Origin of the sequence: Candidatus Trichorickettsia mobilis, from assembly GCF_034366785.1 — a bacterium.
In the GTDB taxonomy this organism is placed as follows: domain Bacteria; phylum Pseudomonadota; class Alphaproteobacteria; order Rickettsiales; family Rickettsiaceae; genus Trichorickettsia; species Trichorickettsia mobilis_A.
Map to the genome: position 1 here is coordinate 1110172 of NZ_CP112932.1, position 115343 is coordinate 1225514.

100 protein-coding genes, 3 tRNA genes, 2 rRNA genes and 1 pseudogene (1 of these 106 running past the window's edge) are annotated in these 115343 nt (G+C 34.6%); 44 read left to right on the plus strand and 62 right to left on the minus strand.

Annotated features, from left to right (window positions below):
- The 13 genes from Trichorick_RS05085 to Trichorick_RS05145 all read right to left on the minus strand — a co-directional run.
- Window positions 1–732, minus strand: the 5' portion of a protein-coding gene (locus tag Trichorick_RS05085) for a glycosyltransferase (RefSeq protein ID WP_323737935.1). It extends 645 nt beyond the left edge of the window; 732 of the gene's 1377 nt are visible here — the first part of the coding sequence; its start codon is at window positions 730–732; its stop codon lies beyond the left edge, outside the window.
- 3 nt (window positions 733–735) lie between these two features.
- Complete coding sequence (locus Trichorick_RS05090) at window positions 736–1686, minus strand: hypothetical protein (protein ID WP_323737936.1); 951 nt, start codon at window positions 1684–1686, stop codon at window positions 736–738.
- Window positions 1683–2360, minus strand: a complete 678-nt coding sequence (locus Trichorick_RS05095) for an acetyltransferase (RefSeq protein WP_323737937.1) — start codon at window positions 2358–2360, stop codon at window positions 1683–1685. The genes Trichorick_RS05090 and Trichorick_RS05095 overlap by 4 nt, the downstream gene beginning before the upstream one ends.
- A 2-nt stretch (window positions 2361–2362) precedes the next feature.
- The gene (locus Trichorick_RS05100; protein WP_323737938.1) at window positions 2363–3130 is read right to left on the minus strand and encodes a class I SAM-dependent methyltransferase; all 768 of its coding nucleotides are present in this window, start codon (window positions 3128–3130) and stop codon (window positions 2363–2365) included.
- A 15-nt stretch (window positions 3131–3145) separates the two neighbouring features.
- Window positions 3146–4081 (minus strand): glycoside hydrolase family 130 protein, encoded by a 936-nt coding sequence (locus Trichorick_RS05105; protein ID WP_323737939.1) that lies wholly within the window; start codon window positions 4079–4081, stop codon window positions 3146–3148.
- Window positions 4082–4098: 17 nt separating this feature from the next.
- Complete coding sequence (locus Trichorick_RS05110) at window positions 4099–5202, minus strand: DegT/DnrJ/EryC1/StrS family aminotransferase (protein WP_323737940.1); 1104 nt, start codon at window positions 5200–5202, stop codon at window positions 4099–4101.
- Window positions 5184–5591, minus strand: coding sequence for a sugar 3,4-ketoisomerase (locus tag Trichorick_RS05115; protein WP_323737941.1), 408 nt, complete (start codon window positions 5589–5591; stop codon window positions 5184–5186). Before Trichorick_RS05115 ends, Trichorick_RS05110 begins: the two co-directional genes overlap by 19 nt.
- A gap of 233 nt (window positions 5592–5824) precedes the next feature.
- Complete coding sequence (locus tag Trichorick_RS05120; RefSeq protein WP_323737942.1) at window positions 5825–6352, minus strand: potassium-transporting ATPase subunit C; 528 nt, start codon at window positions 6350–6352, stop codon at window positions 5825–5827.
- Window positions 6349–8376, minus strand: coding sequence for an HAD-IC family P-type ATPase (locus Trichorick_RS05125; protein WP_323737943.1), 2028 nt, complete (start codon window positions 8374–8376; stop codon window positions 6349–6351). Before Trichorick_RS05125 ends, Trichorick_RS05120 begins: the two co-directional genes overlap by 4 nt.
- Before the next feature lie 403 nt (window positions 8377–8779).
- Window positions 8780–9121 (minus strand): DUF2610 domain-containing protein, encoded by a 342-nt coding sequence (locus tag Trichorick_RS05130; RefSeq protein ID WP_323737944.1) that lies wholly within the window; start codon window positions 9119–9121, stop codon window positions 8780–8782.
- 174 nt (window positions 9122–9295) lie between these two features.
- Window positions 9296–10036 (minus strand): inositol monophosphatase family protein, encoded by a 741-nt coding sequence (locus Trichorick_RS05135; RefSeq protein ID WP_323737945.1) that lies wholly within the window; start codon window positions 10034–10036, stop codon window positions 9296–9298.
- 37 nt (window positions 10037–10073) lie between these two features.
- Window positions 10074–10640, minus strand: coding sequence for an elongation factor P (gene efp / locus Trichorick_RS05140; RefSeq protein ID WP_323737946.1), 567 nt, complete (start codon window positions 10638–10640; stop codon window positions 10074–10076).
- A gap of 70 nt (window positions 10641–10710) precedes the next feature.
- Window positions 10711–10787, minus strand: a tRNA-Val gene (locus tag Trichorick_RS05145).
- Between the two features lie 101 nt (window positions 10788–10888).
- On the opposite strand from Trichorick_RS05145, the gene cmk reads away from it, so the two are divergent.
- From cmk to murA, 3 genes are all read left to right on the plus strand, one after another.
- Entirely contained in the window at window positions 10889–11554 is a 666-nt protein-coding gene (cmk, locus tag Trichorick_RS05150; protein ID WP_323738880.1) for a (d)CMP kinase, read from the plus strand.
- Window positions 11555–11628: 74 nt separating this feature from the next.
- Window positions 11629–13356, plus strand: a complete 1728-nt coding sequence (locus tag Trichorick_RS05155; protein WP_323737947.1) for a 30S ribosomal protein S1 — start codon at window positions 11629–11631, stop codon at window positions 13354–13356.
- Window positions 13357–13768: 412 nt separating this feature from the next.
- Window positions 13769–15049 (plus strand): UDP-N-acetylglucosamine 1-carboxyvinyltransferase, encoded by a 1281-nt coding sequence (murA, locus tag Trichorick_RS05160; protein WP_323737948.1) that lies wholly within the window; start codon window positions 13769–13771, stop codon window positions 15047–15049.
- Window positions 15050–15202: 153 nt separating this feature from the next.
- On the opposite strand, the gene Trichorick_RS05165 is transcribed toward murA, so the two are convergent.
- The 7 genes from Trichorick_RS05165 to grpE form a co-directional block, all read right to left on the minus strand.
- Entirely contained in the window at window positions 15203–15712 is a 510-nt protein-coding gene (locus Trichorick_RS05165; protein ID WP_323737949.1) for an SH3 domain-containing protein, read from the minus strand.
- Window positions 15687–17414, minus strand: a complete 1728-nt coding sequence (locus tag Trichorick_RS05170; RefSeq protein ID WP_323737950.1) for a monovalent cation:proton antiporter-2 (CPA2) family protein — start codon at window positions 17412–17414, stop codon at window positions 15687–15689. Before Trichorick_RS05170 ends, Trichorick_RS05165 begins: the two co-directional genes overlap by 26 nt.
- Before the next feature lie 118 nt (window positions 17415–17532).
- Window positions 17533–18192 (minus strand): HdaA/DnaA family protein, encoded by a 660-nt coding sequence (locus Trichorick_RS05175; protein ID WP_323737951.1) that lies wholly within the window; start codon window positions 18190–18192, stop codon window positions 17533–17535.
- Window positions 18193–18215: 23 nt separating this feature from the next.
- Complete coding sequence (locus tag Trichorick_RS05180) at window positions 18216–18674, minus strand: hypothetical protein (protein WP_323737952.1); 459 nt, start codon at window positions 18672–18674, stop codon at window positions 18216–18218.
- 18 nt (window positions 18675–18692) lie between these two features.
- Window positions 18693–19736, minus strand: a complete 1044-nt coding sequence (locus Trichorick_RS05185; protein WP_323737953.1) for an AI-2E family transporter — start codon at window positions 19734–19736, stop codon at window positions 18693–18695.
- Between the two features lies 1 nt (window position 19737).
- A complete protein-coding gene (locus Trichorick_RS05190; RefSeq protein WP_323737954.1) occupies window positions 19738–20874 on the minus strand; it encodes a hypothetical protein in 1137 nt (378 codons plus the stop codon).
- Window positions 20875–21146: 272 nt separating this feature from the next.
- Window positions 21147–21707: a nucleotide exchange factor GrpE gene (gene grpE / locus Trichorick_RS05195; protein WP_323737955.1), complete on the minus strand. Its 561-nt coding sequence runs from the start codon at window positions 21705–21707 to the stop codon at window positions 21147–21149.
- 218 nt (window positions 21708–21925) lie between these two features.
- Here grpE and rph point away from each other — a divergent pair, with 218 nt between their 5' ends.
- From rph to Trichorick_RS05220, 5 genes are all read left to right on the plus strand, one after another.
- A complete protein-coding gene (gene rph, locus Trichorick_RS05200; protein ID WP_323738881.1) occupies window positions 21926–22645 on the plus strand; it encodes a ribonuclease PH in 720 nt (239 codons plus the stop codon).
- 45 nt (window positions 22646–22690) lie between these two features.
- Window positions 22691–23560 (plus strand): DUF1189 family protein, encoded by an 870-nt coding sequence (locus Trichorick_RS05205; protein ID WP_323737956.1) that lies wholly within the window; start codon window positions 22691–22693, stop codon window positions 23558–23560.
- Between the two features lie 231 nt (window positions 23561–23791).
- Window positions 23792–24145, plus strand: a complete 354-nt coding sequence (locus Trichorick_RS05210; RefSeq protein WP_323737957.1) for a hypothetical protein — start codon at window positions 23792–23794, stop codon at window positions 24143–24145.
- Between the two features lie 4 nt (window positions 24146–24149).
- Complete coding sequence (locus tag Trichorick_RS05215; protein WP_323737958.1) at window positions 24150–24782, plus strand: hypothetical protein; 633 nt, start codon at window positions 24150–24152, stop codon at window positions 24780–24782.
- A gap of 153 nt (window positions 24783–24935) precedes the next feature.
- Window positions 24936–25355, plus strand: coding sequence for a hypothetical protein (locus Trichorick_RS05220; protein ID WP_323737959.1), 420 nt, complete (start codon window positions 24936–24938; stop codon window positions 25353–25355).
- A 228-nt stretch (window positions 25356–25583) separates the two neighbouring features.
- Here the strand turns inward: Trichorick_RS05220 and recD2 are convergent, their stop codons facing one another.
- The gene (gene recD2, locus Trichorick_RS05225) at window positions 25584–27761 is read right to left on the minus strand and encodes an SF1B family DNA helicase RecD2 (protein WP_323737960.1); all 2178 of its coding nucleotides are present in this window, start codon (window positions 27759–27761) and stop codon (window positions 25584–25586) included.
- A gap of 161 nt (window positions 27762–27922) precedes the next feature.
- On the opposite strand from recD2, the gene Trichorick_RS05230 reads away from it, so the two are divergent.
- On the plus strand, window positions 27923–28498 hold the full coding sequence (locus Trichorick_RS05230) for a flavodoxin family protein (protein WP_323737961.1): 576 nt from the start codon (window positions 27923–27925) through the stop codon (window positions 28496–28498).
- A 381-nt stretch (window positions 28499–28879) separates the two neighbouring features.
- Here the strand turns inward: Trichorick_RS05230 and ctrA are convergent, their stop codons facing one another.
- The 4 genes from ctrA to dcd all read right to left on the minus strand — a co-directional run bounded on the left by ctrA (window position 28880) and on the right by dcd (window position 32218).
- Window positions 28880–29605 carry a response regulator transcription factor CtrA gene (gene ctrA / locus Trichorick_RS05235; RefSeq protein ID WP_323737962.1) on the minus strand — a complete coding sequence of 242 codons (726 nt, stop codon included), beginning with the start codon at window positions 29603–29605 and terminating at the stop codon, window positions 28880–28882.
- A gap of 151 nt (window positions 29606–29756) precedes the next feature.
- Entirely contained in the window at window positions 29757–30959 is a 1203-nt protein-coding gene (locus Trichorick_RS05240) for a porin (protein WP_323737963.1), read from the minus strand.
- 226 nt (window positions 30960–31185) lie between these two features.
- Window positions 31186–31629: a protein-export chaperone SecB gene (secB, locus tag Trichorick_RS05245; protein WP_323737964.1), complete on the minus strand. Its 444-nt coding sequence runs from the start codon at window positions 31627–31629 to the stop codon at window positions 31186–31188.
- A gap of 22 nt (window positions 31630–31651) precedes the next feature.
- Window positions 31652–32218, minus strand: a complete 567-nt coding sequence (gene dcd, locus Trichorick_RS05250; RefSeq protein ID WP_323737965.1) for a dCTP deaminase — start codon at window positions 32216–32218, stop codon at window positions 31652–31654.
- Window positions 32219–32503: 285 nt separating this feature from the next.
- Between dcd and Trichorick_RS05255 the strand changes: the two genes are divergently transcribed.
- From Trichorick_RS05255 to hemC, 9 genes are all read left to right on the plus strand, one after another.
- Window positions 32504–33787, plus strand: a complete 1284-nt coding sequence (locus tag Trichorick_RS05255; RefSeq protein ID WP_323737966.1) for a porin — start codon at window positions 32504–32506, stop codon at window positions 33785–33787.
- Window positions 33788–34107: 320 nt separating this feature from the next.
- A complete protein-coding gene (locus Trichorick_RS05260; RefSeq protein WP_323737967.1) occupies window positions 34108–34677 on the plus strand; it encodes a DUF2155 domain-containing protein in 570 nt (189 codons plus the stop codon).
- On the plus strand, window positions 34668–35912 hold the full coding sequence (locus Trichorick_RS05265; protein ID WP_323737968.1) for an O-antigen ligase family protein: 1245 nt from the start codon (window positions 34668–34670) through the stop codon (window positions 35910–35912). Before Trichorick_RS05260 ends, Trichorick_RS05265 begins: the two co-directional genes overlap by 10 nt.
- Window positions 35913–36189: 277 nt before the next feature.
- A tRNA-Pro gene (locus tag Trichorick_RS05270) sits at window positions 36190–36264 on the plus strand.
- 265 nt (window positions 36265–36529) lie between these two features.
- Window positions 36530–38050: a hypothetical protein gene (locus Trichorick_RS05275; protein WP_323737969.1), complete on the plus strand. Its 1521-nt coding sequence runs from the start codon at window positions 36530–36532 to the stop codon at window positions 38048–38050.
- 121 nt (window positions 38051–38171) lie between these two features.
- Window positions 38172–38876: a tRNA (guanosine(37)-N1)-methyltransferase TrmD gene (gene trmD / locus Trichorick_RS05280; protein ID WP_323737970.1), complete on the plus strand. Its 705-nt coding sequence runs from the start codon at window positions 38172–38174 to the stop codon at window positions 38874–38876.
- Window positions 38877–38922: 46 nt separating this feature from the next.
- On the plus strand, window positions 38923–39282 hold the full coding sequence (rplS, locus tag Trichorick_RS05285) for a 50S ribosomal protein L19 (RefSeq protein ID WP_323737971.1): 360 nt from the start codon (window positions 38923–38925) through the stop codon (window positions 39280–39282).
- A 422-nt stretch (window positions 39283–39704) separates the two neighbouring features.
- On the plus strand, window positions 39705–40598 hold the full coding sequence (locus Trichorick_RS05290; RefSeq protein WP_323737972.1) for a S66 peptidase family protein: 894 nt from the start codon (window positions 39705–39707) through the stop codon (window positions 40596–40598).
- Between the two features lies 1 nt (window position 40599).
- Window positions 40600–41499, plus strand: a complete 900-nt coding sequence (gene hemC / locus Trichorick_RS05295; protein WP_323737973.1) for a hydroxymethylbilane synthase — start codon at window positions 40600–40602, stop codon at window positions 41497–41499.
- A 70-nt stretch (window positions 41500–41569) separates the two neighbouring features.
- Here hemC and Trichorick_RS05300 read toward each other — a convergent pair whose 3' ends face one another.
- Window positions 41570–43432, minus strand: coding sequence for a hypothetical protein (locus Trichorick_RS05300; protein WP_323737974.1), 1863 nt, complete (start codon window positions 43430–43432; stop codon window positions 41570–41572).
- A 398-nt stretch (window positions 43433–43830) separates the two neighbouring features.
- On the opposite strand from Trichorick_RS05300, the gene Trichorick_RS05305 reads away from it, so the two are divergent.
- Window positions 43831–44499: a glutathione S-transferase family protein gene (locus Trichorick_RS05305; RefSeq protein ID WP_323737975.1), complete on the plus strand. Its 669-nt coding sequence runs from the start codon at window positions 43831–43833 to the stop codon at window positions 44497–44499.
- Between the two features lie 189 nt (window positions 44500–44688).
- On the plus strand, window positions 44689–45951 hold the full coding sequence (locus Trichorick_RS05310) for a pyridoxal phosphate-dependent aminotransferase (protein WP_323737976.1): 1263 nt from the start codon (window positions 44689–44691) through the stop codon (window positions 45949–45951).
- Window positions 45952–46205: 254 nt separating this feature from the next.
- Here Trichorick_RS05310 and Trichorick_RS05315 read toward each other — a convergent pair whose 3' ends face one another.
- Window positions 46206–46373, minus strand: coding sequence for a hypothetical protein (locus tag Trichorick_RS05315; RefSeq protein ID WP_323737977.1), 168 nt, complete (start codon window positions 46371–46373; stop codon window positions 46206–46208).
- Window positions 46374–46837: 464 nt separating this feature from the next.
- On the opposite strand from Trichorick_RS05315, the gene Trichorick_RS05320 reads away from it, so the two are divergent.
- The 5 genes from Trichorick_RS05320 (at window position 46838) to Trichorick_RS05340 (ending at window position 50195) form a co-directional block, all read left to right on the plus strand.
- Window positions 46838–47740, plus strand: a complete 903-nt coding sequence (locus tag Trichorick_RS05320; RefSeq protein ID WP_323738882.1) for an ABC transporter substrate binding protein — start codon at window positions 46838–46840, stop codon at window positions 47738–47740.
- A gap of 91 nt (window positions 47741–47831) precedes the next feature.
- Complete coding sequence (locus Trichorick_RS05325; RefSeq protein WP_323737978.1) at window positions 47832–48680, plus strand: ABC transporter permease subunit; 849 nt, start codon at window positions 47832–47834, stop codon at window positions 48678–48680.
- Window positions 48677–49429, plus strand: coding sequence for an ATP-binding cassette domain-containing protein (locus Trichorick_RS05330; protein WP_323737979.1), 753 nt, complete (start codon window positions 48677–48679; stop codon window positions 49427–49429). Before Trichorick_RS05325 ends, Trichorick_RS05330 begins: the two co-directional genes overlap by 4 nt.
- The gene (locus Trichorick_RS05335) at window positions 49416–49634 is read left to right on the plus strand and encodes a hypothetical protein (RefSeq protein WP_323737980.1); all 219 of its coding nucleotides are present in this window, start codon (window positions 49416–49418) and stop codon (window positions 49632–49634) included. Before Trichorick_RS05330 ends, Trichorick_RS05335 begins: the two co-directional genes overlap by 14 nt.
- 96 nt (window positions 49635–49730) lie before the next feature.
- Window positions 49731–50195: a phasin family protein gene (locus Trichorick_RS05340; RefSeq protein ID WP_323737981.1), complete on the plus strand. Its 465-nt coding sequence runs from the start codon at window positions 49731–49733 to the stop codon at window positions 50193–50195.
- Window positions 50196–50631: 436 nt separating this feature from the next.
- Here the strand turns inward: Trichorick_RS05340 and tsaE are convergent, their stop codons facing one another.
- The gene (gene tsaE, locus Trichorick_RS05345) at window positions 50632–51063 is read right to left on the minus strand and encodes a tRNA (adenosine(37)-N6)-threonylcarbamoyltransferase complex ATPase subunit type 1 TsaE (protein WP_323737982.1); all 432 of its coding nucleotides are present in this window, start codon (window positions 51061–51063) and stop codon (window positions 50632–50634) included.
- 1051 nt (window positions 51064–52114) lie between these two features.
- Between tsaE and Trichorick_RS05350 the strand changes: the two genes are divergently transcribed.
- Genes Trichorick_RS05350 through Trichorick_RS05360 form a run of 3 tightly spaced genes read left to right on the plus strand, consistent with a single transcriptional unit; the run spans window position 52115 to window position 57780 of the window.
- On the plus strand, window positions 52115–53095 hold the full coding sequence (locus Trichorick_RS05350; protein ID WP_323737983.1) for a hypothetical protein: 981 nt from the start codon (window positions 52115–52117) through the stop codon (window positions 53093–53095).
- 7 nt (window positions 53096–53102) lie between these two features.
- Window positions 53103–53282 carry a hypothetical protein gene (locus tag Trichorick_RS05355; protein WP_323737984.1) on the plus strand — a complete coding sequence of 60 codons (180 nt, stop codon included), beginning with the start codon at window positions 53103–53105 and terminating at the stop codon, window positions 53280–53282.
- Window positions 53283–53298: 16 nt separating this feature from the next.
- Window positions 53299–57780 (plus strand): autotransporter domain-containing protein, encoded by a 4482-nt coding sequence (locus tag Trichorick_RS05360; RefSeq protein WP_323737985.1) that lies wholly within the window; start codon window positions 53299–53301, stop codon window positions 57778–57780.
- Window positions 57781–58128: 348 nt separating this feature from the next.
- Here Trichorick_RS05360 and Trichorick_RS05365 read toward each other — a convergent pair whose 3' ends face one another.
- Genes Trichorick_RS05365 through Trichorick_RS05375 form a run of 3 tightly spaced genes read right to left on the minus strand, consistent with a single transcriptional unit; the run spans window position 58129 to window position 59238 of the window.
- A complete protein-coding gene (locus tag Trichorick_RS05365) occupies window positions 58129–58329 on the minus strand; it encodes an IS3 family transposase (protein ID WP_323737986.1) in 201 nt (66 codons plus the stop codon).
- 13 nt (window positions 58330–58342) lie between these two features.
- Window positions 58343–58879, minus strand: coding sequence for an IS3 family transposase (locus tag Trichorick_RS05370; protein ID WP_323737987.1), 537 nt, complete (start codon window positions 58877–58879; stop codon window positions 58343–58345).
- A 56-nt stretch (window positions 58880–58935) separates the two neighbouring features.
- On the minus strand, window positions 58936–59238 hold the full coding sequence (locus Trichorick_RS05375) for a transposase (RefSeq protein WP_323737988.1): 303 nt from the start codon (window positions 59236–59238) through the stop codon (window positions 58936–58938).
- A 241-nt stretch (window positions 59239–59479) separates the two neighbouring features.
- Between Trichorick_RS05375 and Trichorick_RS05380 the strand changes: the two genes are divergently transcribed.
- Entirely contained in the window at window positions 59480–63448 is a 3969-nt protein-coding gene (locus Trichorick_RS05380) for a Sca4 family protein (protein ID WP_323737989.1), read from the plus strand.
- A 291-nt stretch (window positions 63449–63739) separates the two neighbouring features.
- Here the strand turns inward: Trichorick_RS05380 and Trichorick_RS05385 are convergent, their stop codons facing one another.
- Entirely contained in the window at window positions 63740–64690 is a 951-nt protein-coding gene (locus tag Trichorick_RS05385; protein WP_323737990.1) for an NAD(P)H-dependent glycerol-3-phosphate dehydrogenase, read from the minus strand.
- A complete protein-coding gene (gene mtaB, locus Trichorick_RS05390; RefSeq protein ID WP_323737991.1) occupies window positions 64683–65939 on the minus strand; it encodes a tRNA (N(6)-L-threonylcarbamoyladenosine(37)-C(2))-methylthiotransferase MtaB in 1257 nt (418 codons plus the stop codon). The genes Trichorick_RS05385 and mtaB overlap by 8 nt, the downstream gene beginning before the upstream one ends.
- Window positions 65940–66077: 138 nt before the next feature.
- Here mtaB and Trichorick_RS05395 point away from each other — a divergent pair, with 138 nt between their 5' ends.
- The gene (locus tag Trichorick_RS05395) at window positions 66078–66353 is read left to right on the plus strand and encodes a hypothetical protein (protein WP_323737992.1); all 276 of its coding nucleotides are present in this window, start codon (window positions 66078–66080) and stop codon (window positions 66351–66353) included.
- 143 nt (window positions 66354–66496) lie between these two features.
- Here the strand turns inward: Trichorick_RS05395 and dapF are convergent, their stop codons facing one another.
- Window positions 66497–67315: a diaminopimelate epimerase gene (gene dapF / locus Trichorick_RS05400; RefSeq protein ID WP_323737993.1), complete on the minus strand. Its 819-nt coding sequence runs from the start codon at window positions 67313–67315 to the stop codon at window positions 66497–66499.
- 189 nt (window positions 67316–67504) lie between these two features.
- Here dapF and dapE point away from each other — a divergent pair, with 189 nt between their 5' ends.
- The 6 genes and pseudogenes from dapE to Trichorick_RS05430 form a co-directional block, all read left to right on the plus strand.
- On the plus strand, window positions 67505–68644 hold the full coding sequence (gene dapE, locus Trichorick_RS05405; protein WP_323737994.1) for a succinyl-diaminopimelate desuccinylase: 1140 nt from the start codon (window positions 67505–67507) through the stop codon (window positions 68642–68644).
- A 276-nt stretch (window positions 68645–68920) separates the two neighbouring features.
- Window positions 68921–69005, plus strand: a tRNA-Leu gene (locus Trichorick_RS05410).
- 107 nt (window positions 69006–69112) lie between these two features.
- Window positions 69113–70444, plus strand: coding sequence for a trigger factor (tig, locus tag Trichorick_RS05415; protein WP_323737995.1), 1332 nt, complete (start codon window positions 69113–69115; stop codon window positions 70442–70444).
- 612 nt (window positions 70445–71056) lie between these two features.
- Window positions 71057–73762 carry a pyruvate, phosphate dikinase gene (ppdK, locus tag Trichorick_RS05420; RefSeq protein WP_323737996.1) on the plus strand — a complete coding sequence of 902 codons (2706 nt, stop codon included), beginning with the start codon at window positions 71057–71059 and terminating at the stop codon, window positions 73760–73762.
- On the plus strand, window positions 73759–74838 hold the full coding sequence (gene prfA / locus Trichorick_RS05425; protein ID WP_323737997.1) for a peptide chain release factor 1: 1080 nt from the start codon (window positions 73759–73761) through the stop codon (window positions 74836–74838). The genes ppdK and prfA overlap by 4 nt, the downstream gene beginning before the upstream one ends.
- A 235-nt stretch (window positions 74839–75073) precedes the next feature.
- Window positions 75074–75356, plus strand: a pseudogene (locus Trichorick_RS05430) (DDE-type integrase/transposase/recombinase); the annotation flags it as partial.
- 73 nt (window positions 75357–75429) lie between these two features.
- Here Trichorick_RS05430 and Trichorick_RS05435 read toward each other — a convergent pair.
- From Trichorick_RS05435 to Trichorick_RS05495, 13 genes are all read right to left on the minus strand, one after another.
- On the minus strand, window positions 75430–76857 hold the full coding sequence (locus tag Trichorick_RS05435) for a cryptochrome/photolyase family protein (RefSeq protein WP_323737998.1): 1428 nt from the start codon (window positions 76855–76857) through the stop codon (window positions 75430–75432).
- A 192-nt stretch (window positions 76858–77049) separates the two neighbouring features.
- Complete coding sequence (locus tag Trichorick_RS05440) at window positions 77050–77376, minus strand: transposase (RefSeq protein ID WP_410250238.1); 327 nt, start codon at window positions 77374–77376, stop codon at window positions 77050–77052.
- A 120-nt stretch (window positions 77377–77496) separates the two neighbouring features.
- Window positions 77497–77808, minus strand: a complete 312-nt coding sequence (locus tag Trichorick_RS05445) for a transposase (RefSeq protein WP_323737999.1) — start codon at window positions 77806–77808, stop codon at window positions 77497–77499.
- A 384-nt stretch (window positions 77809–78192) separates the two neighbouring features.
- A complete protein-coding gene (gene tgt, locus Trichorick_RS05450; RefSeq protein ID WP_323738000.1) occupies window positions 78193–79284 on the minus strand; it encodes a tRNA guanosine(34) transglycosylase Tgt in 1092 nt (363 codons plus the stop codon).
- 1 nt (window position 79285) lies between these two features.
- Window positions 79286–79579, minus strand: a complete 294-nt coding sequence (locus Trichorick_RS05455) for a nucleotidyltransferase domain-containing protein (protein ID WP_323738001.1) — start codon at window positions 79577–79579, stop codon at window positions 79286–79288.
- Window positions 79566–79892, minus strand: coding sequence for an HI0074 family nucleotidyltransferase substrate-binding subunit (locus Trichorick_RS05460; RefSeq protein WP_410250239.1), 327 nt, complete (start codon window positions 79890–79892; stop codon window positions 79566–79568). Before Trichorick_RS05460 ends, Trichorick_RS05455 begins: the two co-directional genes overlap by 14 nt.
- 235 nt (window positions 79893–80127) lie before the next feature.
- The gene (gene queA / locus Trichorick_RS05465; RefSeq protein WP_323738003.1) at window positions 80128–81165 is read right to left on the minus strand and encodes a tRNA preQ1(34) S-adenosylmethionine ribosyltransferase-isomerase QueA; all 1038 of its coding nucleotides are present in this window, start codon (window positions 81163–81165) and stop codon (window positions 80128–80130) included.
- 284 nt (window positions 81166–81449) lie between these two features.
- The gene (locus Trichorick_RS05470; protein WP_323738004.1) at window positions 81450–82754 is read right to left on the minus strand and encodes a citrate synthase; all 1305 of its coding nucleotides are present in this window, start codon (window positions 82752–82754) and stop codon (window positions 81450–81452) included.
- 89 nt (window positions 82755–82843) lie between these two features.
- The gene (locus tag Trichorick_RS05475; RefSeq protein ID WP_323738005.1) at window positions 82844–83659 is read right to left on the minus strand and encodes a uracil-DNA glycosylase family protein; all 816 of its coding nucleotides are present in this window, start codon (window positions 83657–83659) and stop codon (window positions 82844–82846) included.
- Window positions 83659–84282 (minus strand): peptide deformylase, encoded by a 624-nt coding sequence (gene def, locus Trichorick_RS05480; protein ID WP_323738006.1) that lies wholly within the window; start codon window positions 84280–84282, stop codon window positions 83659–83661. Before def ends, Trichorick_RS05475 begins: the two co-directional genes overlap by 1 nt.
- A gap of 4 nt (window positions 84283–84286) precedes the next feature.
- Window positions 84287–86170, minus strand: coding sequence for an RNA polymerase sigma factor RpoD (gene rpoD / locus Trichorick_RS05485; RefSeq protein WP_323738007.1), 1884 nt, complete (start codon window positions 86168–86170; stop codon window positions 84287–84289).
- Between the two features lie 37 nt (window positions 86171–86207).
- Window positions 86208–88022 (minus strand): DNA primase, encoded by a 1815-nt coding sequence (gene dnaG / locus Trichorick_RS05490; RefSeq protein WP_323738008.1) that lies wholly within the window; start codon window positions 88020–88022, stop codon window positions 86208–86210.
- Between the two features lie 4 nt (window positions 88023–88026).
- Window positions 88027–88641 carry an SEC59/DGK1/VTE5 family protein gene (locus Trichorick_RS05495; protein ID WP_323738883.1) on the minus strand — a complete coding sequence of 205 codons (615 nt, stop codon included), beginning with the start codon at window positions 88639–88641 and terminating at the stop codon, window positions 88027–88029.
- 195 nt (window positions 88642–88836) lie between these two features.
- Between Trichorick_RS05495 and greA the strand changes: the two genes are divergently transcribed.
- From greA to Trichorick_RS05515, 4 genes are all read left to right on the plus strand, one after another.
- Window positions 88837–89325, plus strand: a complete 489-nt coding sequence (gene greA, locus Trichorick_RS05500) for a transcription elongation factor GreA (RefSeq protein WP_323738884.1) — start codon at window positions 88837–88839, stop codon at window positions 89323–89325.
- Between the two features lie 132 nt (window positions 89326–89457).
- Window positions 89458–89832, plus strand: a complete 375-nt coding sequence (locus tag Trichorick_RS05505; protein ID WP_323738009.1) for a hypothetical protein — start codon at window positions 89458–89460, stop codon at window positions 89830–89832.
- Window positions 89833–89930: 98 nt separating this feature from the next.
- Window positions 89931–90803 carry an RNA polymerase sigma factor RpoH gene (rpoH, locus tag Trichorick_RS05510; RefSeq protein ID WP_323738010.1) on the plus strand — a complete coding sequence of 291 codons (873 nt, stop codon included), beginning with the start codon at window positions 89931–89933 and terminating at the stop codon, window positions 90801–90803.
- A gap of 48 nt (window positions 90804–90851) precedes the next feature.
- Complete coding sequence (locus tag Trichorick_RS05515) at window positions 90852–91376, plus strand: hypothetical protein (RefSeq protein WP_323738011.1); 525 nt, start codon at window positions 90852–90854, stop codon at window positions 91374–91376.
- A 495-nt stretch (window positions 91377–91871) separates the two neighbouring features.
- Here Trichorick_RS05515 and Trichorick_RS05520 read toward each other — a convergent pair whose 3' ends face one another.
- The 8 genes from Trichorick_RS05520 to Trichorick_RS05555 form a co-directional block, all read right to left on the minus strand.
- On the minus strand, window positions 91872–92663 hold the full coding sequence (locus Trichorick_RS05520) for a cell division protein FtsQ/DivIB (protein WP_323738012.1): 792 nt from the start codon (window positions 92661–92663) through the stop codon (window positions 91872–91874).
- Window positions 92664–92674: 11 nt separating this feature from the next.
- A complete protein-coding gene (locus tag Trichorick_RS05525; protein ID WP_323738013.1) occupies window positions 92675–93640 on the minus strand; it encodes a D-alanine--D-alanine ligase in 966 nt (321 codons plus the stop codon).
- Window positions 93641–93660: 20 nt separating this feature from the next.
- Window positions 93661–94542 carry a UDP-N-acetylmuramate dehydrogenase gene (murB, locus tag Trichorick_RS05530; protein WP_323738014.1) on the minus strand — a complete coding sequence of 294 codons (882 nt, stop codon included), beginning with the start codon at window positions 94540–94542 and terminating at the stop codon, window positions 93661–93663.
- 21 nt (window positions 94543–94563) lie between these two features.
- Entirely contained in the window at window positions 94564–95820 is a 1257-nt protein-coding gene (fabF, locus tag Trichorick_RS05535) for a beta-ketoacyl-ACP synthase II (RefSeq protein ID WP_323738015.1), read from the minus strand.
- A 95-nt stretch (window positions 95821–95915) separates the two neighbouring features.
- On the minus strand, window positions 95916–96173 hold the full coding sequence (acpP, locus tag Trichorick_RS05540; RefSeq protein WP_323738016.1) for an acyl carrier protein: 258 nt from the start codon (window positions 96171–96173) through the stop codon (window positions 95916–95918).
- 210 nt (window positions 96174–96383) lie between these two features.
- On the minus strand, window positions 96384–97109 hold the full coding sequence (gene fabG / locus Trichorick_RS05545; RefSeq protein WP_323738017.1) for a 3-oxoacyl-ACP reductase FabG: 726 nt from the start codon (window positions 97107–97109) through the stop codon (window positions 96384–96386).
- A complete protein-coding gene (gene recA, locus Trichorick_RS05550; protein ID WP_323738018.1) occupies window positions 97102–98139 on the minus strand; it encodes a recombinase RecA in 1038 nt (345 codons plus the stop codon). The genes fabG and recA overlap by 8 nt, the downstream gene beginning before the upstream one ends.
- 624 nt (window positions 98140–98763) lie before the next feature.
- On the minus strand, window positions 98764–98961 hold the full coding sequence (locus Trichorick_RS05555) for a Fe-S cluster assembly protein IscX (RefSeq protein ID WP_323738019.1): 198 nt from the start codon (window positions 98959–98961) through the stop codon (window positions 98764–98766).
- Between the two features lie 442 nt (window positions 98962–99403).
- Here Trichorick_RS05555 and Trichorick_RS05560 point away from each other — a divergent pair, with 442 nt between their 5' ends.
- Complete coding sequence (locus Trichorick_RS05560) at window positions 99404–101758, plus strand: hypothetical protein (protein WP_323738020.1); 2355 nt, start codon at window positions 99404–99406, stop codon at window positions 101756–101758.
- A 296-nt stretch (window positions 101759–102054) separates the two neighbouring features.
- Here the strand turns inward: Trichorick_RS05560 and Trichorick_RS05565 are convergent, their stop codons facing one another.
- Window positions 102055–103356 (minus strand): bifunctional folylpolyglutamate synthase/dihydrofolate synthase, encoded by a 1302-nt coding sequence (locus Trichorick_RS05565; protein WP_323738021.1) that lies wholly within the window; start codon window positions 103354–103356, stop codon window positions 102055–102057.
- A gap of 274 nt (window positions 103357–103630) precedes the next feature.
- Here Trichorick_RS05565 and Trichorick_RS05570 point away from each other — a divergent pair.
- Together Trichorick_RS05570 and rrf are read left to right on the plus strand one after the other, a co-directional pair.
- Window positions 103631–106383: ribosomal RNA gene (locus Trichorick_RS05570) — 23S ribosomal RNA — on the plus strand.
- A gap of 157 nt (window positions 106384–106540) precedes the next feature.
- Window positions 106541–106656, plus strand: a 5S ribosomal RNA gene (gene rrf / locus Trichorick_RS05575).
- 1044 nt (window positions 106657–107700) lie between these two features.
- Here rrf and Trichorick_RS05580 read toward each other — a convergent pair.
- The 6 genes from Trichorick_RS05580 to murD all read right to left on the minus strand — a co-directional run bounded on the left by Trichorick_RS05580 (window position 107701) and on the right by murD (window position 114594).
- Complete coding sequence (locus Trichorick_RS05580; protein WP_323738022.1) at window positions 107701–108450, minus strand: hypothetical protein; 750 nt, start codon at window positions 108448–108450, stop codon at window positions 107701–107703.
- 82 nt (window positions 108451–108532) lie between these two features.
- Complete coding sequence (gene murG / locus Trichorick_RS05585; RefSeq protein ID WP_323738023.1) at window positions 108533–109618, minus strand: undecaprenyldiphospho-muramoylpentapeptide beta-N-acetylglucosaminyltransferase; 1086 nt, start codon at window positions 109616–109618, stop codon at window positions 108533–108535.
- 173 nt (window positions 109619–109791) lie between these two features.
- A complete protein-coding gene (locus tag Trichorick_RS05590) occupies window positions 109792–110220 on the minus strand; it encodes a hypothetical protein (protein WP_323738024.1) in 429 nt (142 codons plus the stop codon).
- On the minus strand, window positions 110208–111518 hold the full coding sequence (locus Trichorick_RS05595) for a hypothetical protein (RefSeq protein WP_323738025.1): 1311 nt from the start codon (window positions 111516–111518) through the stop codon (window positions 110208–110210). The genes Trichorick_RS05590 and Trichorick_RS05595 overlap by 13 nt, the downstream gene beginning before the upstream one ends.
- A gap of 552 nt (window positions 111519–112070) precedes the next feature.
- A complete protein-coding gene (gene ftsW, locus Trichorick_RS05600) occupies window positions 112071–113201 on the minus strand; it encodes a putative lipid II flippase FtsW (RefSeq protein WP_323738026.1) in 1131 nt (376 codons plus the stop codon).
- The gene (gene murD / locus Trichorick_RS05605) at window positions 113191–114594 is read right to left on the minus strand and encodes a UDP-N-acetylmuramoyl-L-alanine--D-glutamate ligase (protein ID WP_323738027.1); all 1404 of its coding nucleotides are present in this window, start codon (window positions 114592–114594) and stop codon (window positions 113191–113193) included. Before murD ends, ftsW begins: the two co-directional genes overlap by 11 nt.
- A gap of 58 nt (window positions 114595–114652) precedes the next feature.
- On the opposite strand from murD, the gene lipB reads away from it, so the two are divergent.
- A complete protein-coding gene (gene lipB / locus Trichorick_RS05610) occupies window positions 114653–115279 on the plus strand; it encodes a lipoyl(octanoyl) transferase LipB (RefSeq protein ID WP_323738885.1) in 627 nt (208 codons plus the stop codon).
- The last annotated feature ends 64 nt before the right edge of the window (window positions 115280–115343 follow it).

Sequence of the window (115343 nt, forward strand, 5' to 3'; positions counted from 1 at the left end):
TTTTAAACCCATATCTGCTAATGCATCTAATGTTTTTATTCTATTATTGGAAGTTAAAGTATAAAAATAGTCTGAAACTTTTAATGTTGTATTAGAAAAATTAGCCTCTACAAAATCAAAAGGTAATTCTCTAATTTTTTTGTAGACATGATATAAATTCTCAAGTTCTACATTATTACAACGGTGTTTTAAATAATTTGTCATATTGTAAGGATAACCTATAGTTCCAACAAACTTTATATTAGCATCTATAGGCAAAGCTTTAGATTGTACTGTAGTTGCATAGCCAACACAAAAATTTTGATTGGCTTTAGCACCAAATATTTCTTGGCAAACTTTTACATGAGCATCATCCCAACCATGATAAATAAATTTGTATCTATCAATGTTATGTTTAATGTAATCCTTACTAGAATACCAAACAGGGCTATCAGCATTCCATATTAATACTGGGCAATTAGTATTTTTTAATATAATTTCTGGTATATGATGATTAGCTGTAATGATAAATTCTGGATCAAACTTACTTATTACATCTTTTAAATGATTACCATTAATATAATCAAATAAAGAATTACTAATCGCATCGGATAAAAAATTGTTTGTTCTAAGTAACACTACTTCATTACCATGCTTATTCAAACTATTTATAAACCCCTCATAAAAAGGATCAATCTTTGAATCATCTAACCAGTTAATATTAGAAAATAAAGAAAACAAAATTCTAGCCATAAATTAGCAGGATTCTATATTTAATTCAAAAAAATTGTGCACTACCGTGCGTCCACCAAATTCTTCTTTTTGTGTTATAAGACCATTGTTTAGAACTTTACCTTGTGATTCTGTTGATATTCCAAAATCAAAAAATTTCTTATGGGTATAGATATTATGAATTAATTCATAAAAAAGTAGGTCCAAAGCTCCAACCTCTCTACCTTGCTCAGAAGAAACTATATACTGAGCATGCGCCCAATGGTTCATCTCAAACATCAAGACTGCTGCAAGTAATTGTCCCACTTGATTAATAGTAACATACAAGGAAATGTTGTCTGGAAATCTGCTTGCTAAAAGCTCTATTTCAGCTAAAGAATGTGTAGGGGTGGTACTGTGCTTTATCTTAAGAGTTTCGACGAGAATTAGGTAAAAAGCTTCATAATTATTGCTTTTAATAACGCTTAAGTTAGTTTTTAAAGCTTTTTTAACACCTCTTTTTCTTCTACTAGAAAATTCAATTCTATCTTCTAAGTTTATGGTAGATGACACATCAATTCTATATAATTTTGCACCTTTATTACATAATGCATACAAATCTTCTTGGGCTGGCAGTATAGAGTAAATATAGGGTATATGTTTATATACTAATTTTTTAATTAGAGAGTTTTTAAGATATGTGATTAACTTATCAACAATATTAACCATTAACAACGATGTCATGTGACTATTGGAAATTATTCCTCCAAAGGTTAACCCTTGATGTGAATAAAGTACATTATCAGCTATATTTGCAGGCAACAAAGCTTGTATGTGTCCTTCAATAGAAAATATTAGAGAATTATCCACGAATCTATCTGAATGGTAATCCATGTACTTTCTGCAAAACATGAAATGTCCATTTTTTGCAGAAAGTACAAAATCATCCCATGCTTGATTATGACGGGTAGGCTGAAATAATTCTATTTGAATCATTCTAGAACCTTAAATAACTTTGTAGCCATCACATTTGTAGCAATAGCTGGATTGCCTTTATAAATATTGTTTTGTTCAGTGTTTTTAGTAATTACACTACCTATTCCTATTAAACAATCATCTGCAATTATGATATTATTAGATATAGTAGAATTAACCCCCATAAAACAATTTTTACCAATATCGCAGTGCCCAGAAATCACTACATGAGAAGAAATAAAGCAATTATCTCTTATGATAGAGTGATGTCCAATGTGATTGCCACTCCATAAAACTACATTATTACCAATCTCTACAAAAGGTTGCAGCGTATTGTCTTCAAATATAAAAACGTGCTCACCAAGCTTCACATTGCCCCAACAAAAAGCTCTAGAACTCACATAACTGGCCATTTTATAGCCTTTATTTTTTGCTTCTAAGTATAATCTAGTTCTGACTCGATTGAGTTGAACATAGGTAACTGCAACAAATACTTCATGGTTTTTATTTGGAAAATATAACTCTATTTTTTCAAAATCAATTACAGGTATATTAAATAACGAATCTTGCTTACGAAACTTACTTTCAACTGCAAAACCTACTACTTGATATGGAGAATCATTGTTGAAATACTCAAAAGCTATCTGAGCAAAACTACTATCTCCAATAATAACCACTTTTTTTATATCGCTCATTGCTATGGTCTTACAATTAAAATATCATCGCGTCTATTTGACATGCCTAGTTCTTTTCTTTGTGGTAATAGATAAGCATCAAAACCTGCTGCTTGAGCTCTCATCATCAGCGACATTAAAATTGCATCATCAATTTTTGTCATTTCGATTTTATTGTAAATAACTTCTGGGGCTTCATTCGTATTCATGAATTGTTTGTGATAATTTACACCTGATTCACTTGAAAAAAACCTTTTTCTTTTAGAAATATTAGGTATATCACCTATGAGAAACTGCCCACCTGGTTTCAGAAGACTCATACAATGATCAACAAAATCCCACACATTAGTATCCACCATAATATAATGAAATACGCTGTAACATAATATAACATCATATTTTGGTTCAACTTTGCAAACTTCCTCATAAGTTTTAGGAAACATGCCAGATACTTTGAACAAAAATCCTTTATCATCATGAAATGATAACATCTCTTCAGAATCACAAAAAACTAGCTTATGCTTTTGGCGTTCACATAAATCTATTAGAAATTTTGGTAATTCACTACAACCTGGGCCAATATCTAGCACTATTTTTTGATCTTGTTTCAAATTAGTTAATTTACTTAGCAGGTCCTCAAAAATAATATGTTCTAAGCCTTTTCTATAGTTATCTGGAAAACCAATTTTTTCATATTGGCTAAGAGCCTCATTTTTTGCTAATTCTCTAAAAACTTCATAGTTAACTCTCATATTCGCCAAATCTATGTTTTCTTTGTTTTTTTTGTTCATTAAAATGTCCTGACATCAACTAGATTTTTGAAATGCACAGCAAACTCCTGTTTCTCCAAAATTATTACCATTATAAAACATATAATTGCCGTATTTTGTTTTAATTATCGCTGCAAATCCTTGCATCTCATTCTCGTAAGAATTTGTATCTTGCGTAAATGAATCTAATTGATTATCTAATCTTATCCATTTTTGTAAATCAGCTGACTCAGCATAACCTAACGTATATTTTTTATCAAATTTTCTAATGCTATACCACATTTTATACATCTCATTCTCATATATAACAAATGGACGACCAAAACCATACTCTGTTGCTATTTCTGGTATTAAAACTTCTTGTGGAGTCGTACACCAGTTAATACCATCATTTGAGGTTAAATATTTTAATGAATAAGAAGGAACTGTTTTGTTGTTCTCTAATAAGATAGTCTTATTTCCACCAGAATAGATCATATGCCATTTCTCATCCTGCTTAAATACCCCGGGAGCAGTTCGTACTAAAAACTCTTGATCAGTTCGCTCCAAGATCGGCACATTTTTTACCCTTTTAAAACTATTGCCCATGTCTGAACTTATTGCTAATCCTGCAAATAAAAAATATCTTACTTTATCTGATAATTGCCATCCTGCGTAATATAAATACAAATTACCATTCTCATTGACTACAGATATAGGAGTCACCCCGTTATCGTCAAAAGTTCCTGGCATTCCAACGTCTAAGCAAGGAGTCTGCGACACTGATATTACTTCAAAAGGATCCTTTGCTTGTACATCAACATAGCCGACTCTTCCAACTCCAGCTGCATCTCTGAATGCCACAAAAATCCTTATTGTTTCATCGTTTAAAAGAATTGGGGTTGGAATATAGGCATGGCTTTTTATCCACTCATTTAAATCAACAGGATTAAATATAACCCCTCGTTTAATCCAATTATTCTCTATTTGCATATGCTTTTATTTTAAGTTTACTCAAAAAACTCTCTTACTTTCTTAGCGCACATTACAGCCTCTTCCTCACTTAAATGTGGTCCTATTGGCAAGCTTAATATTTCTGAACAGATTCTTTCAGTTATAGGGAAAGCAGCTGGTTTTAGATTCATAGATTTATAAGCAGGTTGCAGATATATCGGTGTAGGATAGTGGATAATAACGCCAACTTTATTAGAAGTCAAAAATTCTTTTAATTGTTCACGCTTTGAGGTTCTTATAGGAAAAATATGCCAAACATTGCCGCTATCATATTCTGGCAAAACAAGATCCCTTACACTGTTCAATTCTTGTAAGTAAATGTTAGCAATTTTTTGACGTCTCTTATTCCATTCATCAAGATATTTTAATTTGATTGCAAGCACTCCTGCTTGCAACTCATCTAAGCGGCTATTGCCACTAATTATTTGATGATTATAACGTATTTTGCTGCCATAATTACGTAGTAATTTAAGTTTTTCAGCGAGTTGATCATCATTAGTAGTAACGCATCCACCGTCACCAAAGCATCCTAAGTTTTTTCCAGGGTAAAAACTAAAACCAGAGCAATCACCTAATGTTCCAGCTTTTTTACCGCTAACCGAATCCACAGATCCATGCGCTTGAGCGGCATCTTCTATCACTTTCAAGTTATATTGCTTTGCTATCGTCAGAATTTCTTCCATATTACAAACGCGTCCATATAGATGGACTGGCATAATACCTCGTGTTTTATTCGTAATTGCTTGTTTGATTTTGGAAATATCTAAAAGATAGTTTTCGTTATTAACTTCAACTGGAACAGGAATAGCACCAGTCTCTGAGATAGCTAACCATGATGCGATGAATGTATGTGCGGAGACTATAACTTCATCACCTGTACCAATATCTAAAGCTCTAATACTTAAAGTTAGAGCATCAAGTCCATTTGCAACACCAATAACATGTTTTACTCCTAAGTAATTAGCAAATTCCTGTTCAAATGCTTTTAAACGATTTCCTAAAATATAATAACTATCATTATTTAAATCTTGCCATAATTGATCTAACTCAGTCTTGAGCTCAATATAAGCTTTTTTTAAATTTAAGAATTGAATTTCCATGTTTTAAATTCCTCATATGATTTGATATAATCCGATTCTTTATAAATATCTGAAGCCAGTACAATTACTTGTGGGTTGTTCTGAAAGTTGGTTACTTCACGCCATAAAGGCTTAATAATATATAGTCCTTTATCGGGTGAATCTAACGTAACTGATTCTCTATTTTGACCATCATCTAAAATGAAATCTACAGATCCATGAGTACAAAAAATAAACTGCTGTAAATCTTTATGTGCATGTCCACCACGATCTTTTTTAAAATCATAAAGCCAATAAACACGTTTTATTGAAAAATCTAATATTTGATCAAATTCAACAAAGGAAAGACTACCTCTATCATCGGAAAAACGAGGAATTTGAACTAATTTATAAAGTAGAGACATCATCATTAAAACCTACAGTTTATCATTTTTGAATCATACAAAGATTTTGTATACCAGCAATTCGAAATATGGCTTAAATTTTTAAAGTCATTAATGAAAATATTATTTGTTAATTTGAATTAATATATTTTTACTAAATTATTCACGCTTATATATTTTATAAGACCGAAAATGTCATAAATCTTCTTTAAAATCAACAAAATTGTTGTACTCTACACTAGAGCTCACCATAATACCTTCTAGTAATTGTCAAGTTTTGAGTTTAATATAGTGACGTTAACTATATCCAGAACAAAAAATGGTGTTAATGCTTTAATGTTATAAGTATTAATAATGTTTTTCAATGTTTGTAATGGTAATTTTCTGGCGATTGCTATCTTAGGGGCTTGGTTCATTGCTTCATTTTTTGTGATGTAAGGATCAAGCATAGAGTTGGATGGAACCGACATTATAATATCGCTACCGATAGATTGATTTTTTACTGTCGGTAACAGTAATTTATTCCAGAATTCTTCATTATATAGCGCAACGTTACACTGATCTTTAAAAATTAATTGTGGGCGACCATGAAAATATCTTTCTGATGTGTAAGATTGACCCAATAAAAAAGATCCTCTAACCATTCCATTTTTATCATGAATTAAATTTCCTTTAGCTTCACTCGGCCATAATTTATGCCCGACAGTATAAATAATCAGGCTGTAAAAAGTAATTACTATGACCATCAATATAAATAGCCAGCTACTTATTATAAAATCTTGTTTCATACCAGGCCAAGCCAATGCACAAACATATCAATCGTTTTTATAAAGATGAAAGGCGATAATATACCACCAAGACCATAGAGCAAAAGATTCCGCCATAAAGAGTGTTTACTATAATATATTGGGTTACTAAAAACTATAGGTATCAATACTAGAGTTACCAAGGCATTAAACATTACCGATGATAAAATTACGCTGTCGAGTGAATTAAAATAAAAAAGATTTAGTACAGATAAAGATGGAAAGGCAGTAGTGAATAATGCTGGAACTATAACAAAATATTTTGCTATATCAGCGCCTAAGGAAAACACTGTTAATGCACCAAGTTTGATAGCCATGATTCTGCAAACATTGCGTATATCAAGTATATTGGCAATATTATTATTGCATAATACTACATTACTGGCATTTTTTACAGATTCCACGCTGCGGTCAAAAGTAATACCTATATCAGCTTGTGCAAGTGCTGCTATATCTCCAACACCATCGCCATACATTGCAACGGTATAACCTTGTTGTTGTAAATTTCTAATGAACTCTAATTTTTTTTCTGGTGTTACTTCGGCGTAATATGCGTGCATACCCAGTTTTTTAGCAATATAACCAGCAATATTTGCATTATCTCCAGTTAGCATAATAGTAAGGATATCATCATCCTGTATTTTCTGAATTTGTTTTTTTATTTGTTTTCTTAATTTATCACGTAGATGAATGATCCCAAAAATCTTATGATTTAATGTTACTAATAAAACTGAACCACATACCTCAGTGATATTTATGATTTCCGTTCGTATATTTTCTGGCAGTGCATTAGGGTGTAATTCCAGGTATTTACAAATTTCAGTAATGCTTCCTTTGCGAATATCAAATTGTTGGTATAGTTTGTTGTCGTTTGCAAAACCAGGAGCATAATAATAATCACAACCACTAATAGGGTGAGTCGCAGCAAAAGGTAAATATTGATATTTGGAGAAGTCAATGTTGGGGATATCTTCCTCTAACTTATGCTCAGTAAAATGTTTTATACTTTCTCCTTCAGTAGTATCATCAAGGACAGAAGATAAATAAAGTACGGTATTAATAAATTTTTCTGATAGTTCCCGGTCTACAGCCATGAAATCTACCATCTCACGTTGCCCCACTGTTATCGTGCCGGTCTTATCTAAAACTACTACATTGACGTCTACGGCGTTATCTAATGCTACTTTGTCGCGAATGATAATATGTTTTGTCTTTAAAGCGCCGGTACCATACATAATGATAGCATGTTGTAGTCCCGATAGAGTAGTAGGCAGTAAAATAACTACCATATCTAATAAGTAGATAATTGGTATTTTTATACCAGAATAATCTGCAATTGCGGCAATACTAAATAATACCGAAATAAATAGTATCCCAAGTCCCCAAATAATTCTTTGTAAAGCTATTTCATTTGATCCCTGTTGTCGTTCAATATTGGCAAGTAATTTTGTTAATTTGGCGAAGAAGGATTTGCGTTCAGATAAAGTTACTTGCATGATTAGCCAATCACTGCTTTCAATAAAACTACCGGTAACTAGTCTATTGTTATAATCACTATGACTTTTTAATGTTGGTGATAGTGCTCCGGTGCTATCAGTCTCATTAACATATCCAGTTCCAGCAACAACTATTCCATCAAAAGGCACTATTTCTCCTGATAATAATAGTATCAGATCGCCTGATTTAATACTGCTACATTTCACTTCTACATATTTTTTATGGTAATCAGTATTAGTATCATTAATTGCAAAGATTTTTTTTATAATTTTTTCTGATTTATTATAATTGATGACAGAATCACTTTTGTTCCATCTTATTTCTACTAATACTTCAGCTAATTTTGCAAAAAATATAGTCATCCATAGCCAGAAAGTAATTATCATGGATAATTTATAATCGCTGGCTTTAGCATAATATTGAGATATTGCTAGTATAGTGGCTATAAAAGCTATAATCCATACTATCATTAGTATAGGATTACTACGTAGAAGCCACGGATTACTCATCTTAATCAATAGACCTCTTGTATAACTTATTTTGGTTGGTAATTTTGTTGTCAAAACTCGTCTCCGTTCCGCAACAAACAAGAGACTGCTTGTGGTACTCGACTTCGTTTTTGTCTGAAAAATTCCTCAACCATCTCTAGGTTATACAAGAGGTTTAGTATACGTAAGATAATAAATCTCTTCACAAATTCTACTCTTGTAGATAATTGCGATGTTATGCCTAGGCTTGAATCTTCACTTACTTTATGTACACTGTGAGTCGAAGCGCTAAATGCTTCTAGCGCTTGTGTTCCTTTAGTACGAGTTTGTAAGAGATGTCTAATACTATCACTCTTAGTCACGCAAGCATGAAGTTTGATAATTGATGGTTAATCATAATGATTATATTGTTAGGAGTAACGTTTTAATTATTTTTAGATTCTTCTTGGTCAGAGTTATTGGTATTTGATACGCCATTATCATTATTACTATTAGTATCACCTTCTTGTGATGGTGATTTATCGTCTGTTGCTGTGCCAAGAGCATATACACACAGTTCTTCCAGAGAGACATTGTTTTTATTAGCAAGTTCCTGTAATTTAGATATCGCATCCATTACGTCCGCAGGAACTGATCCACCACGTTGTTTTGATAACCAATCAGCTTGAAAATGTAAAGGATGATGAGCTGCTTCTGGTTGTCCAATATAAATTGAGAAAGGCGATAACTGACCACCGAAGTCACAATTAATAGTAAATTTTTTCATAAGGTTTACACCGATGCAGTAAATTGCAGAATTTCAATAATGCTATCTTAGTTTAGAGTGTTCGTAGAAACCTACTTTATCTAACTTAGATATGCAGGTTTCTACGAACACTCTCTTGTCGTTCAATCTTATTAAGTGAAATTGTACAAAAACAATATTGGATTAGAAAGTATTTTAAGTAATAAGTGGTTTAATTTTTTCTATCAAATGGTTGTTTGAGGATAATATACCGCATGTAGTTGGTATAAGCATACCTCCGCTTTCTCGTATTATAAGGGAGAATGCTGCTCTTAAAGCGTAATCAGTAGTTGTGCTATAGAAAATGTCACATTTGCCGGTAGCAAACATAATTAGATTATAACACTCAGAGCCAAAACATCTAACGTTTTGCGATATCTTTAAACCAGTGGTTGTATCATTAGTAACTACTATAGCTTGTTCTATATTACCGCAGCTGGAGGCGCGTAGTCTGGTAACTTTGCTACTAGTTCTAGAATCTGATTCACTCCAAACACCGCTACCTTTTTCAGCGTAATAAACTTCATTAAGCACAGGAAAATTTATGATGCTAAAAATGGGAACAAATTCTTGCTGTATTTTTTTTAAATATGTAACTGTAATTGCAAAAAATGGTATGCTTTTGCCAAGATTTTGTATTCCTTCTATAGGATTAACAAATACTATTATTGTTGCTTCGTCATTAACCGAATATTTTTCATCTGCAAAAAATAAAAATTGATAATGTTTTTGTAATTCTTCTTTTAAGAAATTTTTAGTACGTAGATAAGAGTTTGTACAAAATTCTTGAGTACCACGGCTAGAGTTTTGTAGCATTTCTAGTTCAAAAAAATCTCTTTGCAAAAATTTTGTGGCTTTACGAGTTGCGGTGATTAGAGAGTTTGTCGTTGGTTGCATCTATGCTCTTTAAATATATAGTAAAATTTGAAGGCTATTATTTTGCTCGCTCAACAAAACTCACATCTTCCGTTTTAATAACAATCTTTTCTCCAGTAACTAGGTATGAAGGTACCATTACTTTTATGCCATTAGTTAAAATTGCCGGTTTGTAAGAAGAAGTAACGGTAGATCCTTTTATTACCGGATCAGTTTCAGCAATCTCAGCAACGATGGTGTGTGGCAGTTCTGCTTTAATAGGAACTTCTTCATAAAATTCAACTGTAATAACCATATTATCGGTAAGAAAAGGCAGCTTGTCTCCCAGAATTTTCTGGCTTATAAGAATTTGTTCAAAAGTTTCATTGTCCATTAATACTAGATTATCATCTTCTATATATAAAAATTGTAAATCTCTTTGTTCCAGTTGAGCTCGTTCGACATAGTCAGAAGAACTAAATCTTTCAATAACTTTGGTTCCTGCTTTCAAGTTTTTCATTTCTACCTGTACATAAGCTCCGCCTTTACCAGGTTTGGTATGTTCTGGCGTTTTAGTGACAACCCATAAATCACTTTCATATACTAAAATATTGCCTGCTCTGATTGAATTTGCTGAAATTTTCATGAAAATCTATTATTTAATTGTTTGAATTGTAGATTAAATCAATTTCTAAATTATATGTAAGTATATTTAATGGTGGGCGATAGTGGACTCGAACCACCGACCTTTACGATGTCAACGTAATGCTCTAACCAACTGAGCTAATCGCCCTAAACAAAACTAACTTCTACTGAAAACTTAGTAAAATTTCAAGTTTAATTTGCATTAAATAAAAAACTTGCTAAAAATACCTTAAAAAATACTATAGCATGATAATAAGTTTAAAAACTAGAGCTTTTGATTTGCAACATCGTTTTGTTATTGCTCTTGATGGTCCTTCTGCTTCTGGAAAAGGGTTGGTTGGGAAAATGCTTGCACAATTTTTTAGCTTGCAATATTTTCAATCCAGCTTGCTATATAGAGGGCTAGCATGGATGTGTATTGATGCAGGAATAGATCCAGAAAATAAGCTGAAGATAATTAAATTATTATCAACTGATCCGGACATTTTGCTAATTACCACTAAAGCCGATTTAAGTGATGAACATGTCGGAGAATATGCTTCAAAAATTGCAACTATGCTTGAGGTAAGAGCAGAGCTAAATAAATATCAAATAAAATTAATTGCTGATACCCCTCGAATTATCATGGAAGGCAGAGACATTGCTACGGTGATAGCGCCTCAAGCTGATTTAAAGATTTTTCTCACTGCTGACGTTGCTATAAGAGCTGAACGACGATATAAACAGTTGCAGCTTGAAGGCAAAAAATATATACTTAATGAGATTAAACATCAGTTGATTACAAGAGATTTACGAGATCAGGGGCGTAGTATTGCTCCGTTAATTCAAACTGCTGATGCTTTAGTTATAGATACTTCAAATCTTATGCCAGATACTGTGATTGCTAGGATTGAAGAATTTATTTTAACCGGATAGCAAGTGCTATCTTTATATTAACCATTAACCACATTATATATGTTAGCAGGCGTACTAACATATTAGAGAATAATATGCAAAAAATAAAAAAGAGATTTATCCCACAATTTGTACATCTTACTGAGTCTCAAGAAGGGCAAGAAGATTTTGCAGCTTTGCTTGAGCAAGTAAACACTAGCCACGTAAAAGAGGGAACGGTAGTCAAGGGGCAAGTAATTAGTGTCGAGAAAGATGTAGTAGTAGTTGATGTTGGCTTGAAAAATGAGGGTAGAGTCCCTAAAGAGGAATTTGCGCTATCAAAAAATCAACAGTTTCCACAAATTGGTGACATTGTTGATGTGTATGTTGAAAAGATCGAAGGTCGTAATGGTAGAACTATCTTAAGCCGAGAAAAGGCTATAAGAGAAGAATCATGGGTACATTTAGAGACTGCATGTGATAAAGGTGAATTCGTTAATGGTGTAATTTTTGGTCGAGTTAAAGGTGGTTTTACTGTCGATCTTTCTGGAGTTGTAGCGTTCCTACCTGGAAGCCAAGTGGATGTAAGACCGATAAAAGATATGTCAGCATTGATGGGTATTGTTCAACCTTTCCAAATACTTAAGATGGATAAAAAACTTGGTAATATTGTGGTATCAAGGCGTGCTATTTTAGAAGAATCAAGATCAGAAGCTCGCGATGAAATGTTGTCAAAGATTAAAGAAGGCATGGTTCTTGAAGGCGTAGTAAAAAATATTACCGATTATGGAGCTTTTATTGATTTAGGTAGTTTAGATGGGTTGTTGCATGTCACTGATATTTCCTGGAGTAGAATCAATCATCCTTCTGAAATATTGGCATTAGGCCAAAAAGTAAAAGTTATGGTCATTAAGTTTCATGAAGATACTAAGCGTATCTCTTTAGGAATGAAACAGCTTGATGATAATCCATGGCAGAATATAAAAGAAGAATTTCCTGTCGGCAAAATTATGACTGGTAAAGTAGCTAATATTGCAGATTATGGTGCTTTTATTGAGTTAAAAGATGGAATTGAGGGGCTAGTACATTCTAGTGAAATTAGTTGGATTAAATCGACGCAACATCCTAAAAAACTGTTGACTATCGGTCAGGAAGTACAATTTATAATCTTAGAAATAGATACAGACAAACATAGAATATCGCTCAGTATTAAACAATGTAATGAAAATCCTTTGGTAAAATTCGCTGTTACTCACCCTGTAGGTAGTATTCTACGCGCTCCAATTAGAAATATTACGGATTTTGGGATGTTTGTCGCAATTGATGAAAATATTGATGGCATGATCCATGAGACCGATATTAGTTGGGATGGTAAAGGCACAGAACTATTAAAATCTTATGCCAAAGGTGATATAGTAGAGTGTAAAGTTCTGTCAATTGATATTGAAAAAGAACGTATCAGTTTAGGTATCAAGCAATTGAAAGAAGAGCTTGTTGAAGTTGATGAGTTGGATGAATTTAAAAAAGGTCAAGCTCTTACCTGCGTCGTAACTGCGATTAAAGAAGATGGTATAGAAGTTAATATCAATGATAAAGCAAGCGGAGTGATTAAAAAAGCAGAGCTTTCTAGTGATAAAATTGATCAAAAACCTGAAAGATTTGTAGCTGGAGATAGAGTAGATGCCAAAGTAATTTCTGTTGATAAGTCTTCACGTAAAGTAGTTTTATCAATAAAAGCGCTTGAAATAGAAGAGCGTACGAAAGCTATAAAAGAATATGGTTCTGCTGATAGTGGAGCAAGTCTTGGTGATATACTAGGGATGGCGCTAGGTAAAGATAACTAGACTCGATAAACTTCAGAAATTGGCATCGTCGTATCTAAAGATCTGTGGTGCTCACGTATATATGTACGCTGCGCTCCTCGACCTTGATACTTCTAGCTCTTCCTGAAGTTTATTTTCGTCTGTCATCAAATGTGTTGCAAAATAAATAAGATACGTCTGAGCTGAGGGACAATCGTTTTGCTTTAGTACCACCATATACTTCGATCCCGTCATTTTGAAGGCTTTGCCTGAAGCAATCCAGTTACATGTTTTCATTTTCTGGATTGCAACGGCTACGTCTCGCAATGACGGGGTGAAGCACTTGCAATGACTATAGAGAGATTAAAGCTTGACGATTTGTATAGTCTCTTTTCCTTAACTTGACGCCTATGATTTATTGAACACTCTTACACATCACATCAATTGAGTATTTATGGATAGTATAGTTATTGTAGGTGGTACTCCACTTAAAGGCACTATAGAAGTAAGTGGTTCTAAGAATGCTGCTTTGCCAATTATGGCTTGTGCAATGTTAACTGCAGACAAACTAATATTGCATAATGTACCTAGACTTGCAGATATACGCACTATGAAAGTTTTGCTTGAACAGCATGGGGCAATAATAGAAGTTCATAATAATCATAAGAGTTCAACCCTTATTATTGATTGTAGTACCATTAATAATCTTATTGCACACTATGATATGGTGCGTAAAATGCGTGCTTCAATATGGGTATTAGGACCGTTGCTTGCCAGATTTGGTACAGCCGAAGTTTCACTTCCTGGAGGATGTGCTATCGGCGCAAGACAAGTAGATCTACATTTAGCTATACTTGAGTCTATGGGTGCGATTATTGAGATAAAGCATGGATATATTTATGCTACTACCAATGGTCATAGATTACGAGGAGTGCATTTTTGTTTTAATAAAGTATCGGTAGGAGCTACTATCAATGCAATTATGGCAGCAACTTTGGCAGAAGGGACAACATTGTTGTCTAATTGTGCCCAAGAGCCAGAAATAGTTGATTTGTGTAACTGTCTAAACAAAATGGGAGCCAATATTGTTGGTATAGGTACTAGTGAGCTAGAAATTATAGGTTCACCTTCATTACATGGTGCTGAATATAGAATAATGCCAGACAGAATTGAAGCTGGCACATATATGATAGCAGCTTCAATTACTAAAGGCGACGTAACTATTAGTGGTATAGATTATCATATAGTAGAAAATTTGGCACTAAAATTAACTAGTACTGGTGTACTAGTTGCTCCGACTGATAATGGTATAACAGTAAGATGCACTGATACACTCAGATCAGTCGATATGCAAACACAAGTATATCCTGGGTTTGCTACTGACCTACAAGCGCAATTTATGAGTTTAATGACTGTTAGTCAGGGAGTATCGGTGATCACTGAGAATATTTTTGAGAATAGGTTTATGCATGTTCCAGAATTAAATCGGATGGGTGCTAATATAATAGTTAACGCTAACACTGCTGTAGTGCGTGGAGTGGATCACCTTAGTGGTGCTGAGGTAATGGCAAGTGATCTTAGAGCTTCAGTATCATTGATACTTGCTGGTCTTGTAGCAGTTGGAGAAACAAAGGTACGTCGTGTGTATCATTTGGATAGAGGGTATCAGGCTTTGGAAGAAAAATTAGCTAGTTGTGGAGCTCAGGTAAGAAGAGTAGCTGGTGATGCAATATAATAGACCTCTTGCATAACCTATTCCGGTTGGTAATTTTGTCTCCGTTCCGCAACAAACAAGAGATTGCTTGCGGTACTCGATTTCGTTTTTGTCTGAAAAATTCCTCAACCGTCTCTAGGTTATGCAAGAGGTCTAGTATAAAGAATATTATAGTCACAGCTTTTCATCAGTATAAACTCCCCATAAAAATTCTTTTTGTAACCATCCTTTATATTCTCCACATTGAATTTTACACCAATTTTCGATAGCTTTATGAAGTTGGCACCGAACATTGGGCGCTAGTTTTATAATAATTTTATTTTTATTGTTCGGTGAAGCTAGCATTGGTACAATATCCTTGCCAATAACCACTATAAATCGTTTGGCAGATAATACACTTGCATGAATCCAACCTCCTTCGCCTTTAAGATCTCGAACTAGTCGCCATTGTTCATATTCTTCAATAATTTCTACAGGCTCTCCTTTTTTTATAAATATCCATTCAATAGATGATTTAAAATGTGGTCCAGTTCTAGCGTTAACTTCATTAGATTTAATAGAAACAAATCTAGGTAGTGATAATTTTTTATTATCTGCTTGAACAATCCCAGAATATAATAAATAGATAATTATCAAAAAGCTTGTTATAGAATTATTTTTAATCATTTTCTTCTGAGTTATCATAATCACGTTTAGCAATTAAGTAATTACCAGATCTGAATTGCTCTTTTATACGATTAATCTCATGCTCGCTTACACCAACAGATTTAAGAGTTGCTCCACCAAGTTGCAAGCCGGTCTCATAATCCTCCGGCACAATCATAGTTGCTCCAGCTTCATAAAATTCATGAGCCTTTTTGAGACTTTTTAGCCTGACAATAACATTGCGATCTGAAAAATTATTACAAATTGACTTAAGAGATTTTTTAATAGTTACTTCATTATTCATTGTTAACACTACAGTGCTGGCTCGTTCAATACCAATAGCTTTTAACGTATCTGCTTGTGATATATCACCTGCAAAAATTGGGATTCCGTTACTGAGTTCTTCAGTCACAACATTATGATTAACATCTAGTACAATATAGTTAAGCCCTTCCGCTTCCAGGACACGTGCAATCATTTTACCTACTTTACCAAAACCAGCAATAATTATGTGGTTTACCAAATCACGAGCACCAAGTTCAATAATTTGCACAGGAGTTTTACCAAGGCTACGTTCCATTGTTTCAGTAATTTTTTGACCAAGCATTGCTAGCAATGGAGTAAGCGCCATAGTACAGGTAACAACTAATAATAATATGTTGGCATCGCTTTCCTTAAGGAGGCCATTATCTTTGCCAAGACTAAATAAAATAAAGGCAAATTCTCCACCTTGAGCAAGTAATAAACCTGAATGTAGTGCGGTGCCTTTATTAAAGCCAAATAGCACACATAAGGCAGAAATTATTAAAGCTTTAATAATAATCAAAGCGATAGATAAGGTAATAATATGAGATATTTGTTGATAAATTTCATTTACATCAATTTTCATGCCTACTGTCATAAAAAACAGACCTAATAAAAGACTTTTAAAAGGATAAATACTTTCTTCTGCCTGTAATCTGAAATCAGTTTCTGCTACCAATACTCCAGCAACAAAAGCGCCAAGTGCTAAAGATAGTCCAAAATATTCAGTACCGAGAGCAGCAGAAAGCACAATCAGTAAGGTCATTGATATCGGTAATTCACTGCTATCCCCACTTTCTGATGAAATTAAACTAAATAAAGGTCTCAGTAGTAATCGGCCAGCAATAAAAATGCCAAGTAAAGCTATAATAGCTTTGCCGAGAGCAATGCCTAGTGCCGTAAATAAAGAAGTTTCACTGCTTCCGGACAATATAGGTACTATTACTAAAAGAGGTACTACGATAAAGTCCTGTAAAATTAATATAGCTAAAGAAATTCTACCAACCTGAGTAGATTGACTTCTGTTTTCTTCTACCACCTGCATCACAATAGCAGTAGAGGATAAAGCTAGCCCGCCACCAATTACAATTGCAGCACTGCTATCATCACTAATTAGTACTACTGCTCCGGCTATTACTGTTGCAGTTATTAGCACTTGTAGCAAGCCAAGGCCAAAAACATATTTCCGCATAGCTTTTAGTCTTTCAAAAGATAATTCCAAACCTATTGCAAATAATAGAAATACTACCCCGAATTCAGCTAATAATGTTGTTTGTGAATAGGTTACTATTTTAAGGCCATTATCACCAATTACTGCTCCAGCTACTAAATATCCCAATACTGGGCTTAACTTTAATCGCTTAAATACAGCGACAACAAAAACCGCGGCTGCAATTAAAGTTATTACGCTAACCAGAACATGTCCTTCTGCTGCCATATAAATTACTAGTCCCAGTTTATTATATTATCTACTTAGTTACGTTTTGTGAGTTGACTTAACAAGCTATCATTAGAACTTTACTTATGCAAGAAATCATCTAAATTTTCACTATTTTTTATGTTTTTTTAATTACTTCTTTGATTAAAGGTACTGTAATATTGCGCCGATGTTCTAAAGCAAAGCTATTGACTTTCGTTAGTAAATAAATAATTTGATCAAATTCTCTGGGCAAATGCGCTAACAGGAAATTTAGTACTTGTTCTGATAGGTTAATAGAATAATTAGAAAAATATTTAAAAATTAATATTTGCATCAATTGATCATCTGGTTGTGCAATTGTAAGCTTAAGAATAGAATTTATCCTTGAGGTAAGATCATGTAAGGTAAAATTATTTAATGAATTGCTGGTAGTCATTAGCAAGTATTTTTTATTTTCATTAAAAAAGTTAATATGATGCAGTATATCTTGTGATAACCAGTTAAGTTCTATATCTTCTATAATGAAAGCGTCATATAGCTCCAGCAATGAGGGTGATAAACTATTATCTCTAGTTAAAATAAAAGCATTAGAATTTTGCTGCCATATTTTAGCCAGATGAGTCTTGCCAGAAGATTTAGATCCGTAAAGCAATATACAGAAGGGGTACGGTAATACTCCCCAGTGATTGGGCCATTGTTGAATTATAGTATAAGCATAATGGTTTGATGAAGATACAATGAATTCGTCTAAATGGTAAGAAGTAGTTGTATTGAGGGGCATCGTTAATTGTTGCATAATTAAATAATATCTTATCCTTATTACTCCCTCATAATATATTCCTGAAGTTTATAATAAATCTTGATTAACTCTTGTGAGAAATAATAGGTTTGGTTTAAAAATAGCGCTGTCAGCTCCGGGTGTTCTGGGTATTCATGAGCTAGATTATTACGTAATTCTCGAATCTCAAGCCAAATATCTTTGTTTTCAATTATATTAAATTTTTCAAGTTTATGTAATTTATCGAGCATGGTCAAATTTTTATAATTCTCATTTGCTACTTCAAAAAAAAGATCGATTACTTTACTTCCTATATAATCCTGAAGTTTTGAGAAGCGGTTAACCATTAATTCAATAATTAAAAATTCTTCTTCACTAAGATTTTGTATTTTTTCTGCAGTAAAAGGTATTAGATTTGATAATTTTTCTCGGGCATAAATTATCCTTTGTTTATGGATATCAGCAATTTTTATAATTTCATTTTTAATTAATTTATTCATGTAATTTGAGTAACTAAACTAAGATTTATAAATAGCGCTAGATTTATAAATATCGATAGCATAACACAATAGTACTTTGATAATTCCAGCAATTGGTATCGCAAAAAATATTCCGATAAAACCAAATAAATTGCCGCTTGCGAATACTGAAAAAATAATCCACAATGGATGCAAACCTAGTTTACTACCAATAATTTTAGGGGTCATAATATAGCTCTCCATAATATGTCCAACAATATATAGAGCAATAATATAAACAATTTTTATGGTGCAGCCAAAAGTAAAATAGCCAATTGCGATAGCAATAGTTATAGAAATTACTGTTCCGATAATCGGAACAATGATTAATACTCCTGAAATAATACCTAATAATAATCCAAAATCTATTCCGATAATTGATAATCCTATACAATAGAAAGCAGCAAGTAAAAAGCAGATGTTTAATTGCCCTCTAACATAAGCAGATAATAATTGGTTTATATTTGACAACAAAATATTTATTTGCTCTTTTTTAGCCAGTGGTAATAATTCTTCGAGATGCTTGGTAATTTTTGGCCAGTCACGTAATAAATATAACAAAATAATTGGCACCAGAAAAAGTAGAACCAAGACATTAATGGTAGCTATAGTATATTCCCAAATGTTATTTACTATTTTTCCTAACATGCTCATAGTGTTATTAATAAAAGTTTGGCTAGAACTTTGAATTTTATCAGCAATAGTTGGATCTATTGTATGAAGTTTATTGGTAAGCTGTGGAATTAACTCACTTTGTAAGTATGTTTTATATACTGGAATTTTACCAATCAATAACGCAATTTGATGATATAATAATGGCAGCACTAGAGTTAGTAATATGATAACACTACTCAAGAAAGTAATAAGAATAGTGTAAACAATTATTGATCTTGGGAATTTATATTTTGTATATAAAGTATCGATTAAGGGTTCTAATATGTAAGCAAGGGTAAAAGCAATAAAAAAGGGTAGTATAGTGTTGGCAATTAATATAGAAAAAATTGTTAACCCTGAGATAAGTAGTAACCAAAAGATTATTTTCAACTTAACCGCCGCCTTTTATTACATCTATTAAACTATAGAGATTTCCATACATTTTAAAGCTAAGACCGTTTAGATAAAAACTTTCTGCCAATTTATAATCATTACTTTTAGTAAGAATAGTTACTTTATATTTCTCGTCATAATTATGAGCTATTGAAAAGCTCTCAAGGTCACTAATATTTTGTAATTTATCTTTGATTCGAGTAAGTTCATCCTCAGTAAAGGCTTCAAGGTCTAAAATTATTGTTCTAATATCATCTTCTACTACTTTAGTAACTACTTTAGGTTTTGGTGCTTCGTTGTCAGAGATAATGGCAAGATCTTGCGCATCATTATTGCTAAAACGCCCATATTTATTAACTACAGTCTTTAATATTGTATCTATTGTTTGCGTAACTTCATTCAGATTATTTAAAGGATAACTCTGGTTAGATATGGTTTTACCATTATTATCAATTATTATATATTTTACATCCATTACCGCAGCGCCAGTATTAATATCGGTGAAATACTCACAGACTATTAGCATAACTTTTTTTAGCAGTTTAGTAGGAAATATATCTAGAAAGTTCGAGAATGATAAAGTTAATACATTATCTGCATTAATCTTTTTTACTATACCCATAGATGATTTGGGATAGAACAACTTTGCTTGATCTAAGATATTTCGATTTTTCGACCATTTTTTGTTCCATTCCTGATCACCATCCCAAAGTGTTAAGATATTTTTTTGTTTTGAAATAGGTAGAATTAAATATTCATAAAATCGATCTTTTACTGAATTATTGCCATATTGAAATAATAGCTGTTGTATAGGGTATAAATTATATTGGTAAGTTACAGTTGCTTTATACAGATTATCAGTTTCTGTGACATTCTTAGCAGCTACAACAGTAAAAACATCTTTAAGTTTTAAATACGGGACAGCAGTTACAGCACTGGCGTTAATACCCAGCGTATCGGCAACCATCAAAAATGCTCGTTGCATACCTTGATTTTGAGCCTTGATTTTTGACTCATATTTATTATTTCCCTGTGCTTCAATATATAATTCTGAAACTTCAAGGCTTGCATTGGCAAGATTGGTAAAAAATATGCATATGATATGCAGAATAATTTGTTTATATAATTTTTTCATTAGACCTCTCTCACAAACTTACTTCTGCGGATGATTTGTATACAGCGCAGTACCTGTGAATTGCTCTTTGATTTTATCAAGGATTCAGGTGCTCACATAGCTTATAATCTATGCTGCGCGCCTTCACCTCTCAAAATCAAATTCAATTCGCAGGTATTGCACAGTATATGTCGATCAAGCACTCGAATCCGAAACAAACCTAAAGTGCGCTGGGGGTCGAGGTACAGTGTCTCTTTCAAATCCTATCCCAGAAGTAAGTTTGTGGGAAAGGTCTATTCATCAGCTTTTTTTGCGACTGTCACCATAGCTGGCCTTAGTAATCGATCTTTGATTTTATATCCGGCCTGCATTGTACCAATTATATTATCGTGATTATATTCATCTGTCACTATTTGTGAAACTGCATGATGTAAATTATAATCAAATTTTTCACCAGGAAGCGGAGCTATGGATTCTAAACCATATTTTTTAAATATTGACTCCAATTCTCGTTTAGTCATATCGACGCCAGCAATAATATTCGACAGAGACTCATTGTTTTCTTGGATTTTACATTCTAACGCTCGACATAGATTATCCATGACTCCAAGCAGGTCTTTGGCAAAATTAGTAATAGAATAGTCTTTGCTTTCTTCTAACATCCGATCATAACGGCGTCTTACATTTTCAGATTCAGCTGCTGTACGCAATAACTGATCCTCCAATAATGCTATTTTATTCTGCAAGACATCAATTGTTTCCAGAGATTTTGATTGGTCTATTGAGTCAGAGTTATTTTGATTATTCTCTTTACTTGCTAATTCCTGATCTTTTACTATTTCGTGATTTTTCATGGCTATTTGTCTTTTTTATTGCAACGATTTTTCATTCTAAGATATAGTACTGACTATTATATTTTCAAGTATAGCGTCGGTCAATAAGCTTGTGACGATAAATTTCGCATGCTTCACCTGTGCTCGCGTATTTAATACTGCTTGCGCAGGTTTACACTAAAATTTATCGTCACAAGCTTATTTACTCTAGCTATAGTTTTAATGTGAGTAACGGTTTTATGCGACATTTAGGCAGAAAAAACAACGAATTACGACCTGTTACCATCGAGACCTCAGTATTAAAACATGCTGAAGGCTCATGTTTAATAAAATGTGGAAATACTCATGTGCTTTGTTCAGCAAGTCTTGATGCCACAGTTCCGCCTTTCTTACGAGGGCAAAATCAAGGTTGGGTAACAGCAGAATATAGTATGTTGCCAAGGTCAACAGAAACGCGTATAAAAAGAGAAGCAGCTTTAGGCAAGGTCTCTGGACGTACACAAGAGATTCAACGTTTAATAGGACGAGCTATGCGAGCTGCTGTGGATCTTAAGCTTCTTGGTGAGCGGCAAATTATCATTGATTGTGATGTAATTAATGCTGATGGTGGAACAAGAACCAGCGCTATTACCGGTAGCTATATAGCATTACATTTAGCTATAGCTAAGTTAATGGACAAAAAAATACTAAAAGTTAATCCTTTAACTCAGCAGGTAGCTGCGATTTCCTGTGGTATATACAATGATGTTGCTATAGCTGATTTGGATTATATAGAAGATAGTAATGCTCAGGTAGATGCAAATTTTGTTTTTGCTAGTAATGGCCTCATTGAAGTTCAGGCTACAGCAGAAAAAAAATTTTTTTCTGAGCAGCAATTAACTCAAATGTTGGAATTAGCAAAGTTAGCTACTTCACAGTTATTTATGATTCAGAATCAAGTGTTGCTGACTGTTTTGTAGCAAAGCACAATCAATTTAGGTTTTTAATAAATTTACTGCTGATATATGATACTACGAATAAATATTATTTCATTTGTCAAAACACTATTTAGTCAATTATGGCTTTCAGTGAGTTCAGTTAATTTTTACCAAAATGTTTACCAATCATACAAAGGATATGGGATCAAGTATATATTTACTCTTTCACTATTTTCGTCTTTAATTTATTGTGTTTTTTTCTTAAATTATATTGTGACTTTTAAAGAGTATTTTGTACATAATATAATATCAAAGGATACAGAAACCTTTGAGTATATAATGCAACAATTGCCAGAACTTGTATATGATGGTGCAAGCATTAAAACAGAGGCAGAAACCCCAATATATTTAAAGGATAAAAGTAATAATGTACTTGCAGTGCTAGATCCTAATAATCAATTGGCTCATGTCGATAAAGAAAAAGTCCCAATAATTTTTACTAGCAGTAACATATTAATCTTCTTCCTTGAAGCTAATGATAAAAAACGCATATCTATTCCTATAGAATATTTCAGGATATTTGGTGTCGATGCTAAAATATTAAATGAAACTACTTTGAAAAAGCATTTTGCAAATATCTTTACTAATGCACCAACAATTTTTATTTATATATTAACGCCTCTTGTAGTATTAAAACGATTTATTGGTATTTTATTGGATAAAAGTTTAACTATTGTTTTGGTTTACTTGGTAACTAATTTGTTAGGTCCTAGAACTAATATGAAAACTTGTGCGCGTTTGGTACTGTTTGCCAGTGGAGCAACAACATTAATACAACCTTTGGTATGGATGATTTTACCAGAGTTTGAGATTCTAGTGTTTATTTTGCAGATGTGGACTAATTTCTTATTATTTTTTGCGATTATCAGAATACGTTCACAAAAGAGTAGTATCTGATTATTACTTTAAATTCTCACATAAACGATCATATAAGCGAAACATTTTGTAGATCTTGTAATTCTTTGATATCTAAAGGAAAGATATTTAATTCTTTAAAAATATAGTATAAGATATTATAGTATAAGATATTCTTTATAAGGCTAAGTTAGTTATAAATAACATTCCTATGATATAATTAATAAATTTTGAGGATTTGAAGAGTTTATGATTTGAGGATTTGAAGAGTTTATGAGTAAAGAAACAATACCTACTATTCGTATTACATGTGCTGCACGACTAATATATCCTGATGGTACTACTGAAATTCCAAAATGTAGACAAAATGTATCAACAAGTTTTAATAAACCGTCTAAACCATCATTTATTGTTGATAATGTTAGTATCGGCATGTTTGATAATAAGCCAAGAGAATACGAACAATTTGTAAAACCATTAGATTATTCCCCTTATAGGAATTTACCCACTTCTTATCAACCGACTGTTCAACAATCTTCTTTTATTCCTCCGTTTGAGTTTAATTTGGAAGCTGAAAACGAGGAATTTTCTCGTTTAGGAGCAGAAAAATATCAAGCACGTTTATGAGGTTATGAGTGCTTTAGATAGTATTAAAAAAGGGGTTTTAAATATATTAGCGCCATGGGAAGGTGTCAGTGAAGTTACGCTCGAACATTTAAAAAATGGTTTTATAGAATATATTAAGTCTTTTGAAGGGTTGGATGAGATTTCTGATTGGTCGAATTACTTCGCTGTAAGAGGAGCAGTTTTTGGAATGGGTTTAGGATTAAGATCAGGTAATCCTTATGTTGTAGGTGCCTTAACTGTACTAGGAGGTGTTATCGGAGCGATTGGAGGAGGTTTGCTTAAAGCTACAGAAGTTGGTGGTTATGGAGGTGTTGGAGCTGCTGCTGAAGTTATGAGAGCTCAAGAAAAAATCAAAGAATTAAATAATCATAGACAGAAAGAAATAATCGAATCAAAATTAGAGTATCAAAGAAAAGCTCATGGTCCTTATTACTATCAGTTAGGGCAAATACATTATCAAGGAACACATACTGCTAATTTACATATTATTAAAGATATAGGATATAAATATGGCTGGAAATCTATATATTACCCAGGTCAATATAGTAGTTATGATGATATGGTTAATCAATTAAATATTTGGAGAAGTCAATTGGGTTATGATTATGATTCTTTGGAAGCCTATAATTATAAATAAAGAAATTGTTAATTTAGATTCTGTTTATGTAGTATGTGAGATAAAACAAAAAATTACATAAATTTTTTAATAAATCAAGGCGTTAACAAGCATTAACATTACTATATGTTTGTAAATGCTTATACTTGTGCTGTAAAAAATCAGTAATTCATTATGAAAGAAGATAGTAAAAATAGTAAATATAAAGAAATAAGATTTTTTTTATTTACAACTTCTGTTTGTATATTTTACAACATTTTTACGATCAAATATTTTGTAATTAATAAAATTATTACTTGGAATGTGTATTTAAATTTAGCATTATCTTTTTTATTCGAGTTTTTTTTATTGTTTGATGTGTATCGTAACTTTTTCCTAAGAAATATAAAACAATCAAAAATTTTTTTATTAGCGGCAGAAATTACTTTGCTTATTCAATGGTATATAATTTATACACAGCATAATCCTTTTTTATTATCCCATTTTATTAAAGTGTTCTTTTTTGATATACTAATAGTATTATTCACATGGGGTATTCTTGTATGGTTTGAAAGAAAAAGAAATAAGAAAACAATCATTGATCGTATAGATTAATCACATTTTTTAAGCCTTGTGGCTTACACCTAATTATAACCGACAAGTAAATAGTGTTTGTTTTGGGTTAAAAATTACGGCGCTACTTTAAATATGTAGTCCTGTCCCGGCTAAGTTTAGAATATTTCGTACTTACTTTTAACTGCAACAGCTGCTTTGTATTAATTGCAGCAACTGTTGTTCTTGAGTTGACTTAGTGAATATATATCTATTCCTATAGAATACGTTCTAATTCAAAGATATAGCTAGCCATTCTTTTAATTTGGAATGTCTATGTGAAGTTTTATTATCCTTGACCGCTATAGCTAACGCTTTTTTCTCACCAATGATTATTACTAATTTTTTACCACGAGTAATTGCTGTGTAGATAAGATTACGTTTTAACATCATAAAACTTTGCATGGTTAGCGGAATAATTACCGCGGGATATTCTGAACCTTGGGACTTATGAATAGTGGTGGCATAAGCTAACGTAATTTGATCTAAGTCAGTATAATCATAGATAACATTACGATTATAAAAGTTGATAGTTACTTCTTGCTCTTGCTCATTGATATTGTTGATGATACCAATATCGCCATTATACGTTTCTTTATCATAATTATTTTCAGTCTGCATTATTTTATCGCCTAAAGAAAAAGTCTGACCAAATTTAACAATGCCGCTATTATAATTGGGGTTCAGTGCTTGTTGTAATTCTATGTTAAGCGAGCGTACGCCAACACCACCTCTCTGCATAGGGCATAATATTTGGATATCATTTACCGGATGAAGATTAAATTTCTTTGGTATTCGCTCTTTTACTAAATTAATTATTTTATTAGTAATATCATCACCTTGTTCTGCTTCGATAAAGTAAAAATCAGATTCTTCTTTAGTAAATTGTAAATTTGGAATAATACCATTATTAACTCGGTGGGCTGTAGTGATAATGTTACTACTAGCCGCTTGTCGAAATATTTCTGTTAATTTAACAGTAGGTATAGCAGCAGAATTTATTATATCACTTAAGACTTGTCCAGGGCCAACTGAAGGTAATTGATCAACATCACCTACTAAAAGTAAAGCGACGTTTTTAGGTAATGCTCGAAGCAGTGAATAGAATAGGGGGACATCTACCATTGAGGTTTCATCGATAACTAGGTAATCACATGGTAATGTGCATTGCTCATTATGTTTAAAACCCCCATGTTTATGGTCTATTTCTAATAATCTATGAATAGTAAGTGCTTCGAAGCCGCTACTTTCGCTAAGACGTTTAGCAGCTCTGCCAGTAGGAGCACAAAGTTTTATCCGTAATTTATTTGTTAGTAGTATCTTAAGTATAGCATTTACTAACGTCGTTTTCCCAGTGCCAGGTCCACCAGTAATTACTAAAACTTTAGTGCTTAATGCTTGTGCAATTGCTTCTTTCTGGTTTTCTGCTAATTTTATATTTAACTGTTGCTCTACCCACGGTATAGTCTTAGTTGCATCAATTTTCTCCCAAGGTATATTCTGTTTAGCTAAGGTAAGTAATAATTTTGCTATATTTTTTTCGTATAGGTAATAGCTGTTTAAAAAAATACTATCAATGTTATTAATTGTATCATGAATTAAGGTGCCTGCAGTAATCTCGGTTTGTATAGCAAGTTCTATTAAATTATTTTCTAAATCCAGTAGCTTTTGGCTATTATCAATTAATGTTGTTAGCGGCAAGCCACAATGACCGTTGGCGGTGGCTTCAAGCAATATATGAGCAACACCTGCAGTAGCTCGGATTAATGAATTTTTTGCGATACCTAAATTAGCAGCGATGGTATCAGCGGAAATAAAGCCAATACCTCTTATATCTTTAGCTAATTGATAAGGATTCTGGGATACTACTTCGATTGCTTGTTCACCATAGGTTTTATAAATTTTGGTAGCTCTGGTGGTACCAACTCCATGAGATTGTAAGAAAATCATAATTTCACGGATAATCTTTTGATCTTGCCAATTAGCGCAGATATTTTGTGCTCTGATGACCCCGATTCCATCAACTGATGATAAAAGCTCCGGTTGAGTTTCAATTACTTCAAACACTTTGTCACCAAAAGCAGTAATTAGCTTTTTAGCAAAATAAGCGCCGATACCTTTAATTAGACCGGAGCCAAGATATTTTTCAATCCCTTCTAAAGTATCAGGAGGTAGAGATTTTAAGAAATCAGCTTTAAACTGTTTACCATGAATACGATCATTCTGCCAAATTCCACTACATTTGATATATTCCCCTGGTGAGATAGAAGGAGTGTTACCTATTACTGTTATTAGATCTTTATGGTTTTTTATCTTAATTCGTAACACTACAAAACCGTTTTCAGGATTATGGTAGGTTACTCGTTCCACAGTACCTGCAAGATGTTCTTTGTTACTTGCTTGCTTCATCGTTAATCCACTTCATAGAAAATTTAGAAATTATACAACAATAGCTGATATAATAAACTATATGCATTATTTAATTATATGTAATTATGCTGCTATAATATATTCTGCTTCAGTGAGAGCCTGTCAGGCTCTGAGATTATAAAATAAAAGAGATATATGATATGATACTGAGCATTGCAATTGTGTACCATAGTGGTTACGGTCATACAGCTAAAGTAGCGGAAGCAATAGCGGAAGGTGTAAAACAGACGACCGCAAAGGTTAATGTGCTAAAAGTTGATAATTTTGCTGATACTGATTGGGAGAAATTAGATAGTGCTGACGCTATAATTTTTGGCGCTCCTACATATATGGGTAGTGTTTCTGGGCCTTTTAAAATGTTTATGGATACTACTTCCAAAAAATGGTTTGAGCAAAAATGGAAAGATAAGGTTGCAGCAGGATTTACTAACTCTGGTTCTTATGCAGGAGACAAACTTGCCAGTATTCAGCAGATTTTTCATCTTGCTATGCAACATGGTATGATTTGGGTAGGACAAGCTGAGGCCGCACCAATATTAGGTGACAATGAAATAGCGCAATTAGATAGTATTAATCGTCTTGGTAGTTGGTCTGGTTTGATGACCCAAGCTAATCAGAAATCAGGTCCTGATGTAGCTCCACCGATTGGAGATTTAGAAATGGCTAAACTGTTTGGACAACGTATAGTTAATATAACTGCTAAATTAAAGAAATAAATGATTTCATTTATAGTGCTCTAATTCTGAATCAATAATTGAATTTATAATAAAGCATGCACTGTCGATAAGTTTAAATTAAGATTTCGTTGGAAATTAAAGCAATTTAGTAACAAACTTAAATTGTTCTGCTATTTCTAGATTGCTGCACTTTAGTGAGTGTTCACGAGTTTTAAAAAAAAATCGTCTGAGCTGAGGGGCACTACGTTGCTGTGGCAATCGAGTAGCCATAAGGGCTCTTATAAATAGCTTCGCTGTTTTCTAGATTGCTTCAAAGCCTAGCGGCTTCTCAGCTTAGACGGTATACGAATGTTATATTTTAAAACTTGTGAACGCTCACACACTTTGCTTTGGGCTATATAGGTGATTTATTGTGCAGCTTTATCTTTCTAATTCTAAGATATGTTGTGGAGTATTTTGTGATTCAGCGCTTTCATAATCTTTGAGCATATATCCACGTCCCCAGACAGTTTCTATATAATTTGTGCCCCCAGAAGCATCAGCTAGTTTTTTACGTAGCTTACAAACAAATACGTCTATAATTTTTATTTCTGGCTCATCCATACTACCATATAGATGATTGAGAAACATTTCTTTGCTGAGCACGGTACCTTTACGCATTGCTAATAGTTCAAGGGTTGCATATTCTTTATTGGTTAAATGTACCACTGAACCGTCAACTTCAACAACTCTAGTATCAAAATTAATTGATACTTTATCAAATCTAACTACAGATTCAGAATAACCTTTAGAGCGGCGTACAATTGCCTGAATTCGAGCTACTAATTCTCCGCGATTAAAAGGTTTGGTTAAATAATCGTCGGCACCAAAACCAAGACCTTTGATTTTTTGATCTACTGATGATAATCCAGATAAGATTAAAATTGGAATTTTGATTTTTGCAGATCTTAGACGCAATAATACTTCATAACCATCAATGTCTGGTAACATTAAATCCAGGACTATGATGTCATAATCATAAAGCTTACCGATTTCTACTCCATCTTCACCAAGTTCTGCAGTATCACAAATAATCCCTTCAGCAGCTAATGTTAGCTCTATAGATTTTGCAGTTGATGGATCATCTTCAATAAGTAATACTCTCATTATTTTTATCTCTCTTAATCAAATTTATTAGCTTTGGATATTATAATGTCATCTTCTTAATAAAAAATCAAGAGATTTTTGCTATGATTTTGCGAAGTTATTAATATTTTAGTAAAAAAGTGTAAATAGTAAAATATAGTTCGATAAAAATTTAGAATTCCAGTCTAAGACCTGCTAGTAATAAAGTTCCTTTGGTTTTATCGTAAGAGATTTTTTTAGTTTTTGTATTAAAGAATTGGCCATTAGTAGTATAATGTGTTGTTTCAGTATAGGTTAATAAACCAGAAGCGATTTTATAATCAGCAGCGAAAGTTATTGCGTTAAATTTGTTAGTTTTGTGTTTGCTAAAAAAATAGTGTAAACTTGTAGCGATTTTGGTAGAATATTCATAACGACCACCGATACCATATAAGTAGGTGCTACGTGAAGATTCATCTATATCTGGTGATGTAAGACTGCGTAAATAATTACCGTAAGAAGCTGCTAGTGCATATTGTTTATAATGTATTTCTGAGCCAATAAGATAGGTGTTAAGGTTAGTAAATTTCTCAATACCTTTACAGCATGGCTTTACTCTTGTAATTCCTCTTTCTCCAACTAAAGCAGTTTTAATTTTAAGGTCCCCTTTAGCTTTATGCTCAAAAGATAAACCGTATCCAATTCCATCCTTGATAGCAAATGAAAGTTTTAGAGGTTTTGCAAGGTTATGATGTACGGGATTATTGTGTTTGGCGTAGCCGGTATTAGTAGAGTCCGGTATATAACTTATCCCTAATTGAAATCCAGAGATGTTTGGAGAGAAATAAGTAATTTTTCTTGAATATTCTACTTTTTCTCCTTCTCGTGTTTTAGAGTCCAAAAAATTACCAAAATTAACTATATAAGCAATTTTGTCGGGGTAACGAACTAATCTAGTCCAGTTGTCCCATGATCCTACTGTGCCTGCACCAATGGAATATCCGGTAATTTTCATTTTATTGGTAGCGCTTTTATCGGAACCAAGTTCCAATTTCCCATAATTTGTAATTAAATATAAAGATGATGCTGCTTTTCGATCGTTCTTGGTGGTGATTTCAAGACCAATTTTAGCGCCAAAATTAACTGCATCATTATCTGTATTGTTTATGTCGAGATTCATATGGCCGGAAGAATTAAAAGCTACTTGCTTATTAAGTTTTGATATATATAAGGCTTGATTTACATTGTGATCATGAAATGCACTTTGAAATTCAAAGCCACCTTTGAGTTTTACTTGAGTACCATTGGTGTTAGTTGTGGTGTTAGTTGTTGCAAGAGTATTTATTGAACACAAAGTGGGTAAAATGATAAGCAGATAGGTCAATTTTTTTATCATAAGTCCTTTAAGTTTTTGCTTACAGAAATTTGAAGTTGGACGATTTATTGAGAGCGTTATAATAGACACGACAAGTTAAAAATAAGCTCGCAATGACGATTGAGTGTCAAACTTTCTTAACTTGCTGTGTCTGTTTGGTGTTGAACGTCTTGATATGTATATTGCGAACTTATCGAGCAAAAGCCATAAAATCTTTATACAATTTCAGTGCACAATAGCCTAATATCTAATTTTCAGTTTCTGATAATTTTTTATGATATAGAGCTCCAAAGTCTATGGGATCAATCATTAGTGGCTGAAAACCGCCATCTTGAGTTACGTCTGCTACAATCTTTCGAGCAAAAGGAAAAATCATCGCCGGACAATGTATAGCAAGAACAGCTTGGAGCTGTTCGTCTGATATATTAATAATATTAAATACTCCAGCATATTTAAGATCTACAATGAATAGAGTATGATCGTCGTTATGAGCTTTAGCCTCAATACTTAATTCAACTTCAAAAAAATTATCTTCAGGCAAGCGTGTGATATGCAAATCTAATGATAAATCAATGTTTGGATTTCGTGGCACTCTAGCTAGTGAGCCTGGTGCTGCCGGGTTCTCAAACGACAAATCTTTGATATATTGCGCATTAATTGCAATATGAGGCATGGCCTGATTTTCTGTCATAACAAAATTCTCTCTTAATTATTCATAATTTAGGTAAAGTTACATTTGTTTGATTCATATATTTTCCGTTGCGATCAGCATAAGAAACAGTGCATTCTTGGTCTCCGGATAAAAACAAAAACTGACAGGCGCCTTCATTAGCATAAATTTTTGCTGGTAAAGGGGTGGTGTTTGAAAATTCTAAAGTTACATAGCCTTCCCATTCAGGTTCCAAGGGAGTTACATTGACTATTATTCCGCATCTAGCATAGGTAGATTTACCGACGCAAATTACCAATACATCTCGTGGGATTTTAAAATATTCAACAGTGCGAGCTAATGCAAAGCTGTTAGGTGGAATAATACAAACCTCAGTTTCTTTGCTTACTAGATTATGATGGTCAAAATTTTTGGGATCGACGATAGTGGAATTAAGATTGGTAAATATTTTAAATTCCTTAGACACGCGTGCATCATAACCATAAGATGATAAACCATAAGAAATAATTGGTTGGTCGTGTTGTATTTTAACTTGTTCTGGAATAAAAGGCGAAATCATGTTATATTTAGTGGACATTTCTTTTATCCATTTATCTGATTTGATTGCCACTAGTAGAACCGAATTTTTAATTTAAAATTGCGCTTCGAACAAATTATTTAGAAATTTGAGTTTTGTCAAGTGATCTTAAGCTTAGGATTTAGTAATGTGATAATAATAACACTTAATATTAATTGTAGTTAATTTGGCAAATATTAGTTGATAAAATTACTTGAGGTAGTTTGTTGTTGTTTGTATACTTAAACTGTAGGTATAACATGCTCTTTTATTACGATGTTTTTTTGTGGTTAATTGTATAGTTGAAATTATTTTAAGTTATTATTTTTAGGTTGTTTTATGAAAAAAATATTGTTTCTAAGTATTTTTTGTATAGCAAGTTCTGCTCTTGCGACTACGGTATCATCTGATACTACAGTAAAGTTGGAAGGGTTGTTTCATTTCCAGTCTGGTTTTAAAAGTCAAAATAAATTGCAGAGTACAGAAAAAAATATTTCTAAGCACAATAAAGCTGTAGCATTTTATACGGAGGCGGCTTTAGCTGCTACTGTATCGCAAACTTTTAAAGATATAACTTATGGTGGTAAGGTAGTGTTGATGCCTACCACTCTCGCTAAGAGATCTCCTAGTTATAATGGTTCGCATCTTTTTGTAGAGTCAGAGTATGGTAAAGTAGAAGCGGGATCTCCTTATGATGCTGGTTCTAAAATGAGAATAACTGCTTATGATATAGCAGCTGCTACAGGTGATGATTTTGGTAGATACGCTAATCTCGCTGGGGCAAATGTGACATATAAAGGATTAGCGCCAGAATTTGCTTTTTATGATTTCTTTTTTGATTCAACTCATAAAATAGAACTTAATCAGCTAAATGATAAAACTGAGCCATCAAGAAAGATTTCATATTTTAGTCCTAACATGCAAGGATTTCGAGTTGGTATCTCTTATATCCCGGATTCTAGTAATTCGGCGGTCACCGGCCATGATCGTTTGGGAGGAGGTCGCGCTGTAATTAAATTGCCTGGTGAGGGTGAGGCTAAAAAAATGGCAGCAAGCTTAGATAGAAATGTAAGAAACGCTTTCTCTGGTGGTATATCATACGAGCATCATATTGCTGATGGTGTCGATTTAAAGTTGGCAGCTACTGGTGAATATGGCAATTCTGCTGGTAAAAGTGCGATCTATACTGATTATTCAGACAAGACAAAAGACGGTACGCTATATAAGAGCTGTAAATTAAGTGATTTGCGTACTTATAATTTTGGAGCTATTTTAACTCATGGTAATTTTTCATATGCGGTATCATATGGTAGTTTAGGTAAAAGTTTAACATCTAAGGAATATCATAAGGGTGGACGTAGTACTAATTATTATAATGGTGCTATAGCTTACGGCCAGGGGGCAATTAAGACCAGTCTTTCTTACTTTAAGTCACAGCAATTTAAGAATACACTGGATGCTGTTACGTTAGGTACAGAATATAAATTAGGAGCAGGATTATTGCCTTATGCAGAAATAGCATATTTTCAAGCAAAAGGTAAACCTACTTATTACTCTTCAGAAGCGCCAAATAAGAAGACTAAGGGTACAGTGGCAATTATTGGTGCAAAATTAAAGTTATAATCGATAATTTGAGTTGCATGGAATATTTAGCTAAATTTGATGGTGTTTAAGAGCTGTATGCACCAAGTTAAGGAAAAGAAATTATATATCAGTTTTGCTTGAGAGTTACCCACCTTCGTTATTGTGAGCTGCTCCTCGCGTCATAGCGTACCGAAGGCGAAGTAATCCAGTTTTTAAACTTTATTCTGGTTGCCTTTAGTCAGCTCAGTTGTGGCCTCGCAATGACGATTAAGCATCAATTTTCCTTAACTTGGTGCGTATGGTTCAATAAACATTCTCGAAAATGCAGACGAGGATTGCATGAGAGTCGGAGTCAAATTTTGACGATAAAACTACCAACTAGAATAGGTTATGCAAGAAGTCTATTGATTATTAGATGTTTATTATTAGTAATTACCTGTAGCTCATTTATAACTGATGTTTATGCTGTTATCGATGAAGCCAGTAATATGGAAGAGTTATTTACTACAGATGAAGAAGTGAATATTGAAGATAAAACTCAGTTGCCATTAACTGAGCCTTCGTCAGTTGATATTCCTGTCGATGATAAATTAAAGTCAGATGCTATTAGTAGTAATAATGAGATGATTTTAAAAAATTATGACAAGGCTAAAGTTATTGCTTTAAATAAAATTACTGCAAAATCTAAAGAAATGACACTTGCTATTGAAGAAGTTCAATATTTTGGCAATATTGAAATTAAGATTCATAGATGCGTAAAAAATTTAGATCCATACGCTCCTGATGATAAAGTCTTACTAACTATAATGGAAAATAAAACTGAGGAAGATCCTATAATGGTTTTTCAAGGCTGGATGATATCTTCTAATATAGGAATTTCTACATTAGAGCATCCAGTATATGAAGTATTTATCAAAGAATGTCTGTAAATAATATTTTACCGTTTATAACTTTTATAATTCCGGCAATGGGTATGCTTGCTGGTTTATCTGCTTCTGTAAGTGTCACAGTTTTTTTTCTACTATTTCTAACAAGTTTTTATAAAAAAGCTGATTTTAAGTATTTTCAACCAATATCAATTTATTATAAGTTTAAAGATTATATAACTAAATTTGTCACGGAAAACTATAGAGTAGAGTGTCTATTTGTTAGTTGGAGTATATTTAGTAGTGTGTGGTCAATAAATATTTTTGCAAGTCTTTGGTTGTCTATCTCTACTTTCTCGATAATATTAATTAGTTTTATCTTACAAGATAATATAAGTGTTGTGGATGATAATGTAGAGTTGCAAAAAAAGATAAAAATCTTTTTGATCGCCGGAATAGTTACAGCAATAATATTATTTTTTATTGAGAAAAATTCGCACGGTATTTTATCGCGGTCATTTCGACAGTTATTTCAAAGCAACACTAAAGAATATTTCCTATACATGTTGGATAGAGGTTGTGCTTTATTGTCGGTAACATTATGGGTAGTCATAGGTGTCTTAGTTAAGAATAAACGGTATTGGTATGCACTAGTATTATATATTGTAGTTTTTTATTTATTAAGCATATCAGATGGCTTGGCTAGTTTTCTTGGTTTTATTTGCGGTGGCTTTGTATTTATTCTGGGTTCACTCTTTGCTGAAAGATTTTATAAATTATTACGTATTAGTATATTAATTGGAGCAGTATCGTTGCCTTTTATAGTCTACAATATCTCGCCAAGAGATTTATCTGATGAATATACAAATTTTATAGCTGATTCTGCTAAACATCGTTTGTTTATTTGGAATTTTGTTGCCAATAAAATATTGGAAAAGCCGATAATAGGGTTTGGTATTGGTGCTGCTAAATTTATATCTGTTGATGAAGATGAAATGATTGATTACCATCAATATCATTGGTCACCTTTGCCATTGCATCCACATAACAACATTTTACAAATTTTATTGGATTTAGGTCTAGTAGGTTTTTTATTATTATTGATAATAATCAATAAGTGGTTAAAGAAAATTAGCAACAACATGAGTGACAATAAGTATTTTTGTATTGTCGGGCATGCATGTTTTGTGAATTATCTTATTATAGGGATGATTTCTTATAGTGTATGGCAATTATGGTGGGTATATATTGGAGCATGGGTAGCTTTTATGATGCAATATATACTTAAGAATTACTAGATTTCTCTTGCAAACTTAGAAATAGTTGAGAGATTTTTAGTGAGGCTGCAGCGTACATAGAAGTACGTGAGGATCGAAGACAATTTGGCTTTAATCAACAAAAAATTTATGATTTTTAGAAAACTTCACAGAATCTAAAACTTGCCAAAAATAATCTCCATAAAATTTGCGCGTAAGAGCTAGAGTAATACATTATTTATTGATTTAATTTGATTTATGGTTTATACATACCACATGTATCTTAATAAGATTATTTCATACAATAGGTCTATAATATCGGGGCATAGCGCAGTGGTAGCGCATCTGGTTTGGGACCAGAGGGTCGGGAGTTCAAATCTCTCTGCCCCGACCAATCTTTAAATATTTCATAACTTATATCAATTAAAGTTTAAGTCAGCAAAATTCTGAGTATGGTTTAACTAGGTTCTGTAAATAATCTCTGTAAAATTTGTGCACATAACGTGTTTTTGTATAACAAATTTTTCTAAATTCTTGATGTCTTTGTAGCAGTTTTACTTAGTTTTAATATAATCTATTGTTAGATAAATAAATTTTTAAGACTATTGTGTCATTTTAAATTACAATGACTTAAGCAAAAATATGTTAGAGATGACGTTATGAAAAGTAGTGAAGATAATAGTAATACATTACCAGAACCCAAAATTACTGAAGATAGGAGCTATGATAAAAAGTCACCAAAAGCAATATTAGGAGATTTACAGAAAAAATCTTTCGCTCAAGAAATAGAGAATGATAAGGAAAAATCTGCAGTACTTTTGAATAGAGCAACACAGGCTGAGGCTCAGTTAGGAGCAGATAATCCAATCACTAAACAAGAACAAATGTCGGTAGATGTTTATAAAAGAGCTTTGGCATTAATAGGATCTGGAGGGTTACAAATTAATGGCAATGCTGGAGAAAAGCAATCAGCTGCTGACAATAATTTACCGGTATCTTCTTACTTAAGTCATGGTGCTCGGGTGATGATTGAAATTCCTCCTGGTAGTGGTGATAAATTGGCCAACTGGTTGACTTCTGGCGATCCAGATAAAAGTGGTATGTCAAGAAAACAAAGTCAGCAAGGAGCAATTGATGAAGATAAAATTGTATACAACAGATCAGCTGCTACTCATGATGTTAGTATTAAAGAGAAAGTAAATGACAAGGGAGAAAAAGAATTTTCTTTAAAAGAAGAGAAAGGCTTTACTATAGGGTTAAGAGATTTTGTCGGTAATCAATTTGGTATGAAAACTAACCATTGGGGAGTGGATCTCGCGATGAATGCTGAATTTAACGGCAAGGATTCTGAAGGAAAAATTGTTGGTAGACCAGATGGAGATCATGGGCATTTATATATTCATTATAATCCACCAAAAGATGGTAAACCAGGAAGTATGTTGATAGGGATTGAAGGTGGCGCTCCAACTTCACATAAGCACTCTAAGACTGGAGCATCTGATCCACTAAGCCCAGTTGATAGCTCAAAATTTGATGATGTAAAAATAAAAAAAGATATTGCTGGTGAAAAAGAATATGATAATACCATAGTACCTAAAAAATATGGTGGTATGGTTGTCAAACTAGATCAAGAAAAATTAAATGATATAGTAAAAATAAATGCTAAAGATCTTGATGGTGGATTAGCTTATGTTAAGCCGGGGACATCTCCTAAAGATTTTAAAGATAAATTAGAAAATAAGGATTATCATCAGACTCCAGAATTTAAAGAATCCAAAAAACAAGAGCCTACATTAGAAAAACCTTCAATGTGGAAGAAAATTGCCAATGTAGTGACTAAAGTTGTAACCTTAGGAATGGTAAAGCCATTTCAGAAAGAAATTGATGCGTATAATGCTGAGCATAAAGTACTTAAGACTCAAGCTAAAGTTCAAGCAAATGATGGAGTCAGGATTAGTGAGCAACAAGAAAAATCCACTAAAGTTGGTATTTCAAGCCCTGATTTAACAATTGATAAAACTAAAACACGTTCCAACTCAATCGATTCGGTAAGTACGGCAGCTTCTTTAGGTGAAAAATTACGTTCTGGATCACAAAGCCCTCCTGGTAATAATAATGTTGAAAAAGTGGATAAACCAGTAGGAAAAGTAGAAAAAAAGGAATCTTCTTATGTTAGGTAGGTTTTGAAATTATATACGCCTGTATCACTATATAAATAATGGCAAATTTATCTTGTCTTTGTATATGTGTTATTATATATACGCTTACAAAGTTAAGCTAATTATTTAAGAATTTTTCATTATGGCAGTGTTGCATGCCTCTATTATTACTCTCTTTCCAGAAATGTTTCCAGGATCATTGCATTATTCTTTAGCAGGACAAGCGTTACATAAGGGGATATGGTCGTATGAAACTATTAATCTTCGTGACTTTGGCATAACTAAGCATAAAAATGTTGATGATATAGCTTATGGTGGAGGACATGGTTTAATTATGAGAGCTGATGTGTTGGGTGCAAGCATCGATCAGGCAATGTCAAAATATCCTAGTAGCAAAGTATATTATCCTTCTCCACGAGGTAAATTATTGAATCATGAGCTAATACAGGAAATTATTGATGAAAAAGAAATAATAATTCTATGTGGGCGTTTCGAAGGGATTGACGAAAGAGTAATAGAAGAATATAATGTCACCGAAATTAGTATAGGCGACTATGTGCTTTCTGGCGGTGAGTTGGCGGCGCTGGTAATTCTTGATTGTATGGTTAGATTATTACCAGGCGTAGTAGAAAATCAAGCAACTTTGCAATCAGAGTCTTTTGAACCAAGTGGTGAGTTTAATGGTTTACTGGAATGTCCATTATATACAAGGCCTTTTAAGTGGAGAGGACGTTGTGTACCTGAGGTGCTAGTATCAGGACATCACGAACGCCTTAGAAAATGGAAAAAAGAACAATCTATGTTAATTACCAGCAAACGTAGGCCAGATTTATTAAAAAACAAGTAATAAATCCAACCAATTATAATTATTGTGGTGAAGGAGAAAAAAATAAATGAATATTATTGATCGGTTTGAGCAACAACAAATTGCAAAACTTACTACAAATAAGGTGATACCTGAGTTTAAAGCAGGTGATACAGTAAATGTAAGTGTTAGAATAACAGAAGGAACTACAGAAAGATTACAATCATATGAAGGTGTAGTAATCGCCAGGAGAAATAGGGGGCTTACTTCTTCTTTTGTGGTACGTAAAATTAGTCATGGTGAAGGAGTGGAAAGAAGGTTCATGACTTACTCTCCATTGGTACAAGCTATCACAGTAGTTAAGCGTGGTATAGTAAGGCGTGCCAAGTTATATTATCTCAGAGAAAGAAGTGGTAAAGCTGCTAGAATAAAAGAAAGACTTAGATAAATGATTAGTGTGCTTTTGTTAAGGTATGGTGTTCAGTTCTCTTTTTTTCTTAGCTTGACGCATATTACTCAATAAGCTGCGTCAAATTTGTAAGAGCTACATTCAAACTAACTCAGTCATCTCAGAATACACTGAATGTCATCGTGAAACAAGTTCTGGATGACACCTGATGTTCAAGAATAGACCTCTTCGGAAACTGCATCTATCCTTTAAGAGAGGAATTTTTAGAAAAAACGAAAGTGAGCGCCGCAAGCAGTCTCTTGTTTGTTGCGGAGCGAAGACAAGTTTTTACGACAAAATTACCTCTTAGATACAAGTTTCAAAGGTGTCTAATGCATTGTGTGTTCACGATGATATTAATGCAGAGATTGACGACTATTTACAAATTTTATACAGTTCATTCACTATAGCTTAGACTAATAATGATTGTTTTTAATAAAACTACGGATTTTATAGCAATCATTGCTCCCGCTTCTAAATGTGATGAGGCAGAAGAAAAATTAAGTAAAGCTCAAGAGCTTCTTAGCTCTCAAGGATTAAAGTCAATATTTTTTCCTGATATTTTTTCTGGAGATATTCTTCCATTTTTTGCAGCAAATAAAGATATAAGATTAAAAAATTTACAACAAGCTCTACTGCATCCAGATGTTAAAATTATTTGGGCTTTTCGTGGAGGTTATGGGTGCAGTCAAATAATTTTTGACTGCTTGGATTTATTACCTGTAAGCACAAAAATTTTAATTGGTTATAGTGATATAACAGCTCTACATTTATTATTTAATCAGCATTATAAAATGCCAACTTTGCATGCTTCAGTATTAACTTCTTTGTTATCAAAGCAGCAGCATGATTTTGACTTGATCATGAAGGTTTTAGCTGGTGGTGAGATTAAGATCAAATTAGAACCGGTTAATATTTTAGATCATCATGATGTAAGTGGTGAAATCATTGGCGGTAATTTAACGGTGTTTTGTAACTTACTTGGTACAAAGCTACATCCTATGACTAATGGTAAAATTTTGTTATTAGAGGATGTTAATGAAAGTGCTTATCGTATACATCGATACCTAGTACATTTAAAGAATGCAGGTATCTTCGATAATTTAAAGGCGATTATTTTTGCTGATTTTATTCATAAAGATCAAGATATCAAGCAAACAATTCAACATTTTTGCTTTAATGAAATTAACAATATTCCAGCTTATCATGTTGAAGGTATAGGTCACGGTATTGTGAATTACCCAGTAGCTTTAGGAGTATTGGCTTGGATTAAAGACCAACAACTTACGGTTGTGAACCCATTTAAGTTAGTATAATATGATTATTAGAATAGGCACACGTAAGAGTAGACTAGCGTTAATCCAAACTGATCTTGTGGTACAGCAGATAAAATCACACTATCCTGAAGTAAAGTGTGAAATTGTAGCTATTACTACTACTGGCGATATGATTTTAGATAGGCCTTTATATGAAATTGGTGGTAAGGCTTTATTTTTAAAAGAAATAGAAACAGCTTTACTTAATAACAAAATCGATATTGCAGTGCATTCTTTAAAAGATGTGCCAGGCCAGCTACCTTCAGGATTAGTATTAGGAGCTGTATTAGCAAGAGAAGAAGCTAATGATGTATTAATTAGTCTAAAAGCTAGCTCAATAAAGGAGTTGCCAAAGCATGCAATAGTGGGTACTTCTTCCGTGCGCCGTAAAATATTTTTACAAAATCTTAGGCCGGATTTAAATATTGTAAATTTTAGAGGTAATGTTGAATCAAGGCTAAATAAGTTAATGCAGGGTGAAGTGGATGCAACAATTTTGGCTTTAGCTGGGCTAAAGAGATTGGATATATTTAATGATAATTATTGTCACATAATACCGATTGAGCAAATGCTACCGGCGGTAGGGCAGGGGGTAGTAGCAGTCGAAGTTAGAGAGGATGATGGATTAATGCAAGAGGTTTGTGATAAAATTCAGCATCACGCTACTTGGCAATTAACACAATTAGAACGAGCATTTATGAGGTATCTGGACGCAAGTTGTAAAACACCGTTAGCAGCACATGCTGTAGCTATTGGCCAGGATCAGATGCATGCATATTTTATGTTAGCGGATATACAAGGAGATAACGTATTATTTCATCAGCAACAAGGAAAAATTAGTGAAGCTTTTGATATTGGCATTGCTAATGCTAAACAATTGAGTGAATATTTGTGTTGTTAACACCAGCTGTACACTATAAAACATGCTCTCAAAAATGAGAGCATGTTTTTTCTTTTATATTGAGTTAAATTTATAGTTGTTCAGTAATGTGAGTAAATATTTTCTGAGCAATCTCTACAACTTGTTTATCAAACTCTTTTTCTGTAACATTCACCAAGCCATTCAATACCATTTCTTTAATTTCATTTGATGGCTTGCTTAATCCACATAAAATATTTATTTTTATGCTAGATAAGTCTTGAGCTTGAATGTTAGGTAATTCACTTGTGTTTTGTACAAATTGCAGTAAATTTGTTGCTGCTTCAGCAGGAACTTGCTCTTTAAATTTTGCTTGTCCGAAAGCTTCGGCAATGAGGATCTTAAGGCTGCTATTTTCAGGTTGATCATACTTAGGATCAAGCAACATGTTACTAAGTGTTACAGAAGTCGAATTAGGTAAAGGTTGTTGCTGTGCAATAAGCGTAAAGCTTAAGACGGCTTTAATTGAGACTCCTCCATCTGCACTGAATAAATGTGGTTCAATGGCTTTTAAGACACCTTCAGGTAGCACTTGTTGTTTCTGAGCAGCTAATCCAAAAATAGTTAGAGCTGCTTCTGTTACTTCTGCTGGCACCTGTTGTTTAAGAATATCAGCCACTGCTTGTGTTGCTATTTCATCAAACACAAATTGTGGATTATTTTCTAGCTCATTGGCTATTATCATTAGAGATTGTAGTTGCTCTTTAAAGAATATCTCATTCTCTAAAGCTAACCCTTGCAATATTTTCTCAGCTACTTCTCCTATAGCGTTGTTTGGATTGGTTTGAATACATTCTCTTAAAGTTTCAACTACTAAAGTATGTGATTCTGGTTCTCTAAGTTTTAGCGCTATAATCGCATTTTGTCTAACTGCTGACTTGCTACTAGGATCTTTTGCGATTTCAGTTAAAGCTAGTATTGTATCTGGTGATAATGTTGGTGTTCCTACTTTCTGTGCTACAAAAGCAAAAGTCATAGCGATAGGTTCGTGAAGTTCAGGATTAGCTAATCCAGCGCCTAAAGCTTCTAACCCGTTTTTTGGCAGCACAGCTGTAGTACTCTTTGCAGCCATAACATAGGTGTAAATTGCTTCACGATTTGCAAAATGTTGGCTTACAATTTGTAATGTTTCTTTAGGTAGTACCTGGCCTTTAGAAGCTGCAACTTTTAGAGTAGCTAGAGCGATATTTTCTGAATCCAAGGTCAAATTTGGATCTTGAAGCACTACATTTAATGCATCAAAGGTACTTGGAGCGATTTGGTGATCGGCATGGGTAACACCAGCGCTAAGTAGTTGAAGACCAGAGCGTCTCATAAAAGCACCGATGTTAAAACCTTCCTGATCATCTTGGTACTGCATTCCTATTTGGCTATTGGTCAATATTTCAGCATTGATGGCTAGATATTCACTTGGTAACTGTAATCTTTTTTCTATTATAGGTATATAATCAAGTGGAAAAGTTTTCTTTTGCTTAATTTCATCTATAATATTTTGAGTGTTTATAAGTCTCGTCTTAAAAGCTTCTATTTTTGGATCTTCTGCTATTTGTTGCATTGCTTGATATGCACCACCGGTTTTCATTACAATCGGTTTAAAAATTTGTTGCTGTTGTACAGGTTTTTTCTGTTCTATTTTGCTAGTTTTTGACTCTTCTTCTTGTTGTATATGTTGTTTTTGTATGATTTGTTGTGGAGAATAAGTTAAGCTAACTGGTTTTTTTTCTTGAATTACTACTGATTGACCAAATTGTTCCATAAGTTGCGAAATATTCTCAGGCACTTTATCCTTAGGCATTTCCTCTGGTTGCTTTTGCTTAGATTGTTTTAGCATAGCTAAAGCAGCATTTACCGTTGTATTAGGTTTGTTAACTGGTGGTTGTTTGTCTTGTCTTTGTTCATCGCCTATTCTTTTCATATCAATCCTTATAATATCTGAATTAATTAACCTTATTTAACCATAATAGCATAATATAATACTAATAAGCAATAGATTTTTTTGTATAATTTAATATAATATTGTCTTGTTGTTAATGCTTTAGTATATAAAAAAATTTTAAGCTCTATCTGAAGGATTGTGTGGATTCTTTAAATACCACTATATAAAAATGAAGAAATATCAATATTTTTATATATTTGCTTTCTTTTACAAATATCGATATTTTTAAGCTTAAAGTATCGGCTAGCATAGGTAGAGAAATTATGGATAGTCAATATTTTCCTGAATTATAATCTGATGTTAATTTATCTAGTGCTGGCACTGATTTTAATATAGAAACATCATTAATTAGTATAAATCATTTAATTTGGCTTAAGATGAGAAAGCTCTATCATTATCCTATATGTCCTTTATCGAGACAGGTCAGAGTTTATTTAAAAGAGTTGGATATTACCTTTGATTTAATTAAAGAAGAATATTGGTATCGTCGTCCTGAATTTATGAGCATCAATCTTGCTGGCTGCGTGCCGGTATTAGTAGAATCTTTTGGGTTAGTGATAGCAGGTATTTATCCTATTACTGAGTATTTATATGATAAATATCCAAATTTTGTTTTTATGGATGAGGATAGTGAAATTAAATGTGAAATTCGACGATTGCTTAACTGGTTTAATGATAAATTTTATAATGAAGTGACTAAAATTCTGATCGATGAGAAAGTGATCAGATTATTATCTCGCTTAGGAGGGCCAAGAACAGAAAGATTGCGAACTGTGAAGTTAAATCTCGCTCATCACTTGAAATATTTATCAAGTTTATTGGAAAAGCAGGACTACGTCATGGCTGAACGTATTACTTGTGCTGATATTGCTGCGGCTTGTCATTTGTCGGTAATTGATTATTTTGGCGAAATATACTGGGATCATTGGCCGGTAATTCGTCATTGGTATGCTATTTTGAAATCCAGGCCAAGTTTCCGACCGTTGTTACAGGATCAGGTTGCTGGGTTTATTCCGGCTAGTGGATATGCAGACCTTGACTTCTAATAAACTTGGTGAAAATCTGCGTATTGCGGTGTCGTATCTAAAGATCTGCGCTCCTCACGTATAAAGTATACGTTGCGGTGCTCGACTTTGATACTCCTAGCACTCCGCAGGTTAAGACCTTAGTCTATATAGTGCAGCAAAATTTATGAAGTATTGAAAAATGATACACGTCAAGTTAAGGAGTTATATATGCCTTATTTAAAAATTCCAGGTTTTAGAAAATTACCTCAGACTGGGGTGATTTATGTTATGCAACGAGCGGCAGAAAAAGGTTGGAAAGCTGGAGATCCTTTATGGTCCAATTTGGGGCAGGGTGCTCCTGAGGCTGGAGTGTTGGATGGTGCGCCCAAGAGAGTGGAAAATCTCAATATCCCTTTGCATTTGCATGAATATAGTCCAACTTCAGGTCAATTGGAATTACGACAAAAAGTTGCTGATTTGTATAACTATAGATATCGTCAGGGTAAATCGTCCCAATATACATGGGAAAATGTTAGTATATCTGGTGGTGGAAGGATTGCTTTAACACGAATCGCGGCATCAATGGGTAGCATTAATATGGGGCATTTTATTCCAGATTATACCGCTTATGAAGAGCTGCTTGGTGTGTTCAAAGCCTTTGTCCCGATTCCAATTATTCAAGATGTAACTTGTGGTTATCAAGTATCGTTAGAGCATATCAAGCAGGAAATTACTGGTCGTGGTTTGAGTGCGGTATTGTTAAGCAATCCATGTAACCCTACGGGGCAAGTGATAGCAGGCAATCAACTGCAGCAATTAGTAGAATTAGGCAGAGATTATAATTGCTCTTTAATTCTTGATGAATTTTATTCTCACTATATTTATACAGACGTTAATGTTAATAGTAAGTATCCTACGATGATATCAGCGGCTAAATATGTTGAAGATGTTAATAATGATCCAGTAATTATTATTGATGGACTTACAAAGAATTGGCGATATCCAGGTTGGCGTATAAGCTGGACTGTTGCTCCTAAAGATGTAATTCAAGTAGTTACTAGTGCTGGTTCTTTTCTTGATGGTGGAGCAAATAATATGGTCCAACAACAGGCGCTTTCTTTGCTTGAGCCAGAATATGTCATCCAAGAGACTAAAGCGTTACAGGCTTGTTTCGCCAAGAAACGTGATTATATGCTAAATAGATTAATCAAGATGGGAATTAAAGTAGAAAAAGAACCACAAGGAACATTTTACATATGGGCTAATTTATCAGGGTTGCCGGCAAAAATAGCTGATGGTTTTAAGTTTCTTGAAGCTGGTCTCGAGGAAAAAGTGATTACGGTTCCTGGTATATTTTTTGACGTTAATCCAGAAAAGAGGCGAACATATGCACGGTTTCACCAATATAGCCGTATTAGTTTTGGTCCTGCAATGGATGAGTTGACTCGTGGCCTTGACGCAATCGAGCGAGTAATCAAGCGGTATAAGTAAGAGATAAGTAACTAACAGCTTAATATATATAATGTCATCTCAGACACACAATATCATCTCGAGCTAACGCATGTCATCTCGAACTAACGCATGTCATCCCGAACTCGTGTCGGGATCTGATGAAATCCTGGCGAGATCCCGAAACAAGTTCGGGATGACATGCGTTATTCGGGATGACGTTATGTGTTCGGGATGACCTGTTAGATTCAGGATAGTAGCTAAAAAGTTAACGATTGGCAATGGTTTTTATTCAGTTATTGAGTGCTTCTATTGAGTAGTTTTAACGATTCAGTAATAGTTTGTTTAACGATAAATAAGAAGCTGACCGAGATTATACTGGTATTCACAATGATTACGGCTTTGATTGGGTCAGAACAAGCAGCAAATTTAGCTAGAAAATCCGCAATTAAATTATATTCCATATATAGCAACTCCTTGGTAAAACACAAAAATTGGTGCCGGGAGCTCAAAACCATGCCATCAGTCATGTCCCTCTACTTTCATGCCAAAGGCACTATTGTATGGTAAAGGGACTCCCAGCTTAAAGCTAAAGGAGTCCTATAGTAGCGGCAGGATATCCGCTGATGGTTATGGTGGTTTTGAATCACCGAAAAATACATAATAACCATGGAATAATTAGTAGTCAATTTCTAAAATAAAGTTTTGGGTTAATTAATGATTGATTTATTTGTACTTATAGTGTATACTTCAAGTTTGTTATATTTCTTGTAGTACCAATCTATCGCTAATGCAGTTATTTATGCTATTTTTTAGAGTTGATTATTTGATGATTAATGGGTGTTGGCGTTGGCGCTGATAATCTGTTTTAGTTATTTGTAAATCAATTTTAAATTATGGTATTAGATCTATGTCTTGCTTAAAATTTCTGTCTATTAAATATATTTTTCTTTTATTCTTTAATATCCTCATTTTTCCTAGTATCATACAAGCGGCTAATAAAAAAGTTGCGGTTATTGTTCCTCTAGAACATGAAGCAATGGCGCAAATTGTGTCTGGAATTAGTGAGTCTTTACAAGGCGCTGGTAGTGAGCTTATTGTAAAAAATGCTCAGGGTGACGCAAATATCATGTCAGCATTAATCAAGCAACTGCAAGAGCAAGATATTGACATCATTATGCCTATTGGCACTACTGCCAGTCAAATGACTATGGCTCATATTAAAAATAAACCGATAATTTGTGTGGCTGCTGATTTAAAATCATTGAATAATCCTAATGTTACCGGGGTAAATGATGAGATTCCAGTCACTGAATTTTTAACCAAGTTACCACCGTTGCATAGAATAGCGGTGATTTATAGTGCTAGTGAAAAAGTGACGCCGGAAATTGAGTTGTTAAAAACTTTTGCGGAAGAAGAAGATATTGATTTGCATTTGTTGATGGTTCAAACTTTGGCTGATTTACCATTAGCACTCAAAAGTGCTGCTGCTGATGTTCAGGCATTTGTGATCTTAAAAGATCATTTAATAGTTAGTGGTATCAAGGGAATTGTGCAAGAAGCAAATAAACGTTTGATTCCAGTTATTGCGGCTGATGAGGGTTCGGTTAAGGGTGGAGCCACGATTGCTGTTGGAGTAAGAGAGAAGGATATCGGGATTAAATCGGGTGCGATGGCGAAGACAATTTTAGCTGGTGGTAAACCAAGTAAAATACCCTATCAGACTATTGATGATTTGGTGTTGTTCATTAATAAGAATGCATTGTTGAAGCAGAATGTCTTTTCTAAGGAAGAAATATCAATATTGCAACTACCGCATGTAGAATTTTAAGTACTGAGAATTCAATGAAGCGCGTGATGATATTGGTGTTAAATGGCACTCTTCACTTATCTGACTCAGCAAGGTCTGGAGATTACGTATCATGACTCTGGCAATTGCTGCACTCGAGCAGTCGCTATTATTTTTTCCATTAATTTTAGGGATTTATTTAAGTTATCATATCTTGAATATCACTGATCTTAGTGTTGATGGCACTTATGTTTTAGGAGCAATGGTGTTTGCCAGGACTATTGATTTAGGGTTAATTCCCGCGCTGATCTTTAGTGTGACTGCGGGAGTTATAATTGGTAATATTGTTGGTGTCATGCAGCGACATAATATGATCTCAGATCTGGTGGTTGGAATTTTGGCCAGCTTTATGCTATATTCGATTAATCTACAAGTATTAGGTAGACCGAATATGTCGGTGTTGGATAAGCCTACAATTTTATCATTAACGCCATTTGAGTTTTGGTTAATACCATTAGCTTTCCTTGCTATTATTCTGGTTATATTATTTATTATCCTGTTTAAAAGTAATTTTGGTCTAACTTTGAGAGCCTTTGGCTATAATCAGGGATTATTGCGAGTATTGGGTAAAGCAGTTGAGAATTACCGGTTGATTGGGTTATCTTTAAGCGGAGCATTGGCTGCTTTGTCTGGAGCGTTAGCTGCGCAAATAAACGGCTTTGCTGACATTAATATGGGTTTTGGTATTGCGTTGGTAAGTATTGGAGCTATTGTTATCGGACGGCATTTGGTAGTTAGACAGCAAATAAAATTTTGTATTGCTAAGGAAATGTTGGCTTGTTTTGTCGGTATATTTTTATACTGTCTTTGCTTAAGTTGTTTATTAAGAATAGGAGTAAACCCAGCTAATCTTAAATTACTGTTAGGTATGGCATTATTTTTTGCCTTAAGAAAAGTTCGTGTGCCGAGTAAGAAATTATGAGCGCTCAAGTTTACGCAGAAAAGATCACAATTGTAGCAAGCGATAGAGAAGTTCCGATTTTATTTGAGACTAGTATTGCTATTTTGCCGGAAGAATTTGTGATTATTCTTGGGCATAATGGCAGTGGTAAATCGAGTTTGATTAAAGTATTGTCAGGAGAGCGCATTCCAACTAGTGGGCGAGTGTTTATTGGAGAGCAGCTATTATCTAACATGACTTTATTGCAAAAAGCTCAAGAATTAATTACTGTTTCGCAAGTAGCTGCAGATCGGTTATTTATAGAATTGACTTTAGCAGAAAATATTGATTTGTGGGAAAGTCGATTTAGCGCTGTGAAGCGTTTAAATTATGCGCAAATAATCGCATTAACCTCAAATCCTGAAAGATTCGAGCAATATCTCCATCAACAAGTGCGGACTTTATCTGGTGGTGAGAAGCAGGCTTTGTTGTTGGCGTTAGTGCTTGCGCATCCGCCACGAGTATTATTTTTGGACGAACCAACGTCAGCTTTAGATCCAAGGGCGGCTCAAGATGCGATGCAATTTACCAGCAAAGCAATTGCTGTCAATAAAATTACGACGTTAATGGTAACGCATCATTTAGAAGATGCTGTACATTATGGCAATAGGTTGATAATCTTAGATGAAGGACGCATCGTATTTGATCAAAAAAAAACTGCTAATTTGTCTATGGAAGAATTGAAAGAAATAATGTCAAGCATAAGGTCTCGGGGTAATGATAATGCGTAAAGTAATGAAAGTATTAACCGGTATCGGTACGGTTTGTGGTGAAGCTAATAATAGTTTAATTGATAGAAGTCGTGATTTTATTGAAGAAAATTTATTGCAGGGAAAATATGTGTCGCGTGAAGAGTTTGAGGCATTGCAGCATATCGTATTGCAGTTGCAGGCGCAATTGGCTGAGATTAGTAAATCTAAAGCATTAATTAAATAGATAATAAATTTTTAATAGAAACTCTTGACTACTATTTCTTTTCAGAGTAGCTTTATTACAATAGGTATATTATAATAATGTATAATGGAGGATTTAATGAATAAAGATAATGGCTCACAATCAGCTGCACAGTTTTTTGATACAATGAAATCTTTTATGAACCCGGAAGCTTTTTTAGGTAATATGAAAAATATACCAACGATGGACTTCTCTTCATTTACAAATGGAGTAAAAAAGAATACCGAGATATTAACTACAGCAAATCAGTTGGCTTCAGATAGTGCGCAAGTTATGGTTAAACGTAGTGCTGAGGCGCTGCAGAATAGCGCTAGTGAAATGTTTAATACAGTTAAAGAGATATTATCGGCTGAAAATATCGAGGAGGCGGCAGCATGTCAGCAACAATATATAAAATCAGCCATTGAAAATTCAATGAATAATTCTAAAGAAATTGTGGATATGATGACGAAAGCTTCGATGGAGATTTTTCAACTGATGGGTAATGGTGTTTCGGAACATGTTGATCACGCATTTACTAAGAAATGTACGTCAAAAAGTTAAATTATTTATAAATTGATAATTGAAGGATGGGGAAATTTTTCCATATCTTAGCATAGCTGTTGTTTAAAGAGTGTTCAATAAACCGTGCCAAATCGTCTTGCGAGCGCTGATATATCCCCATATTTGAAGTGGCTAAAAACGCTCCAAAAGCCCGTCATTGCGAGGAATGTGCGTAAGCACACGACGAAGCAATCCAGAAAAAATCATAACAGTGACACAGCTTTTACTGTGTTAACCTTTCTGGATAGCTTCGTCGTAACCTAAAGGTTACTCCTTGCAATGACGATATATAGTGCATTTCAGCACTTCTAAATTCGTAGGGATATATCAGATTGCAATGACGATTTCGTCTCCTTTACCTTAACTTCGCATATGGTTCATCGAACACTCTTATTGTTTACAGCTTTTTCTAGAAACCGTAAACAACGCTTACGCTTTAGCTTTTTATCGATAAAACTCTTTTATTCGCCTTTAGCGTTTGCAAGTGAATTTTTATAGCTTCTTTTGGCAAGATTGATTCGATAATTTCTGGCCACTCTATTAAACATAGATTATTATACCAAGCTTCCTCGATTCCGAGTTCAAAAATTTCGTCGCTATGTTTTAACCTATATAAATCAAAGTGATAGATAGTAAAGCTATCGCTGTTGTGATCTATATTTTGATAGGTTTGTAATAAATTGAAAGTAGGACTACTAACATTAGTTTGAGCTCCGCAAAAATATCTGATAATCTCTCTGCATAAAAATGTTTTTCCACTACCTAAATCTCCAGTAAAAGTAACTATATTGCCAGACTTAAGTGTAGTGGCAAAATTACGCGCCCACGCTGCTGATTCCATTTCATTTTGCAGGATATATTCTATCACTTAGATCTACGCTAATTAGCATTGGTTGGTAGTATATAATTGTTTGATGAGGATATTCAAGTTTGATATTTTTATTTTCAACACAATTTTATGGAACCTATAGTCATCTCAACCAACATAGTCATCTTGAATACGCAACGTCAGCTAGAACACGCCCAAGTCATCCTTTCGTCATCTCGAACACACCCAAGTCATCCCGAACTTGTTTCGGGATCTTATGAAGTCCTGATGACATCCTAAAACGAGTTCAGGATGACATTGTACGTTTGGAAACATCATAAGTTTTCAGCAAAGGCAAAGCAATTCAGCGAAGGCAAAGCAATTGTTCAGCGAAGCAGTGACATTGGTGGTAGTTAATTTAGTTGCGATGTTATTAATAACTGTGTGAAATAAATCACAATGGTAAAAATGCTCATATAATCTTATCAATTTATTTAGACTTGTTTACTAGTGCCTTTTATACTGCGACCATGTCGTATATTCTAGGGTTTATTATATCTTGTTACATACTACATAACTAAGACTTTACGTTGATATTATGGTTATTAATGTAGTTTATGGAAGCAATATTATTTGTATTATTGTTTCTTATATTGACTTTGATGACAATTAATAAAAGCGGTAAAAATCAAAATTAAGTAGTGGAAATAAGAATTAATTATTCTAGAATAAAATAAATTTAACGTTATCTCGCTTTTTAAGCTATTGCGCTCTTTTGTTGTTGCAATTCAGGTATGTTAAGGTAAATTACTTAAAGAGAGTGTCATTACAAGACTTTGCTAGAGTTTTTTTAAGTACGCTCATTACAAGGTCTAGCTAGAGTTAAGTGCGTCATTGCGAGGCCTCGTTGAAGCCGAAGCAATCCATAATCAAGTGGATTGTTTCGATTTTAACAAAAATCTCGCAATGACGGCTATAGCAAATGACCAAATAACAAATTTAGTAATTTACGCAACAATTCAACTTAATTGTAAAAATAATCGAACAAAATGACAAAACTTGAAATAACGTCAAACAAAATAAATTAACTTTAAATAAGGAAGAAAGAATTATGGAAAAGAAACCAAAATTTCTTAAAAACTTACTAACTACCGCCTCAGCGATTGCAGTAATCGCAGGTGGTGTAAATAGCACAGCGTTGGGTGCTGTAGTAGATACTGCTGGTACTCCTGCAACGATTACTGCTGGGGCAGGTGTAAATCTAACTGCAATATTTACTGATGGGGTTGATACTATCAGATTGGCTGGTCCTCATGATCTTAATACTGGCAGTGCTATAAATATGGCTGGTGGCGGAATTAATATTAACGGTAATGCTAATCAAACTTTTACAGTGGGCCATGCTGTCGCAAACTATGGTGTCGACCTTGCCATGAACCTTATTCTTAATGCAGGTGGAACGATAACAGTGCAAGATGTTATTGGGGTTAACAACGTTACTGTTAATAATGGTGGAGTTTTAACTGCTGCTCGGGATGTGAGTCAAGATTTAATTGTTACTGATGGTGGTACAGTGACCACAGTTCGGAACGTAACTCGTGACGTGACTATTACGGGAGCTGGTGTAGTAACAGCTCAAACTGGAACAGTAGGTAGAAATCTTTCTGTAGCTGGAACTGGTTTATATGGAGGAGCAGTAGGAGCTGATGTTACTGGTACAGTAACGATCAATACCACAAATGGTGGTAATAATACTCTGCATGATGCGATAGGAGCAGGTCAGCATGTTACAGTTACAGCGGGTAACTTAGTTATGAATGACATTACAAATGCTGGTACCGACTTACTTGCAAATGGTGGTGTAACTACGATAAGAGCAGTAGGACGAGATGCCATATTACGTAATGGAGCTGTAGTTAATCAAGCTGGAGCGGTTGGTAGAAACCTGGACGTAGGAGGAGCTTCACTTTATGTAGGAGCAGTAGGAGCTGATGTTACTGGTACAGTAACGATCAATACCACAAATGGTGGTAATAATACTCTGCATGATGGCGATAGGAGCAGGTCAGCATGTTACAGTTACAGCGGGTAACTTAGTTATGAATGACATTACAAATGCTGGTACCGACTTACTTGCAAATGGTGGTGTAACTACGATAAGAGCAGTAGGACGAGATGCCATATTACGTAATGGAGCTGTAGTTAATCAAGCTGGAGCGGTTGGTAGAAACCTGGACGTAGGAAGGAGCTTCACTTTATGTAGGAGCAGTAGGAGCTGATGTTACTGGTACAGTAGTGATCAATACCACAAATGGTGGTAATAATACTCTGCATGATGCGATAGGAGCAGGTCAGCATGTTACAGTTACAGCGGGTAACTTAGTTATGAATGACATTACAAATGCTGGTACCGACTTACTTGCAAATGGTGGTGTAACTACGATAAGAGCAGTAGGACGAGATGCCATATTACGTAATGGAGCTGTAGTTAATCAAGCTGGAGCGGTTGGTAGAAACCTGGACGTAGGAGGAGCTTCACTTTATGTAGGAGCAGTAGGAGCTGATGTTACTGGTACAGTAGTGATCAATACCACAAATGGTGGTATAAACAGAATTAATGATGCAGCAAATGCAGTTACGCTTACAGCTGGTAACTTAACCATGAATGATACAACAGGAGCTGGAGTATTGGGTGATGTTACAGTTACAGCTGGTGCATTGATTGTAAATGACGTAAGTCATGATCTTAAGGTTAACGGTGGTACAGCAGCAGCACATGACGTGGCTAATGATGTTATAATAACCAATGGAGCGATTACAGCTTTAAATAACGTAGTTAATGACGTAACCATTACAGGAGCAGGTACAGTAGTTCAAGCTGGAACGATAGGTAGAAATCTTTCTGTAGCTGGAACTGGTTTGTATACAGGAACAGCAGGAGCATCTAATGTTGCTGGTACAGTAGTGATCAATACCACAAATGGTGGTATAAACAGAATTAATGATGCAGCAAATGCAGTTACGCTTACAGCTGGTAACTTAACCATGAATGATACAACAGGAGCTGGAGTATTGGGTGATGTTACAGTTACAGCTGGTGCATTGATTGTAAATGACGTAAGTCATGATCTTAAGGTTAACGGTGGTACAGCAGCAGCACATGACGTGGCTAATGATGTTATAATAACCAATGGAGCGATTACAGCTTTAAATAACGTAGTTAATGACGTAACCATTACAGGAGCAGGTACAGTAGTTCAAGCTGGAACGATAGGTAGAAATCTTTCTGTAGCTGGAACTGGTTTGTATACAGGAACAGCAGGAGCATCTAATGTTACTGGTACAGTAGTGATCAATACCACAAATGTTGGTATGAACACTGTTCATAATGTAGCTGGTGCTGCAACAGTTACCCAAGGAAATCTGACTGCTAATAATGTCAACGGTCTTTTAACTCTGAACTCTAAGGCTCCAATTACAACCAATATTACAGGAAATCTTGGTGCTGGTATAGCCTTTACAACTGATAATACAGTTGCATTCAATGATGCAGTTCATACCATTACTGGTCCTGTAACTATTACGCCTGCAGTTGCAGCTGGTACAGGTACTATTGATGCGAGTGCAGTTACTGCTGGTAAGTTGCTCAAAATTGATGGCCAAATTGGTGATATTACTGCTGCCAACAAAGCTTTGAAATTATTGAAAGCAGATGGAGGAGCTAATATTGAGTTAGCCGGTGGTACAGCTTACATTAAGAAGGTTGATATTGGTACGCAAGATGTATTTTTGAAGCTAGCTAATGCTGGTGATTATAAAATTGAAGAATTTGCACATGATAATGGTAAAGGTACTGTAAAAATTAATGCTGCTGGCGTTACAGTTTTGAAAGCAGGAACAGTATTAAGCGCAGCTGACAAAAAATTGAAAGAAGTCGAATTTGCAGCTGGAAGCACCTTGACAGTAGAAAATGAAGTAAATCTATTTACAGTTGCTGGTTTTAAAAATACTAATGTTGGCGATGGTAATTTAATTTTTATTGGATCTTCAGAAGTTAGTGGTGTTTTTGCCCAAAAAATAGGTGATATCGACATTCAAGGTGGAAATACTAAAGTTGTTAAGTTTAATGATTATGTGAAAGCTAATGGTGATATTACAATAGCTAATAAAGGTACGGTGCAGTTTGCTGGTAATGTTGATGCTGCTAGTATTAAAGCTAAGAATGTTGCTGCCGCTGCAAATGCTGGCGAAGGAATCGTTGAGTTTATCAATAGTGCTAATATAAAAGTAGATGCAACAATTGGTGCTGCTGGTGCTAACCAAATTAAAACTGTTAAAATTTCAAATAAAGATGTTGAATTTACTACTGCTGCTTTCGGCGCAGATGAGTTAGCATTTACTAATAATAAAGTTGCTTCTACAGTAAAGTTAGCACCTGGAGTTGCTATTGATAATGTTAAAGTTACTACAGTATCGACTACTGAGAAGAACCATAATATACGAGTATCAGGTAATCAAGCAGTTACTAAAGCTTTCGGTAGTAGAGCTAACCCACTCGGCAACTTGATCTTAGATACTGATGACACTATTACCATTACAACTGCAGATTTCTTTGCTGGAATTGATGCTTCAACAGCAGGACAAGGTACGGTAGTATTAAATAAGGCTGGTTTAGTTGTAGGTAATATAGGCGTAACTAACCAGATGAAAAAGGTAGAATTCCAAGACAATGCTACAGTTGATATTGTTAATGCTAAAAATAGTGTCGTTGACGATACTAAAACAGCAACCTTTACTGGTAGTATTTCAGGAGATAAGTTAACTCTTGGTAATGCAGCTGCTGCTGGTGCGAACGCTACATTTACTGGTGTAAACTTAAAAAGTGGACAAGAAATAATTACAGGTTTAGGCCTTGGTGATGGAGAACTTGCAAAGCTGATGAGTGAAACAGATATAGCAGCTTTCGATTCTATAGCAATAGATAGTGCAATTGTCACAGATAAGAATGGAAAAAGTATAGCTACATTTAATAATAGTGTTACCATTAATAAAGACCTAGGTGAAAGCGGTAAAAATTTACAATTAGTAGATTTTAGTGCTAATAACGATGGGAAGAAGTTTGAAATATTAAATTCAAATATCTTTGCAGATAGCACGAAGTTTGGTAAATCAATAGTAATAGTAGGAGTACCTTCTGCTACACCTCAGACCAGAACTGTTGGTAAGATCGAAGCAGTTGATTCTACATTTGTTTTATCAACTAATACTTTCAAAATCACAGGCGGAGCTACTTCTACTGCTAGTGGTAATATCTCAGTTGTTACTGCTTATGATGGAACAAATGGTGGTAATATAGTAATAGATGGTGCTAATACCAAGCTTGACTTTTCAAAAGCCACTGCTCCAACGATCAGTCTCTTTGATTTGACAACGAGCAGAGCTGGTGCAGATGGAAGAGAGTTTAAGTGGATTAGTGCTACTAATTCTGGAACTACACCAGATGTTTCTAAGTTTACATTAATTGTTGAAAATCAAGGTAGTCGCTTTTCTAAGTGGAGTTTAGACAAAGATACTATTAAACAAGCAGATAACACTAAAGAAGCTTTGACAACTCTTGCTAAAACCGCAGGATTTGATTCAAGAAACATAGAAGCTTTTTCTAATCTAAACAACACTGGTGATGCAAGAGCTTTCATAGATGATGTAGCTATAATGGATCGTGATGATCAAAAGAAAGCTGGTGAAGCTATTGCGAGACTGCAAGACCCAATTAATACTACAAATGAGGTGACAGCGGTTAATAATCGTGAAGTTACAAATGTAGTTGGTGGTAGATTAGCTGCAGTTGCTGCAGGAGCTGGAGCCGGGCCTGCCCAACAATCTCAATACACACAAGTTGAAGGATTAGGTGTTGCTGCTGGTGATGAAGGATTGGCTGCGCGTTATGGTGCTTGGGGTATGCCTTTCTATAGCCAAGCTACTCAGAAAATGAGAAAAGGTGTATCTGGCTATAAAGCTAAAACTACCGGTGGTATTATTGGTTTTGATTGTCAAGCTAATGATCGTATGACTGTTGGTGCTGCTTTAACTATTTTAAGGACAGATGTAAAACATAAAAATATCAAGGTTGGTGATAAAACTAAAGTTGATATGACTATGTTCTCTGTATACGGCTTACAACAAATTGCTGATAATTGGTTTATCCAAGGTGTAGCATCATTTGGTTCAGGTAAAGTTAAAAATACCGAGAAACGTATTACATCTACAGCTAATCAAACAGCTACTGGTAAGTACGATACTATGACTTATGGTGCTGAAGTATTAAGTGGATATAACTATCGTTTTGTTGACAATGCTACCGTTACACCAATGTTTGGTTTAGCTTATAATAAGTTCAATGATAGTGGTTATAAAGAGACTGGTACTACTGTACAAAACTTGTCTATTAGTAAAAAGTCAAACGATAAGATTGAAGCAATTATTGGTGCAAGAGTAGCAATGAACACTGAAATGAGTGGTGTTGTTGTAACTCCAGAATTGCATGGCTTTATTAGACAAGATATGCGTGGTAAATCTGCAAAAATGGATATTAGATTAGATGGTATGCAGAGTCCTTTAACTGCTAAGGCTAATAAACCTGCTAAAACATTCTACAATCTTGGTTGTAGCATAACTGCTAAAGCTGGGATGTTCGAATATGGCGCAGGTTATGATGCACACCTAGCTAACAAGTATGTTGGTCACCAAGGTACTTTAAAAGTTCGTGTAAACTTCTAATTTCTATTCTCTAATCAGATGGCATAACATTTTATGCCATCTGAAACTCTCTTAAATTTCTTCTATATATGAATTTATATTTCTAAGCTTCGACTCTTCTTACGTCATAAAAATTTTACTGGATTTTTATAAACATAATTTCATAAAATTTCTACGTGCAAAAATCTAGAACTATACATCTTCATATAGACTTCTTTCGAAATTGGAGTATATGTGCTATAAAGCTTAATTTATTTAATTCAGAATTTGTATGATATATGAAAATTTAAGAGTTTTATTAAAAGAGCATTTTAGAAGTGATCTTGTACTAGTTTTCCGGACACTGAATCATGCGATTGATAATAAATTTTATTCGAATAATACAGGTATGTTGTAAGCGATAGTAGAGTGTCTACGTATACGGTTATAATAGCATTCTATATATTCGACAATTGAAGATTTGGCTATTTCTCTAGTTTGGTACCTCATATCATTAATTAATTCAACTTTTATGGTGTGAAAAAAAGATTCCATAGCAGCATTATCATAACAACAACCTTTAGCACTCATGCTACACCGGAGGTTATAGCGCTTTATTAAAGCTTGGCTGAGATCCACGATCAGAATGAACAATAACTCTTTGCGGCAACTTACGTCTAAACATCGCTATTAATAGAGCATCAGTGACAAGAGTTGCACGCAGAGTTTTGCTCATTGACAACCCTATTACTGCTCTGGAATATAAATCAATAAATACACACAGATATAACCATCCTTCCTGGGTATGGATATGCGTAATGTCAGTGACCCATTTTTGGTTATGGCTAGATGCTGTGAAGTTCTGCTCCAATAAATTAGGTGCTACAGGTCTATTGTGGTTAGAATCGGTTGTGACCTTGAATTTTCGTCTTGCTTTAGCAGTAAGTCCTATGAGCTTCATACGTTCTGCCACTATTTTGCGAGTACACGGTATTCCTCTGTATTTTAACTCATGGTAAATTCTGGTGGAACCATAGCGTTCTTGATGCTCAATAAATATCGCTTCTATAAGAATATCAAGCTGTTTATTAGACCTTTTACTTAACCACTCGTAATAACTGCTTTTCGCTACCTCAAGCATCTAGCACATTAACCTTACACCGCATTTATTTACATTATTTCTAATAAAAGCGTATTTTACTTCTTTAGACTTGCAAAATACGCTGTAGCCTTTTTTAGGATTTCTCTCTCCTGTTCTACTCGCTTTAGCTCTCGGCGTAAACGCTGATTTTCAATTAATAATTCTTGATAATGATCTGACGCTCCAGTAGGCGCTTTTATCTCTGTAACTGGCATAATAGCTGTTCTTACCCAATAATTTAGAGTTTTATACTTTATGCCAAGTTCTCCGGCCATTTGTTTTACCGGTTTATCTGTAGACTGCGCTAACTTTACTGCCTCTCTTTTAAATTCATCCGTATATTTTATTCCTTTAGGCATCTTTTTTCTTACTCCTTTTTCAGATGCACTGTCCGGAAAACTAGTACAAGATCAATGGTGATCATTATAAAATGTCATTACAGTAACTCTTAAACATTCAATATGAGTTAATCTTATATTATTCCTCTTATGCTTGACCAGTAAAATATTACAGTTCCTTATACTTTGAATTAATTAGCTACTAGAGATAATTTAATATAATATATTCTTTAAAACTAATATCAAAATGGAGATGTAGTTTATGTCTGAAGACGAAAATGCACTTAAACGTGATCAGTTAGTGCAGGAACTATTAGGCAAGGCCAGTGTAGTAGTAAATAAACATCTAGGAACTAATCTGAATGAAGATACTATAAGGACTCATACTATCGGGAAAATGATTACAGCGATAGATCATATTGCTAGAGGGACTGATGATCTAGCTCACGCGGAAATGGATAGATATACGCAGGGACTGACAGAATTATTAAGTAGCCCAAAGTTGTATCCTGCATTTATAAAAGAAATAGTACCGCTTTTAAGACAGCTTACACCTAAAGAAGAAGTGAAAGATTTGGGAATGACGCCGGAGAACACAGAAGGAAACAAAGTTTCACTTTTATGGCAACTTAAAGATACTGGAAGGTTTGCTCTTATAGAGCAGGCAATAGGTATCAGTAGTGGAAGAATTGGTTTGGCGATTGCGGAGCAACACGATCAAGACAAAAAGGTGACTGAAGGACGCATAGCAAGAAAGGATGCAAACTTGAATAGACTCACGGGAGAATTAAATAAGACTAAAGAAGAATTGGGATTAGTTAATCAAGATAAGGAAGCACTTAAATCAGAGATTGTGCAACAAAAAGCCAATGGTACTGAGTTACAAGCAAATCTGCTTCAGGTTCAAGAAGAACTAAAATCAGCCAATAAAGATAAAGAAGCACTCAAATCAGAACAAGAGCTAAGAAATATAGAAGTAATGTCGTTACAAGAAAAAGTAACAAAATTAACGCAAGAAATACAGCAGCAAAAACAAGAATTAGCACAGAAAGATATTCAAATAACAACACAACAAGAACAGATAACGGAATTAACAAAAAAACCTGATTTAACTATTGAATCAGGGAGTGGTTTATCAGTTGCAGGAAAAAAACCTGATTTAACTATAGCTACTGAGCAAACTAGTACATTGAATATTCAACAAAAAAATACAAAAGAAGTTGAGCACAAGAATGACCCTAATAAAGATATACATAAAGCAACTGTGCGTCAGGTAAGAAAGATTATTAGAAAGAGCTATGGCGAACATGTCGATGATAAATTGCATAAGGTGATTAGTGCAGCATCTCGAGGTATAGAATCCGCTACAGAGAAAGGAGTAGAGAAATATCAAAAGGCATTAACGACAATGTTAAAGGATGAAAGAGTAAGTCCTGTAGCTGAAGAAGTTATTAAAGTATTTTCAGGGCTTGCTGAGAATATGACCCCGGAATTAGTAGATAGAATAAAAACAGCTTCTGATAAGGCTTTAGAAGCAAGTGAGTTGACTTCCCCTGACCTTGGCAAAGCTGCGAATAAGGTAGGAGCAATTGTTGGCAAGCATATGGAGATTGATCAAACACTAATGACGACTGATCAAACACTAATGGCAGCTTTAGGTAAAATGACTCTTGGAGCATATAGCGTTACTGCAAGAGATGCAAACCCTGATTCTATTAAGAATGGAATAGAAGAATATAAGCAAGGATTGGCGACAATATTAGAACGTGTAGATCATGCTAAATTAGATTCTCTAGTGACGGATATTAGCGGTAGTTTTAAAGAGCTGGTCAAACATGGTTCTCCAACAGCTGTGATCTTGCTAAATGATGCAACGAGCGCAGTTGTAAGCTCAATAGAAGACAAAGAAAAAATTAAGAATCTTAAACAAGAGTCGGCACAAAACAAGGAAGCATTAGTTTCAACAGAAGAAAAGTTTAGCTCTACTATAATAGAACGTGAACAGTTTATACAAGAACAAATGCAGGTTAAAGAAGCTTTGAATAAAGCTAACGAAGAAAACCGCATTTTACAGGAAAAAATAAAAGAACAAGATCGAATTTTGCAGGAACAAATAGCAAAACCACAAGAGCAAATTACTGAACAACAGAAAAGAATAGCAGAATTAGAGGCGCAACTAGCTAAATTAACAATAAAACCTGACTTAAAACTTGACTCAGGAATGAACATATCAGTTGAAGGCAAGAAAATCGAGGAAAAAGCCCCTGGTTTAGCAGTTCAGCAAAATATTAGTTTATCAGTTGGAGAAAAATCTGAGCAGATAGTAGAACAGAAGGTTCAATTAGATATTGAACGAGGTGCAGCTCAAACCATTAACGGATCAATTAATTTAGATAGTACACCTAAAAATACTGTAGGCGATGTTGATACAAAAATTGTAGAAAAAGTTGCTGAAGATATAAAGAAAATTGTTGATGCTTATGTGGAGCCTAATGACACTTTATCAACTGCTATAACACAAATAACTACAGGGATACAGTTAGCTGTCGAAAAAGATGCAGATACTGATTCTATTCATGCTGGAGTAGGTACTTACATTAAGGGATTAGGAACAATATTAAAAGATCCAGAATTACTCTCTGCATTTGCAGATATTTCCAAAGCTCTTGACAAGCTTACAGTAGGAGCCTCAGCAGAAGTTATTGACTTTATAAAAACTGTCACTGATATAACTGTAGGAGTGATGGAAGTGGCACAGGAGCCTAAGTCCACTGTTGAACAAAATGTCGAGAAGAATGCTGAATCGTCTCAATCGCAAACTACAGAGCTTAAACAAGAGCAAGTTCAATCGCAAACTCTTAAAGAGCAAGAACAAACTCGAGTGCAACCGCAAAAAATAGCAGAAGATAGCTTTAATTTTGAGGATAAAGAAAGTAACTTTATTGCTAGAACAAGCGGCGCTATTAATAAAAGTGACGAGATTGACGCTATCACTAAAGAAATTCGTGAGCAAGTAATTTCTAAGCAATTTGCTTTATTACAAAATGCTTTAAGTGAAAAAGCAGAGAACCAAGAACAGAAGACACAGATTGAGAAACTTAACCGATCAGAATTTAGCCAATTCTTACAGGATGAAAAAAATAAAGATGCAATTAACAAGGCTTTAGCTGAACCAAAACTAAGTGCAGAATTAAATAAGATAGAAGTAGCAGGCTATAAGCAAGTTCACAGCAAGTTTAAGGATCAATTCCAGGCTCTACAATGGGAAACTAGTCCTGTTGAGTCAATTCGTTCTAAAGAAATAAAAAATAAAGAAGGTCAGTCATTATGTACTTTAAGCGAAACTATGGTCAAAACGCCAATGACCATAACAATGGCTAACGGTACTGAGAAGCAAGTATCTGGTTATCGCAAGATTGATTTTCCAAAAGAACTGCAAGGTAAAGGCCCTCTACATTTATCAATGGCAGTAAAAGATGCGGATGGTAAAAACATTGCTGAAGATAAAGCTGTTTATTTTAGTGCACATTACAATAAAGAAGGAAAACTTACTGAAGTAAGCACTCCAATGCCAGTAAAATTCATGGGTAAAGGCGGTGATGCTATAGGATATATAGAGCGTGATGGTAATATTTACACTTTGCCAGTAACCCAGGGTAAATACAAAGAAATGATGAAAGAAGTGGCAAGAAATCAAGGTATGGGAACAGACTTATCTCAATCAATCAATATTTCAGCTAATGATAAAATTTTGCAATCTAGTCAGGTCGAAACAACAGTCAATCTGACGAAGGTACAAAATATTACTGAACTAGATTATATTATAAACGGCATAGAGAAATTGGCGATTAATGATAATTTTCAAACAGCAGTGGGAAAGAAAAATGCTGAAGAATTTAAGGCACAAATTGATCAGCTTAAGGAAAAATTTACTAAAGCACCAGAAGCTCAAAAACAGCAAATATTACAAGAAAATTTGTCAGAAGTAGAAAAATGGTGTAAAGCTAAACAACAAAACACAAATGACTACTTATTTTGGAAACAAGCTAAAACAGCTATTAATAGCGAGCTCTCAGCAATTAATGCATTACGTGCAGGTGATCAGAAATCTTATCAAGAACATATGAGACAATCTGAGCAAACTATTCAGGGGTACTTACAATTAGTAAAGCTTCTCATGATATGCGTAAGAAATTTGAACAATCTAATACATCAGGCAATGCGCCGGTAAGAATGAATAAAGTGCAGTCATATGGTTATGGTGGTAGAAATTAGATTGCTCGGGAGTCTTTACCAAACTGTGTCATTTAAAAAATCATTTATTTATTTAATATCTTCTTTGAGAGAACCGTAATATTTGATCTTGTATTAGTTTTCCGGACAATGCATCTGAAAAAGGAGTAAGAAAAAAGATGCCTAAAGGAATAAAATATACGGATGAATTTAAAAGAGAGGCAGTAAAGTTAGCGCAGTCTGCGGATAAACCGGTAAAACAAATGGCCGGAAAACTAGTCCAAGATCACTATTCAGATAATTTTAGTGCTTCAGCTACAGAAGTAATTACCGGCAAATCCACACCATGTATATTTGTCAGCTTAGTAATTAATTTTACTGATTCAGCCCCTTCAACCAAATATGGATAGTTTTTCAAGAATCCATTTATATCATGTTCTGATTGATGATACAGCTCATATCCAAACTTAGTATTACGGGAAGTATTGGAGTAGCAAGTAAGTACAAGATCACCTAATACACCGGGTTGCAGTAAAGTTTCGGCTTTACCACCAAGTGCTTGCGATAAAACAGCAATTTCTTGTAGACCTTGAGTAATCAACCAGGCTTTTGCATTTTTCTTATAACCCATTGCATCATAAATACCACTTTTAATAGCAATAATATTTTTTATAGCTCCTGCAATCTGCACAGTAATGATATCTTCGGTAGTACTAGTAACCAAATTTTTTGATTCTATGCTCATCGCAATTTTTTCTGCTAATTTAATATCTTCGCAGGCAATTGTTACTGAAGTTAATAAATCTTGTACAACCTCAGAGGCAAAGTTAGGACCAGCAATAAAAGCTATTCTATTTGGTAATAAAGATTTGATTTTTTCAGATAATAGCTGTACCGGCTCATCAACAACTCCTTTTGTAGCAATTAATAATACGGTATCTACTGATATTTGTATGTCTCTTAAAATATTGATAACTTGAATGATAGCAGTAGATGGTACTGCTATTATTATTACTTCTTGATCTTTTAAAGTAGATACTTGATTAGAAGGTAAAATATTATCAGGTAATTTTACTGTACCAAAATATTTATTATTAGTGTGATGTTGCAATATTTCTTTAATAATTTCTGGATTACGTAAATATAACAATACTTGCTTAGTTACTCTAGACACAGCACAAGCTAAAGCTGTACCCCAACTACCCCCACCATATACCGCAAAATGCTGAAACTTACTCATTAATAACCCTAGCTATCATATGTGTTTCATTAAAGCCTGTTAATTGAGCTGCAACAATCATTCCTGCTCCATAATTTCTATCTAACCTCACTGGAATAAAATTTTCAGTATGTGCCATCTGCTTATTTTCACACAATAACTCTACATGTTGATGCATGTGCTTTTGAAAAAACTTGTGCAACTGTTGTTCTCCTGAATCTCGTAAGATTGCAGCTCTAGTTTTTATGATATCTACTGGCACCTGCGGCATTCTTGCTGCCGGAGTTCCATCGCGTACCGAATAAGGGAAAATATGTAAATATTGTAAATCTGCATCAATTATCAGTTTTTTGGTATTTTCAAACATTTCATCAGTTTCGGTAGGAAATCCGGCAATAATATCAGCACCAAAAGATACATTATTACGCACTGCACGTAGCTTATGACAAAATTCAATTACCTGATGACGATTATGCCTACGCTTCATCCGCTTCAATATCATGTCATCTCCTGCCTGCAAACTAATATGAAAATGTGGCATTAATCTTGAAGAATGCGCCATAATTTCAAATAATTCATCATCAATCTCAGCAACATCAATTGATGATAACCGTAATCTCAGTAGTTCTGGTACAAGATTAAACACTCGTTTAATCATCTGCGCTAAGGTAGGGCAACCTGGTAAATCAGCACCATAGGCAGTAATATCAACTCCGGTAAACACTACTTCATTATAACCCAGCTCCACTAAATGCCGAATTTGCTCTACAATGACTCCGATAGGAACTGAACGACTATTACCTCTGGCAAACGGAATAATACAAAATGTACAACGATGATTGCAACCATTCTGTATTTGTAGAAAAGCTCTTGCTTTACCGTCAAAATGACTTATCAAATGATTGGCAGTCTCTTTGATTTGCATAATATCATCAACCACTACTCTATCATCATCTAACTGATAATATATGTGTGATAATTTTTCCTGATTACCGATTACTTTATCTACTTCTATCATATTAGCAAATGCCTGCGGGTTATTTTGTACCGCACAACCCGTTACTATTATTTTAACTGCAGGATTATTCTTTTTTGCCTTACGAATAGCTTGACGAGCCTGCTTTTCTGCTTCTTTAGTAACAGTACAAGTATTAAATACAATTACATTATCAAGATTTGCCAATTGTAAGTTTTTCTTGATCACCTCACTCTCAAAAATATTTAATCGACAACCGAATGTAACTACTTCAGTTAATCTATCTTGGGTCATAAAATTGACTAAAAAAATCTGTTGATCATATAATAAAGTATATATATGATATTTTGCATGTAATATATAGTAAAATTTCTAAGTACTACTAACCACTGATGGTAAAGATTAGTTTACCAAATCACAAAACAAGCTTCTATGACTGCATTTCGTCTATCATTATTACTATGTTTATTGATTTGCAGCGGTTGTAGTACGGTTGATTATTATTCATATTCCTGTGATCAATTACGACAAGCTTATCTTAGCGAACAAAGGCAGGCTAACGAACGCTCAAACTTCCAAAACTCTATACAACGCCCAAAACAGGGCTATAACATAGCTAAACTGCCTCAAGATTGGAGGAGAGAACGTAATAACCCTACGCTAAGCGCTATTGAACAAGTTGCTAATGATAAAAGATGTAAATTTTAATTTATTAAATTTCTTCATCATTTTTATTAATATACCTCTTCAACTTCAAGAGTTGGTAGAAGAACGAGTGGTGCTCTTGCGCAGCGTATATTAATACGTGAGCACAAGAGCATCCCGAAGTTCGACACCCCAAATCTTGAAGTTCAAGAGGTATACTCATAATAATACTTTCCTATAGCAACTAAAGTAGCTGAGCCAGTCATAATGATATCCGTCTCATTTCGGGACATACTTAAACTGCCATACTTAAAAACTACTTCAGCTGCAGCATCCATAAACCCTAATTTTACCGCAGCAGCAAAACTTACACAAGCGCCACTACCACAAGCAAGAGTAAAGCCAGCTCCTCTTTCCCAAACTGACAAATAAATCTTATTATCTTTAATATAAGCAAAATCTACATTTATTCCATCAGGAAATAGTTCATGTTCTTGCAACATTTTACCAACCACTTCCTGATCTTGACTATTTAAATGACTAAAAATCACTAAATGTGGATTACCAATATCAGCACAAATCATTTCTTTAGGATCAAACATGTATCGTTCGGCAACATGCCATATCTCTTCACTGGTAGGCATCCACTGCTCATTAAAACTTACCGCTCCCATATTTACCATAATCTGGTTGGAAGCTAGTACTTGAGCAGTTATTTTTCTTCCGGCAATTTTAATATCAATATTTTCTTTGTTTGAGTTAATATATAGTAACTTAGCTAAACATCGTACTGCATTTCCGCAAGCCAATGCTCTAGAGCCATCCTGATTATAGACTTGCATCTCATAATAATCATGATATTTTTGGTAAACGATAAACTGGTCACATCCTAATCCCAAGTGACGATCAGCAACTATTAAAGCTAACTTCTCTAAGTCATACTTAGTAGGCAGAAGTTCAGCATCAATAATAACAAAATCATTACCTAAACCATGCATTTTAGCAAAAACTATTTCTCGTGACATCAGAATCTTCGTTATAAATTATTTATAAAAATATGGTTGGCTAGTTGGATAAAAAATTTCTTCACAGCGCTCAAAAATAGTAATATACTAAACCAGTTTATTATTACTATATTTAAATATATACAAATTAAAAAATTTACGTTCATCTATTCTTTGGCTTAAATTGCTTATAACATAATTTTAATTTTTATGCTTAATGATATATTAAAACATCTTACAGAATTAATTAACTGCCAATCCATTACTCCATTAAGTGATGGTTCAATAGAATATATCGAGAAGTTATTAACACAGCATGGGTTTTCTGTAATCACTAAAACATTTGGAGAGCATGATTATCAGGTTACAAACCTTTATGCCGTATACGGCGCTAGTAAACCTAATATTTGTTTTGCTGGACATGTTGATGTTGTACCAGCTGGTGATCGTGACTCATGGAGTCATAATCCGTACAAAGCAACAAAGGTAGAAGATAAAATTTATGGCCGTGGTGTCGTAGACATGAAAGGCGCTTTAGCCTGTTCTCTTGCTGCGACCATTGAGTTTATAAAGCTAAAACCTAAGCTAAATGGTTCAGTTAGTTTTTTACTAACCAGCGATGAAGAAGGTGCAGCAAAATATGGCACTAGTAAAATGCTACCATATCTTACCAGCTTAAACCATAAAATAGATCTCGCAATCCTTGGCGAACCGACTTGTGAGCACGAAGTAGGTGATATTATGAAAATTGGCAGGCGTGGTAGTGTCAATTTTACTCTGACTATTCATGGAATTCAAGGTCATGTAGCTTATCCGGAATTAGCTGAGAATCCCATTCATTGTCTAGTCAAAATAATGCATAATTTATCCAGCTTACAGCTAGATTATGGCAGCAAACAATTTATGGCTTCTAATTTAGAAATTACTTCAATTGATGTAGGTAATAATACTACAAATATCATACCTGGAACTGCTTCAGCCAAATTTAACATTAGATTTAACGATCTTCATGGAGCAGAATCAATTGTTACTTTGATCAAAAGAATTGTTGAACAACATACGTTGAAATATGAGCTTATTCCTTCAGTATCTGCGAATGTGTTTATCCAGGAACCAAACCATCTTATTAGCGAATTTGCTAAGATCATACCGCAAATTACTGGCATTATCCCCAAATTTTCTACTAGTGGAGGAACATCAGATGCTAGGTTTATTAAAAACTACTGCCAAGTTGTAGAGTTTGGGTTACTATCAGAAACAGCACACAAAATTGATGAATATACAACAATTAGTGATTTACAAAGATTATATAGCGTGTATTATGGAGCGTTAGAAAAATTTGTTGGGTAAAGTAAAACGTTCTTAGGCATTATTTTTGGTTTTTGAGGGATTAATTATAGAAATATACAATAATTCATTCTTTCATCTATCTGCTTATAACGACTTAAGAGAGTGTTCACTGAACTGTGTCAAGTGGTCATTGAGAGATGTAACCGAAGCAATGGCGGATCTTGCTTATATAATTGATAGAATTCAGCGAACACTTTCGTCTTAATACGTGAGGAGTGTGTAAATCTTCAAGAATGACATACAATCAACAGATGATTTTTACCAAGCGTATTATATGCGGGTGTGGCGAAACTGGTAGACGCACTAGATTTAGGTTCTAACGCTGCAAAGCGTGGGGGTTCAAGTCCCTCCACCCGCACCAAACAATATAGATTTAAAAATATTCTTCTTTCCAAATACCTCATGTCATTTGACTTCTTGAGTTGGATAGACGAAATTTAACTTCATTTAGTTAGTAGGTAATTTTTGATGCAAGTTACAGAGTTAAAAAAAGATGGTCTAGACTTTCATATTAGAGTTGTTATTCCATCAACAACGATTACTGATGAGATCAATAAAGAATTTGCTGATTTAGCTAAAAAAGCAAAAATGCCAGGGTTTCGTGCTGGGAAAATTCCTCTAAATATTATTAAGCAGAAATATGGTGCTTCTGTTAGAAGTGATATTATTCGTCACAAAATTAACCAGACTATTCATGACCTTATTGAAAAAGATAAGCTCAATCTTGCTATTGATCCCACTATTATCGATAGTATCACTGAAGAAGACAAAAATCTTGAATTTACAGTAAAATTCGAGTTAATGCCTGAAATCGCATTACCAAACTTTAAAGAAATATCAATTGAAAGACCTACTTTAGAGGTCAAAGATCAAGATATCGATCAACAACTTAGTGAATTAGTGCAATCTGCTAAGGTATATGCACAAGAAACCGACAAACCAGCTGCTATTGGTGACCAAGTTACTATCTCAGCAGTTGGATATATTGATGGTGTGGCATTTGATGGTGGTAAACTTGAAAATCATAAACTAGTTCTTGGCAGCAAAGCTTTTATTAGTGGATTTGAGGATCAATTAATTGGTAGTAAAGCCGGAGATCAAGTTGCGGTAAACGTAACATTTCCAGAAGATTATCATTCAGCAGGATTAGCAGCAAAGCCTGCTATGTTTGATGTAAAAGTCATGGCTATCCATACTGCTGCTACTCCTGAAATTAATGAAGATTTTGCCAAAAAATTCAGCTGTGATACTGTAGAAAAATTACGTGATAAAATTGCGGACGACCTTAAAGCAAGGATGAAAGAACAAATACATACTATACTAAAAATGCGTTTGTTCAATAAACTGGAACATATTCTGAATTTTGCTGCCCCAGCATCTCTTGTAGATAGAGAATATCAATTTTTAAAAACAAAATCGGCTTATAATACTACTGAAGATGCTATTACTGACACTGAAGATGCTAAACTTGAAGAATATTATCAAAAATTAGCACTACGTCGTGTCCGTATTGGTTTATTACTAGCTGAGTATGCGCGCATCAAGGATTTAAAAATTAATCAAGATGACATTAGGAAAGCTATTTTACAGCAAATAAGACAATTCCCTAACCAAGCAAAAGAAGTGATGGAATATTATCAAAAGAATAGGCAGGCTGTTGAAGCGTTGCATGGCCCTATCTTGGAAGAAAAAGCAGTCCAGCACATATTTGAACACGAACTTTCAATGATCGAAAAAGCATATTTTTTAGAGGAACTAGAAAGTCTTTTAGATCAAGAAAATGATAATGATATCGCTTAAATTCTAAAGAACATTCAATAGACATTTTACATAACATAGAAATTTGAGAAATTTTTCAGATAAAACACTGCAAAAAAGATCGCAGATGTCAATGATATAGCTAGAGTCAGTGAGCTTGGGATGATAAATTTTAGTGTGAGGCCTTGCGCAAGCTTTATAATACGTGAGCACAGGTGAATCACGCGAAATTTTATCGTCCCAAGCTCACTGACCGACGCTATACATGCTGCATTTTGGGTCAAGTTGACACAGTTCATTGAACCATACGCGTCAAGTTAAGAAAAAAGACGATACAAACCGTCTTGCTTGAGACCGTTTATGGTCGAAGCAATCCAGTTATAGTTACTCATTTTACTGGATTGCTTCGGGCTTTAGCCCTCGCAATGACGGAGGCGGCTAAAACTCCTCAGCTCAGACGGGTTTATATTGCTTCATTTCCTTAACTTGACGCGTATGGTTCATTGAACACTCTCGGATTGCTTCGATTTTTAATAAAATCTCAGCTCAGATGACTTTTTCTAAAAACCATAAACCGTGAACTATATGATTATTTAGTAATCACCCCATGAAATAATTGTAAAATCATGACAACCGAGATAAGTTAGAGGTCTAATGAATAAATGGATATATTATTTTGCTACTGGAGTTGCTGAAGGTAGCGATGACATGCAACATCAACTTGGTGGTAAGGGTGCAGGACTCGCAGCTATGTCCAAATTAAAAATGCCAGTACCTCCAGGTTTCACTATCACTACCGAAGTTTGTAATTATTATTATGAACATCATGATATATTACCATTAAGTTTTCATAATCAATTGCAACATAGTTTACAGCGCCTAGAAAAAGATACCGGAAAACTTTTTGGTGGAACTATAAACCCATTATTATTATCTGTTCGCTCGGGAGCAGTAGTTTCAATGCCAGGAATGATGGATTCTATCTTAAATCTTGGGATGAATGATGAGGTTTGCAATGCTATAATCAATCAAACTCAAAACAAGCATTTTGCGTTTGACTGTTATCGCCGTTTTTTAGAAATGTATGGATCAATTGTATTAAAGATTCCCTATTACTTATTTGAAGATAGTTTTGAACTTAATAAAACGCAAACAAGTTTACAACAAACCAATGACATAGTTAGTATCGAATCTTTAGAAAAAACTATAGATGATTTTAAGAAAATTATTATCAAATATTCTGGTCAGGAATTTCCCACCGATCCTTATCTACAACTACAATCAGCAATTGAAGCGGTATTAAGATCCTGGAAGAATGATCGCGCTATTACTTATAGAACACTACATAATATTCCAGAAAGACTAGGAACAGCAGTTAATATCCAATCTATGGTATTTGGCAATACTGGCAATCATTCTGCTACTGGAGTAGTGTTTACTCGTTGTCCATCTACAGGTGAGAAAAAGCTTTTTGGTGAATTTTTAATAAATGCTCAAGGGGAAGACATAGTCGCCGGGACTAAAACTCCAATGCCGATTATGGATAATCATAATTCAATGCAAACACTCTTGCCTTCTGCGTTCCAAGAACTGCAAGATCTTTGCAGGCAGCTTGAACTCCATTATCGTGATCCACAAGATATAGAATTTACAGTAGAGAATGGCAAATTATATTTATTACAAACGCGTAGTGCTAAAAGAACTACCAGTGCTGCTATTAAAATAGCAGTAGATATGGTACAAGAAAAATTAATCTCAAAAACTGATGCGCTAATGCGTATTGAACCGGAATCATTAAATCAATTGCTACATAGTAGAGTTGATTATAGTAAGCCATTGGAAGTAATAGCTCAAGGTCTACCGGCCTCTCCAGGAGCAGCAACTGGTATTGTGGTATTTTCTACCCAAGAAGCTGAGTTGATGGCTACACACCATAAAGTAATTCTAGTACGTAATGATACCAGCCCGGAAGATATAAAAGGAATACATGTCTCTACAGGGATAGCTACTGCTCGCGGTGGAATGACTTCACATGCCGCAGTAGTCACCAGAGGTCTTGGTAAGCCTTGTATATGTGGCATCAGCGGTAGCACCATTGATGAAACCAATAAAACTTTTAAAATTGGTGATATAATTATTAAACAAGGTGACGAAATCACTATTGACGGCACTACTGGAAAAGTATTTTTAGGTAGAGTTCCATTAGTTCATCCAGTATTTTCCGATGAATTTATCACTATACTTGGTTGGGCTGATGAGATTCGTGACTTAAAAGTTAGAGCTAATGCAGAAACAACACTAGATGCTAAAATGGCTTTAAAATTTGGTGCACAAGGTATCGGCTTATGTCGTACCGAACATATGTTTTTTGATGCCGATAAAATTCCATTAATAAGAGAAATAATTGTAGCGCCTGATGTCACACGGCGGAAATCAGCAATAGCAAGATTATTGCCGTTACAAATTGAAGATTTTAAAGAACTATTTCGAATTATGAATGGCTTACCTGTAAACATCAGGTTACTTGATCCACCGTTGCATGAATTTTTACCAACGCAAGAAATTGATAAAATAGCTTTAGCAAAAAGTCTAGATCTCCCTTTAGCTATTATCCAGCAAAGGCTACATGCTTTGCATGAGGTCAATCCAATGCTAGGACATCGAGGATGCAGACTAGGTATTTCCTATCCTGAGATTTATCAAATGCAAGTAAGAGCCATTTTAGGTGCGATTCAAGCTTTACAAGAAGAATCAACGCCAATACCGGTAATGCTTGAGCTGATGATTCCGTTAATTAGCAATGTTAATGAGCTAAAAACACTAAAATTACATATCCAGGAAGTTGTTGATGATTTTCCTCAAATATCAGCACCTATTTTAAATCGCATGAATGAGTCTACAGAAACTGCTACCATACATTTCACTATCGGCACGATGATCGAGTTACCAAGAGCAGCTTTGCAAGCTGGAATAATAGCTGAGGAAGTGGAATATTTTAGTTTTGGCACTAATGATTTAACTCAAACTACTTATGGTATTTCCAGAGATGACGTTGCTTCCTTTCTACCTGATTATTTAGCTCAACAAATTTTTCCACATGACCCATTTATTCAATTAGATGAGGCTGGAGTAGGAGAATTAATTAATATTGCTGTAGAGCGCGGTAGGTTGCGTAATCCCAAGCTGAAGCTAGGAGTGTGCGGAGAGCATGCTGGTAATCCACAATCAATAAGATTTTTCCATAAATTAGGACTGGATTATATTTCCTGCTCTCCTTACCGCATCCCGATTGCCATAGTGGCCGCAGCGCAAGCAAAAATATTAGGATCATCCAGGAATAATAATTTAGGAATATCATGAGTTTTATAGACAATCTGGATAAAATTCTACAAAAGCATCAGGAACTAACGGAAAAACTTGCTAGCGGCATTACTGGTGATGAATTTATCAAAGCTTCAAAAGAATATGCTGAACTAGATAATATAGTCTTTACCATAAATCAATATCATAAAGCATTGGCTGATTTAAAAGACACTCAGGAATTAGCAAGAGGTACTAATTTGGATTCGGCAACACAAAGTATGATCGAGGAAGAATTACGTACTCTTGAAGAGCTTATTCCGAATCTGGAGCATCAGGTAAAAATTGCCTTACTGCCAAAAGATGAAGCAGATAGTAAAAGTGCAATTCTTGAAGTACGAGCCGGTAGTGGCGGTGAAGAAGCGGCACTATTTGCTGCACAGTTATTTAATATGTATCAAAAATATGCAGAATTAAAAGGATGGAAGTTTGAGATACTCTCTATTTCTGATACTGGAATTGGTGGCTATAAGGAAGCAACTGCTGCTATTAACGGCAATAATGTATTTGCCAAATTAAAATTTGAATCAGGAGTACACCGAGTCCAACGTATTCCTGAAACCGAATCTAGTGGTAGAATTCATACTTCTGCAGCAACAGTTGCCGTGTTGCCAGAAGCAGAAGAAATCGATATTAAGCTTGAAGATAAAGACCTAAAAATAGATACCTATAGAGCTTCTGGCGCTGGTGGGCAACATGTAAATACTACTGATTCAGCGGTACGAATTACTCACCTACCAACAGGCATTGTGGTTGCTTTACAAGATGAAAAATCACAACATAAAAATAAAGCCAAGGCTTTAAAGATTTTACGCTCTAGAGTATATGAAGCAGAACGGCACCAGAAAGAAATGGAAAGATCTTTATCAAGAAAAGGCCAAGTAGGCTCTGGAGACCGTTCTGAACGAATCCGTACTTATAATTTTCCGCAAGGACGAGTGTCTGACCATCGCATTAATCTAACATTGTATAAAATGGAAGAAGTGGTAAGAGAAGGTAAATTAGATGAATTTATTGAAGCCTTAATCGCTGACGATGAGGCTAGAAAACTGGCAGAGGCTAGTATAGTGTTATAGCATCGTGAGTATTGGGATTCACGAAACGTTAGTATGCTACACATAATGCATCATCACTAGGAACCGTTAGGCTTCGTGGTGATCTAGAAAGCATAGAGTGAAAGAACCCTTTTTCTAGGAACTGTTAATCAACACTCACATAGCATAAGCCCTGGTTAGCTTCAAGAATTTGCAAATCAAAATAGCTCGCAGCCACAGCAATGTTGTTGCTAATCTAAGCGTCCTACAAGTGGTAATTACCGAGTTAAAAGCAGAAGGAAGATGCCATATGGATCTAGAGCATAGGCAAGTAAAATATATAAACAATATTATCGAATCTGACCATGGTAAACTGAAAAGACTGATCAAACCTACTTTAGGATTCAAGTCAATGAAAACGGCTTATGCTACCATAATATGCTACCATAAAAGGATTTGAGATAATGCGTATTTTAAAAAAAGGCAGGTTTGATCTCTGGAAATATAGCAAAGGAATTCAAGGAGAAATTCTTATCACTGATAATCTATTGGGTTATTAAAACTCCAAATAACTACTATAATTCCTAACTCCTAAATATTTACAACAGCGCCTCCGCAAGTACCAAACGTAAATTAGTCATATTCTCTCGATTTTAGTGAGGCAAAGGCTTCGAGAGCACTGTTACGCGATTGCTTTAGATCAATAATTGGATAAGGATAGTCTTTACCTAGTCTGATACCAGCATTATGTAATATATTTTTCTGCGCTTCCCATGGGTTAAAAAGATACTTATCTGGCATTCTTTTTAGCTCCGGAACAAATTTCCTTGTATATTGACCAATAGGATCAAACTTTTGTCCCTGTGTTACTGGATTAAAAATACGAAAATATGGAGCTGCATCTGCTCCACACCCTGCTATCCACTGCCAACTTGCACTATTATTAGCAAGATCAGCATCAAGTAAGCAATCCCAAAACCACCTTTCTCCGTGATTCCAATGCAATAGTAAGTTTTTAACCAGAAAAGAACCAACTATCATTCTAACACGATTATGAATATAACCAGTTTGCCAAAGTTCTCTCATGCCAGCATCAACAATAGGAATACCTGTCTGACCTCTCTGCCAGTATTTTAATAAATTCAAGTCTTGAGACCAAGGAAAAGCATCAAATTTATTGTTTAAATTTTGTTTAGGAAGACCAGGGAAATAATATAGTAAATAATAAGAGAACTCTCTCCACCCTAATTCACTACAAAAATGATCAATATCATTACTATATCCCAAACCATTACTTAATTGGAGTCTATACCATACATAATTAGGTGATATCTCGCCAAAATGCAGATAGGGGGATAACCTCGAAACATTTAATTTATAAGGAAAGTTACGACCTTCTTTATAACCATTTAGGCCTTCATTAAGAAATGAATCAAGTCTTTGATGAGCAGATTCTTCTCCTATGTTCCAAGATTTCGTTAATTTATCATGCCAAGGTATTTTAGAAAGTAATTTTAAATCATTTATATCAGTTAAATTATTACCGTCATCTAAGAATAGTGTTGTCGGATTTGGAACAGGTTCTCGGGGTGGTTTTCCTCCTAGACAACCTCTTCTATAATAAGGAGTAAAGACCTTATAAGGCTTACCATCTTGTTTTAGAACTTCCCAAGGTTCCCACAAGAGAGAGCCATTATAACTCTTGACTAAGATGTTATGCTCTTCAAGTAATTTTTTTATATCTTTATCACGTTTGATTTGCCAAGGTTCATAACATCTATTCCAATATACACTACTTATAGAAGCATTTTTTGCAATTTCTAATAAGATATTCGCCGGGTTTCCCCTGTATACTCTAAGATTTCCTTGTAGCGAGGCATTAAGAGAAACAAGAGAGTGATATAACCACCAACGACTTGCAGATCCCATAAAATATTCACCTGAATTTACATCATCTAAAATATAAACCGGTAAAATTTTGCCACAGCTAGCTGCATCAAATAATGCAGGACTGTCATTTAAGCGTAAATCTTGACGAAACCAGTGTATTACTTTTTGCATAAGTTTAAAATCCTATTTCTTTCTCATCCCAAACAAATAATTTACCTGTCTCCTCTTTTGTTAAATTGAGAAGCACCTCAATCATTTTGGCGTTGTTGCATGAATAGGATTTTTGAAATAGTACCTCTTCCCCCCAAATTTTGATTTAAGCAACAAGTATAAAAATTGGTTTGTCAATCTCAAACATTTTGTTCAAGAGTTGGCATTTAAGGTCATCTCATTTTTCATGTTATTGCCATCTCTTGACAAAAATTTACTGCTAAAAGAATTCTTAAATCTGAAGAAAGTATTTTCTGCTAACTCTCTTCTTCCATATTTGTTCTTATTCCTACAAGCATGATAGCCTTTAGTTTGTTGATACGCAACACCTTGCTGACGCTCGGTTTCTGTTTTTTTAGCAACTAGGCGATTTAGCGGTCCAATTGACGGTTTCACGCTTTTTGCTCGCAGCATTTGATATATATTTTCACCATCATATCCAGGATCGGCTAAAACTTCTTTTGTTTTGACGTTTTCCAATAATGCTTCAACTTGAGATCTATCGTCTTTATCGTGATCAGAGTAGAATCGGCAATTATTTGGCCGTTATCTCCTACGACAATATGCAGCTTCTTCCATATCCTACGTGTATATTGGTTCTCATGTTTTCTCTAAACACTCATTACCTGTATAAACTTGAATCCCCGTACTATCAATAGATACATAATCAAACTCTTTGTTTCCATTGCCAATCAAAGACTCGGTATTTAACTTCTTACTGCGTCTGCTTAAAGTCGTATAGTCAGAGCAAGTGATCGATAATCTTAATATCTCTAATAGCCAATTAATAAACCCTTGGCACTGTCTTAGTTTTAAATTAAATAAATATCTAATTTGTTGACATACAAGAATAGGCTTTATCGCTATATATTGTCTGCCCGCCACGTTTTTTATTACCGCTACTCTCGACATACCAATTCCTACTTAGACCCTTGGCGATCTATAGTCTATGCGTCCTCTTATTCACTTTGAATTTTGAATGTTTTCGAGATTTACTAAAGGGTTCTTTTTTGGAGGAACGCATTTATTATTTTTAAGAGATATTAATAAAAATCTTATATTACCGGCTTATAAAATATTTTCATACTTGTTGATTCATGCAACACGCCAATAAGATTCGTTTTGTTTGAGGGTGTTGTCAAAGCAATCCAGTTGAAAGCTCGTATTAAGAATGGTTTTGTGATTAGGTGTGCTAAAAAACAGCAAAATCAAAAACTCACAGCTTATTTTCCCTTGATTGTTTCGCCTTTGGTTCACAATGACGTTACTAAAAATGCGTGAACTACTATCGCACCATTAACTAATAAAATCAAAATCTTTTCCGGCTTTAATATAATCCCTAATTCTGCTCATTAAATCTTGGAAATAAAACAAGTTATGCCAGGTCATCAACATCGCCCCCAATATTTCATTTACTTTGACTAAATGATGTAAGTAAGCTCTTGTATAATTTTGGCAAGTTGGGCATAAGCAATCATGCTCCAGGGGAGTATCATCTTCTGCATGTATACTATTACGTATGTTGAGAGTGCCGCTTTTGATAAATGCTTGGCCATTACGACCTGAACGAGTTGGAATAACACAATCGAACATATCAATACCTCGAACGACCGCTCCAATGATATCTGCAGGTTTTCCAACTCCCATTAAATATCGTGGTTTGTTAATTGGTAGTAGATCTGGAGTATAATTTAGTACCTTAAACATTATTTCTTGACCTTCTCCTACCGCAAGCCCACCAATAGCGTATCCTTCAAAATCTAGTTGTTGTAAGACACTTGCTGATTTTTTCCGTAAATCCTGGTAAACACTACCTTGTACAATCCCGAACTGTGCATATCCCGGTTTGGCTATAAATGCATTGCGGGAGCGTTCAGCCCATCTTGAAGTTAGTTCCATCGATGATTGCGCTTGGTCAAAGCTAACCGGGTAGGGGGTACATTCATCAAAAGCCATGCTGATGGTGCTATCCAATAAATGTTGAATCTCAGTAGCTCGTTCTGGGCTTAGTAGATGTTTACTACCGTCAATATGTGAATTAAATGTTACTCCCTCTTCCGAGATTTTACGCAAATTTGATAAAGACATTACTTGAAAACCACCAGAGTCCGTTAGAATAGGATGTGGCCAATTCATAAATTTATGTAAACCACCAAGCTTGGCTATACGTTCTGCCCCAGGCCTTAACATCAGGTGATAGGTATTACCAAGAATAATATCTGCGCCAGTGCTTTTTACAGATTCGGGTAACATTGCTTTTACCGTACCTCTAGTACCAACTGGCATAAAGGCTGGAGTACGAATCTCTCCGTGGGCGGTATTAATTAACCCTAATCTTGCTTTTTTATGTTGATTTAATAGTTGAAAAGTAAATTTAGGTTGTTTCATATTATTTTATTTCTACTAGAACTAGGTCTTTTTGAATTAATGAGCGAAAATCATCGTTCATATCATACCAATATCGTTTTACATCAACTTTTATCGATAAATTAGATTCTTCTAGCTCTTCTTCGAGCTCAAATATTAGTGATCTATCATCTACATGTTCGATGATGCATAAATCCAGATCAGAAAATTTTCTGTGAGTACCTTTGACTCTAGAGCCATAAGCATAAAATGTATAAGGATATTTTTGTAAAATAGGTTTCAAGATCATTAAATCTTCTGGGTCAAGATAGATCATTTTTGCTTCCTAAAGCTTCCAAATTAAGTGCTAGTTCCGCTAAAGCTTTAGAAAAATCATCAAAAACTGCAATTACTGCCTCTACATTATCTTTATTATAAGTATGTGCAGTAATATTTCTTATATCGATAAACTTAAACCAAATTCTTGGGTCAGAAATTAAACCAGCAACTGCCGCTTCACGAAATATTGCTTTTTTGTAATAGAGATTTTTATCAGGAGTTTCTAATATACGCTTCATGATTTTCCAGGCCAGCTCATAACAAAATTCAAAAGCTTGAATTGCGCCTGCTTTGTCACGATCTGTAATCATATTTTTTCTAAAATCTTCAAATACCTTTCGAGCGCTAAGGAAATTCTCGATATCAATACCCATTAACTAAATAAGTCATATTTTATCTATTAGAGGCTGTCAGATCAGTCTATATAAGAGGTAATTTTGTTGTCAAAACTCGTCTCCGTTCCGCAACAAACAAAGGGTACGCTGCGGTACTCGACTTCGTTTTTCCTAAAAATTCCTCTCTTATATAGACTGATCTGACAGCCTCTTAATAAAATTTATTTAAATATAATAAACTTGCATCGCCATAGCTAAAAAAGCGCATTTTTTCATTAATCGCATATTGATAGCTTGCACGTATTTTATCATAACCGGCAAAGGCTGATACTAACATTAATAAAGTAGATTTCGGCAAATGAAAATTGCTAATTAGCAGATCTACGATTTGAAACTGAAATCCAGGGGTAATAAATATATTTGTTTCACCATAACCATGGTTAACTATACCATTGATTGTACTACTTTCTAAAGTACGTACAGTAGTAGTACCTACAGCAACAATACGTCTTTTTTCCGCTTTTGCATTATTTATTATTTGAGCAGTTATAGGATCAATATGATAATATTCGGCATGCATCTTATGTTCAAGGATGTTTTCGGTTTTAACTGGTAAGAAGGTTCCAGCTCCCACATGCAGGGTTACGAAAGCAGTTTCTATGGATTTGTCTTTAATTTGAGCCAGCAGTTCATCGGTAAAATGCAACCCCGCAGTAGGCGCTGCTACTGATCCTGGAACATGATGATATATAGTTTGATATCTATGTTCATCACTAATATCAACAGTATCTCTTTTGATGTACTGCGGTAATGGTAGATGTCCATACTGCTCTAGAAACTCAAAAACCGAGATGTTATTTAGGATAAATTGTATTTCAACTTCACCCATTGCCAGTTTTTTGCTGATAACAACCTTGTGATCATCAAACTTAAATTCATCTCCCTCACACAGTTTGCGTGCTGGTCTTGCAAAACCATACCAACAATCGTCAGAAATAGGTTTATTAAGGTTGCATAGAATTTTCTTGTCCTGTTTGAATAAAATTAATTTAGCTTTAATAACCTTACTGTTGTTAAATACTATTACATCCCCTGGCAGTAAATAATTTATTAAATTATAAAATTCAGTTTTAATAAAATCTCTATTGTCAGGAGGGATGACTAAAAGTTGTGAATGATCACGCTGGATCAAAGGGTATTGTGCTATTAGGTTTGGTGGTAGGTAGAAATCAAAATCTGATAATTTCATTTGGAATATAAGAAGTGAAGAATTCAATAAACTATATACATCAAGTTAAGGAAAGACAATACAAACTATTTTGCTTACGTATTCATATCGTCAAGCCACTCACACCATCATTGCGAGCCGAAAGCGAAGCAATCCAGAAAATAAACGGCATGTTTTTCTGGATTGCCACGACCACTAACGTGGTCTCGCAATGACGGGTTCTTTGACGCACATGCATTGTACTCACTCTCAGTTTTATAAGCATATTGCTTTATCGACAGCATTTCTCAAACAAGGCGAGATTGTTAACGTTGTGTTAATGGTACATATTCTCTCTTTACGTGACCAGTATATAATTGTCTTGGTCTGCTAATACGTTGATTTGGATCTTCCTGCATCTCTTTCCACTGGGCCATCCAGCCGGCAGTACGTGCTACTGCAAATAATACAGTAAACATTTGAGTAGGAATATTCATCGCTTGATAAATAATACCTGAGTAAAAGTCAACATTTGGATATAATTTGCGCTCAATGAAATATTCGTCATTAAGTGCGATTTTTTCTAATTCAATTGCTATTTGTAGTAATGGATTATTTTGTAACTGCCCAAGTTCTTCGAGCACCTCACGGCAGGTTTCTCTCAATACTGCTGCTCTTGGGTCATAATTTTTATATACACGATGGCCAAAGCCCATCAACCTAAATGAATCATTCTTATCTTTTGCTCGTTTAATAAACTCAGGAATTCGCTCAGGAGAACGAATCTCTAGCAACATATTAATTACTGCTTCATTAGCACCACCATGCGCTGGTCCCCATAATGAAGCTATCCCTGCGCTAATGCATGCAAAAGGATTGGCCTCTGATGAGCCAGCCAGACGAACAGTAGAGGTTGAAGCGTTTTGTTCATGATCCGCGTGTAAAATAAATATTTTTTCTAGCGCTTTGCTTAAAACTGGATTTACTTTATATTCTTCACAAGGAGTTGCAAACATCATATGCAGAAAATTTTCTGCAAAAGTCATATTGTTATTTGGATAGATAAATGGTTGACCAATAGAATATTTGTATGCCATTGCAGCAATAGTTGGCATTTTTGCAATCATTCTGATTGCTCCCTTCTCACGTTCTTCTTTATCGTCAACATCAAGCACGTCATGATAGAAGGCAGATAATGAACCAACTGCAGCAAGAGTTATTGCCATCGGATGAGCTGAGTAACGAAATGCTCTAAATAAATTACGTAATTGTTCGTTAACTAATGAATGATGTAATAGCTGGTTGGAAAAATTTTTATATTGCGACTGGTTTGGTAACTCGCCATTTAATAGTAAATAAGATACTTCTAAAAAATTACTATTCTCAGCAAGATCCTTAATTTCATAACCTCTATGTCTTAATATTCCAAGATCCCCATCAATATAGGTTATCGTAGAATCACAGGATGCAGTTGACATAAAACCTGGATCGTATGTAAAGTAACCGGTTTTAGCATATAATTGACTTACATCGATCACATGTTGGCCAATGGTTGCTTGTTTTATCGGTAATTGTATAATTTTATCACCTATCTTTAATTCTGCTGATTCTGGTACTTTTATATCTGCCATGGTGTGCTCCTTGCATTAACTTAAGAGTAGATCTCTTCACAAGCTTAAATTCTAACCGTGTTTAGTATATATATGCAAAAGAAATAACATTATTTGATATTTTCTGTAATGAACTGTTGTATCTTAATTAAATCATACCAAGTAGTTTTTTTCTGCATTGGTTGTCTAAGTAAATAAGCTGGATGAAAAATAGCGGTAGTAGCAATTGGTTTTTGTAAATATTGATTAGTATATGAGTAATATTCTTGCCTGATTTTGCTAATTCCGGCATGTTTACCAAGCAAGCTGGTAGCAGCCGTACTACCCACTAATACTATCAGTTTAGGGTTGATTAGTGCTATATGTTTCTCAACAAAAGGCTTGCAGATACTGATTTCTTCTGGTGTTGGTTCACGATTTGCTGGTGGACGCCAGAAGATAGTGTTAGTAATATAAGCGTTAGTGGTTCTAAAAATTCCAATGCAAGCCAACATATTATCAAGTAATTTACCGCTTTCTCCACAAAACGGTATGCCTTTCTGATCTTCAGTAGCACCAGGAGCTTCACCGATAAACATTATTTGAGAGTTTGGATTACCATCAGCAAATACGGTATTAGTCGCAAAACCTTTTAATGTACAACCTTCAAAATTAAGTACTGATTGCTTTAATTCTTCTAGAGTGGTTACTGAATTAGCTATATGTCGTGCAGCTTGTTCTGCACTTTTGCAGTTGTTTTCTGTTGTTTCTGCATGTTGCGGTAAAGATTCAAGAACAACATTATTGTGATCGTTATCAAGTTTTTTTGTACTGGAATGGTCATAAATAATAGCGGTTTCAGAACAATAATAATCAATGCCAATAGACTTTAGCCAATGTAGATGTTGTATTTTTTGTTTAAGCGCTTCAGTTTTCTTGCTAGACATTAATTATTTAAATCATGATCAGAATTATTTTTATTATAAGCACGAAGAGCGCGATATTCTTCTACGGTTAATGCACTATCTAATGACGGTAGATAGTCTGTAAATAATTTACCATTTAAATGATCAATTTCATGTTGCATCACTCGTGCTAAGAATCCGTTTGCTGTACCAGCTATAGTGGAACCATTGATATCATAAGCAGAATATGAAATAGACTTATAGCGTTTTACTAATCCAATAATATTTGGTACTGAGAAACATCCTTCATAATCTTCATGCATCTCATCACCTAGTGGAGTGTACTCAGGATTAATCCATACAGTTTTAGGCATAGTGTCTGTTAGATCCGGACGACGTAATTTTAGTTCTGGATCATCAGGTACTGCAAATATGATAATTCGTTTAGCAATACCAATTTGTGGAGCAGCAAGACCAACGCAGTGCTGCTCTTGATCAAATTTTTGTATCAACATAGCTAAGCGCTCAAGGTCACTTTGAGACAAAGGAAATGAAACTTGTTCAGCAACTGTTCTAAGCACGGTTGGAGCGATATTTAATTTTGGGTCTGCTACTACATATTCAGGTAAATAAGATAGATTTAAATTATTTTCAGTCGTAGTCATAAATTTATTCTGAAATATTATGTTGTTGTTTGTTATTGCTACTTAAAAAACTACGCAATTTTTTAGATCTGGTTGGATGCCTTAATTTACGTAGAGCTTTAGCTTCAATTTGTCTGATACGTTCTCTGGTAACATTAAACTGCTGACCAACCTCTTCTAGTGTATGGTCGCTATTCATGCCGATGCCAAAACGCATTCTCAGGACACGTTCTTCTCTTGGGGTCAAACTTGATAATATCCTGGTAGTAATTTCACGCAAATTTGACTGAATTGCTGCATCAATAGGCAGTACTGCGTTTTTATCTTCAATAAAATCACCAAGATAACTGCCATCTTCGTCGCCAACCGGATTTTCTAAGCTTACCGGCTCTTTGGCGATCTTCATTACTTTACGTACTTTTTCTACAGGAATTGAAAGACGGGCGGCAATTTCTGGTGGTGTAGGTTCATGCCCAAGTTCATTTAACATTTGTCTTGAGGTGCGAATAATTTTATTAATGGTTTCAATCATATGAACAGGAATACGAATTGTTCTTGCCTGGTCAGCTATGGATCTGGTGATCGCCTGCCTGATCCACCAAGTAGCATAGGTAGAGAATTTATATCCACGACGATATTCAAATTTATCTACAGCTTTCATTAAGCCAATGTTACCTTCCTGGATCAAGTCTAAAAACTGTAAACCGCGATTGGCATATTTTTTGGCAATTGAAATCACTAAACGTAAATTAGCCTCAACCATTTCTTTTTTAGCTCTCTCTGCTTGCCTTTCTCCTTTCTGAATCGCATTTACTAGATGTTTGAATTCAGTAATAGGCAAGCCAATTTTTTGTGCCATATCTGTTAAAACAGTAATCATATTTTCAATTATTACTGTTTCTTTAAGTATAAATTCTGCCCATAACTTATCTTTGTTATTTTGCATTTTTTGTTTGAGCAGTTCATCAATAGAGGAGCCTTTATATTCATTCAAGAAACTTTGACGACTAATGCCATATTTTTCTGCAAGTTTCAACAGCGCAGACTCTTGGCTAATTAATTCTCTATTGACGCTATACATTTCATTTAAAATTTCATCGGTACGTTTAACATGAAAACGCATTTCAGAAATTTCGTGAATAATCAACTCCAGATTTTTGGCATATTTTTTATTGCCATGGAGCGGTTTCTTTTGATTGGTGTTGGCATAATATTTTTTACCATCAAGTAATAGTTCTTCTGCAAGATGGGCTATTCTCTCCATGCGGTCTGTGATAACCGGTAATAATTGCAGTTCCAAGGCAGCAATTGATAAATTATTGCCATCTTCTTCCAATTCTTCTGTTTCTTCTGCTTCTTCGGATTCAATGTCAAGTACTGAACTGCTTGCCTTTAGCTCACTATCAGTCTCATGGGCTGCATTTGCTTCCAGATCGATTAAATCTCTTAGCATTAATTTTTCATTAACTAAATCCTCATACCATTTAATGAAGAATCTCATCGAGACTGGGCTTTCACAAAGAGATTTAATCATAATTTCTTTGCCTTCTTCAATTTTTTTAGCTATTTCTACTTCGTTTTCACGAGATAATAACTCAACCCCACCCATATCTCTCAAATATAAGCGTACCGGATCATCAGTAACGCCTAAAACTTCTTCTTCTTGCTCTTCTTCTAACTCTTGTTCGATAGGATCGCTGCTAGAAAATCTTAACTCTTCATCAATATTAATATCAAGCTTGATATCGTCATCATCATCCTCAATAATATCAATACCAGCATCAGAGAATTTTGAAATAGCTTTTTCTAGGTCATCTATTGATAAACTAGTATTTGCAATAGGTTTATTTAACTCATCGTAATTAGCCAGGTTTTTATTTTTTTTATCTGGTGTTTTTGCTTCAGTCATGTTTTATGGCCTTTACATCTTGTATACAAATAATTTTCTAACGATTAGAAAAGGAAGAATTTAGTTGTTGGAGTTCTTGAGAAGTTCGTAAAATTTCTGTTTGGTATAATGATGCTTTTTTTAAAGCATCATCGGAACCACTTTGTAATACGGAAATATATTCTGTTTTTAGTAATAATAATTGGTATTTTTTACACAATAATTCCCATAATAGTAGATAATTTACTTCTTTAGTTTTGTCTTCGAATTCTAGCAAACTTGAAAAAATACCATTTGGCTTTGATAGTAAAAGATAAGTGTCATGGAATCCAGTATTTTTTACAATTTGCTCGATATTTTCCTGTAGTAGACTAGTGGTGACAGACGATGTTGTAAGTAACCATTCTACAAAATCTTTTAATTTTAGAATGCTAAATTCTAAATGTAGCAAAGAATTTCTAGAGGTTTCATGCTGCAAGATAGCTGGAAATCTTAGTAGTATTGCACAAAGTGCATGTTCTAATATTTCTGTTTCTGAGTAGTCATGACCTTGGTTTAATAATGATAAATTCTGTTGTTGGTTTTTAGTTTTACTTAAGTCTTTAAGCGGATTTTTTTGACGCTTAATTAAATTGGACCATAACTGATCTTTGAAAAACCTGTGATAATTACTGCTTAAACTACGATCTTTGATTTGTTGTGAGTAATGTTCGAGTTTTGCTTCTAAACCGGCTCGGGCTTCAGCGGTAGTAAAATTTTGACCGCCATATTCTATATCCCATATCATTTCTGATAAACTGCGTCTAGTATCAAGAAGTTCTTGAAAAAATAAATTACCATGATGACGAGCAATAATATTATCAGGATCATTACCTTCGGGCAATTGGATAAAAGATATTCTTTTGTCGGTAGTTATAGAAGGTAAAATCATGTTGATCAATCTTAGTGTTGCTTGGCGACCAGCATTATCTCCATCCAGACAGACTACTATCTCATCACTCATGTGCCATAATTTATGAATATGTGTTGTGGTAACAGCGGTGCCTAGTGTTGCAACTACCTCTTGAAATCCGGCCATGTTTAAGGCAATCACATCGAGATACCCTTCGACTAGAATTACATAATTTTTTTTGTTAGCTATTGGTAATGCGGTATTTTCTCCGTAAAGCACCTCACTTTTCTTAAAAACAATAGTTTCAGGAGAGTTTAAGTATTTAGGCATGCTATCATCAATAACTCGTCCGCCAAAACCAATTACTCTATTATAAATATTCTTGATTGGAAAAATAATACGATTACGGAAAACATCATAAATATTACCATTATCTTTTTTGACTATTAATCCAGCACTCTCGAGCATCATTAGTGGAATTGATTTACTAGCAAAAAATTTTTGTAGTTCACGACCGGTGGGCGCAAATCCTAAATTAAACTGTTGAATTGCGGTTGTAGTTATCTTGCGCGTTGTCAGGTAATTTATCACCTCATTATTAAGATTTGTTTTAAAAAAATTGGTTGCTAGTTCGAGTATATCCATTATTTGTTCTGATTCTTCATATAATTTTGCTTGCTCTGGATTTAATTTTGGTAAGTCGATGCCGTAATCCTTGGCAAGCTTGATAGCAGCCTCTTTATATGATAAGCCACTAACGTTACTGACAAATTTAATTACATCTCCGTGAGCATTGCAACCAAAGCAATGATAAAATCTTTTGGCATTATTAATCGTAAATGATGGTGATTTTTCTGTATGAAAAGGACAAAGTCCCATATATTCACCTGATCTTTTTTGTAAAGATACAACTGTACTGACGATATCCGATAAATTAATCCGGTTTCGTAGTAGATCGTAAAATTCTATTGGGATGTTCATATAATTATATGATAAAAAGCAAGATGCTAGTAGATAAAGAATATACTAAAGGAATTAATAAATTATCATTAATATTAATTTTTTTCGCATAATATTCGCTTAAAGTAGTGCAGATACAGCTAATTATTATTATAAAAAAATTAGTATCATAGCCAATAAACACATAGCATACTATACTAATTAGTATAGCTGAACTCAAGAAAGCTATTGATCCTTCTTTCGATTTACCAGTTTCATTTATGGTACCGATCTTGGTTCCAACCAGCGCTGCCAATGAATCAGAGATTATTAAGATTAGCCACGAAGTAATCGCTAATGGTTTGGCAAATAGTAAGGCGGTAATAAAGAATCCAGCAATCATGAAACTGGCCCCGCTTAATTTGAAAGTGCCGTGAGCTTCACTGGCTCTGATAAATTTACCAAAAAACCTATCAACAAAATTTCGGATATCTAAATTATGATGTCTATTAAAATCAATATATATTGTTGGCACTAAAAGTATAAATAAAAATATTACCATATATATTTTTGGCATAAATAAATAAATAAACGGAAATATTATACTATAGCTGTGAAATATTTTACGTTGTGATTCAAAGTGGAAATTTGGTGTAATCATCATAAGTAAAATAAAAAGATAAATATAAGTTTTGTAGACTTTTATTCAAGTCTAGACTTGGTATTATTGCTTTGTAATGAGTGAAAATAACGAAAAATCGACCATTACATAGAAATGTTTACAGAGCATAATTGTAAATTTGACAAATTGCCTTGCTATACAGTATACTTTAATGCTTAACGTAAACAAGAAATTATTATGGTAAAGTTTCCAATTACCAAAAAAGGTTTTGAAAAATTAGAGCAAGAAATCAAATATCTTAAGCATATTGAGCGCCATAAAATTATTGCAGAAATAGCTATTGCACGAGAATTCGGTGATTTATCTGAAAATGCGGAATATCACGCTGCTCGTGAAAAGCAAAGTTTTGTTGAGGGGCGTATTATAGATCTTGAAGATAAGATGGCTAGAGCAGAGATTATTGATATTACCAAGCTTTCAGGTGACACCATCAAATTTGGAGCTACCATACAATTGATAGATGATGAAACCGAAGAGGAAGTATTATATCATATTGTTGGTGAATATGAAGCGGATATCACCAAAAAAATGATTTCCATCGCTTCACCTATAGCGAGAGCGCTTATTGGTAAGGCAGTTGGGGATATAGTTGAAGTTACAACTCCTAAAGGTGCTAAATCATATGAAGTAGTAGCGGTGCAATACCGCGATCTAGAGATTTAGTGATTAAAGTGTAATGAGATGCTAAAATAAAAAAGATATAGCTGGATATATCTTGAAAATAGCTAAAATATAACTAATAATTAATTTGATAATATTTATTTATTATTAAGCTAATTTATTAGGTAAGCTATTATGAAATATGGGCAGAAGCAGGAATTATCTTTCTGGGGATGGTTTCTTGACAGTATTGGAGTATGTTGCAATTGTGACGGACGTAAGAGTCACTGGAAAGAAGAGCGTGAATGGGAAAGTTATAATCAGGAGATTAGTCGATCGAAGGTAGATTCAAGCGAGCAAGAGGCAACAGTGAGATATTCATCGACATCAGCTTCAGCGCCACTACTACCTGCACTAGAACAAGGTGATGTTATTATAGATGTGTCTATATCACTATCCCTGTTGATGGGGAAAAATGCTCGGTTTAATTCTGATGATCTCCGGACTTGCACTACTACTGATGATTCTGAGATTATAGGTGCTTCAGCTCCAAGCAATGATAATAGTTAGTTTTAATCTGCATTCAAGCCTTGAAAAATTGCTGTATAATAATTATTTATAACATAATTATAAATGCAGTATGATGCAGTATGAATGAGGTTTAAAAAATGGTGAACAAGAAAAATGTATCATTAATATCCAATGATACTGGTTTTTATAAATATCTACAAGAGATCAATAATATACCGTCTTTGACGATGGAGGAAGAATTCTTGCTAGCAAAAGCTTACTTAGAAGAGCATGACCTTAAAGCTGCGCAAAAATTAGTAACTAGTCATTTGAAATTAGTAGCTAAAATTGCAATTAATTACCGAAACTATGGTTTGCCAATCACTGAGCTTGTTTCCGAAGGTAATCTTGGTTTAATGCAGGCCATAAAAAAATATAACCCGGATTTAGGTTTTAGATTATCAACTTATGCTATGTGGTGGATTAAGGCGTCTATCCAGGAATATATTTTAAAATCATGGTCATTAGTTAAAATTGGCACTACTGCTGCGCAGAAAAAACTGTTTTTTTCCTTAAACAAAATTAAAAACAAAATTACCAATATGTATTCACGTATGGTAACCGAACAGGATTTTCCGCAAATTGCACGAGAGTTAGGGGTGAGTACTAGTGAAGTAGCAGAAATGAACACTCGTTTAGCTGGTGCAGATATTTCTTTAAATAGTTATATAAGTAGTGAAGATTCTACAACTGAATTACTGGAATTTCTACCAGAAACTAGGCCTACACAGGAAGTATCTTTAATTAATCAACAAGAATTGCGACGTAAGCGTAAGGTATTAACACAAGCTATGGCTATTTTGAATGATCGTGAGCTGCAGATATTAACTGAGCGTAAGTTACAAGATTCTCCAACAACTCTTGATGATTTAAGTATAAAATACAAGATCTCAAAAGAGCGAGTCAGACAAATCGAAAATAAAGCTTTTGAGAAAATACAAAGCTTTGTTTTAAATCAAGTTACTTGTTAGTTTAACACTATATTAGCTTTTATGATTTCAATAGTACGGTGAATTTACATGTCAATAGATAAGTACAGGCAAGCATTGATAAGTGTGATATTATTATGTCTATCTGGATGTGCTATAGAAACCACTACTATTTACAATAAAAGTTTAACTAGTGGCTATTCAACCTCAGAGCCTATATATTTAGGTTTTCATGACAATAAGAATGCTTCTTTCTATTTTTTATTAAAACATAAAGCTCCATCTAGTGAGTATTTATTGTGTGTACGTTGGAATAGTCCAGATCATGAAATAATATTTAATGGAACTAAGTCAGCTATAAGATTTTTACTTGATAATTCTAATATAATAACGTTACAACCAGTAAAACCACCTAAAATAATAGCTTATAATATAGAAAATAAAGGTCATATTGAGGAAGCGATGTTTAATTTAACTGCAGATCAGTTGCGACTTTTGGCTTCAGCTAGAAAGGTTGAAGTAGAATTAACTGGAAAACATATAACAGTATTAGGAACTTTTAATAGAATGCATACATCTAAGGCGTTCAAAGATTTTTTGGATAAAGCTGGTTAGTTGCAGCAAATTCTTTGGCTGGTAGCAGTAATCTTGTGCAGCAAAGCTGTTAGCCCACGCATTAGAGGCTGTCAGATCAGTCTATATAAGAGAGGAATTTTTAGGAAAAACGAAGTCGAGTACCGCAGCGTACCCTTTGTTTGTTGCGGAACGGAGACGAGTTTTGACAACAAAATTACCTCTTATATAGACTTTCAAGACAGCCTCTTAGACTTTTCTTACAAACCCACTACTCTTATGGCTATTTCAAAATAGCCTAGCTCTTTTGTTGAAGCTAAATCAAAAGGTAGCGAATCTTCAAATACTTACTAACACCTAGTCGTGTTCTTGTACAACAATGACCTTTGTTTGACATAATAGCATACTGAAGTTTGGTGCTCTAAATCTTAAAGTTTAATAGATAGTATACTTTCTTATCGATTTAAGCTATACGTGAACTGCTGAGTCTAAGTGCGACGCAGCAGTTAGCATTAGAAGCGAGTGAGAGAGCCTCATCTAGTGTTTTTCAATATAGTATTTGATGTGATCACGTAGATCAATGATTTTATAATTTTGATCAAAGAGTTTTTGTGCTTTATATAATTCTGCCAAATAATTAAAAGCTTGATCAAAGTTAGTTTCGGGCATCTTTACTGTAATGTCTTGTTGTAAGTTAAGATTCCATCTACGCTCACCATAACGTACAGCTGCTACGATTTTTGTTGAAAGTTCAGGATGTTGTGCGATATCTTCTAGTAATTTATTAGTATAAATATTGGCATCAACACCAACTACATGTAATAAATTATTAAAATTATCTATATGCTGGTCAGTAATTGCAAATCCTTCATCATCGATCAAAAATAATTGTTTGTTATTTTGCCAAATAGCAATAGGTGTTCGTTCAAGTATAGCTATATAAATAGTAGATGGTAATCTACGTTCTATCATTACTGTTTTAATCCACCGATTATGTTCTAAATTATCTTGCACTTTTTTTAAATTAATTGACGCTATAGGTGTTCCTTTATCAGCATTAAGTGCTGATAAAATATCAGTTTCGGAAGTATTATGTTGTCCTTCTATTGAAACATTTTCTAGAGTAAATCCTAAATCAGCAGTGAATTCGTAAATATTATCAGCAATTTGATGTCGTAAGTAAGGTAGATATCCAGTGAAAAAAATTAGATAAAAGAAGATGCCAATTAGTATTCTGATAATTATTGTTAGTCTCGTATAAATAATGGCTATTTTACGACGTAGAGGAATATTTTGTTTTTTCCTATTTTTTTTAGTAAATTGCTTCATTCTTAAGAAATCTATAATTCATAACTTGCAGTCTTAATTAATTCTTCTACTAGCTGATTAAAGCTTATACCATGCCATGCAAGTATTTCCGGACAGATGGAAAGCGGTACCATTCCAGGATGAGTATTAAGTTCAAGTATAAAACACTCGCCTGAATCGTTACTATAGATAAATTCTGCTCGTACTAATCCTTTACATCCGATTATATTATTAACAATTTCTGCAGTGTTAAGTAAGTGATGATAAATTTTATCTGGAATTAATGCTGGCAGTATGTGCTCGGCAAACCCTTCTGTATATTTGGTGTCATAATCGTAAAATCGTCGTTTTAAAAATTTGAGTTCCAATACTCCAAAGGCTTTACCATTTAACAGTGCAATTTGTAATTCACGTCCTGAAATATATTTCTCGATCATTACTTGATCGCCGTATGAAAAATCATAATCAGTAAAATTAAATGCATCACCAGGAAAAATAACTTCGACTCCAATACTTGAACCTTGTGTTAGTGGTTTTATCACAAATGGTCGTGGTAAAGGGTCATGCTTGATATTATCAGATCTATTAACAATAATGCTTTCTGCGGTCTTAATATTATTAGCAATAAACAACTCTTTTGACTTAAGTTTGTTAAAAGCAAGGCTTGATGATAATACTCCGCTATGAGTGTAAGGAATACGCATGATATTCAATAATCCCGGTAAACATCCATCTTCGCCATAAGTACCATGCAAGCAGTTATAAACAATATCCGGTTTAATTTGCGCAAGTTTGAGTGCAACATCTGCTCCCATATCAACAAAAGTAACTTGATATCCATTGTCAATGAGGGCTTTTATCACGGCTTTAGAAGATATTAGCGACACTTCACGTTCAGCAGACATGCCACCACCTATTACCGCGATATGCTTTTTACCATGCTTGTTTTGAGCAGTAACTATAGAATTCTCGATGAATCTAGTTTTATATTTATGCATATGTTACTTGTTCCTAATTTTTAGACTTTTCCTCTTCTTTCAATTTCCCACTCCAGTAGAATACCGGTTTTTGTTAATACCGTCTTTCGTACAAATTCACCAAGTGCTTCTAAATCTTGTGCTGAAGCATTTCCATGATTGATCATGAAATTACAATGCAAAGTAGATATTCCGGCATCTCCTATTCTATAACCACGTAGTCCTGACTGATCAATTAATTCCCAGGCTTTATGAGGAGCTGGATTGATAAAAGTACTGCCGCTAGTACGTTCTTTTATTGGTTGAGTGGCTGTTCTTTTAGCATTAATTTCTGCCATTTTCGCAGTGATTTTATCTTTATTACCGAGAGGAGCACGAAAGACAGCCTTGGTAATAATTAAATCCTTAGGTAAATTACTACGCCGATAAGTGAAATTAATATCTTGATGGTTAAGCATTATTACTTCTCCTTTATGAGTTATTGCCTCAATATTAAGGAGAATATCTTTAAATTCTGCGCCATAAGCTCCAGCATTCATTATCACGCCACCACCAATAGTGCCTGGTATGCCAATTAAAAATTCAAAGCCAGTAATAGCGTTTGCTTGACAAAATTTTGCTAGATTAAAATTTAAGCAGCCACCACCTGCGGTCAGATTATAGCCATCAAATTCTATATTGGAAAAATTGCCACCAAGTTTAATTACTACCCCATCTATGCCACCATCTCTAATGATAATATTAGAACCTGCGCCTATTACAGTAATTGGTAACCTATTTTGATTTGGTGCCAGAAACTCTATTAAATCATCTCTATCAAAAGGTTTGAAAAATAATTCCGCAGAGCCGCCTACTTTAAACCAGGTCAAATGTTTTAAATTATAATTGGTTTTGTAAGTACCTTTGACTTTTTGCAGAGACATACATAATTTTGAAAGAAATGATTATAGTTTTTTAATTACTAAACTTGCATTAGTACCGCCAAAACCAAAAGAGTTTGATAATACATAATTAATTTTTCTAGGTTTAGCAACAATCGGAACTAAATCTATTGGAGTTGTTATTGGATTATGTAAGTTTAGGGTAGGTGGAGCTACTTGATCTCGCATACTGAGAATTGAAAATATTAATTCTACACTACCAGCAGCGCCTAATAGATGACCGGTTGCTGACTTAGTAGACGACATTAATATCTTGTTGCTATAATTTGCAAATAATCTTTCTACAGCAGCAAGCTCAATAGCGTCTCCAGGAGGTGTTGAAGTACCATGAGCATTGATATAATCAATATCTGCTGTAGTGATTTTTGCATCGCTTAAAGCGTTACTCATTGCGCGATAAGCTCCTCTTCCTTCGGGATGGGGGGAGGTGATGTGATAGGCATCTCCAGTTAACCCATAACCAATTATCTCAGCATAAATTTTTGCACCGCGAGCTTTTGCATGAGCATATTCTTCTAGTACTACCACTCCAGCTCCTTCGCCCATAATAAAGCCGTCTCGTTCCTGATCCCAGGGTCTGGAAGCTATTTCTGGAGTGTCATTATATCTAGTAGACAATGCTTTGGCTGCAGCAAAGCCAGCTAGGCCAATTGGAGTAATAGGAGCTTCTGCACCACCAGCAACCATAACATCCGCATCACCATATTTAATGATACGAGATGCATCACCTATGGCATTGGCTCCAGTGGAGCATGCAGTAACTACTGCATGATTTGGTCCGGTGAAACCATATTTGATAGCAACATGACCAGATAATAAATTGATTAAAGAAGCGGGAATAAAGTAAGGGCTTACTTTTTTATTGGATGATTGATGAAAAGCGATAGCAGTTTCCTCAATCATTTTGAGACCACCAATGCCAGAGCCTAAAATAAGACCGGTTCGATCACGGGACATTTCATCTTCAGGTTTCCAGCCGCTATCTTCAACTGCTTGTACAGCTGCATCGATACCATATTGGATAAACACATCCATTTTACGTACATCACGTGCTGAAATCACTCGTTCCGGATTAAAGCCATTTGAAGAGTTGTCATCAACTAAGCCAGCTATTTTGCATGAGGAATAAGAAGTGTCAAATTTTGTAATTTTTTTTACACCACTTTTTCCTTGTAGAATAGCTGACCAGGAAGTGTCCACATTAATACCCAGTGGAGTTACAAGGCCAATTCCGGTGATAACAACTCTTCGTTCTGACATATCAAATATCTTTAAATAATATAATTTCGAAAGTAATTTTATTTTTTAAATTATTTAAGTATATTATTTATTTAAAATGTTAATCAACTTAATTACTAACTATTTATTTTTTGTTTTACATAACCAACAGCATCTGCAATTGTGGCGATTTTACCAGCTTCTTCGTCCGGTATATCACAATTAAATGCTGCTTCTATTGCCATCATCAATTCTACTTGATCTAAACTATCTGCACTTAAATCATCAACAAAATGAGACTCGGATGTAATCTTACTTATATCTATTTTTAGTGTTTCAGCTGCAATTTTGATAATTTTTTGTTCGATGTCATGGTCATTCATAATAAACCTCATAATCGTTTATATTACTCTTTCTTTATAAACTATTCTAAAATTCTATTTTTGCTGGATCATAAATAAGCACTAATTCGTAAATCAGCTTAGGATATTATTTTTAATCTAACAAAATATTATCTCAGAATTTCTTTACCTAGGAGCACAATAATTCAGAACTTTTAGCATAAAAAAACGTTTTGTGCTAGAGAAAATAAATAATTTAAATAATTATACCATTATCATCCCTCCATTTACGTGAATGGTTTGTCCAGTAATGTACCTCGATTCTTTGCTAGCAAGAAAAGCAACAGCATTAGCTACGTCATCAGCTGTACCTAATGTCTTTAAAGGTATTTTTTGCATAATAGCATCTTTTTGTGTGTCATTTAGTTTATCGGTCATGCTCGATTTTATAAATCCTGGAGCCACAGCATTTACTGTAATTCCGCGAGTAGACACTTCAAGAGCTAGAGCTTTAGTCATGCCAATCAAACCAGCTTTTGAAGCGCAGTAATTTACTTGACCAGGATTGCCAGTAACTGCTACAACAGACGCAATATTAACGATGCGTCCATAACGAGCTTTGATCATCTTTTTAATAGCTTCTCTATTTAAAATAAAACTTGCTTTTAAATTAAGGTCAATAACAGCATCGAACATCTCATTAGTCATTTTAATTGCTAACGTATCCTGAGTAATGCCAGCATTACATACTAATATATCCAGCTGCTCTATGTCATGTAGTAAATTGTTACATTCGTCGACATCTGCTAGGTTACAAGCTTTTATAGTATAGCGATCTTTTAAGCTATCACCGAGCGTGGTCAGTTTTGTCATATTGCTGCCACTGATAATTACATGCCCTCCTAATTGATGTATTGTCGTCGCAATAGCTCCACCTATACTACCACTAGCTCCGGTAACTAAAGCTACTTGACCGGTTAAATCAATCATATTCTGTTCTCTCCATATCATGATTATTGGTAGTTATGTTGATATCGGTGAGATTAGTGGATTTCTGACGAATCTTTTGTTCAATCTCATTAAATATCGTCTGATGTTCCTTAAAGTACTGTTTGACATTTTCACGTCCTTGACCGATTCTAATGTTATTATAAGAAAACCAAGCTCCAGACTTTTCAATTAATTCCAGTTTTACTCCAATATCAATGATTTCTCCTTCTTTGGAGATACCAGATCCATACATAATGTCAAAATCAACGGATTTAAATGGTGGAGCTACTTTGTTTTTCACAACTTTAACTCGTGTTTGGCTGCCTATTACTTCCTCTTTGTCTTTAATAGATCCAGTTCTACGAATGTCTAGTCGAACTGACGCATAAAATTTGAGGGCATTGCCGCCAGTGGTAGTTTCGGGACTACCGAACATTACTCCTATCTTCATTCTAATTTGGTTAATGAAGATGATAATGCAATTAGTTTTTGATATTGAAGCAGTGAGTTTACGTAGAGCCTGACTCATAAGCCTTGCTTGCAGCCCCATATGTGAATCACCCATTTCACCTTCAATCTCTGCTTTTGGTACTAGAGCAGCAACGCTATCTATTACCAGCATATCGATTGCACCTGATCGCACTAAAGTATCAGCTATTTCTAAAGCTTGCTCTCCAGTGTCAGGCTGAGAAATAATGAGTTCATCAATATTAACTCCAAGTTTTTTTGCATAAGCTGGGTCTAGAGCATGTTCTGCATCAATAAAAGCGCAGCTTCCGCCTTTTTTTTGTGCTTCTGCAATAGCGTGTAATGTTAGAGTAGTTTTTCCAGAGCTTTCTGGGCCAAATATTTCGATAATTCTACCTTTTGGTAATCCGCCAATACCAAGCGCAAGATCAAGACCAAGAGAGCCGGTAGATACAGCTTCAATATCTACGGCTGGTCGTTGTCCCAGCTTCATCACTGAGCCTTTTCCATAGTTCTTTTCTATTTGTCCAAGTGCTATCGCTAAAGCTTTGTCTTTATCCATTCTTTATTAATCTCCAAATTTGGATATTTTAAATTTTAATAGGCTTGTTTTATATATTTTGCCTGCAAAACGACAAAAATTTTTTTGAAATAAATGAATTATTCCTGCAAAATCTTTGTCATTTTTCGAGAGTGTTTAATGAACTGTATCAATTAAGTTAAAATACATCTGAGCTGAGGTTACGTTGTAGCTGTAGCAATCCAGAAAAGCTTACTAACTTTTTATTAAACTAGATTGCTTCAGGCAAAGCCCTCAAGCAAGATAATTTGACGCAGTTCAGCGAACACTATCTATTTTTCGGTTAAAATCTCTATAAACAAGCTCCATAAAATTTCCGTGTGCAAGAACCTAGAACCTGATGATAAGCAGTGTGATTTTGCGTAATGTTCAACCTATGGTTAGAACATTGTTTGCTAAATCAGCTTTTGCAATATACTGGAGTTAAAAATAAAATCCAGTAAAAATATTAATTTTTGTATCTTTTAATATGGATTTAGCATTTTCTTGAGGGTTATACTTAATGATGCACATGTGCAGCTTTGAGTTTGCAGTTATAAAATTTGTTGAGTTATGCAAATCTCAGGCATGACAACAGCAATTTATAGAAAAAATGAATATATTAATTCAAGAGCGTTCTCTCAGTGCTAACCAGGTTTCTTTAATTTCTTGTAAAATTTCTTTAGATAATTGTATTTCTTCATCTTCTAATTCACTAAGTGATCTGATCATTTCTTCAAGATAAGATAATTTAATGGGAGAGATATCTTCTTCCGGATAATTATCTTCTAAAAATTCAGCAATTTCTTCGTTATCTATAAGCATCTTCTATAACCTAATTTCTTAATTAATTTAAGGTGAGCGTTCACGAGTTTTCAAGTTTGAACGTAGTATACCATATAAGGTATCATCACGAAGAGCCATTAAAGCCCAGTGATGATACGGAAATCAGCTTGAGTAAGGATAGGAGCGTACCTTAAAAAAACTGAATTGCTTTGATTTTTAACAAAATCTCAGCTCAGACGATTTTTCCTAAAAAATCATGAGTGCCCACAATTTAAGAGCACTAGTATTATTATTATTTATTGCTGTCTACCACTAAAAATTTTATTAGTGCCCATATAAGCTTTTGAAATTGCCAATGAGGTGAGATTATTATGCAACTAAACAATTTAGACAATAGCTTGTTTAATCTTAAAATTATCATAGTTTTTATATTAAAATATGTTATAATAGATATAGAAATATATAAAAACAAGGTTAATAAATGAAGGATAATATAGAAGAAGGTAATACGGATAATATTCTAACGCGACAAGTGCTAGAGCAGATGATTAACTTACCAAGTCTCTGGGATGAGACTATAAAAGATAAAAAATATTCTGTTCATGCGTTGATATCCTATGCAAGTGAATATGGGCTATTGAAAGAATTATTAACTCCAGCGATATTAAATAAAATGGTAGTTGATAATGTTCAAATCTTGAGACACATATTCTACCATGTTTTTTATAGCGCTGGTGCTCAAGCATTATTAAATCAGCTATTTGGTATAGAAGCTTTTCAGTCGATAATAACGCAACATTTAGTTGATGAAAGGATCATGCTGAATTTAAGAGTGATTATAGATCGTTATCCTGCGATTAGTAATAAACTTCCTAGAATTTTAGGGTCAGAAAATGTGTCATTCTTGAATGAGATGTTTTCTGCTTTAGCTAACAGTAATCAGGATCCTAGCATAGTTTTTAACTACTATAATTTTAACAATAAGACGTATAAAGAAGCATTTGAGTTAATGCTGCTTAAAAATAAGATTTCTAAGGACGCAAGAAGAGAATTATTAGAAGGAGCTTTGATGATACAGGATGGTACACCGTTTTCCTATATTGATGCTCCACCTCTTGCTTGTAGTACAAAGGATTTTAACCTCGCAACCCAAAAAGTGATACCCAATATTTATACAAAACTTAGAGTTGAAGATCATCAAATTTTAGCGAAGAATGTTAATTACATCTTCAATCTAGTCTATAAGTATGATCCATTTATTATCAATATTATTGAGAATGAATTGAGTAAATATCCAGTATATATAGGAACTGGTGAACATAACATACCACACGACCGTAGTACCTCAGATCCGGATGTGGATACAAATGGACTGGCTACTGGCTACTGTATTATTATCAGAAATGGTCATTGCTTGTTAGAGCCAGAAACTTCTAATAAGTTTATAGCAGTTTCTAAAACATGGTGGCACGAGCTGACACACATATACTTTAGAAGATTTTTTGCTAATGACGCTAAACCTTATCCAAAACAGGCTAATGATGTGGTAGAGGAAAAGTTTATAAAACTATATCAAGAGCTTGTTCAATACTCGCTAGTTAACATAGAGCTCTCAAAGAATTATTATAATTCGGAACAGTACGAAACAGAATTTATCGCTCATTTTATTGCAGATTACTTTCAATTTTGTGCTCGTCATAATATGGCAATTATTCTACAAGATTTTATACCTTTCCACTTTGACGATTTACTAAGATGCTCACCAAATACCTCTCTTAAAGAACAACAAAGAGTAAAAGAGTTACTACACGAATTGGTAAATTATTTAGAATATATCGCTTTTGGTCATGCCGACCTTCGCAGTACAGTATTTAAAGAAGCGGTTGAATTAATGGGGTTTCGAAGTATGATTTCTAAACCAGGAATGGAGTTACTATTAGAAAGAGCTAAGCAACAAGGAGTTCAGTTTAACTATATTGATGCACCGTCTCTTTCTTGTTATATACAAGGTTTTAACCCTATCACACAAAAGATTTTAGGTAATATCCATACCAAGTTTCATACAGAATGTCATCAAGCTATAGCTAATAATATAGATTGCGGCTTAAGCTTATTAAAAGAGCTATTAGGTGAAGATCCATTGATTACCTACATTATTGAATATGGATTGAGTAAATGTCAAATATATATAGGAACTGGTGAGTGCAATATACTAGGCGCAGATAAGGCAATAACGAACTGGAGTGTTAACTACAATATTATTATACGAGATGGTAGTGCGCTTATAAATGACCCATGGTTGAACTTGTCTACTATTGATAACCAGAATGTGGTTGCTGATGGTAGCTCTATCATGGTTTTTGATCTACTGGTATACGAAGCTACGCGTGTATTATTTACACAATGTTTTGCTAATGAAGGTAAGCCTTATTATTCAAATTGGGCTCAGGTTGGTGATGCGAAAGCGCAAAAGTTTGTATCGCTATATCAAGAACTTGTTAAACATCCGTTAATTTGTGCCATGTTATCAGAGTTTGGTTATCCTACAGTAACACATGAAGCATGGTTTATCGCTAATTTTATTGAACACTACATTTATTATCATCTTTGCCATCATGAAGCAATAAGTCGGCAAGATTTTATTGGTTGTTACCTGAAGTATGTTGTGCTAGATGGAGATACATCACATACTGATTCTGAAGACCAACGAGAAATAACAGAATTATTGAATAAATTTGTTGATCATCTCACAGATGTTGAAGGATTTATTAATCAAAGCTTTGCTGAAGAGGTAGGAGTAACAGGAGATATAATTGGATTGTCAGATCTATTGTAAGGTAACCCCAGTTGCCAATTAAAATTGTCAGAAACTCCTATTTCTACGTCATTGCGAGGGAGCTTCGCTCCCGTGGCAATCCAGAAATAATGATATTTAAGTAAAACTGGATTGCTTCAGAGTTGAAGCTCTTCGCAATGACGACTGGAACCGACCTCTGTGGTTTTAATAAAATATTTTAATTGGCAACTGGGGTTAAGGTAAAACAGTGATAATATATTACTTGTTCATTTGAAAAACTGTTATGCCTCAAGTCTTGAAGTTCAAGTTTTATGCGCTAAAAATACATTAATAATTTATCTACTAGATAAACCTTGAATTAATTTAAAAAAATCTGCTGCTAAAAACAAAGAGCCACAAATTACAATATTTATTGAGGAGCTTTTAGTTTGATTGTCGATTTTTACTATAGCGTCGATTAATTCTTCAGCTGGAGCAAATTCTATACCTGTAAGTGATGCTTGTTCTGCTAATGTAGTTGCATTATAGCTTGATGGCTCAGAGAGTACTTTGACTGTGTAGCCTTTGATGATGATTCCATAAAAATGTGAACAAAAATCTTTGATATTTCGGTTTTTAGTCATACCTAATATTAAATATGTAGGTTCGGTTAAATTATGGCGTATCCAGTGTGCTAATACTTGAGCTCCATTGCTGTTATGAGCTCCATCTACCCAAATTTGAATGTGGCTGTTAATTAAATGAGCATATTTCGCTTGATCAATTTTTTGGATCCTGGCTGGCCATATAGTATTCTGTAATCCGGTGTCAATTTGTTGTTTGGTTATATGAAATTGTTTGTTAATTAAGCTAACCGCTGCAATTGCGGCAGCGGCGTTAATTAATTGATGATCGCCAAGTAATGATGGAGCAGGGAAGTTTTGTTTAATATTAGCTGTTGAGTACTGAAAACTATGGTTATTGTTTTTAAAGATAATAAAATCATATTCATAGCAAAATGCAGGAGAGCTGTCATTATTACACTTATTTAGTAACACTTCATATACTTCTTGGACTTGAGAGCTAATAACACAAGGTACGTTAGGCTTAATTATTCCAGCTTTTTCTGCAGCAATAACTTGTAAGCTATTGCCTAAATATTCAGTGTGATCATAGGAAATCGGAGTAATTATGGTCAGCAACGGTTGAGTAATAACATTAGTAGCATCTAATCTACCACCTAAGCCAGTTTCTAACAGTAGTATGTCAGCTTTAACTTCTGAAAATGCTAAAAAGCTGGCAGCTGTAACTGCTTCAAAAAATCTTGGCTCCATATTTAAAGTTTCGCTGGCTCTTCGTGTTCTTTCGCAGATCTCAAATAGATAATGATCAGTTATTTGTTCTCCAGCTAAGATAATTCTTTCGTTGAATTCAATTAAGTGCGGAGAAGTGTAAGCGTGTACTTTATAATTTGCTGCTTCAAAAATACTCTTCAATATTGCTACCGTTGAACCTTTACCATTAGTGCCTGCTATGTGAATCACTGGTGGTGTAGATTTATGTGGTGATCCTAGAATTTTTAATAATTGCAGAATATTTGTAAGATCATATTCCGGATTTTGTTGCCATGGTAATGTTGGCCAATGCGGCATTCTCATAGTGTCTTAAGCATAGTTTGTTGAAGTCATTTAAAACAACTATATAGAAATTTATTTGAAATTATATTGAAAACTTGTGTGAATAGTGTTGACATCAATTAGATTTGTAGATATAAAACCATCACGCAAGAAACAAAACCTTGTAGCTGTTTAACAAGTTGATAAATAAAGCTGAAATTATTACACCGCGAATATTAAAAATTTAATATCGTGAGTAGATACTGTTTGCAAAATTAATTCTGCATACATCGTGTAATCTCAAGTTAATTAATTAAAGTAAATAATATAAGAGCATTTGGTGGATGCCTTGGCGCTAGAAGGCGATGAAGGACGTAATACGCTGCGATAAGCTTCGGGGAGCTGCGAATAAGCTTTGATCCGAAGATTTCCGAATGGGGAAACCTACCTGTTTACAGGTATCATATAGTGAATAAATAGCTATATGAAGCAAACCCAGCGAACTGAAATATCTAAGTAGCTGGAGGAAAGGACATCAACAGAGACTCCGTTAGTAGTGACGAGCGAACGCGGACCAGGCCAGTGGTTTTAGGGTGATAATTAGAATAACATGGAAATGTTAGCCATAGAAGGTGATAGCCCTGTATAAGTAAAGAATCTAAAATCCTTGAGTAAGGCGAGACACGTGAAATCTTGTTTGAACATAGGGGGACCACCCTCTAAGCCTAAGTACTCTCTAGCGACCGATAGTGGACAAGTACCGTGAGGGAAAGGTGAAAAGAACCCCGACAAGGGGAGTGAAATAGACCTGAAACCGAATGCTTACAAGCAGTCGGAGCAGAATTTATTCTGTGACGGCGTACCTTTTGTATAATGGGTCAGCGACTTAGTTTATCGAGCAAGCTTAAGCCGTTAGGTGTAGGCATAGCGAAAGCAAGTCTGAATAGGGCAAATAAGTTCGATAAATTAGACCCGAAACCGAGTGATCTAGCCATGGCCAGGCTGAAGGCGGAGTAACATCCGCTGAAGGGCCGAACCCACTACTGTTGAAAAAGTAGGGGATGAGCTGTGGCTAGGGGTGAAAGGCCAATCAAACTCGGATATAGCTGGTTCTCCGCGAAATCTATTTAGGTAGAGCGTTATAGCGATTACCATCGAAGGTAGAGCACTGAATAAGCTAGGGGGGCCTACAGCCTTACCAAACTTAATCAAACTCCGAATGTCGATGAGTACAGCATAACAGACAGACTATGGGTGCTAAGGTCCATAGTCAAGAGGGAAACAGCCCAGACCGCCATCTAAGGTCCCTAAATCATAGCTAAGTGTGAAAGGTTGTGAGAAAACCAAAACAACTAGGATGTTGGCTTAGAAGCAGCCATCATTTAAAGAAAGCGTAATAGCTCACTAGTCTAAATAAGTTTTCTTGCGCCGACAATGTATCGGGGCTAAAGCTATGTACCGAAGATGCGGATTCATACACTAAAGTGTATGAGTGGTAGCGGAGCGTTCCGTAAGCCGTTGAAGGTGAACTGTGAAGTTTGCTGGAGGTATCGGAAGTGAGAATGCTGACATAAGTAGCGATAAAGAATGTGAGAAACATTCTCGCCGAAAGTCCAAGGGTTCCTGCGTAAAGTTAATCTGCGCAGGGTTAGTCGGCCCCTAAGATGAGGCTGAAAGGCGTAATCGATGGGAATCAGGTTAATATTCCTGAACCTGGGGAGCGTGACGGAAACAAAAAGTTGTATACGCTTAACGGATTGCGTATGCAGTGAATGTTTTCCAGGAAATAACACCCCAATAAGACCGTACCCGAAACCGACACAGGTGGACAGGTAGAGTATACCAAGGCGCTTGAGAGAACGATGCTGAAGGAACTAGGCAAATTACATCTGTAACTTCGGGAGAAAGATGACCTATAAATGGGTAACCATTTGTAGGTGGCACAAACTAGGGGGTAGCGACTGTTTACTAAAAACACAGGGCTCTGCAAAGTCAATAGACGAAGTATAGGGTCTGACGCCTGCCCAGTGCTGGAAGATTAAAAGGAGGGGTGCAAGCTCTGAATTGAAGTCCCAGTGAACGGCGGCCGTAACTATGACGGTCCTAAGGTAGCGAAATTCCTTGTCGGGTAAGTTCCGACCCGCACGAATGGCGTAACGACTTCCCCACTGTCTCCAGTATCGACTCAGCGAAATTGAATTCTCCGTGAAGATGCGGAGTTCCCGCGGTTAGACGGAAAGACCCCGTGAACCTTTACTATAGCTTTGCACTGGTATTAGAAATTAAATGTGCAGGATAGGTGGGAGACTATGAAGCAGTAGCGCTAGCTGTTGTGGAGTCATCCTTGAGATACCACCCTTTTGATTTTTGATCTCTAACCGTACTCCTTGAATCAGGAGTCGGGACAATGCATGGTGGGTAGTTTGACTGGGGCGGTCGCCTCCCAAAAAGTAACGGAGGCGCGCGATGGTTAGCTCAGGTTGGTCGGAAATCAACCTTTAGAGTGCAATGGCATAAGCTAGCCTGACTGCGAGTCTGACAAGACGAGCAGAGACGAAAGTCGGTCATAGTGATCCGGTGGTTCCGAGTGGAAGGGCCATCGCTCAACGAATAAAAGGTACTCCGGGGATAACAGGCTGATGATTTCCAAGAGTCCATATCGACGAAATCGTTTGGCACCTCGATGTCGGCTCATCACATCCTGGGGCTGGAGAAGGTCCCAAGGGTTCGGCTGTTCGCCGATTAAAGTGGTACGTGAGCTGGGTTTAGAACGTCGTGAGACAGTTCGGTCCCTATCTGCCGTGGGTGTAAGAAGTTTGAGAGGATCTGCCTTTAGTACGAGAGGACCGAGGTGGACGTATCTCTGGTGGACCAGTTGTCGCGCCAGCGGCATAGCTGGGTAGCTAAATACGGAAGGGATAACCGCTGAATGCATCTAAGCGGGAAACCCACCTCAAAACTAGACTTCTCTATTAGAGCCGTGGAAGACCACCACGTTGATAGGCCAGGTGTGGAAGTGTGGTAACACATGTAGCTAACTGGTACTAATAGCTCGATTGATTTACTTTGCTGAGATTACACTCTGTATGCAGTGTTAATTTTGTAAATACAGGTCATATAAGTTTTAGCTTTATTTATTTAATTTGTTATTTTATAGTATAATATATCCAAGAGCGCTTTAGAGTGTTGTGGCTATACTATACTTAATATAAGTTTTCATTGCTGGCTTGGTGGTTATAGCGTGAGTGAAACACTCGATCCCATACCGAACTCGAAAGTGAAACCTCACAGCGCTGATGGTACTATGTTGTTCAAACATGGGAGAGTAAGTCGCTGCCAAGCTTGCAATGCAAATTTTTAATTTTGATTCATTAATAGTCTAAATTTAGATTTATTAAATTAAATATACGTGATAAAGTAAAATTTCTACGTTTTTATACTCCTAAAAACTGGTAAATAAAAACACCATAGCTTTCTTAAAGACATTACATCCTGTTGCATACATCTTAATAATTTTTAGTTCAGCTTTTGTGGCGTTCGCGAGTTTTGAGTTTGAACGTTAGTATATCACATCCAAAGTGTCGTCATGAGCTAGCTTCAGTGTAATGATTATGTGAGTCTTGATTTAATGGCGGATTTCATACAATTTTTGATGCTCTATGAGCAATTTCCCTAGAGTGAAGTAAGAAAATTGTCGTTTAGCTGATGTATTAACCTGGAAAATCTTTTGCTTCTCGGGTTTTATATCCTATAACATTAATTACCCAATAAGAATCAATGCTATGGCTAAAAAAGCATTAATGTAGCCATCTCTTTACATCTGCTGTTCTGATATAGCTTAGCTCCTACAATATTATAAACACTTATAGTGCAATAATGAAGCAATATGAAATTAATATTGATCTAAATTTTGAAGGAATGACAGAGGCTTTAGATTAGGTACGCAATGCAATAGACCTCTCTCTTGCAAACCTATTCCGGTTGGTAATTTTGTTGTTAAAACTCGTCTCCGTTCCGCAACAAACAAGGGTACGCTACGGTACTCGACTTCGTTTTTGTCTGAAAAATTCCTCAACCGTCTCTAGGTTATGCAAGAGGTCTAATAAATTCAATAATCAGAAAGAAAATCATTCATGATCAAATAGGTGTCTTAGGTCAAGACAAATCTTATAATGCCCAAAATAAAAAATGATATTCAGAGAGTAAAAAATAAATTGACTAAATATAGGTAGTCATTTCACTCTGGTAAAAATAACTTGTAGTTCTTTGAACAGCGTTCTAAGAGTTACACCAGCGAATTTTTGTACTTGCTTTAGGCTTATAAATATTTTTCTATATTAATACAGAGCCTATTTAAAATTTGTTATATCATACGAGTGCTTTTTGCTATATAGCATTTGGTTGAGGAAGTGTTTTTGATTCGTCACTAGATTCAATTGCTTTATTAAATGATTCCACTTCGTGTGTAATAGATTCTTGACTAGGTTGAGAATTATTTTTTATCTCTATAGAAGCTGGTTTGTCTATGATTTTTGTATGTTTTGCTTCTACTACATTATTGTGTGAATTAGTCTGTTGCTGCTGTTGAGACTCTTTTAGCTCTTGTAGGTTAGTTGTTTCCATAGGACATTTATAACGAACTAGATCTTTTTTTGCTTCGTTTAACATTGATTTTATTTGTGAAAGTTCACGTTGCAGTTTTTGTTCGCTATTTTCGTCGCTTGCAACTTTTTTACTTACCTCAGCAAGCGATGGATATCCTTCATTATCATCAAATTCCGTAGCAAAAGAAGATTGATAATTTTGCAACTGTTGCTTTTGTTTATTTTTTTTCATAGCATCACGTTTAATCATCTTCATATACATTTGACGATTGCGTTTACTGGTATCTGATACTTCTTGTAAATCATCATCTTCATCAAAATCGTCATCTTCATCAAGATTATCATCCATTACATTCTTTTTAGCCATAGAGATATACTTTTTATTATATAAAGGTTTACGTTTGCCTCCTTCAAAACCTTTAGTATCTACCCATTTATTGTTGGCAGATTTTTTAAAATAACCACGAAAACTATCACTACATCCGGTTAACAGTAAGCCACTGAAAATTAATATGATAATTTTTTGATGCATACTAAATACCTATATTATACTTAAGGTTAATTATACATAAAGCTTATGATTCCCTCAATCTTAATTCTAATAATTTACTAAATTAGTCGGTAATAATTTTTTCTACTGTGTCTGCGAGAATCTTATGCCCCTTATTTTTTCTTTTTAACAAATTACGTGAGGTAGATGTTAATATACTGCGATCATTAATTAACTCAAAAATTTTGTTAGCAATTTGAATAGGTGTAACTGAATGTTGTTCAAAACACCACCCAGCTTTTTGGTCTTGTACTGCTTGAGCATTATAAAATTGATGATTCTCTGCTGCGTGAGGAAAAGGAATAAATATGGCAGGTAACCCAATTGTAGTTAATTCAGCGATAGTTGAAGCACCGGCTCTGGCGATAATCAGTTCAGAGTTACTATAAAGCTCAGCGATATTATGAAAAAAATCAGATAATTGATAAGAAATTCCAAGTGATGCATAAAGTAAGTTTACGCTACTATAATCTTCTTTAGGCACTTGTTGGGTTACATGTAATGTTATATTAGGATGTTGGGCCAATAAGATAGTTATAGTTTCTGGAATTAGCGTAGAAAAAATTCTGGCTCCTTGGCTGCCGCCAATAACTAAAATCCTGAAAGGAACGTTGTTAAAATTATTTTTAGTCGGGATATTTCTGATATGGTTACGAATTATGTCGCCGGTAATTACAATTTTATCTTGGTAATGATTAACATTTTTAGTTTCCTTATACGATAGAGCTACAATTTTAGCAAATCGTGCCAAAATTGCATTAGTTTTTCCCATAAAACAATTTTGCTCATGAATGACTAATGGAATGCGAGCTAATATTCCGGATAACATTGGTGGAAAACTAGGATATCCACCAAAACCAATGATAACAGCAGCATTACTCTTAATAATTATTGATAGTGCTTTTATGGTGGCTAGCATCATTCCTGTCACTGATTTTATTTTTTTGAGCAAAGATTTAGCATCTGGCTTAAAATCTATGATATGAGTAATTAGCCTTAAGTCAGAAGTTAGATATTTCTGACAGCGTAAATCAGTAATCAGATGTACTACATATCCACGTTCTATTAGCTCTTCTCCTAAAGCGATGGCCGGGAATAGATGACCGCCGGTGCCGCCAGCAGCTAAGATAATAGATTTTTGTTTCGTCATTAATTATAGAGTTTGATTATATGGCACCAATTATTAGAATTAAATAAGATAAGAGTCTATAAAAAAAGCCCATGAACAAAGCTTTTTAAACAAGAATAAAGCTATAGATACACAAGCTTACTTGTGCACTATTGCTTTATTACTCTTGACAATCTCTTATGGTTAGAGCTTGTTCAACCTCCAGGCCTACCCTGAATCAATGCAGCAAACCCTGAGTTTGCATTAAGATGCTCAATCAATCTAGTTAAATTGCGTCCTTCCAAATGTTTTTCTAACACTGATGACATATCCATAAACAGAATAGTTAAAGTAGGCATTTCAAATTTTTCTCCACCGGGAAAATATTTGGCAAATAATCCACCACAAACTTCTCTGGAAATAAAACGCATCTCATTAAATCTATTAGCAATATCTTCATAAAGCTCTAAAGAATTTAGGCTTAAAATATTTAGTCCATCTTTAAGAATATTTATACTATGTTCAAGGCCATTAATTAAATCAATATCTGGTGTGCTTGGTCCTGAATGCAATACCGCCCCTGCAGCTTGGCTAAATGGCTGCACAAAACACTCCAAACCATCATTAGTTGCTATATTAAGCATTTCATCAACTCTGTTACTATTTCACTCATAGTCTTAGAGACTTGATCATTCGTATAATTCAGCAACTCATTAAGAGGACGCAGTGATTTTACTGAAACAACAGGTGCTATAGCTGAGTCACGAACAAAACTAGCGGAGTTAAGTTTTTCAAGTAATTGGTCTCTTACACTATTATCAATCCTACCAAGATGATTCGGACATGGAAAAACAACAAAATTATTTTTTTTGATAATATTGTTCAGAAATTGTTTCTCTTTTGCATTAAGACTATCTTTAGAATTAATTATACTAACCAAAGCAGCTTTATAGTTTTTTATTTGCTGTGCCTTAGTAAAGCAAAAAACAACACTATTAGCAAGATCCGGCCTATTATCAAACATCGCGGTCATCTTGGATATTATACTTCTAAAGGCGGTACTTCTTTTAGCTGCAATATCTGCTTCCTCCACAACTGCTAGGATTTTTACTGCTCTAGCTTTGTCACCAATTTTTGCAATACTAAACGCATTACTGATATTAGCAGCAGAGCCTCCGGTATCTTCAAAACCCGGACAATCCCAATAAGTGCCAGTGCCTGTGTATCTTCCAGGAACAGAAGTTTCAGATACACAATCATGTCCTATATTTGCTACTTGATCTTCACAAGCAATGCGCAAAGAATTGCTATTTTCTGCATGTTCTGCTACTAGAATGTGACCTAGCAAATAATTCACCAAAGTACTCTTGCCAGAACCAGTGTCACCACAGACAAGTGTTGCTTCTAGGTCAGAAACATCATCATTTGCACCAACAACTGCAGCAACTGTTTTATTGCCATAGACAACGTCATCAACCATACGTCTAAAATAACTTTTTGCTTCGCTTGGAGTAGTATGAAGGTTGCCCTCTCTTTCTTGCTCTTCTACGAGTTCATTAATAGCTTCTTCCCTCTCATGTCGACTTGCTCTCTTCATCGCTTCGAGGCCTTTCTTTATTTCATCTTTTACCCCACCACCGCCGATAAGCTTATGGTGCACCGATACTCTATCTACCCCGTCATCTGAATGCAAAATTTTGGCAAAAGCATTTCCAAAATAACCACTAAACACTTTTGGATTTTTATTTTCTGTTAATTCTTTCGGCAAGTTTTCAACTGACACTTCTCTTTTAGCACCTTTAATGTCAAGAATGTATGCTGAAATCTTATTGTTTGATTTTTCAAATTCTACTAGCTTATCATTAGTTGCCCGTAATCTTTGCCCTAATTTTTGTGACTGTAATAACCTATAACTACCTTCAACATCAGTATTAATTTTCATAATAATCCTCCAAATAAAATGAACTGTACATTGCCATATAGATTTACAAGATTAATCAATACTTCTGTCTCACTAGCTCTCAATTTTTTAGTACTTAATGAGGTAGAATCTTTTTAATTTCGTAGAATCTATATAATTAAACCATAGGTTGTATTAATTAAATTTTCAACACCTTAAGTTGAGCTTAGAGAAAGAATAATTCTTAAACCAGAGGTTGTGGCATAAAAACCACACGCTCACTGATTTTTATATATTTTAGACGCTAATTAAACTAGCACTAGGAAAACGAAGGTTGAGCATCGCAAGCGTCATTAGTATGTGAGGAGTGCAGATCTTTGGATACGACAACGCAATTCTCAATTTTCGCCGAGTATACCTCTCGTAAATGAAGAGTTGGTAGACGATAGTAAACTTGGGGAGTTGCAAGCTATAGCCTCAAATCATAGTCATGCTGAACTCGTTTCAGCATCTCCTCAGTACCTAATTAGATGTTGAAACGAGTTCAGCATGACAAATGTTGTTGCAACTTTTGAAGTAGTTTCAGCATATATACTATAAGTGAATGTCCTGTATCTTGTACTGAGTAACGGAAGGCGCTTGCTTGGTTAGACCAAGCATAATACCCATGCCAATAGCAATGGCAATTGTTGAAGAGCCACCATAACTAATGAAAGGTAATGTCATACCTTTAGTAGGCAATAAATTTAACGTTACTCCAATATTAATAATCGATTGTAGACCAAATTGAGCAATAATACCAGTTGTTGCTAATCTGATAAATTTATCTTCTACATTGATAAGTTTATATAAACATCTGATTACTATAAAGGCAAAGGTAGTTATTATAACCAAACAGATGATAGCTCCAAATTCTTCACCAGCAACTGCAAAAATAAAATCTGTATGAGAATCTGGAAGAGTCTGTTTTACCGCTCCTTCACCGGGACCACGACCGTATAATCCACCATGTTCAAAGGCCATAATCGATTTTCTTACTTGATAATTTTCGCTGCTTTCCGGATCAAGGAAGCTGTTTATTCTTACCGTAACATGCGGTAGAAAAAAATAAGCCAATAATACCCCAAATATACTAGTCATGAATGCAAATATAATCCAGAATATAGGCATGCCGGCAACGAATAATTGTACGCCAAAAACAGCAGTTACTATAACTAGCATGCCAAAATCCGGTTGTGTAACAAGTAATCCAGCAACAATAAAGTATAATATTGCACAAATAATAAAACTTGGAAATTCTTCTTCAGATTTTAAAGATAATAACCATCCGGTAACAACTGCAAAAAGAGGTTTGATAAATTCTGATGGTTGTAGTGAAAAACCACCTACATTAATCCATCGTACTGCTCCTTTAACTTCATAACCATAAAATTTTACTAAAACCAATAAGATAACATTTACTAAAAATCCTAAAATTGCTAGTCTTTTTAGCTGATTTTTGTCTAATGATGAAGTTAAAATAATGATGATAATAGCAATTAATAAATAAAAGGGTTGTCTAGAAGAAAAATAATGTTCATCTAAACCAATACGGGCAGCTACCATTGCGCCAGAAGTAGTAACTAATATTAAGCTGAAACAAAATAAAATTATTAAAGAAATAATAATTTGTTGATCTATGCTTCGCCACCATAGCCTAAAAAAACTAGTTTGATTATGACGCATTAAAATTTGGCCTTTGTATACAAAATTTTACAAACATTTCACCACGTTGTTCAAAGTTTAAGAATTGATCGTAGGAACTAGCTGCTGGTGCCAGCAAGATATTCATTCGTTTTTTATTATCAAGAGTAGAGCAAGCTTCTAATGCATCACGGAAAGCTGAGTCGACCGCTTCTTCTAGATCTTTACATATATGCACATTTACTGCAGTACCAGCTAAAGTTTGAGCAAATAATTCCTTATCTTGTCCAAATAAATAAGCTTTATTTATACGATTAAACCATGGTTTTATGGCTTCAATACCTCCGCTTTTAGCAATACCACCAGCTAGCCAATAAATATTATCAAGAGTTGAAATCGATTTTATAGCGGCCTCAGCATTTGTTGCTTTGCTGTCGTTATAAACTTCAATATTACTAATAGAGCCTACATATTGCATACGGTGCGGTAAACCAGAGAAAGATGAGAGAGCTTGTACTATTTGTTCGGGTTTTACTTTTACAAGACAACAAGCTGCGTAACTTGCGGCAATATTTTCACGGTTATGAGCGCCTTGTAAAGACTTGACATAAGGTAATTCAATAACCACTGACTCATCTCCAATATTATCATATATGGTATTTTCTAGTACGGTAATACCATCTGGCAGTTGCTCCATTGCAGAAACAGGAATAATTTTTACTAAAGATTGTGGTCGTTGTTTGAATTGCGCATAAATATTTTTAGTAATAATATTATCAACACCAATTATTCGGTAACACAAACTATCTGTAGCTGAGGGCAGTAAAATTTTTTGTTTGGCGTTAATATAATTATCCATAGTTAGGTGTCGATCAAGATGATCCGGAGTAATATTTAACAATATTGCAATCTTTGCTCTAAAATTATTGATTAATTCCAATTGGAAAGAAGATAGTTCTAAGACATATCCAGTTTTATTTGATGGCAGACTAAGCGCGGCATTACCAAGGTTACCGCCTGCAGGGTAGTCTATGCCGGCAAATTGTAAAATATGGGCAATTAATGCAGTAGTAGTGCTTTTACCGTTAGTGCCGGTAACCGCTATAAAATCTGCCTTATGATATTCTTCAAATAATAGGTCAATGTCTGAAGTAATGGTAATTTTGTTGGCTTCAGCTATCTTTATTAAAGGATGAGATAACGGAATGCCAGGGCTTAATAATATTTTGTCTAGCTGCGTCCATTTAGGGTTAGTTAAATCAACAATTTTGGCTTCAGGATAAATTGTTTGAAATTTTTGACAATTATTATAATTATCATCGTAACAAATAATTTGTGTTGCGAATGATGTTAACGCAGAATAAGCAGCAATACCGGTTCTGTTAAGCCCAAATATGCCAATTTTTTTACCAGCTTGTGAAAGTAAGTGTATCATAATTTAGAAATTATATTTAATGTATGATACAATAGCGGATTTTATTATTATTCTCAATATGGTTCAGTGGATTACTTTACCTGGCATCTCGGATTATCAGCAAACCATCGAATTAATGGAAGATACGGTAGCTTCAGTGATTTCTGGCACTGTGGATGAAACTATTTATCTATTGGAGCATAATGAAGTATATACAGCAGGAAGTAGCTTTAAGGTTAATGAGTTGTTGAATAGCAATGAAATACCAGTAGTTTATACTGGTAGAGGCGGTAAATTTACCTATCACGGTAAGGGGCAAAGGATAATTTATCCGGTGTTGAATTTATCAATCGCTAGAAGGTCTAAGGATCTAAAATTATATATTCACATGTTAGAAAATTGGATCATAAATGTTTTAAGGCAAATAGATATCGAAGCTTTTACGATCCACAATAAAGTTGGCATTTGGGTTAGACATTTAGGGCAGGAAGCAAAAATTGCTGCCATTGGTATACGAGTGAGAAAGTGGGTGACTTATCACGGAATAGCAGTAAATATTAGTACTGATCTTAAAAAATTCTCTGGCATTATTCCATGTGGTATTGAAGGTGGACAGACAGTATCTCTATCGGCTTTAGGAGCTTCAGTAACACTTCAGCAGTTTGATTGCATTTTACAGCAAGAGTTCAATAAAATAGGCTTCTAACTTCAAGCTAATATAGCTATAATTTGTTGAGCAGTTTGCTACATAATTCAGCGTGAATGTTGTT

Bases quoted from the DNA above. Each gene is read 5' to 3' on its own strand.
- Trichorick_RS05180 (WP_323737952.1), bottom strand. From the start codon at position 18,674: ATGAATAAATTAATTAAAAATGAAATTATAAAAATTGCTGATATCCAT.
- recA (WP_323738018.1), bottom strand. From the start codon at position 98,139: ATGGATAAAGACAAAGCTTTAGCGATAGCACTTGGACAAATAGAAAAG.
- Trichorick_RS05565 (WP_323738021.1), bottom strand. From the start codon at position 103,356: ATGAGAATGCCGCATTGGCCAACATTACCATGGCAACAAAATCCGGAA.
- Trichorick_RS05135 (WP_323737945.1), bottom strand. From the start codon at position 10,036: ATGCAACCAACGACAAACTCTCTAATCACCGCAACTCGTAAAGCCACA.
- Trichorick_RS05395 (WP_323737992.1), top strand. From the start codon at position 66,078: ATGACTGCATTTCGTCTATCATTATTACTATGTTTATTGATTTGCAGC.
- Trichorick_RS05230 (WP_323737961.1), top strand. From the start codon at position 27,923: ATGATACTGAGCATTGCAATTGTGTACCATAGTGGTTACGGTCATACA.
- Trichorick_RS05470 (WP_323738004.1), bottom strand. From the start codon at position 82,754: ATGGCAGATATAAAAGTACCAGAATCAGCAGAATTAAAGATAGGTGAT.
- rpoD (WP_323738007.1), bottom strand. From the start codon at position 86,170: ATGACTGAAGCAAAAACACCAGATAAAAAAAATAAAAACCTGGCTAAT.
- Trichorick_RS05595 (WP_323738025.1), bottom strand. From the start codon at position 111,518: ATGAAAATTAATACTGATGTTGAAGGTAGTTATAGGTTATTACAGTCA.
- Trichorick_RS05460 (WP_410250239.1), bottom strand. From the start codon at position 79,892: ATGATTACAGATCGTGACAAAGCAGGCGCAATTCAAGCTTTTGAATTT.
- Trichorick_RS05520 (WP_323738012.1), bottom strand. From the start codon at position 92,663: ATGAAGCAATTTACTAAAAAAAATAGGAAAAAACAAAATATTCCTCTA.
- Trichorick_RS05310 (WP_323737976.1), top strand. From the start codon at position 44,689: ATGCCTTATTTAAAAATTCCAGGTTTTAGAAAATTACCTCAGACTGGG.
- Trichorick_RS05105 (WP_323737939.1), bottom strand. From the start codon at position 4,081: ATGCAAATAGAGAATAATTGGATTAAACGAGGGGTTATATTTAATCCT.
- Trichorick_RS05335 (WP_323737980.1), top strand. From the start codon at position 49,416: ATGATAATGCGTAAAGTAATGAAAGTATTAACCGGTATCGGTACGGTT.
- Trichorick_RS05215 (WP_323737958.1), top strand. From the start codon at position 24,150: ATGAGTGCTTTAGATAGTATTAAAAAAGGGGTTTTAAATATATTAGCG.
- Trichorick_RS05300 (WP_323737974.1), bottom strand. From the start codon at position 43,432: ATGAAAAGAATAGGCGATGAACAAAGACAAGACAAACAACCACCAGTT.
- Trichorick_RS05120 (WP_323737942.1), bottom strand. From the start codon at position 6,352: ATGAAACAAGATTTTATAATAAGTAGCTGGCTATTTATATTGATGGTC.
- Trichorick_RS05340 (WP_323737981.1), top strand. From the start codon at position 49,731: ATGAATAAAGATAATGGCTCACAATCAGCTGCACAGTTTTTTGATACA.
- dapF (WP_323737993.1), bottom strand. From the start codon at position 67,315: ATGTCACGAGAAATAGTTTTTGCTAAAATGCATGGTTTAGGTAATGAT.
- Trichorick_RS05125 (WP_323737943.1), bottom strand. From the start codon at position 8,376: ATGAGTAATCCGTGGCTTCTACGTAGTAATCCTATACTAATGATAGTA.
- Trichorick_RS05265 (WP_323737968.1), top strand. From the start codon at position 34,668: ATGTCTGTAAATAATATTTTACCGTTTATAACTTTTATAATTCCGGCA.
- Trichorick_RS05560 (WP_323738020.1), top strand. From the start codon at position 99,404: ATGAAGGATAATATAGAAGAAGGTAATACGGATAATATTCTAACGCGA.
- Trichorick_RS05175 (WP_323737951.1), bottom strand. From the start codon at position 18,192: ATGCAACAATTAACGATGCCCCTCAATACAACTACTTCTTACCATTTA.
- Trichorick_RS05445 (WP_323737999.1), bottom strand. From the start codon at position 77,808: ATGTCGAGAGTAGCGGTAATAAAAAACGTGGCGGGCAGACAATATATA.
- Trichorick_RS05495 (WP_323738883.1), bottom strand. From the start codon at position 88,641: ATGATTACACCAAATTTCCACTTTGAATCACAACGTAAAATATTTCAC.
- dnaG (WP_323738008.1), bottom strand. From the start codon at position 88,022: ATGAACATCCCAATAGAATTTTACGATCTACTACGAAACCGGATTAAT.
- Trichorick_RS05205 (WP_323737956.1), top strand. From the start codon at position 22,691: ATGATACTACGAATAAATATTATTTCATTTGTCAAAACACTATTTAGT.
- Trichorick_RS05090 (WP_323737936.1), bottom strand. From the start codon at position 1,686: ATGATTCAAATAGAATTATTTCAGCCTACCCGTCATAATCAAGCATGG.
- ftsW (WP_323738026.1), bottom strand. From the start codon at position 113,201: ATGCGTCATAATCAAACTAGTTTTTTTAGGCTATGGTGGCGAAGCATA.
- fabF (WP_323738015.1), bottom strand. From the start codon at position 95,820: ATGTCAGAACGAAGAGTTGTTATCACCGGAATTGGCCTTGTAACTCCA.
- Trichorick_RS05305 (WP_323737975.1), top strand. From the start codon at position 43,831: ATGAGAAAGCTCTATCATTATCCTATATGTCCTTTATCGAGACAGGTC.
- murD (WP_323738027.1), bottom strand. From the start codon at position 114,594: ATGATACACTTACTTTCACAAGCTGGTAAAAAAATTGGCATATTTGGG.
- Trichorick_RS05110 (WP_323737940.1), bottom strand. From the start codon at position 5,202: ATGGAAATTCAATTCTTAAATTTAAAAAAAGCTTATATTGAGCTCAAG.
- Trichorick_RS05580 (WP_323738022.1), bottom strand. From the start codon at position 108,450: ATGCATCAAAAAATTATCATATTAATTTTCAGTGGCTTACTGTTAACC.
- Trichorick_RS05375 (WP_323737988.1), bottom strand. From the start codon at position 59,238: ATGCCTAAAGGAATAAAATATACGGATGAATTTAAAAGAGAGGCAGTA.
- tig (WP_323737995.1), top strand. From the start codon at position 69,113: ATGCAAGTTACAGAGTTAAAAAAAGATGGTCTAGACTTTCATATTAGA.
- Trichorick_RS05365 (WP_323737986.1), bottom strand. From the start codon at position 58,329: ATGAGTGCTAAAGGTTGTTGTTATGATAATGCTGCTATGGAATCTTTT.
- murB (WP_323738014.1), bottom strand. From the start codon at position 94,542: ATGTCTCTGCAAAAAGTCAAAGGTACTTACAAAACCAATTATAATTTA.
- Trichorick_RS05100 (WP_323737938.1), bottom strand. From the start codon at position 3,130: ATGAACAAAAAAAACAAAGAAAACATAGATTTGGCGAATATGAGAGTT.
- Trichorick_RS05130 (WP_323737944.1), bottom strand. From the start codon at position 9,121: ATGAAAAAATTTACTATTAATTGTGACTTCGGTGGTCAGTTATCGCCT.
- acpP (WP_323738016.1), bottom strand. From the start codon at position 96,173: ATGAGGTTTATTATGAATGACCATGACATCGAACAAAAAATTATCAAA.
- prfA (WP_323737997.1), top strand. From the start codon at position 73,759: ATGAGTTTTATAGACAATCTGGATAAAATTCTACAAAAGCATCAGGAA.
- Trichorick_RS05350 (WP_323737983.1), top strand. From the start codon at position 52,115: ATGGAAAAGAAACCAAAATTTCTTAAAAACTTACTAACTACCGCCTCA.
- Trichorick_RS05355 (WP_323737984.1), top strand. From the start codon at position 53,103: ATGAATGACATTACAAATGCTGGTACCGACTTACTTGCAAATGGTGGT.
- Trichorick_RS05370 (WP_323737987.1), bottom strand. From the start codon at position 58,879: ATGCTTGAGGTAGCGAAAAGCAGTTATTACGAGTGGTTAAGTAAAAGG.
- Trichorick_RS05525 (WP_323738013.1), bottom strand. From the start codon at position 93,640: ATGCATAAATATAAAACTAGATTCATCGAGAATTCTATAGTTACTGCT.
- efp (WP_323737946.1), bottom strand. From the start codon at position 10,640: ATGAAAATTTCAGCAAATTCAATCAGAGCAGGCAATATTTTAGTATAT.
- Trichorick_RS05590 (WP_323738024.1), bottom strand. From the start codon at position 110,220: ATGCTTAATATAGCAACTAATGATGGTTTGGAGTGTTTTGTGCAGCCA.
- Trichorick_RS05095 (WP_323737937.1), bottom strand. From the start codon at position 2,360: ATGAGCGATATAAAAAAAGTGGTTATTATTGGAGATAGTAGTTTTGCT.
- Trichorick_RS05505 (WP_323738009.1), top strand. From the start codon at position 89,458: ATGAAATATGGGCAGAAGCAGGAATTATCTTTCTGGGGATGGTTTCTT.
- Trichorick_RS05220 (WP_323737959.1), top strand. From the start codon at position 24,936: ATGAAAGAAGATAGTAAAAATAGTAAATATAAAGAAATAAGATTTTTT.
- ctrA (WP_323737962.1), bottom strand. From the start codon at position 29,605: ATGAGAGTATTACTTATTGAAGATGATCCATCAACTGCAAAATCTATA.
- trmD (WP_323737970.1), top strand. From the start codon at position 38,172: ATGGCAGTGTTGCATGCCTCTATTATTACTCTCTTTCCAGAAATGTTT.
- Trichorick_RS05330 (WP_323737979.1), top strand. From the start codon at position 48,677: ATGAGCGCTCAAGTTTACGCAGAAAAGATCACAATTGTAGCAAGCGAT.
- murG (WP_323738023.1), bottom strand. From the start codon at position 109,618: ATGACGAAACAAAAATCTATTATCTTAGCTGCTGGCGGCACCGGCGGT.
- hemC (WP_323737973.1), top strand. From the start codon at position 40,600: ATGATTATTAGAATAGGCACACGTAAGAGTAGACTAGCGTTAATCCAA.
- recD2 (WP_323737960.1), bottom strand. From the start codon at position 27,761: ATGAAGCAAGCAAGTAACAAAGAACATCTTGCAGGTACTGTGGAACGA.
- Trichorick_RS05165 (WP_323737949.1), bottom strand. From the start codon at position 15,712: ATGATAACTCAGAAGAAAATGATTAAAAATAATTCTATAACAAGCTTT.
- secB (WP_323737964.1), bottom strand. From the start codon at position 31,629: ATGACAGAAAATCAGGCCATGCCTCATATTGCAATTAATGCGCAATAT.
- Trichorick_RS05210 (WP_323737957.1), top strand. From the start codon at position 23,792: ATGAGTAAAGAAACAATACCTACTATTCGTATTACATGTGCTGCACGA.
- Trichorick_RS05435 (WP_323737998.1), bottom strand. From the start codon at position 76,857: ATGCAAAAAGTAATACACTGGTTTCGTCAAGATTTACGCTTAAATGAC.
- Trichorick_RS05115 (WP_323737941.1), bottom strand. From the start codon at position 5,591: ATGATGATGTCTCTACTTTATAAATTAGTTCAAATTCCTCGTTTTTCC.
- rpoH (WP_323738010.1), top strand. From the start codon at position 89,931: ATGGTGAACAAGAAAAATGTATCATTAATATCCAATGATACTGGTTTT.
- ppdK (WP_323737996.1), top strand. From the start codon at position 71,057: ATGAATAAATGGATATATTATTTTGCTACTGGAGTTGCTGAAGGTAGC.
- Trichorick_RS05240 (WP_323737963.1), bottom strand. From the start codon at position 30,959: ATGATAAAAAAATTGACCTATCTGCTTATCATTTTACCCACTTTGTGT.
- Trichorick_RS05255 (WP_323737966.1), top strand. From the start codon at position 32,504: ATGAAAAAAATATTGTTTCTAAGTATTTTTTGTATAGCAAGTTCTGCT.
- Trichorick_RS05455 (WP_323738001.1), bottom strand. From the start codon at position 79,579: ATGATCTATCTTGACCCAGAAGATTTAATGATCTTGAAACCTATTTTA.
- Trichorick_RS05155 (WP_323737947.1), top strand. From the start codon at position 11,629: ATGCAAAAAATAAAAAAGAGATTTATCCCACAATTTGTACATCTTACT.
- Trichorick_RS05290 (WP_323737972.1), top strand. From the start codon at position 39,705: ATGATTGTTTTTAATAAAACTACGGATTTTATAGCAATCATTGCTCCC.
- Trichorick_RS05275 (WP_323737969.1), top strand. From the start codon at position 36,530: ATGAAAAGTAGTGAAGATAATAGTAATACATTACCAGAACCCAAAATT.
- Trichorick_RS05315 (WP_323737977.1), bottom strand. From the start codon at position 46,373: ATGGAATATAATTTAATTGCGGATTTTCTAGCTAAATTTGCTGCTTGT.
- def (WP_323738006.1), bottom strand. From the start codon at position 84,282: ATGACTACGACTGAAAATAATTTAAATCTATCTTATTTACCTGAATAT.
- rplS (WP_323737971.1), top strand. From the start codon at position 38,923: ATGAATATTATTGATCGGTTTGAGCAACAACAAATTGCAAAACTTACT.
- tgt (WP_323738000.1), bottom strand. From the start codon at position 79,284: ATGAAACAACCTAAATTTACTTTTCAACTATTAAATCAACATAAAAAA.
- Trichorick_RS05190 (WP_323737954.1), bottom strand. From the start codon at position 20,874: ATGAAAAAATTATATAAACAAATTATTCTGCATATCATATGCATATTT.
- murA (WP_323737948.1), top strand. From the start codon at position 13,769: ATGGATAGTATAGTTATTGTAGGTGGTACTCCACTTAAAGGCACTATA.
- Trichorick_RS05380 (WP_323737989.1), top strand. From the start codon at position 59,480: ATGTCTGAAGACGAAAATGCACTTAAACGTGATCAGTTAGTGCAGGAA.
- fabG (WP_323738017.1), bottom strand. From the start codon at position 97,109: ATGATTGATTTAACCGGTCAAGTAGCTTTAGTTACCGGAGCTAGTGGT.
- mtaB (WP_323737991.1), bottom strand. From the start codon at position 65,939: ATGACCCAAGATAGATTAACTGAAGTAGTTACATTCGGTTGTCGATTA.
- Trichorick_RS05325 (WP_323737978.1), top strand. From the start codon at position 47,832: ATGACTCTGGCAATTGCTGCACTCGAGCAGTCGCTATTATTTTTTCCA.
- dapE (WP_323737994.1), top strand. From the start codon at position 67,505: ATGCTTAATGATATATTAAAACATCTTACAGAATTAATTAACTGCCAA.
- queA (WP_323738003.1), bottom strand. From the start codon at position 81,165: ATGAAATTATCAGATTTTGATTTCTACCTACCACCAAACCTAATAGCA.
- Trichorick_RS05475 (WP_323738005.1), bottom strand. From the start codon at position 83,659: ATGTCTAGCAAGAAAACTGAAGCGCTTAAACAAAAAATACAACATCTA.
- lipB (WP_323738885.1), top strand. From the start codon at position 114,653: ATGGTTCAGTGGATTACTTTACCTGGCATCTCGGATTATCAGCAAACC.
- Trichorick_RS05170 (WP_323737950.1), bottom strand. From the start codon at position 17,414: ATGGCAGCAGAAGGACATGTTCTGGTTAGCGTAATAACTTTAATTGCA.
- grpE (WP_323737955.1), bottom strand. From the start codon at position 21,707: ATGAAAAATCACGAAATAGTAAAAGATCAGGAATTAGCAAGTAAAGAG.
- Trichorick_RS05515 (WP_323738011.1), top strand. From the start codon at position 90,852: ATGTCAATAGATAAGTACAGGCAAGCATTGATAAGTGTGATATTATTA.
- Trichorick_RS05385 (WP_323737990.1), bottom strand. From the start codon at position 64,690: ATGAGTAAGTTTCAGCATTTTGCGGTATATGGTGGGGGTAGTTGGGGT.
- rph (WP_323738881.1), top strand. From the start codon at position 21,926: ATGCGACATTTAGGCAGAAAAAACAACGAATTACGACCTGTTACCATC.
- Trichorick_RS05555 (WP_323738019.1), bottom strand. From the start codon at position 98,961: ATGCTTATAGATAACGAAGAAATTGCTGAATTTTTAGAAGATAATTAT.